This window comes from [Zimmermannella] bifida NBRC 103089 (genome assembly GCF_001570925.1).
Taxonomy (GTDB): Bacteria; Actinomycetota; Actinomycetes; order Actinomycetales; family Microbacteriaceae; genus Gulosibacter; species Gulosibacter bifidus.
In genome coordinates, this window is sequence record NZ_BCSP01000008.1 from 1 (window position 1) to 88,964 (window position 88,964).

An 88,964-nucleotide genomic window follows, 5' to 3' on the forward strand; every position below is an offset into this window, starting at 1 on the left:
CTGTTGCTGGAATTCACGAATACTCTCCTCTAGGAACGCATCCCATTCCCCCGCGGGATAGCCAAGAAACCCGTTTGCAATGAGCGCAACTCGACCAAGCCACACCCATTCTGGATACCACTCGGCATTGTCGCGATTGATGGAAACTAGACGGGCCGTAGTTCCCTTTCCAAAATTTCCGGTTGCTTCCTCGGGGGTAAATCCCTCCAGCGCCTGCAAAACCTGAATCAGCGCCGTGTTCATTTCCCTTCCGTACAAGCCATCAGTCGGAACGATTCCCGTATAACCTTGGTAACTCCGGTTGATTTCTTGCTGCATGTCACGGAGGACCGGATTGGCACCATACCGCTCAAGCAGCACGAACTGGCTCATCGATAGCAGCGCTTTCATGATTTCAAGGGTTACCGTTGAATCCCCATCAATACCCATGTCGGACTTTAGTTTTCGGATCGCTCCCCCGGTACCGTCATAGAAATTTCGAGAGATGTGACTACCTGTGGAATAGCCCTTGCACCAAAGCGCACCCTGAATGATTGCGTAGACGTTGTCCTGCGATGAATCCTGCTCAGATTGCTGCAAGATACCTTCTGGCCATCGTGCTTTGAATCGCCCTTCAGTGCCGGGACCAAAGTTGTCCGCGGTCTCCGTGATACCGAGTTCAATCTGTAGCGCATGGAGCAGTCCGTAGATTGTGCCCCAGCCGGTGAAGCCATCCTCTGGCACGCCGGTCCAGCCAACGCGGTCCTTGTAGGTAGTGTTTAGCCACGCTTGAGTTTCCAAAACCATTTGATCAACCATGTTCATCCTTTCGCGAGAAGACGCAGCGCCCGGTGGCGCCCGTCACCTTCCACTGCCGCGGAAGCATGAACTGTTAACCGACGGCAACAGGTCAGCCCACTGAGGCAACCACTTGCCAAGTATGACTATGCTTGTTAGCATGTATGCGTACAGAGAAAGGATGGTTATGGTCACCCCCGCTACTTTTGGCGAGTTCATCGCTTCGCGACGAAAGCAAGCCGAACTCACCATGCGTGAGTTCGCAGATCGCATTCGAGTCACGGCCCCGTATCTGAGCGACATCGAAAAGGGGCGCCGAGCGGCCCCGGATTCAAAGCTTGAAGCGATTGCCCTAGCACTGAAACTGACACAGGTCGAGCGAGAAGAGATGTTTGACTTGGCCGCTCGCACTCGAGACCATCAAGTTTCCATTGACCTCACCGACTACATCATGGATACCGATGGAGCGAGGATTGCGCTACGCCGCGCCAAGGAACGAGCCCTCACCGATGAACAGTGGGAGCAAATTGTCAAGATCATTGAGGGCGATTGGGAGTAACTGTGGAAGTCTGACCACGATTCATGCAGTTCGCGGAACTTGAGGACATCGCTGAGCAGCGGCTAGCTACGTATCGCGGTGGATACCTTCTCGAAAAACCACAGGCGATCGATATCGAGCATTTCGCAGAGTTTGCGCTCCAGGCGAGCCTGGACTTCGCTCAGCTCTCCACGGATCAGAGCATTTTGGGCCTCACGACATTCGCGACCACTTCGCTTTCGGTAAGAGATAAGAAGCCGACGATCGACCTCACGTTTCCACCCCGGACGATCGTTCTCGATACCAAAGCGCATGAGACTCAACCGGAAACACGCCACCGGTTCACTGTCGCTCACGAGTGCGCACACCTCATTCTGCATGAACAGTATTTTTTGAAGCAGCATCAGCACGGCGCAGTGGCCAAAGTGGCTCGTTGTGAATCAAACACAACTTCACAGCCTGCAGACGGGCCGCGAAACAGGCTGGAACTGCAAGCAAACCATTTGGGCGCGTGCCTGCTCATGCCTCGCCCAACGTTCACGAGCTACTTCAACGCGCACCTCGCTGCGAAATGGCGCGAGATGAACACCCACGAGCGCCAAACGACATTCGCTGAACTTGCCGGCGTCTTTCAAGTATCAAGAGAGGCCGCAAAGTGGCGCATTCGCCGTCTGGGGCTGAAAGCGAAGTAGAGGAGATGTGAAAAAATTTTCCGCCATGCGTATGCATACCTGCTAACACGCGAATAGAGTGAAATGAAAACCATTAAGAACGCAAACGGGAAGACCGTGTGCCGAGTTGACGAGCTAACACAGGAAGTCGAAATCATCCGACGCGGTTGTCGAACAGTTGTGAGGTTTCACGGTGACGGCACCATGACTGTCACCAACACCATGATCGGAATCGAATCTCAAAACCAAAAATAGGACACCTTCACCCAGATACACGTCCATAGAACCGCTCGACGGGCAGGGCAGCAATTGATCGAATCAGGCGCCAGACCGTCACTGCGGCCGATGGCGCCACGGCCACCGGAGTTGAGGAATCATGGACGCAGCGCCCGACGCTGAAGTAATACTCGCGTTCGCGAACGAAGCGGCGCGAGGTGGGAACATTTCAGAGACGCACCTATATCGAGTCAATAAACACGAGTTGGCGAGAATGATTGATCGCGATCGCCAACTGCGCGCTCAGGCTCGCGGCACTCTCGCACCCGCGAGAGACGCCCAGGAAATCTTGACGGAGCTTTGGCGAATCGAGGAAGCGAACGCACACAAGTTTTACCGAACTGACCGAAAGTGGTCCTCCAACATTTCCTACGAGCAGCTCGCAGAATCGGGCCTGCAATTTGCCGTCGGCACAGAATCGCCTGACGCAATCGTGTCACGACAACTCGATGCCGAAACGAAATCAAGACTCGTCCAATATCTTGTGGCAGCTCGCAGGACACTCACCAGCAGGCAGCAAGAAGTCATCACTCTCATGTACGAGCATCACCTCACTCAGGCGCAAACCGCGCGAAAACTGAACATCTCACGAGCTGCCGTTTCGAAAACTCACCACAAGGCCCTGGCAGCGCTCCGCGACAATCTCGCATCCACAATGCTTGAAAAACTAGCCCTCAAGACCTCGCGCCCGATTTCAGGATGACTCCCTGTCCTAACTCTGGAACGGGTTGACAACTTTACGTCCTGTGGCAGTACCAATGAGGGAGCAATCCCTCATTAGTTCAAAACCGAGATGGTCACTCTGATGAAGACGAGTGACATGGGAGATTGGAAATCAGTTGGCACAGTACGAAATCGAAAGTTATTCGCAGTGGCGTGAACCCACCACAGTTAACCTGCGTGCTCGCGTCCAGGCCGCACTTCGAACACGGCAGCTATACGCCGGGCCGATTGATGGGGCGTGGGGACCGAACACGATTCGAGGTATCCAAAGCGTCCTCAGCCGCGCAGGACAATACACTGGACCCATCGATGGTGCCGTTGGGCCAAACACACGGTGGGGCGTATTGAAGTATGCATGGGCTTCGTCTGGTTATCATCCCACGTTCAAGCTCGGGGGTCCGGATCTACCTGCAAACGGGCTCATAATCAACCCAGACCTATTCTGGACTCAGTTTTGCAAAGCGGTAGTAGCGGGGTACGGGCTCTAAGGAAAAGGCCGATGGCCGGTCTCCACAACGGCAGACCGGCCATTGTGCTCGCAGTACAGCGTCCAGGGACCATCCACCCGCTGACTGTTCGACTGCACCACAATGAGATACTCGTCCCCATCTCGGCTAATCACAGCGTCTTCGAAGGTGTACTCCTTGTCCATGTACGCCACCGCACTCGCCTCGGATAAAGCTCCAAAAACGTCGTTGAGCGTCGCTTCACGACAGTCGTCAATCATTCGAGCGCGCTGACGATCACTCAGGTCTAGCGCCTCCGACTCATCCATCTGCTGAGCACAACCAGCAAGCAAGGGCATACACAGGGCGCCGACCATCCACGCCTTCCGAACCATAGGCATCATCATAGGCGTCGACTGCATACGAAATTCGCAAGTCGTAATTTCGATAGCCACTTGTGATCTCAGCACTCCGAGACAAGCAATCATCCGCAGCACGGAACAAATTTGCCTCGTATTGAAGCAACAGCAAAGGTTCCAGGTCGCAATTCCTCGTTAACACACAGTCCTCTCACGTCAGTAGATATGGGGCGGATTCCCGGCTCATACCTACTACGGGAAGGAACAACAATGTCATTCGCATACGTGGTGGAATCCTCCGCGAAAGGCAGCGGACCGAACGACTAGTACTCCAAGTGGGGGGGGAACCAACAAGCGCCACTCTACGTCGACAAATTCAGGACGGCCTACGCCGATTGAGCCACTATCGCGGGCCCGTTGACGGGGCTTGGGCCCCGGAGACAATTAAAGGCATCCAGCGATTTACTCAGGCTCAGAACCTGTACAACGGCCCGGCTGACGGAGCCGTTGGTAAGAACACAGTAATTGGGGGTGTTCAATTACGCGAACCACTGGCGCCGATTGAAGACAAGTGAAGCCTACGAACCTTGGCCCGCCCTTTTCATCAGCAACGGTGATACTTGAGGGGGTGAATTCCATGCTCGCCTAGTCAGCTAAGGATCATCTGGCGTCCATCCCAGCGGCGGTGATTGGCGTAATTTGGGCGCCGATCACCTCGCAATAGGCAGGGTTAATGCCTTCCGGCTCGTCGAATCCAGGGATCACTGTCAGCCACCAGCCATCAATGACCTCGCTACATGCCGAGCCGACGTCGTAGATCTGGAGAAATCCATATAAGGCTTCTTCATGGGAAATTCTGCGGAAAGCCTGCAAATCCGGGATGGTCGAGCGCACACATTCATCCAGTTGCGCCTACGTGGCCGCTTGGTGCCGACGACCTAACCGGCACCGCAGCAACGTCCACTTCATGCTCAACAGCACGCCCAACGAGTGTCAGCGGAGCAAACAGCAGCGGTACCGACTTGTTCCATCTGCGGTGGAGCATCTCAAACTCCTTGCCAGATCCTTCACCAAACGTACCGACCAGTACGTCGCGACCGTTACGTCACCTGACAAACAGTTGCCCAATTGTGTCGCCCGGCAAGGTTCCGTGACAAACTGCATCCATGCCAAAACTGGGATACACCGCCGCGCAGATCCGCGCCGCCGAGGCACCGCTACTCGCAAAGGGCGTGCCGCTCATGATCCGCGCGGCGCAGGCCCTTGCCGATCACGTGACCAGCGTGCTGCCCGAACCTTCCGCGTCGCGCGTACTCGTGCTCGCCGGCGCAGGCGATAACGGTGGCGACGCGTGCTGGGCAGCCTCGTTCTTGGCTGAGGCGGGCGTGCAGGTCAACGTCGTGCCAGTCATGGGCCGGCTTTCACCGGAACCTGAAGCCGGCGCGCGTGAGTCTGGGGCACGCATCCTCACCGAGGCGAAACCGGTCGACGCGGCGCAGCTCGTTGCCGATGCCGACGTCATCATCGACGGCATGCTCGGCATCGGCGCTGGCGGCACTGCAGCTGGCGGTTCGCCCGCACTTCGCGGCACGGCACGCGACTGGGCACTCGCCGTGCACGCCGCCCTCACCGAAAACCCGCATCCGCTGGTTATCGCCGTGGACCTCCCCTCCGGCATCGACCCCGACAGCGGCGAAGTTGCAGAACCCGAAGCGGTCATTCCGGCCGACCTCACCGTCACCTTCATCGGCATTAAAGCTGGATGCCTACAGGGCGAGGGTGCGAAACTCGCGGGCAAAGTGTGGCTCGAACCGATCGGCGCCTCGCAACACCTGCTCGGAGTGCCGCCGGCCGTGACCGTTAGCTAGCTCGTTAGTGCCAGATTCTTCAGCACCTCATCGGCAAGCTGCACGAGCTTCGCGATCTGCGCCTCATCACGTTCAATCCACACCCACTGCGGCTGCGCATCCTGCACCACAAAGTTCTCGTGGCGTTCCCACACAAACAGCGTGCGGGATGCACCGGTCACGTACTGCTGCCACCACACCTGCCGCAGATAGTTGCGCGGGATGCGGTTCCAGGGCTTGTTCGTGGTCTTGATCTCGGCAAGCACCACCTCGTCGTTAAGGTGTGCGAGGCCATCCGGTGTCGCCAGGTGCCGCTTGTTCGCTTCGGCGTGCATCAGCAAGCCGCACGGCTCAATACCGTGTTCAGCGCGCACCCACGCGGCGATCTCGGGTTCGCGCTGCCGCCCAAATTCGGTAAATGCGTTGCCCTGAAACGAACCGCCGTACAGCTTGTCGTTCACCACCGCGCGCACCGACGTCAATGTCGCGAGCCGCGCCGCATCGGTTGCGGTGATACCCGTTCGACGAAAACTCAGCCACGATTCGCGGTCGCTATCGGCGCAAAGTACGCGACCCCGCAACTCGCCTTGCACGACGTCGAACGGATCTCGTGGGTCGAGCATCCCTGCCCGCCAAACGGTGCCGGTTGCGGGCGTTACCGGGATGCCTGCCGGTCGCGTTTGCGCAAACGTGTACGTTTCCCGGTCGGCAGGTTCCGTCGCGTTCGCGGTGCCGAGCGCACGCAGCGTCGGTTCAAATGAGAGCGCGAGCGGCGTGTAGTCGCTTGCGGCGCGTACTGCGCGCTCGGTAGCTACGGCGAGTTCGTTTTCCGGGTAGCCCGACGCATCCTCTGCAGCCGGATCCTGGGCAGCCGGACGGAAAACAACCATTGTCGTATTCTGCCACTGCCCATCGGCAGACGCTGGCGTTGCGGCCGCGATTGGCATTTCATTTCAACGCGGTTGGTCGCCCCAACCCCGAACGCCAGGCGAACGAGCCGCGGCGTTGCAACTAGGCCGAGGGCGTCTCGAAGAACTTGGTCGGTTCCGACAGCTCGCGCGACGGATCCGGACGCTCGATAACCGGCTCCGGTGCATCCTCAACCGAGTCGATAATCGTGGTTGGGACGGCAACCGCAAGCGCGCCGTACTGCACGGCCTTCGCGAGACCAGTCTTGATCGCCAGTTTCGGCAGGTGTCCGTAATCGGGGCGACCGCCAGCCTGACCCGGACCCTGAATCGAGTGGCCTACGAAACCGGCGAGGGAGGCATCGCCGGCACCGGTCGTGTTGACCACCTCGGGTGCCGGTGCGAGCCCCCACCAAGCGTCGTCCTTGGTGATGGCGAGTGCACCATCGCCGCCCATCGACACCAGCGCGACTTCGAGGTTGGTTTCTTCGATGACCTGACGGCCAGCTTCAAGCACATCACCGACGGTGTGCATGTGGCGCTGCACGAGCGTTGCGATTTCGTCGGCGTTCGGCTTGATCAGGTCGACGAGACCCGACTTCGTCCAGTACTCGAGCGAGCTGCCGGATGAGTCGAACGCGATGCGGGTGCCCAGGTTCTTTGCTGCTTCAAAGAGGTGGGTGAAGTCGACTTTCTCGCCGGTTTCGGGGTGGCGCGGCACCGATCCCGACACCACGAGCCAGTCGGCACGCAGCGAACGGATCTCGTTCAACGTCATGTCGACGACCGCATCCCAATCGCGTTGCGGAATCGGCACGGCTTTCTGGTTGACGTTGGTGGTGCGGCCGTTGCGTTCAAGCACGGCGGTGTTGACGCGCATGCGGCCAGGAATTGGCAGGATGCGGAGGATCTGCGGGTGCGGGGTGCGGAACAGCAGGTGCTCGTCTTCGCGGCCGATCGGCAGCACTGCCGAGGTGGCGACCCCGGCAACTCGCAGCGTGCGCGAAACGTTGATGCCCTTGCCAGAGAGGAACTCCTGGATGTCAGTGGCGCGGTTCACCTTGCCAGCGTCGAAATCGTCGACGAAATAGGTGCGGTCGATTACCGGTGCGGGCGTGAGCGAAACAACTGCGGCCATGAAGCACTCCTTCGGTTGGTGCGTTCAGCGTAACGGCCGCTGGTTACGACGCATGCAGAGTTTGTAGAGCGAGCATGCATGTTCACTGGCGATACCGCAGCAGGATGCGCGCGGTGCTTGGATTAAGCGTCAGCATGAAAAGCTGGATGCATGTCTGATCTCATGCGCGCAATGACGATTTCCGAGTTCGGCGGGCCCGAAGTGCTGCAGCTCCGCGAGGTGCCCAGGGCATTGCAAGTGCGCGATGAAGTGCTCGTGCGCGTCCACGCTGCAGGCGTGAACCCCATCGACGCCAAGACCCGCGCTGGCGGCGGCATGTCGAACGCCATCCCCACGCTGCCGTGGATTCTCGGTGCCGAGTTTGCCGGGGTTGTCGAAAACGCCCCGTACGAGCTCTCGCCGTTCCAGCCCGGCGACGAAGTCTTCGGCATCGTCCCCCTCGCCCGCTACCCCGGCACCTATGCAGAGTACGTCTCGGCCCCATCCATGTCGCTCGTCCACAAGCCCACCAACCTCACTATGCAGCAAGCCGCGGGCGTACCGTTGGCCGCACTCACCGCGTGGGCCGGCGTGGTTGACATCGCACGCGTGTGCACGGGACAGCGCATGCTCATCCACGCCGGTGCCGGTGGTGTCGGGCACTTTGCGGTACAACTCGCGAAGTTCTATGGCGCTTGGGTCGCGACCACCGCATCCGCTGAAAACCACGAATGGCTACGCGAACTCGGTGCCGACCAGGTGATCGATTACCGAAACGAACGATTTGAAGACGTGCTCGATGCGCCCGTGGATGTCGTGCTCGATCTGATCGGCAATGTGCGCGACAACACCGGGTCGCGTTCGTTGAACGTGTTGCGCGACGGCGGTCTGATCGTGAACGTTCCCACCGGCTCGTGGGCGACCATCCACGACGAAGTAGCCGCAGCCGGGCGCGGACTGCGTGCCAGCGGCCTGAAGCTCGCCGACGACGGCGTTGCCCTGCGCACGATCGCGCAGCTGTTTGCACAGGGTGATCTGCAAACCCACGTGGATGCGGTGTACCCGCTTTCCGAAGCGGGCGCGGCTCACGAGCGCGTCATGCAGGGGCACACGCGCGGCAAGATCGTGCTGGACACGCTTTCCTAGCCGCTAGATTCACGCATCCGGACCTCTGTCACGTCACCAAATCTCCAAACCGGTGCAATTTTCGACACTCGGAGGTGGAGAGCACCTCGAACCGCTCTGAGCTGCACCACTTTGGAGATAGCCCCCCCCAGCTACCGGCCACGACATGTGCAGCCAACGAAAAACGCCCCACCGAAGTGGGGCGTTTTTGCAATGCTGAACGAATCAGCGAATCTCAGACTTAGCTGAAGATCGAAACGTCAAGCGGGATGCCCGGACCGAAGGTGGTCGAAACGACAGCCTTCTGAACGTAGCGGCCCTTTGCCGACGATGGGCGAAGACGAACGACCTCGTCGAGCGCGGCACGCAGGTTGTCTGCGAGCTGCTCAGGCGTGAACGAAGCCTTACCTGCGATGAAGTGCAGGTTGGCGTGCTTGTCAACGCGGAACTCGATCTTACCGCCCTTGATGTCGGCAACTGCCTTGGCAGCGTCCGGGGTAACGGTACCGGTCTTCGGGTTCGGCATGAGGCCACGAGGACCAAGCACCTTACCGAGACGACCAACCTTGCCCATCATGTCTGGGGTTGCAACGGCCGAGTCGAAGTCGGTCCAGCCGTCGGCAACCTTGGCGATGAGCTCGTCGGTGCCAACCTCGTCAGCGCCAGCAGCGAGTGCTGCTTCGGCTGCGGGGCCCTGGGCGAAGACGATGACGCGAGCGGTCTTACCGGTACCGTGCGGGAGGCTAACGGTACCGCGGACCATCTGGTCTGCCTTACGTGGGTCAACGGCGAGGACCATTGCGACCTCAACCGTGCTGTCGAACTTGGTCGACGAAGTTTCCTTTGCGAGGGCTGCTGCCTCTTCGATCGAGTAGACCTTGCCGGCCTCGATCTTTTCTGCCGCGGCGCGGTACGCCTTGGACTTCTGTGCCATGTTGTGCTCCTTCAAGAGTGTGCGGTTCTGGCGAGCTGGCAGGCTCTTCCGCTGTGCTGGTGGTGCCCCGGTGCTGCTACGTGGATGCGGCAACACATCGGGGGCAGGGTGGTTGCGAGCTAGTTGCCCGTAACCTCGATGCCCATCGAACGAGCGGTACCGGCGATGATCTTCGCGCCAGCCTCGATGTCGTTCGCGTTGAGGTCGGCCTTCTTGACCTCGGCAATTTCACGCGCCTGGTCCATGGTCATCTTGCCGACCTTGTTGGTGTGAGGCACACCCGAGCCCTTCTTAACGCCAGCAGCCTTCTTGATGAGCTGTGCTGCCGGAGGAGTCTTGAGCACGAACGTGAACGAGCGGTCTTCGTAAACGGTGATTTCAACCGGAACGATGTTGCCACGCTGCTGTTCCGTCGCGGCGTTGTACGCCTTGCAGAACTCCATGATGTTGACGCCGTGCTGACCCAGTGCCGGACCTACCGGTGGTGCTGGGTTGGCGGCGCCGGCCTGAATCTGAAGCTTGATCAGACCTGCAACCTTCTTCTTAGGTGCCATGTTTTTCCCTTTCACTCGAGTGGATGCGAGCATCCCTCTCCCGCAACGTCAGCGTCTCTGACGAGCGGTACTTCGTGTGCACCGAAATGCACAACCTTTGAATTGTATCTAAGAACCAGGCCCGAGTCACTACCCGTTTTCGCCTACATCAGCAAGTGCTCGCGCCGACCGACAGTGGGGCAAGAATTGTTGCCTCACAAGACCTACGAGGCAATATTTGACTTATAGGGGCTGTGTGGCAACAAATCCCTCCCGATAGCCAGAAGTGCGCAAGGAAACGCAAATGCGGGCCGCAGCCGAAGCCGCGACCCGCATCCACACACAAACTTAGAGCTTGGCGACCTGGTCGAATGCGAGCTCCACCGGAGTCTCGCGACCGAACAGCGAAACCAGTGCGGTGAGCTTGCCGCTGACCGGGTTGATCTCGTTGATCGTTCCGGTAAGCCCCTCGAACGAGCCCTCCTTGATGGTGATCGTTTCGCCGATCTCGTAGTCGATCTCAGCAACCGGCTGCTTCGCGGCGCCACCCTCGGCAGGCTTCGCACCCTCTGCTGCAGGTGCATCCGAAACCTCAACGAGGCTCTTGAGCATCTCGAAGGCTTCCTTGAAGCGCAGCGGGGTCGGGTTGTGGGCGTTGCCCACGAAGCCGGTTACACCCGGGGTGTGGCGAACGACCGACCAGGTGTCTTCGTTCAGGTTCATGCGAACGAGCACGTAACCAGGGATGCGCACGCGGGTGACCATCTTGCGCTGGCCGTTCTTGATCTCAACGACGTCTTCCATCGGCACCTGGATCTCGTAGATCTCGTCGGCGACGTCCATCGTCTGTGCGCGCTGGGTGAGGTTGTCGCGCACCTTGCGCTCGAAGCCGGCGTAGGTGTGGATGACGTACCACTTACCTGGCTTGAGGCGCAGTTCCATCTTGAATGCGGCGTACGGGTCGATTTCTTCTTCGACTTCGGCAGCGTCGCCCTCAACGGCAGCAGCAGTCTCGTCGGTTGCTTCGACAGCGTCGACGTTCTGCTCGGTTGCGTCGTTCTGTTCGGTTACGTCGGCGACAACTGCTTCGGTTGCGTCAACGTTGTTAGTTTCTTCAGCCACGGTTCATCTCACTTCGTCGATCCACAGTCAGTTTCGACTGCGAGTTATGTACGGATGCGCAATCTCGCGTTGCGCAGGAGCGTTGGTTCAGGAGGTGCTACGGAGTCGGTACTGGCGCGCCCGGGGTTGCCGGTGCGCTCGGTGGCGCCTGTGGGAAGAGCTGCGTGCCTTCACCGAAAATCCAGGACGAAATGAATCCGAAGACCCAGTCGAAGGCCATGACGAGCACCATCATGATCAGCAGGAACGAGAGCACGACGGCAACGTAGCGCCACAGTTCCTTACCGGTCGGAGTTACAACCTTCTTGAGTTCTTCGATGACCTGACGAAGGAACGAGGTCTTCGGCTCCCGCTTTTCGTTCTTGGCCTCGGCCTCGCTGCGCTTCGGGGTCTTCTTGCCCTTCTTGTCAGCGGTGGCCTGCTTCGCCTTGGACTTCTTCGCTACTGCAGCCGGCGCGTCAGCGTCCGCATCAGTGTCGTCAGATGCGTCTGCATCCTCCGCAGCTTCGGCTACCACTGCATCCTCGCCATCAGCGTCTGCTGCGGTGTCCGCATCATCACGTTCGCTGGTTGGTTCGGTGCTCGCAGCCGTGTCGTCGTTGCGCGATTCGATGTCGTCGCGGTCGTCGCCAGACGTGCCAGTCGCCACTCTGATCCCTTTCAAACGTGTGAACATGGGGCCCAATGTGTTTTTGGGCACGCCACAGTATGCCTTTTGGCAACCTGTCCAGGATACGGGATGCGTTCGCGCATTGTCGAGAAGCAATACGGATGCGCGCAGTCGCGGCTACCTACACCCGCGCGACGCGAGGTGCGCGCGTTCGCGACCGGATGCATCCGGAAACGAAAAAACGCCGCTTGCGCGACGTTTCTTGCAGGGCGGACAGGAATCGAACCTGCAACCTGCGGTTTTGGAGACCGCTGCTCTGCCAATTGAGCTACCGCCCTAGACCGTGCGGCTTCGAAAAGCTGCGGGTCATGGCTGCCGGATTGCGTAAACAATACTGGCAACCTGAATAGGGTACGCCATGCCGGGGCAGATCACCAAGTGCAACAGCAACATTGCCCCGCAATCACCTGTCGACCGGACCCTACAAATGAATCGCGTGAATTTTTAAGCCGACGGCCACCAAACGACAAGTCGAATGACTATGCTGGCCGCATGACTGAATCGCGTCTCTCTCCCCGCGTAGCGGCAATCGCTCCATCGGCCACGTTGAAGGTCGACAACAAGGCCAAGGCCCTCAAGGCTGAAGGCCGCCCGGTGATCTCGTACGCCGCTGGTGAACCCGACTTCGCCACCCCGGCCCACGTGGTCGAAGCTGCTCTCGAAGCAGTCAAGGACCCGAAGAACCACAAGTACACCGCAAACGTAGGTCTGCCAGAGCTTCGCGACGCGATCGCAGCCAAGACCCGCCGCGACTCGGGCCTCGACGTCCCAGCCTCGCGCATCCTCGTCACCAACGGTGGCAAGCAGGCCGTATTCCAGGCCATCAACGCGGTAGTTGGCGAAGGCGACGACGTCCTGCTGCCAACCCCAGCCTGGACCTCGTACGTCGAGGTCATCAAGATCGCCGGCGGTAACACCGTCGAGGTCTTCGCCGGTGCCGACCAGAACTACAAGGTCACCCCGGAACAGCTCGAAGCGGCATTCACCCCGAACACCAAGGCCATCATCTTCGTTTCGCCGTCGAACCCGACCGGCGCGGTCTACACCCCCGAAGAAACCCGTGCCATCGGTGAGTGGATCGAAAAGCGCGGCATCTTCGTTATCGCCGACGAGATCTACCAGAACCTCACCTACGACGGCGTAAAGGCCACCTCGATCGTTGAGGCCGTACCGACCCTCGACAGCAAGACCATCCTCGTAAACGGCGTTGCTAAGTCGTACGCCATGACCGGATGGCGCCTCGGCTGGATGGTCGGCCCAGAAGACGTCATCGCTGGCGCAGCGAACATGCAGTCGCACCTCACCAGCAACGTAAACAACATCGCGCAGCGCGCCGCCCTCGCAGCGCTCACCGGCCCAACCGAGCCGATCGAAGAGTTCCGCCTGGCCTTCGACCGCCGCCGCAAGCTCATGGTTGAAGAGCTCAGCAAGGTTCCTGGCTTCAAGGTGCCAACCCCGACCGGTGCGTTCTACGTCTACGCCGACGTTAACGCCCTGCTCGGCAAGGAATACGACGGCAAGGTCATCAACACCTCGCTCGAGCTCGCTGACTACATCCTCGACAAGGCTGAAGTTGCGATCGTTCCTGGTGAAGCGTTCGGCCCTTCGGGTTACGTCCGCCTGAGCTACGCACTCGGCGACGACCAGATCCTCGAAGGTGTACAGCGCATCCAGAAGCTGTTCGCCGACGTAGAGCTCTAGGCAGCAGTACCGCGCCCGGCAACAACGGGCTAGGTACTTCAGGGTAGCCCCGCGAAAGCGGGGACCAGACGGTCTGGTGGCCCCGCTTTGGCGGGGCCACTACCGTTTCCAGCGTTGTCCGTCGCGGTGCCCCAACTCCGCGACAAGAATTGTTGCGTATGAGCGGGTGTATCGACATATATGCTTCGGAGGCGCTGTCAGGCAACAATTTTTGCCAAGGCAACGCGCAGTCACCAGAAGCCAGCGCACGACCGCCTGCGAACTGACTGCATCTACCCGCGGCTACGGCGAGGTAAAGGTCACTTCGCGAAGTTTCGCGACCAGTTCCGAATCGTCGGTGATCGTCCCCGACGCCGACACGACGATGTGGAACCGCGTGCCGGTCTTGGGCATCACCCGTTCCAACAGCCACAGCTCGCGACCGGAGCAGTCCGACACTCGCACCCGCAGCATCTCGAGCTTGGTGCCGTCCTTACCAGTCAGCACATACTTGTCCGGCTCCGAGACACCAATCGCCGACCCGTTGCACTCATCAACCACGCGGTTGAGCTGGGCAATCGTGACCGCTTCGTCGCTCTGCCCCGAATCAAACACATCGGTCTGCCAGACCTGAATCTGCAGACCGTGCTTACTCGCCGTGAACTGCTCCGGGCGGTTCTCGTTGCTATGAATCTTCCAGTCGCCAACCGGCGGTGGCACGAGCGTGACACCGTTCGTAAACGTCGCGTCGACGGTGATCGGCACGGTATCGCCCGGTTTCACGGTCAGCGGGTTGGCGGTCGAGTTCGGTACATCAAAGAGTTCGTCTGTCGCCCCTGGCATGCTTTCGGATGCGATCGGTGCGCGCTCCCCCGCCTCGGGTTCCACACGCACACCGCTTGCGACCGCGAGCGCTACGGCGAGCCCGCCAATGGTGAGCGTCGCAACCCCAAGCAGCAGGCCGGTACCCACCCGCAAACACGGCGCGTACTCGACCGCGGTCTCGTCGCCCGCATCCGTTGCCACCGTCTCGGAGCTGTCGAACAGCGGCTCCGGCGGGTCAAAGCGGCGAATCGATCCGGCCATCGTGTCGCTACAGCTCGATGCCGATCAGGTTCGGCTCGGGCACCAGCGCCACGCCAAACTCTTGCTGCACGCGAACCTGCACGAAGCGCGCGAGCGCGGCGATTTCTTCGGCGGTGGCTCCCCCGCGGTTGGTGATCGCCAGCGTGTGCTTCGACGAGATCGCGGCGCGACTGTTTGGTAGCGCGAAACCCTTGTGGATTCCGGCGTGGTCGATCAGCCAGGCGGCCGACAGCTTCACGAGCTCGTGGCCGGCTTCGTTCGTGCCCGCGGCAAAGCGTGGCGCATCTGCAGGAAGCGACGCCACAACCGATTCGACCGGCACAATTGGGTTCATAAAGAACGAGCCACTCGACCGCGTATCCGGGTCGTTCGCGTCGAGCACCATGCCCTTCGATGCGCGCAAACGCAGCACGGCTTCGCGCTGTTCGGATGCGGCCACGGGAGTTTCGAGTTCAACGTTCAGTGCTCGGGCGAGTTGCGCGTAGCGAACCTTCGCGCCAGCGCCGTCCGTCTGCAGCGCGAGTTCCACGCGCAGCACGAGCCCGCGGTGCTCACCGCGCTTCAGCGTCGAGGTGCGGTAGCCGAGGCCGAGCTGCGGGGCGTCGAGCCATTCGATCTCACCGGTGTCGGCGTTGGCCAGTTCGATACGCACGAGCACGTCGGCGAGTTCTTGACCGTACGCGCCGATGTTCTGCACCGGTGCGGCGCCAACGGAGCCGGGGATCCCGGCGAGGGCTTCGATGCCGCTGTAGCCGCGCGCGACGGATTCGTCAACGAGCGCACTCCACGACTCACCCGCATCCACCCGCACAACGACGCGGCCGCTGGTAGCCGAGCCCGCGGCATCCCACTCAATACCGCGAGTGGCAACGTGCAACACCGGACCATCAAACCCATGGTCGCTGACGATCGTGTTGGAACCACCCGCGATCACCAAGAACGGCGCGTCGGCGTCGACGAGTGCAAAATAGACGGCCGCGAGGTCGTCACGAGTTTCGGGGCGGATGCACTCGGCTTCGGCTTCAGAGACGCCGGTGGTGGTGAGGTCGGCGAAGGTGGTCATACGGCAAACCTTGCGCGCACCTGCGACTTGGCGAGCACGGTGCGGTCGTCGAACTTCACGGTGAGGTCGATGCGGCCGATGCCGTTTTCGTCGGCGGGCTGGGCGACAACAGCCGATACCTCAACGTCGGCGCCGTGTTCGGGGTCGACGAGCACGGGGCGGGTGAAGCGCACCTGGTAGTCGACGACGCGGCCCGGGTCGCCGAGGGCATCGATGACCGGCTGGATCGCGGCGCCCATGGTGAGCATGCCGTGGGCGAGCACGCCGGGCAGTCCCACCTGTGTGGCGATGTCGTCGCGGTAGTGGATGGGGTTGAAGTCGCCGGATGCGCCCGCGTAGCGAACCAGGGATTCGCGCGTGAAGTGCAGCGTGGTTTCGGCCACCACGTGGCCGGTTTCGGCACCGGTGAGGTCGAGTGCGTTGGTCGTGGTCATGTCTAGTTGCCTCCGCCTACGACGAGGGTCGCGTTTGAGGTGGCGATCGCGTCGCCGTTTGCGTCGGTGTAGGTGGTGGTGGCCTGCACCATGGTGCCGCGGCCGCCGAGCGAGCGCAGGCCGCTCACTTCGAGTTCGGCGCGGATCTCATCGCCGGCAACGACGGGGCGGTCGAACGTAAAGCGCTGGTCGCCGTGCACGATGTTCTTGAGCTCGACGTCGAACTGCGGGTCGTGCATCAGTACTTCGAGCACTCGATGCTGCAGCACGGCGAGGTAGGTGGCTGGCGCGACGAGGTCGAGGTAGCCGGCGGCACGCGCGGTGTCAACATCGGTGTGGATGGGGTTGGTCGCGAAAACCGACTGGGCGAAGTCGCGAATGTGCTCGCGGCCAACGAGATACGGTTCGGCGAGTGCGAACGTGCGGCCAACGAGCTCCTGCGAAAGCCCGCCCGATTGTTGGGGTGTTTGTTGCTCAGTCACGCAGCCAGTCTAGAGTTCCGCGCTCGAATACTCGCTGCTTATCCCTATCCTGCCGCGGAATTGCACCAGAAATCGTGCGTTGGTGTGGGGTGCATCCGCACGTCGACGGATGCTGTGGCTCGGTTTTCAACGGTGGATGCGGCATGTCGCTTCGCGCAGGTATCCCCACCTGCTTGTGTATGACCGCCCGAGCGGTTGCACCTTACTACGGAGTGACACAATAGACGGGTGACTATTCTTGATTGTTCGCTTGCGGCTACCGCTGCTGCCGAAGCATCTGCACAGCCGCATCCAGCCCTGTTTTGGGTAGGCGGCATCATTACCGCAGTGCTGTTCGGCGGCATGGTTTGGCGCACGCTCAAACGAAACCGGCTGAAATGACTAAACCTGCGCAAATGACCGGCCGCATCCTGCAATTCGTGGCCCCGAGCCTGTGGCTTGGCCTTATTCTTGGTATTTCGCTCATCGAGGCGCCGCTGAAGTTTCAGGCGCCGGGCATCACTATTCCGCTCGGTCTGGGCATCGGGCGGCTCGTTTTTGGCGCAATGAATATTGCCGAGGCGGTCATCGCCGTGGTGCTGATCGCTGCGCTCTGGCGCAGCGGCCGCTCCAAGCTGCAGCAGTGGCTTGCCTGCGGTGTCGTTGTGGTGTTGGCGATTAAGGCGCTCGTAGTGCGCCCGATCATGCAAGCAACGACGGATGCGGTTATCGCGGGAACCTCCAGCGGCGGTAGTTCGCTGCACCTGTTCTATATCGCGGCCGACGGCATCCTGATCGTGCTGCTGATTTGGTTCTTAGTGGCGACCGCGAAGCGGCTGCAGCTCACGCCGCGCACCGAAGCGACCTGAGCACTGCCCGACCCAGCACCGAGCACTGCGAGCAACACCTGCTAGTACACCGTGAGCCCGCGCTTGCGGAATTGCCCGCGTACGCGCTCAAGCAGCTCGAGCGTTGGCGGTTTTGCGTCGGCGAGCTGATATTCGCGACCGAGCGCATCCCACTTGTCAGCGCCCATTTGGTGAAACGGCAGCACCTCAACACGGCTCAGTGTCGCCCAGCGCGCCATAATGTCGGCAACCTGCTCGACGTTCTCGAAATCGTCGGTGAGGCCCGGCACCAGCACAAAGCGTCCCCAAATTTCGGTTCCGGATGCGGCCAGTCGGTCCCCGAACGAAATGGTCGGTGCGAGTGCCCGCCCGGTCACCTTTTGGTAGGTCTGTTCGTTACCCGACTTGACGTCAAGCAACACGAGGTCGATATCCGCGAGCATCGCATCCGTCACGTTGCGGCCAAGAAAGCCGGAGGTGTCGATCGTGGTGTGGATGCCCATTTTCTTCGTTTCGTGCAACAGTCGCGCCGCGAACTTCGGCTGCTGCAGCACTTCGCCGCCCGAAAGCGTGATGCCGCCGCCGCTTGCCTTGAATACCGGCCGGTATCGGCGGATACGCTTGAGTAGCGCATCCAACTCGACGTCTTGGCCATCCTTCGCGAACATCGTGTCGGGGTTGTGGCAGTACAGGCAGCGCAGTGGGCAGCCCGAGAAGAAGATCGTAAGTCGCGTGCCCGGGCCGTCAACGGCGGTTACAAGTTCCCACGAATGAATCGTGGCGAGGGCGCCTTCGCGGATCTTTTCGAGTCGCTCGTTACGCGCCAGGTCTTCGGCTTCGTCGAGTCCCTGCGTTCCGGCGCCGTGGCGGCGCTGGCCAAGATGAATCTCGGTGAGGTTTGTTACGGACACGGGTCCTCCCAAACGAACTGCGGCCCCGGTGGTTGCCGAGGCCGCGAGACCGTCGTGTTGTTAAGCGTTCTGGTGGAACGTGCGGTTCAGCACGTCGAGCTGCTGCTCGCGCGTGAGCTTCACAAAGTTCACGGCGTAACCCGAGACGCGAACGGTGAGGTTCGGGTACTTCTCTGGGTTCTCCATGGCGTCTTCGAGGGTGTCCTTATTCAGGACGTTGATGTTCGCGTGGTACAGACCGCTTTCCATGTCGTTAGCGGCGCGGTTGGCCTTCATGTCGGCGAGTCGTTCTTCGTAGCTCTTGGTAGCCATTAGTTGCTCCAAATCCTGTTGTGCGTGTGCGATGCGGGTGTGGATGGGGTGCGTCAGTCGTGCGGGTCGGGATGCGACCGCGCGCTACTCGGCATCCATAATGAAGCCGGCGTCGAGGATGCCGACGAGGTTCTGAACGCGCTCCTGCTCGGTGCGTCCAAGACCCTGCGGGGTGATGGTGTTGGTCAGGGAGATACCGTCGAGCGCATCGTTGTAGTCGAGCTTGCCGACGCTGAGCATGGACGCGACCATGCCGTGCGTGTCCATGCCGTTCTCTGGGTTTGCGCCCGGCGAGAACGGGGTGCCCGCACGGTGCCCCGATGGGAACGAACCGGTTGCCTTGCCGTAGACCACGTTCGACGTGATCGTGAGCACCGACTGAGTTGGGATCGCGTCACGGTAGAGCGGGATTTCCTTGATCTTGCTCATGACGGTGTGCACGACCGTGGCCGCAATGTCATCGGCAAGGTCGTCGTCGTTGCCGTACACCGGGAAGTCGCCCTCGGTTGTGTAGTCAACAATGAGCCCGGTTTCGTCGCGAATCGGCGTGACCTTCGCGTACTTAATTGCCGAGAGCGAGTCGGCAACGATCGACAGACCGGCGATACCGCATCCCATCGTGCGAATAATGTCGCTGTCGTGCAGCGCCATCTCGATAGCTTCGTAGGCGTATTTGTCGTGGCAGTAGTGGATGATGTTCAGTGCTTCGACGTAGGTGCCGATCACCCAGTCGAGCATTTCTTCGTACTTCTGCCAGATGTCGTCGAAGTCGAGTGGGCCATCGCCCTGAACTGGTGCAAAGCCTTCAACAACCTGCTTGCCGCTAACTTCATCTCGACCACCGTTGATCGCGTACAGCAGGGCCTTAGCGGCGTTGACTCGGGCGCCGAAGAACTGCATTTGGCGGCCGATCTTCATTGGCGAAACACAGCAGGCAATCGCGGAGTCATCGCCCCAGCGGTCACGGATCTGCTTGTCGGACTCGTACTGAATCGACGAGGTCTCGATCGAGATCGCCGAGCAGAATTCCTTGTAGCCCTCGGGAAGTTCTGGATCCCAAAAAATCGTAATGTTCGGTTCTGGTGCCGGGCCGAGGTTGCGGAGCGTTTGCAGCAGTCGGAACGAAGTCTTGGTGACCTGCGAGCGACCGTCTTCGGCGAAACCAGCGTCCGACCAGGTTGCCCAGTAGGGGTCGCCCGAGAAAATCTGGTCGTAGTCGATGGTGCGCAAGAATCGAACGATGCGCAGCTTGAGCACGAGCGCGTCGATCATTTCTTGCGCTTCGGACTCGGTGAGGGTGCCTTCGGCGAAGTCACGCTCGAAGTAGATGTCGAAGAATGCCGAGAGGCGGCCAATCGACATGGCCGCACCATCCTGGCTCTTCACCGCACCGAGGTAGGCCATATAGGTCCACTGCACGGCCTCTTGCGCGGTCGCGGCGGGGCGACCGAGATCGAGGTTGTACATCTCACCGAGCGTCTTGAGCTTCTTGAGCGCTTTGATCTGCTCGGAGTGCTCTTCGCGGTAGCGCGCCCAGTGCTCACTGAACGGCTGATCGGCGACCTTGTCCTTGGCACGCATCTTGTCTTCGATCAAGAAGTCGATGCCGTACAGCGCCACGCGGCGGTAGTCACCGATAATGCGGCCGCGACCGTACGCATCCGGCAAACCGGTGATGATGTGCGACGAACGAGCGGCGCGGATGCGCGGGGTGTAGATGTCGAATACCGCGTCGTTGTGCGTCTTGCGGTAGCGAGTAAAGATCTTCTCAATGTCGGGGTTTGGCTCTTTGCCTGCCTCTTTGATCGCAGTTTTGACCATGCGCCAGCCGCCGAATGGCATCATCGCGCGCTTGAGCGGCACATCGGTTTGCAGACCAACGATGACGTCGTCGTCCTCGCAGATGTATCCGGCAGGGAAAGCGTCAATGTCGGCCGGGGTGTCGACGTCCACGTCGTAAACGCGACGCTCGCGCTCGACCTTGAGGTAGTCGTTTTGCAGCGTTTCCCATACCCGCAGGGTCTTGTCGGTTGGCCCGGCGAGGAAATCGGCGTTGCCGTCGTACGGCACGTAGTTTCGCTGGATGAAGTCACGAACGTCGATGGATTCGTTCCACGTGCCCTGCTGAAAATTGCGCCACGGGTCGAGCGATTCGGATGGGATGGCGTTGGCTTGCGACTGGGACATGCGGTAGATCGCTCCCTACATATTCGTGATGTTCATCGCTGCGGCATCGCGCGCCGCAGACACCCCTCACCATACGCCTGAAGGGTGACGTTGGCCTGTATTTTGTAGGAACGCACAGTTGCCGAAGTAGTGCACCAAATGGGCTGTCGGCGTGCCACAGGAATCGTTACGAGACCGCGCTCGAAGCGCCCGCATCCCGACGCTGAATCTGCCCTAGGCTGCGGTCACGGTACCCCGCGGTTTGGTTACTCTGGCAGGCACGCAGCCAACCACAATCGCGATGAACATCCAGGTGGCGCTGATTCAGCGGAGTTCGACGCAGTCTCGCTCGTCTAGATCTTGAACGAGTACGGGTTCGCGTCGGCGGGGATGCTCGCGCAGGGGCTCCATACGTCGATCATGACGGTGGGCAGGTCATCGCCACGGTTGATCGTGGCGATGATCGCTTCGTAACCCTCAGCATTGGTGAACATCACACGGTTGGGCTGCGACGCGGTCGGCATGTCCTGGCCAGACCAGCCCTGCTGGCGCAGATGCTGACGGAGCGTCTCGGCGATACCCTCTGCATCCGTCGACTCGCTTGCCAGTCGCACCGCGGCGCCGCCCGGGTAGCGGTACTGTCCCTCGGCGTCGCACGACATCGGAGTGCGCGCGATCGAGCCTGGTGCTGGCAATTGTTCTGACGCACGGTCGGCGTCGGGGATCAGCGCAATGAGTTCGTTCTGGATGCGAACCGACTCGGCTTTGGCCGCCTCGATCGTGAGTGACACGTTGTTCTCCTGTGATTGCGGTTGTTGCGTGGATGCACCGGGCTCGGGTTCACCGGCGGGTGCAAGTTGGCAGCCGGCGAGCGTTACGGCCGCCAGCACGGCGACCGCCAGCGCCGCGACCCCGCGGGTTCGGCGAACGCCCATTCGCTAGTCCTTGAAGATCTCTTGCTTGAGGTCCTGCAAGACCGGCAGGTTCTTTTCTGGGTCACCGCTCGCAGTGCGCGTGTGCAGGTCTTCGAGAATTTTGCCTTCCTTCTTGAGCTCTGCCCCGAGCTCATCCAACGTAACGGTGGTCCAGATGTTGGGTTCATTTTCAGGCTTGTGAATATCGCTCTTGCCGGCCGTCGTGGGATCAAAGATGTGTTTCTCCCACGCGTCGTGTTTATTAGGAGCGTCCCAGATTGGCTGATAATCCAGCGCGTGGATTGGTTCGCCTTCATAGGCATAGTGGTCGTACTCAGTGTTGCCCTGTTGCGACCACCCGCCCGGTGCATAGGAGCCCGAGAGCGAATGCACGTTGTCATAGTGCGCATCAGGAACTCCATCACGTACCTTGGAGGAGAATTCGGATGCGGTGACCACGGAATGCCCAGCGCTGTGCCCGACAACATGGTTGTCGGCCTTATGGCTAAAGTCCTCCGAGGCGACAGCCTCTTGAAACTCCGACAGGTTTGCACCGAGGTCGCGCAGGTGCCACGGGTTGTCGTTCGAGCGCGCAGCGCCTTCCCAAGGCCAGTTGATCCACTTATCTTCGCCCTCAAAGCGGCCGTCGTAGAAGTTGAATGCCACCGTTGGATTTCCTTGCGCATCACCCGCGTCAACTAAGTACTTGGGGAAGTTCGAGTAATCACCGACAGTGTTTATGGTCGTGTTTGTGCCAGATACGAACGTCACGACATCCTTGACGTTGGCTTTTGGGTCACCAACCATTTCGATGACGCGGTTGTTATCCGGATCGAAGAGGACTGCGCCGTTACCGTCACCGCTCAGAAGTGAATTGAAATACTTCTGCCGTTTCTCGAGGTTGCTCAGGCGTTCTTGAGCTTTTTCGGACTCGTTGGTGAACGGTGTCCAGAATAGGTCCTTGTGCTTGCCTTCATCAATTTCGCGCTTGAGCTGCCCAATTTCCGCTTGCAGCTCGGCAACTTCACGATTGATATTGATGTCATTCGCGCGAATTCGGTCCGTAAACGGAACCCCATTCATAGCCCCAATCGTTTCGGGGTTCGAAGCAATTAGTGCATCCTGCTGCTCATCGCTCAGCGCATCCCATGCCGCACGCTTGTCCGAAACACTGGCTTCGCCGTTGAGCAGATTCAGCAGTTCGTCGGTGTTGATGTTTGTTGTCGAGTCACCGGCCGATGCCGTGACCGAGGCTGCCGACGCTTCCCCGGACTCGATGTTGCCCAATGCCTTGGCGTAGTTTGCGTCCGTTTCGCTAGCGAACGTAATGAGTTCTGCAACGGCTCGCTCAAGCTCAGCTTTCGCGGCCTCGGCCTGCTTCCAGACCGGCATCATGTCGTAAGTCCACCAAACTCGACCGGAACCCCTCGAGTTTCGTTCGTTCGCTTCTGCCTGCGCTTCAGCCTTGACCTCAGAGTTGATGCTGACACCACCATTGCTATCAATCGTCAACCGCTCCCGCGAAGCAAACCCTTCTGCCTCGAGCACGCCCTTTTCGACGCTCGAGACGTTCGTTGCCGCCACCCGGGTGCATGCCATCAGATCCGAAAGCAGCGCTTCAAGCTTGTCGGTTTCGGCACGGCGACGGTCCAGGTTTGCGGTGGCTGCGGTCGCGGCCTCACCTTCGTTGCTGAGGCTGCCGCTTGCTCGCCAAAGCTCGTCGCCCGCATCCTGCACCGCGACTTCACTCTTCTCGAACGCGTCATACGCGTCTTCGAGCGCGTCGGGCTTCCACTGCTTGATATCGCTCCATGAAACCATCGCCACTACCCCGCGTATCCCTGGTAGCCGACGTTGTTAATCGCGCTAGCGGTGTAGTCCATGTCACCGCTACGGTCCGCATCCGTCTGATTGAAATCAGCCTGGGTTGCGGTTGCGGCAACCGCAGTGTTCTCGAGCGCAGTGGCGAGACTGTCTACCGTTGCGTCGATCGCTGTGCACGCGCTCTCGAGGGCAGCGCCCGACGTGCCACCTGGCATCGCGGTAGATGCAGCACCCGAGCTGTCGCCCACTTTGCCCTTGCTACTGACGGCACCGGCGATACCTTCGCAATCACTCGCCAGATTCGCGAGCTCTCCTTCTTGGATCAATGTGGTCACGCGTGCATCTCACTTTCGCGTCATCGGCTCGCGCCGGTCTTGCTTTCATGCCGCTGGACCGAACGCATCCACGACGGAATGCGCCCGCCGGACAGCACTGGTGCGGCACGTTAGCAGTCGGAGTTTGCACCCGACGGCTTGGGGAGCAAAGGTACATCTCAAGGATGATGGAGCGGTCTCAGCCCCGGCTTCCCAAGGAGTTTCATCCACCGACACCCCTCGGAAAACGCAAACAGCCCCGCCGAAGCGGGGCCGTTTAAAACCTAAATTGCCGGAACCAAATCGCCTGACACCTAAGTCCTAGTAGCAGGAGCGGGGCTCGAACCCGCGACCTCACGATTATGAGTCGTGCGCTCTCACCAACTGAGCTACCCTGCCTCGAGCAAAGCTGCCGTTAAGCAGCTATGGAGCCCCGAGCCAGGATTGAACTGGCGACCCCTTCCTTACCATGGAAGTGCTCTACCACTGAGCTATCGGGGCGATTTCCAACACCTTGCCGGCGTTGGACACCAGAGAATCTTAACACTATCCGGTGCGGTAATTGCAACTCCGTACGGAATTATTTTCCGTTCTTTGCCGCAAGTTCGTCAACGAGTGCCGTGCTGGCCTCGTGGCTGAGCTTTTCGTGCGTTCCGTTGGATGCATCTGGTGCGATCGTTTCGGGAATCGAAACCTTGACACCAGCAACGTTCATCTTCTTGAGGAAGTACAGCGGGTCAACGTACTTTTCGCCGATGTGCACCTCAAGGTGCAGGTGCGGACCGGTCGAGATGCCGGTGTTACCAACCTTGCCGATCTCGTCACCAACGGCAACCTTGTCGCCCTTAGCAACTGCAACCGAACCCGGGTCAAGGTGTGCATAAAGCGTGGTGATTCGCTCGCCGTTGATCTCGTGCTGAACCTCAACGAAGATGCCGAACGAGCTGCTCTGCGACTCATCAACCTTGGTGACCACTCCGTCGGCAAGCGAGCCGATCGGGGTGCCCTGACCGGGAGTGAAGTCAATGCCACCGTGGAAGCTCGAAGCACCAGCCGGTGCGTCGCGGTAACCGTAACGGTCAGTGATCGCAACACCCATTGGGAACGGGTACTGCACATTGGCAGCCATGTCGTTCTTATAGGCGGAGGCGTCAGGAATCTTTACGCCAGTAGCAAGGTTGGCGGCAGCGGCAGTACCGATCGACTGCACAGCAGTGGTGTCGCCACCACGCTCAGCCTGCGCCTGCACGTCGACCGTGGCAGCTGCATCCACCGAGAACTTCTGGGCGTGTGCTTCAGCTTCGGTACGAAGTACCTCGTTGTCGATTTCGCCATTACCCAGCGCGTTGATTGCTGCGGCCGAACCGGCACCGAGTGCGACGGTTCCAGCAAGCAAGCTCATCGCGACCATCGAGCCACCGAAACGACCGGCGGTGCGGCCGCCACGGCCGCGCAGACGAAGCACCTCAGCGATGCTGTCAGTCGACGAACCTGCCTGGCGAAGGAAAGTCTCTGGGATCTGCGGCTCGTTTGCCGGAGCTGCAGCGACTGCATCCTCAACTGGCTGCTCATCGCTCGCACGTGCAGCCCGAACCTCATCGAGCGAAACAACCTGTGCCAACTGAATTGGCGCGGTGGTCGGGTCAAGCGTGTCAACGACCTGTTCGGCAACCGGCTCAGCTACGACAGTGTCGTGCGAGTCAGCAACGTCGCCAGCGACGGTCATTTCGGGCGCCGCAACAGCTTCCTGTACTGCGAAGCATTCTGGGTTGCTGGCAACTGCTGCCTTGGCGGCAGCTACAGCCTCAGTCTGGAGTCGTTCTTGCTCGGCGCGCGCAGCGGCACGCTCGGCCTCACGGCGCTCACGGCGCGAAAGGAACGTGGGTTCGGCAGGAGCATCCAACTCTGCAGCCGACGATTCAGTCGACGCAATTGCTTCATCCGCCTGCTTGCGAAGCTCGCTCAACTTGGCTTCGCGTTCTGCAGCACGCTCAAGTTCGCGCAGTTCACGTCGCGTCAGCGGCTGCTCTGGCAGCGGCTTGTCGGCGTTAGTGATCATTCGTGGGAACCCCTTGCGTGTTTTTAGGACTCGACAAGAGTAACGAATAGATCACGAAAATGACAAGGTTTTGTTACAGATTTATAAAAATCCCTGATCAGACCAGGGTCGGCGCGGTTACCGAACGTAACAACTCGAGGAAATCTGCGGTGATTTCCGGATGACCACAGACCAGAATACTCCGACCTTCGGCCGCATCCAATTCCATCCCGCACACCGTCGCCCCGGCCTCGCGCGCGACAAGCGCGCCGGCCGCCCAGTCCCACGGCTTGAGCCCAAACTCGTAGTACACGTCTACGCGGCCCATGGCCACGGCGCACAGGTCGAGCGATGCCGCTCCCATGCGGCGAACGTCACGCACCGTGCCCGCCATACCCACATAGGTTTGCGCCTGCAGTACGCGCCGATCCGCCTCATAGGCGAAGCCGGTGGCAACGAGCGTGCGCTCGAGATCGGCCGGTCCCTCACCAATGCGGATAGGCACACCGTTACGCAACGCTCCCCCGCCACGGACGGCGAAAAACTCTTCGCCCGCATCCGGTGAAATCACGGCGCCAACCAGGGTGGTGAATGATGCTGGCTCAGCCGCGGGGTCGCCAATGACTGCTGCGATTGAGATCGCGTAGTTCGGAATGCCGTAGAGATAGTTGACCGTGCCGTCGATTGGGTCGACGACCCAGGTGATGCCCGATTCGGATTCGGTGGCGTCGCTTTCTTCGCCAAAGAATCCGTCTTGCGGGCGGGATGCGGCGAGTTCGGCGCGGATGAACGCTTCGGTTTCGCGGTCGGCTTCGGTTACGACGTCGGCAAGGCTCGACTTGGTGTCGGCGATGGCCACGCCTTCGCGGCGGCGCGTGGAGGCGAGCGCGGCGGCTTCTCGGGCGACGCGCTGGGCGAGCTCGGCGAGCGCCTGCAGCTCGGCTGGCGCGAGGCCGGCAGGAAGATCGGCGGGACGGTCGTTGGCAGTGAATGCATCAGTCACGTTCGTGAACCTAGCAAGCCGAAGCAACGTGGATGCATCCGCGCATGCTGTGGGTGATATCGCGGCGAGAACCGGGCGGTGGCGGGGTTCGCGAACATGGCAATACAAGAAGGTGGCGCGCGACGGGTTTTTTCATGTAAGCTTGGCCGGTGCGCTACGAGCGATCGTAGTTATCTGGCAAGTTGCCCGAGCGGCCAAAGGGATCTGACTGTAAATCAGACGGCTCAGCCTTCAGAGGTTCGAATCCTCTACTTGCCACCATATGAATCACGGGATCCGGCAAAGTCGGGTCCCGTGATTCATTTTTGTTGCAGTGGATGAGAACCTCTTGGGCCCCTGCCGGCGGAGGCTCCGACCGCTTCGTAGGAGCGGGTGGAGTGCCGGTAGGGAGTCGAATCCTCTACTTGCCACCATATGAACTGCGGGGATCCGGCGAAGTCGGGTCCCCGCAGTTCATTTTGTTGGGAAAGCGGAACCTGCTGGAAATTTGTTGCAAATACGCGGCGGCAACCTCATATAGAGCTCGGTGGGCCGTATTTGCAACAGAATTCCGGCCCTTCTCCCAGAACACCGGAAACATTTGTTGCCTGAGAGCGGGGCTATCTACATATTTGCTTCGTAGGCCCTGTGTGGCAACAAATTTTGCCGCTACCCCGCCGGACTCGCCCACTGGCCCACCCGACTCGGCCGCATGCCGTTAGAAATTTGTTGCAGATACGTGGCGGCAAGCCGATATGGAGCTTGCTTGACCGTATGTGCAACAGTTTTCCGGGCGCCCCGGCACTACCCCATCATCACCAGGCTCGCGCCCATCACGGCCATGCCACCGACCATGCCGTACACGGCCAAGTGGTGCTCACCGTGCTTCTCGGCCGCAGGCAGCAGCTCGTCGAGTGACACGAACACCATGATGCCGGCGATCGCCGCGAATACGGCACCCATCAGTGCATCCGACAAGAACGGCTGCAGCAGCAAGAAGCCGGCAACCGCACCAACCGGCTCCGCCACGCCAGACAGCGTCGCCCACCAAAACGCCTTCGCGCGCGACTTCGATGCCTGGTAGATCGGCACCGCCACCGCGAGCCCCTCGGGCACATTGTGAATCGCAATCGCAATCGCCACCGGCAGCGCAATCTCGGGCTGCTGCAGCCCCGCAATCAGCGTCGCGAAACCCTCCGGAAAATTGTGCAGCGCCAGCGCGCCAGCTGTGAAGAACCCGGTACGCAACAGTGCGTGCTTGCGGTGCTCAGGATGCGCATCCATCTCGACGGGTTCGTGCGGGTTCACCGCTTCGGGCACCATTCGGTCGATCACCGCGATCACCAAAATCCCGGCAAGAAACGCGCCGAGCATCGCCCAGCCGCCACCGGATTCACCGAACTCGGCAACCAGCGACTCCTGCCCCGCAGGCAGCAGTTCGAACAGCGAAACGTAGAGCATCACGCCCGCCGAGAACCCGAGGCCGAGCGAGAGCATCCGCCGCGAGTCGCCCCGACCGAGCACGCCGATCGCGCCACCCACCGACGTGGCCAGACCGGCGAGCACCGTCAGCAATAGGGCCGGGAAAAATCCCTCCACAAACCACCAAGCTCTCTCACGATTCCGCGCATCCCGCAGCCGGTGCATCCGCACACGGCCAGGTTGTTCAACGGATGCGGTCACTCACGATCGCGCGCACGTTCACGCATCCCGTGACGGCTACGATAGCAGCATGGCTGATTCTTCGTTTGACGTAGTAAGCAAGGTAGACCACATGGAAGCCGCGAACGCGGCCAACCAGGCAACAAAGGAAATCGCACAACGGTACGACTTCCGCGACACCGGTGCATCCCTCGAACTCAGCGGCAGCACCTTCAAGATGAGCGCGAACAGTGAAGATCGCGTGCTGGCAGTACTCGACGTGCTGCAGACCAAGCTCATCAAGCGCGGTATCTCGCTGAAGTCCCTCGAAACCGGCGACGCCTACCCATCGGGCAAGGAGTTCCGTCTCGAAGCGACGCTGAAGGAAGGCATTGACCAGGCCAACGCAAAGAAGCTCTCGAAACTGATCCGCGATGAGGCACCGAAGTCGGTCAAGTCGCAGATTCAGGGCGACGAGCTGCGCGTCTCGTCGAAGAGCCGTGACGACCTGCAGGCGACGATCCAACTGCTCAAGGGCGCTGACGTCGAACTCGACCTGCAGTTCATCAACTTCCGCTAACCGCTTCCACGCTTACCAACACTCGTGACCGAACTGTCGCTGTACGCTGCCGCGCCCGCACTGGCGCAACCTTGGCTGCAGCTGCAGTTCGGTCCGTTTTCGTTGGGGACGGTCACCGAGTCCTCGTGGGTGGTGCTGCTGCTCGGTGGCATCAACCTGGTGATCGTCATCGCCTTCGCGTTCACGATCGGCAACAATCGTCGGCCCACCACTGCCGTCGCCTGGCTGCTCGCGATCACGCTCATCCCGTATGTCGGGTTGCTGTTCTTCTTGATGTTTGGTTCGAACCGGCTGCCCAAGAACCGCCGCGCCAAACAGGCCCGATTCGACAGCATCATCCGTGAGGTGATGGAGGAACTCGAGTCGGCCGGCCAGTTCGCACCGGTGGACGGCCGGTTCAAACGCACCTCGCGGCTGGCGCGGGCGCTGACGGCTATTCCGCACCTGCCCGGGAACCGCATCCAGATTCACACCGACTACGACGCGACGCTGCGCGCCATGGCCGCCGAGATCGACACCGCCGACCAATACGTGCACGTGCTGTTCTATGCCATTGGTTACGACGACGCCACGCGCGAGTTCTTCGATGCGCTCGAGCGTGCGCAGGCGCGCGGGGTGCGCGTGCGGTTGTTGTATGACCAGGTGGGTACATTCCGGTACCCCGGGTATCGCAAGATGAAGCGTCGGCTCAACGAAGCGGGCGTCGAGTGGCACCGGCTGTATTCGATTTGGCCGTGGCAAGGCGGATGGCAGCGGGTCGACCTGCGCAACCACCGCAAGCTCGTCGTCGTTGATGGTCGTGTGGCGTGGATGGGGTCGCAGAACCTGATCGAGCGCGGATACCACCGCGGGCGCGCCCGGTACGGTAGCCGCGACCAGCAGTGGCAAGACCTAATGGTGCGGTTGGATGGACCGATCGCGCTTGGTGTGGATGGCGTGTTCCGCTCAGATTGGTTTGCTGAAACCGATGTGATTCCCGATGACGGCCCCAATCCCAGCGCCGATCTGCTCAATACCGAGCCGGACCTCGACATCGCCCCGCCCCAGGACGCGGCAAACACCGGTGCAACCGAAGATCTCTACGATTGCCAGCTCATCCCATCCGGCCCCGGTTACGAGCACGAGAACAACCTGCGCATTTTTACGCAACTGCTCTACCAGGCACGCAATCGCGTGGTGATTACCTCGCCGTATTTCGTGCCCGATGACTCAATGCTCTACGCCATAACCACGGCGGTGCAGCGCGGTGTTTCGGTCGACCTGCACGTCTCGGAACAGGGCGACCAATTCTTTACGCACCACGCGCAGCAGTCGTACTACGAGCAGCTCTTGCGCGCGGGTGTGCGCATTTGGTTGTACGAGCAGCCGTTTGTGCTGCACTCGAAGACGATGACGGTCGACGACGGGGTGACGCTGGTCGGCTCGAGCAATATGGACATGCGCTCGTTCACGCTGAACGCCGAGATGATGCTGATGGTTTACGGGCGCGAGTTCACTGAGCGGATGCGCCACGTCGAGGAGTCGTACCGGGCACGGTCAACCGAGCTCTCGCTCGTGGATTGGATGTCGCGCCCTCGCTGGCGGTTCTGGCTCGACGACCTTTGCCGATTGACGTCGGTCGTGCAGTAGGCAAACGACGGCGCGTGCCGTCACTCATCAATTTCGCCAAATCCGGCCAGATCGCAGCCAAAAACGCCCCAAATGATGAGCCGGAGCACGCCAATGCCACCTAACCTCACGCAGCAGGCAAGCCCAGCAACGCAAAACGCTGCCACCCGCAACGAAGCAGGTGGCAGCGTTCAACAACAGGCAGCAGCACAACTCAGCAGCAGCGCCGCCAAGCAGGTTATTCGCCGCGCGAGATCCGCAGCATTTCTTCGCGGTCCACAACCTTGATACGTTCGCGGCCCTCGGCAGCACCGAGCGCGCGCTCGTGCTCGTCGAGGCGGTGCCAGCCGTCGAGGTCGGTGTAGCGAACGCCACGGGCGTCAAGCAGCGACACAATGGCAGCGTCATCGGTCACTTCCGGCGTCCACCAGGTCGATTCCTCGGCGAGGATCTGTTCAACCGTCTCGCGCGCATCCGACTTCGTTGCACCAATCAGACCAACCGGACCACGCTTGATCCAACCGGTCGCGTACATGCCACCGGCACGCGAGCCGTCAGCATCAACAACGGCGCCGGCCTCGTTCGGAATCACACCGCGTTCGGCGTCGAACGGCACATCGGTCAGCGGCGAACCGAAGTAACCAACGGCACGGTACAGCTGGCCAATCGCAATTTCGCGCGTTTCATCGGTGTCGCGCACGCCACCGTCGCCAGTCGGCTCGGTGCGCACGATGCGCAGGGCCGAGACAGCACCGGACTCGTCGGTGAGAACTTCGTCGGGGCGAGCGTAGAAGTGCAGGTGGATGCGACGCGGCTGTTCGAGCGCATCCTGCGACTCGCGCCACTTGTTCAGGATGCGGCTGATCACGAGAATCTGCTTGTTCGTCTTGGCAGCTTCATCGGTTGCGGGGTCACGGTCGAAGTCTTCTTCGGCAACGACGATGTCGACGCCCGGGACTTCGCCGAGCTCGCGCAGCTCGAGCGGCGTGAACTTGACCTGCAGCGGTCCGCGACGGCCGAATACGTGCACGTCGGTAACCTTCGAGGCGCGCAGGCCCTCGTAGACGTTGGCAGGAATCTCGGTGGGCAGCATGTCGTCGGCGTCCTTGGCGAGGACACGGGCGACGTCGAGCGCCACGTTACCGTTACCGATAACGGCGACCGACGACTGATCCAGTGGCCAGGTGCGCGGCACATCCGGGTGGCCGTCGTACCAGTTGACGAAGTCGGCGGCACCAAACGAGTTCTTGGCATCGATTCCAGGAATCGCGAGCGGCGCATCGTAGAACGCGCCGGTGGCGAAGATCACCACGTTGTAGTGGCGACGCAGGTCTTCGAGCGTGATGTCGGTACCGAAATTGACGTTCCCGAAGATGCGGATGCGGCCGGTGTCGAGCACGTCGCGCAGGGCACCGATGACGCCCTTGATGCGTGGGTGGTCCGGGGCCACGCCGTAGCGGACGAGACCGTACGGTGCGGGCAGACGGTCGAAGAGGTCGATGGCAACCTCGTGGATGCCTTCGGCCTCTTTACAGAGAATGTCCGAGGCGTAAATACCGGCGGGACCGGCGCCAACTACTGCAACGCGAAGCTGCGACATGTTTCCTCATTTCATCAAGACATCCGGCCGTCGCACCTATTGTTTCAACCAGGCGACCGGGAAACTATCCGGGTTTTCAGGTTTGGTGGGGGCGGTTCACCACGGCAGGCGGCGACCGCCAGCAACTTAGGCGTTGCGCTCGACGAGCCGTCGGGCAAATTCCTGCAGCGCCGTTTTCACAACACCTTCGGGCAGCACATCAAGCGCGGCAACGGCGCGATCCACGTATTCGTGTGCGGTCTTGAGCGTTTCGCTCGTGACCTCGTGGGCGCGCAGTTCCGCAATGATCGCGTCGACTTCTGCCGGGTCGACGTCGTTCTGCGGTCCGGGGATCGCCAGGCGCGGGTCGTGCAGCCCGGCGCTCGTGTCGGCCACGCGGGTACGGATGCGGTCGAGTAGGTCGGCGGCATCGGTATCGCCGGCTTCGGCTCGCTGTTGCAGCAGCAGCACCGGCAGCGTCTCAACACCGGCACGCAGGTCGGTACCGGCGAGCTTGCCGGTGGCTTCGTGGTCTGGTGAGAGGTCGATGACGTCATCGGCGATCTGGAACGCGATACCGACGGACTCACCGAACTCGCGCACGGCCGCACGGTACTCGACCGGTGCATCCGAGAGCATGACACCAAATTCGGTAGCCGCAGCGATAAGCGAACCGGTCTTGTCGGCAAGTACCCGCAGGTAGTGCTCGATGCGGTCTTCGCCCTCGCGCGGTCCGATAGTTTCATTGAGCTGACCGAGCACGAGGCGTTCAAACACTTCGGCCTGCAGGCGAATCGCGTCGGCGCCGAGTTCTGAGAACACGCGGGATGCGCGCGCGAACAGCAGGTCACCGGCAAGGATCGCCGTCGAGTTGCTCCAGCGCAGGTGGGCCGCGGTGACCCCGCGACGCAACTCGGCCTCATCCATGACGTCATCGTGGTAGAGCGAAGCAAGGTGGGTAATTTCCACGGCTGCGGCGGCACGGTCAAGCTGTTCGCTGACCGGGTTCGGTCCGAGCTGCGCGGCCAAGAGCACCAGCATCGGGCGCAGGCGCTTGCCGCCGGCGTTCAGCAGGTAGGTGGTGGTGACGTCGGCGATGTCATCGGCGAACTGCACCTCGTTCTTGAGCACGACCTCAATGCGCTCGAGTCCCTCGTCGAGCGTGGCCTTAAGGCGGCGCTCGGCGGGGCGCGCAAACAGCTTCTTCGCAAAACCGGCGCCGACGGTCCCGTGTGCGGGACGTCGTGCGGACTTAGCAGGGTGCAATTGGCGGTCTCCAGGTCGTGAGGGATGCGGTCAAGATTGGTTCGCTCGGGCGGCGGTTTAGCGCGGTGGTGCGCTTAGTTTGCCGGTTTGGTGCCTCGGTGCAGGGCAACAATGCCGCCGGTGAGGTTTCGGTGCGCGACATCGCGATAGCCGGCCTTGCGGAGCCAAGCGGCGAATTCGCGCTGTTCGGGCCATGCCTGAATCGAGCGGAAAAGATAGTCGTACGCTTCCGGATCGCTCGAGACGATATTGACGACACTCGGCATGATCGTGTTCATGTAGGTGTCGTACGCGAACCGCAGCGCAGCGGTGGTCGGCGTCGAGAATTCACACACGACGATGCGGCCGCCGGGCTTGGTGACGCGCAGCATTTCCGCGAGCGCGAGCTCGGGCTGCTGCACGTTACGGATACCGAAGCTGACGGTGGTGACGTCAAAGGTGTTGTCGTCGAACGGTAGCTGGGTGGCGTCGCCCTGCTGGAAGGTGATGTTTGGGTGGTCCCCGTGGCGGCGAATGCCTTCGCCGATCATGCCGGGGGAAAAGTCGAGACCGGTGACCTGTGCACCGTGGTCGGCGAGGATGCGGGTGACGGTTCCCGTACCGCAGGCGACATCGAGGATGCGCATGCCAGGCTTCGGGTCGATCGCCTTGCGGGTGCGCACGCGCCACGAAGGCGCGAGACCGCCCGAGAGCACGTCGTTGGTGAGGTCATACTTGCTCGAGACTCGGTCGAACATTGACGACACATCGGCGGGCCGCTTGGCGAGGTCAGGTTTGGTCACTCCAACATCCTACGGTGCGGGCGCATGTCGTGGCGAAAACCACCGCGCGATGTCGATGATTGTCGGTCAGCCAATTGCAGTGCCGGTACCCATATATCGGTGTACGGCAGGGCTGCCCGGTACGCTGGCTGACGTGAACGTTCCCGTACTTCGTGTGCGCACCCGCCGCATCCCCACCCCCGAACATCTGCTCGGATACGCGGACGCCAAATCTCCAATCGCCTGGCTGCGCCGCGACGACGGTCTGGTTGCGCGGGGCGAAGTGTGGCGCATCGATACGTTTGGTGCCGACCGGTTTCAGGATGCGCAGCGACAGTGGCGCGAGTTGGTTGCGGCCGCTGAGGTGCACGATGAAGTCGCGGTTCCCGGTAGCGGGTTGGTTGCGTTCGGTGCCTTTGCGTTTGCTGCCAGCTCAAGCACCCCGAGCACACTGATCGTGCCCGAGTACATTGTCGGGACGGTTGGCGAGGTCAGTTTCTTGACCGAGATTCAGGTTGCCGCCGATAGTCCCGCGTTCGACGACGAACTCGCGGGTGATGCGCCGGTGACTGCCGCTATTCCCGCACCGCACCCGCTTGGCGTACCCGCAACGACCGCGCTGCATCCGGGACACGTGACCGAAGCGGCGCACCGACAGGCGGTGACCGAGGCCGTGGCCCGCATCCGTACCGGTGCGCTCGCCAAGGTGGTGATTGCCCGCGACTTGGTGGGCACGCTCACGGCCGATGCCGACCGTAGATCGGTCGTCGAACGCCTGCACGCTGACTATCCCGAGACGTGGACCTATTGCGTGGACGGTCTCGTGGGCGCGAGCCCTGAGATGCTCGGCCGGGTGATTGACGGCGCGGTGACGGCGCGGGTGCTGGCGGGCACGATGCCGCGGCACCCGAACGCGGACGCCGATGTGCGCGTGGGCGAAGATCTGCTGCACTCACCCAAGAACCGTGAAGAGCACAAGTACGCGATCGATTCGGCGCTCGCGTCGATGAGTGGGATGCGCCAGGTTGCGACGGCCGCGGACGATCTCGATGGCGGGCTCACAGCATCGCCCGAGCCGTTCTTGTTGAAGCTGCCGAACGTCTGGCATTTGGCGAGCGATATTCGCGGCACGCTGCCCGAGGACGCGACGGTGTTTGATCTCATCGAGGCACTGCATCCGACCGCTGCCGTTGGTGGCACACCTCGGGATGCGGCGATGCGGTTGATTGCCGAGCTCGAGGGTGTCGATCGTGGTCGCTATGCCGGGCCGGTGGGTTGGTGTTCGGCAACCGGTGATGGCGAATGGGTGATTGCCCTTCGTGGCGCGCAGATTACCGGCAACCGCGTCGTGGCAATGGCCGGTGGCGGCATCGTCGCGAGTTCAGACCCCGCCGAGGAATACGCCGAGACGATGCCGAAGTTCCGCCCGATCGTGACGGCGTTCGCCGAGCGCGAGTCGAACTGACGCCCCAGGCCGGTACGACAACCCAGGCCGGCAGCGCGCTAGCTCTGCTTGAGGCGTTGCAGTTCGACGGCCGGGTCGAAGTCCGCCTTCGGCCATTCGAGGTTGAGTCCGTCGAGCGTCTGTCGAATCAGGTGCTTAATCACCAGTCGCGCGTACCACTTGCGGTTCGCCGGAACGACCCACCAGGGGGCCTGTTCGGTGGCAGTGCGCTGAATCGCAATCTCGTACGCCTGCTGGTACTCATCCCAGAGTTCGCGCTCGTCGATGTCGCCGGGGTTGTACTTCCAGTGCTTGTCGGGGCGTTCGAGGCGTTCCTGCAGTCGTTCGCCCTGCTCTTCCTTGCTGATGTGCAGCATGACCTTGATGAGCTTGGTGCCGGAATCCTGCACGCGCTGTTCGAAATCAACGATGGCACCGTAGCGGCGCTCGATCTCGGCCGCGGGCGCGAACTGGCGCACTCGCTGAATGAGCACGTCTTCGTAGTGCGAGCGGTCAAAGACACCGATGTGGCCGCGCTGCGGCAGCTTCTTGTCGATGCGCCAGAGGAAGTCGTGCTGACGCTCTTCTTCGGTCGGTGCTTTGAACGATGCGAGCTGGAGTCCTTGCGGGTCAACGGCACCGAGCACGTGGCGCACAACGCCACCCTTGCCCGAGGTGTCCATGCCCTGCAGCACCAACAGCACTGCGGGTGCATCCGGGTTTTCAACGCGCGCCTGGGCGAACATGCGCTCCTGGAGCTCGGCGAGGGCGGGGTCGGAACGCTCGATCTCAGCTTGGGCCTGCGCCTTGGCTTTCTTGACGTCGCCGATGAGGCCGGGCGTATCGTCGGGCGAAATCTGCGCGAGCGAGAACGACGGCCCGGTAACCTTGAGCGCCGCCTGAGCAGCATCGAAATTGAAGTATGGGGCAGGGCTGGATGCGGTCGTTTTCGCCATAGTTCGAGCGTAGTCCGCCGAGCTGTGTTTCCCGCTAGCGCGCCAACGGCACCTCAATCACCACGCGCTCATGATGCTGGTCGGTGAGCGCAGCTTCGAGTTCGGCGCGGGTGCGCGCGACGCGATGCGACCAGCCGAAGGCCTTCGCGAGCGCGGCGACATCCGCCTGCTGCGGCGTGAACTGCACGCGATCAAAGGCGGCGGCGTCGGCGCTATCGCGCACTTCAAGCAGGTCGAAGATCGTACCGCCACCGTCGTTACCAACGACAATCTGCATCCGCGGTGCGCGTTCGCCGCCCTGGCCAACGAGCAGCGACGAGACATCGTGCAGGAACGCGAGGTCGCCCATCACGACGCGGGTGATGCCGGTTTGTGATTTCGCGTCGTCCCCGAATTGGCTGCCAATAGCCACGCCGAGGCCGGTTGCGATCGTGCCGTCGATTCCCGCAAGCCCGCGGTTGGCGTGCACGGTAATGCGCTTGCCGTTGACCCGTGCATCAAAGTCGCGAATGAGTCGGGATGCGGCCAAGACGAGTCGGTCGTGCGGCCACGTGTGCTGCCAGACCGCGTCAACAAGCATCTCGCGGGTGATCGCTTCGCGCGAGACCGCAAGCTCTTGACGCCCGAACGCGGCACGATCACGCAGGTTGGCACTGCGCGAGGCCGCAATGTCTGGCGAACGCGGATCGCTGGATCGTGCGCGCTCGATTTCACGGGATGCATCCACCCAGCTGGCGAGCATGCGTTCGGCTTCGCGACGCAATTGGAAGAGCTCATCGCTGGACGACAATTGCGAGGCACCGAACGCGAGCACGCGAATCATGTCGGCATGTTCAACATCAGGAGTCGGCTGAAACGGCGCTGTTTGTGGCGTATCGACCACGATGATGCGGAGGCCGTCGCGCTGCAGGAGTGCGGTGGCCTCACGGCTCAGCGTGGGCCGACCGTAGACGATGACCTGCTCGATGTTGTCGCGCAGCCCGGGGATCGGGCTGTTCGGGCCGAGCAGGTCTCGGTACGCGACGATGAGGTTGCGACCAAACCGTGCGCCACTGGCGACTTCGGCAATGAGCGGCCAACCACCCTTGCGGGCGACGCGCTCGGCTTCGGGGCCGGCACCCGCACCGGCGACAACCACCGTCGCCGGCCAGTTAATCGGGTCGATTTCGATGACGGTGCGTTCGTCACCGATCTCGCGTTCGCGGCGCTGCACATACGACTTTTCGCGCGCTTCGGCACGTTGTTTGAGCTCGTTGGCAATCAGCTCCGCGAGTTCCGGTGGCAGGCCGCGAACGTCTTTGTGCGGGGTGTGGATGCGGCGGTCACCTTCGCTGCCGGGCCAAGCCGTCGGCGTGCCTTCGGGCACGCCCGGCAGCTGCGACATGTTGGCGACCCGTCCACCGTCTCCGTTATCACCGTTCGCGGCAACATCATCGAATCGTGCCGAGAGGTCGGGCACCGCGGCCGAAAGCGGTTCGCGGTAAGCAACGTTGAGGTGCCAAACGTGTTCCGCTTCGGCCAGTTGCTGCCCGGCAGAACGCGCCCAGGTGAGGTGCATGGGGTCGTCATCGGGCGCCGAGAGCGAGGTCGTTTGAATGAGCGGCCCGAAGATGCCCACCTGCTGGGTCGATTGGTTCGCGCCTGCGGCTACCGCTTCGGCGGGCCGGTCTGCCGTCAACGCCACCAGCGGCAACCCGCTGTGATGCGCTTCGAGCATCGCCGGATGCAGGTTTGCGACGGCCGTACCCGAGGTGGTGATGACCGGAACGGGCACACCCGTTTCGCGCACCAACCCGAGCGCGAGGAACGCCGCCGATCGTTCATCCACCCGCACATGCAGGCGAACCTTGCCGATGCGTTCGAGTTCAGCCGCTACGAGCGCGAGCGCCTGCGATCGCGAACCCGGACATACGACGATGTCCTGCACGCCGCCCCGTACGGCCGCAACCAAGAGCTCGACTGCGGCGTCCAACGAAGGCGATGCACAACTCATCGTGTGGGTTCTCCTTCGTCGGAACCGTTCGTGTCGAAGTGGTCGGGGCCGTCAGCGTTGGGGCGTGACTCGTCGCCGGTGTCTGGGTTTGAGGGCGCCGGGTTCGACGGATGCTTATCCATGCTGTCGCGACGCGACTGCGCGATTTCTTCGTCGAGCTTGCGCATCTCTTCTTCGAGTTCGCGGATGCGCGCATCATGCGCCGTTTCGCGAGTATTGATGGTGTCGGGGTGCATGCTCGGCACCACCGGTCCGCTCGCCTGACCGCTGGACTTGCCGATAAACATCCACAGCAACGGACCGACAACCGGCAGCAGCAGGATGACGACCAGCCAGATTGGCTTCTGCATCACCTTGGCGCGACGAGCATCGGTCATCGCGCAATCGACGACCGCGTACACCGACAGCACGACGACGACAACGATGCCAAGAATGACCCAACGTCCCATGCCTGCGATTGTACCCATCTCGGTGACGCGGCGATCTCAGCATCCGAGCGCATAAATTGGCCGTGGCCGGGCGAAAAACCGTGGACGCTCGATGCATCCGCACCGATCGGACGCGCACGTGCACGGCTGCGAGGGCTGCAGTGCTGCGCCTAAGCTAGGCATGTGACCGAGCCAATTGATTCAACATCGCGACCCGACGCATCCGCCGAGATGCCCGAGGAGCACGACACCACGACCGACACCGCAGCCAACGCCGAGCAGAACGACGCGGCAGTGCCGTACCCCGACATGATGTCGATCGGCAAGGCCTGGCTGATCTATACCTCGGTGCGCATTCTGTCGTTTGTCATCCCGTTCGCGCTCGTGTATCTCGCATTGACCCCGTGGAAGTGGGAGTGGCTCGCCGCCCTGATCGCGGGAACGCTGATCAGTTTCCTCGTCTCGCAGATCTTCCTACGCGATGCGCGTGCCGCCATTGGCTACTCGATCCAGCGGCGCCGAGAGGCGCGCACGGACACCCGTACCCGCGCCGATCGCGAAGAAGACGCGCTGCTGGATGCAGCGGAGCGCGAAGCAAACACCGGTCGCGAAGACCGCTAGCAGGCGCAGCCTAGCGGGCACCGCGCCCGCACCAGGCTACGGCGCGGGAACCGGCGGCAGATCGGGCAGGGTCGAAAGCACGATCATCGGAATCACCAGGGCTGCGCTGAGCAGCAGCGCCCACACGAGCGATCCGATCGACGTGAGCTTGAGCGCCAAGATCAGATCCTTCGGCCGCAGCGAGGTCGACGTGATGATGACTGCCGGCACGATCAGCAGCAGTGCAAAGAGCGAGAAGCCGGCGAGCGGATACACCAGCATGAAGACGCCGCTCACCAGGAACGGCGCCAGCGCCATGACCGCGAACAGGATGCGGCTCCAGCGGTAACCGATGCGGCTGGCGAGCGTGTGCTTGCCCGCGAGCTTGTCCTGCTCGATGTCGCGGATGTTGTTCACCATCAGCACGGCACAGGCGAAGAGCCCCGCAGCGACCGCAACCACCCACGTATCGGTCGGCACGAACCCGACCATGACGAACGTCGTACCCGCCGTGGCGACCAAACCAAAGAACACAAACACGAACAGCTCACCGAGCCCCGCGTATCCGTATGGCCGCTTACCGCCGGTGTAGAACCATGCCGCCAGGATGCAGACGATACCGACGGCGATCAGCCACCAGTGACCGGTGCGCACCACCAGGAACAGTCCCGCGAGCGCCGCGAGTCCAAAGAACGCGAACGCGGTGTTGCGCACGAGTGCAGGCTTGACCAGTCCAGCGCCAGTAAGTCGTGCCGGTCCCACGCGCACATCGTCGGTACCGCGAATACCGTCGGAGTAGTCGTTCGCGTAGTTCACACCGATCTGCAGGAAGAGCGCAACTGCAAGCGCGGCAAGTGCGCGCACCCAGTGGTAGTCACCCGGGTTAATGACGGTCGCCGTAGCGAAACCGAGCGCTACCGGCACGACGGCGAGCGGTAGGGTCCGAAGCCGCGCACCTTCCACCCAATCGCCGAATGTGGCGGTGCGCTGCACCGGCGCGGTGCGCTTTCGGGGTTGCTGGGAAGGGCTGCGACGTTTGGACTTAGACACGCGCCGATTCTAGGCCGGACTCGTTTCGTCTGCACGCGACGCGGTTCGATCGTAGGCCTCTTGGGCAAGCTGGGCGCAGCGCTTGCGGTCGGGTTTCCCGCTGGCAAGGCGCGGAAGTTGCGGCAGGTTTAGCCAGTGTGCCGGGCGAGCGGCGACGCCGAAGGGTTCGAGGGCGGTGCGGATGCGGTCACGCGCGTCGGCGGGCACCTCGGCGGATGCGGTTGGTGGTGCGGGGTCGGGCGCAAGATCTGGCCCGGCAGCGTACGTGACAGCCACGCGCTGCCCCCACTGTGCATCCGCAATCGCCACAACGGCGACTTCGCCGCCGACGATCGCCGCGGCGGCTGCGCGTTCGAGTTCGTCGAGGTCGACTTTCACCCCGCCCGAGATGATGACGTTGTCGAGCCGGCCGGTGACCGAAATGGTGCCGTCTTCGTTGATGCGTCCGGCGTCTCCGGTGCGGTACCAGCGAGTGCCGTCCGCATCAGTGATGAAGCGGGCTGCCGTGCGTTCGGGGTCGCCCAGGTACCCCTCGGCGAGGGTTGGGGATGCGATCTGGAGTTCGCCGTCGACCTCGCGCAGGTGCACCCACGGCAGCGGATAGCCGTCATACGCAATGCCACCGGCAGTTTCACTCGAACCATAGGTTGCGATCACCGGCCAGCCGCGCAGTTGGGCGGCGCGACGCATTGGTGCCGGAATTGCCTGTCCACCCACCAGGATCGCTTCGAAGCGGCGCATCACGGTATCGACCCGTTCGGTGTGCAGGTCGTCGAGCAAGCGACCGAGCTGCACCGGCACGAGTGAGACGTAGCGACGATCGCCGGTCATCGTTTCGGCAAGGGTGCAGAAGGATTCCACCGCAAAGTGCGCCTCGTCGTAGCGCACCGGCGCGGTGTTCGCCGCGAATGCGCGCACCGTCACTTGGAGCCCAGCGATGTAGTGCTCGGGCAGAGCGAGCAGCCACTGGCGTGAGCCCTGGTCGTTGACGGTCGCGAGTGCCGCGGGATCCGCCGCTACCGGGTCGGTACCCGCACGCAGGGCGTCGAAGTAGCCGTAAGTTGCCGCGGCTCCCGCTAGCAGTGCGCGAGCGCTGAGCATCACACGCTTGGGTGCCGACATCGATCCGCTCGTTTCGATCACGACCGCGACCTGTTCGGGAACGAGCTGCGTCTCCCCCGCGTCAACGGATGCATCCTGTACCGACGCTGCGACCGTCTCGTTCGCATCCGGTACCGGCAAGTACGCGGGTCCGGTGGCCGAGCGCGTCGCCGCACAGATTTCTGGCAGCATCCCGGCCATCTCGCTCGCCGGCACGCGCCGCAGCGGCCGCCGCGAATCCTGCACCAGGCCCACCTGCTGGCTCGCACGATCGGCCCGCGGCTGCCCGGTCACTCGGCCGATGCCGTGCGGCGTGGACTCGCTACCGTCGCCTCCCGACCGAGCATCTGCATCCGCGCTACCGGTACGCTGCGACTGCTTGGCCGGCCGCCACGGGCGACCGATGCCAGAGATTCCTTCGCCCCGCATTCCGCTACCTACTGTGTTCGCTGCCGCCTAGTAGTACCAGGGGAACGGTGACCAATCGGCGTCGCGCTTCTGCAAGAACGAGTCGCGACCTTCAACGGCCTCATCGGTCATGTAGGCAAGGCGCGTGGCCTCTCCCGCAAACAGCTGTTGGCCGACCAGCCCGTCGTCGACCGCGTTCATCGCATACTTGAGCATGCGGATAGCCGTGGGTGACTTGGTCAGGATCGTTTCGGCCATGCGAATGGCTTCGGCTTCGAGCTCGTCATGCGCAACCACGCGGTTGATGGCGCCCATCTCGTAGGCGCGCTGGGCGTCGTATTCCTCGGCGAGGAAGAATACTTCGCGCGCGACCTTCTGCCCGACCTGTTTCGCGAAGTACGCCGAACCGTAGCCGGCGTCAAACGAACCGACGTTCGCATCCGTCTGCTTGAACTTTCCGTGTTCGCGCGAGGCAATCGCCAGGTCGCATACGACGTAGAGCGAGTGGCCGCCGCCAGCCGCCCAGCCGTTGACGGCCGCGATGACGACCTTGGGCATGAAGCGAATTAGGCGCTGCAATTCGAGGATGTGCAGGCGGCCGGCACGCGCCTTGTCGACCGTCTCGGCCGACTCACCATCGGCGTACTGGTAGCCGTCGCGACCGCGGATGCGCTGATCACCGCCGGAGCAGAAGGCGTGGCCGCCATCCTTGGGGCTCGGACCGTTACCGGTGAATACGACCGCACCGACCTTCGAGTTGACGCGAGCGTCCTCGAACGCCGCGAGGAGTTCATCCACCGTGTGCGGACGGAAGGCATTGCGAACCTCGGGACGGTCAATCGCGATGCGCGCGATGCGACCGGACGTGTCAAGGTGGTACGTGATGTCGGTGAAATCAAAGCCCGGCACCTGCTCCCAACGCTGGGAGTCAAAGCCGTCGGAAATGAACTGTTCACTGCGCGCTGTCATGCCCCTACGCTACCGGCTGCTCGCCACGTCACCGTGGATTTCGTGGGCACTCAACCATTTCGCAAGCCCGCAAGATTTCGGATGCGCCGGTATCGCTACCAGTTGATTGGTGCGTCGGGCAGCGTGCCACCGTTCAAGATGAACTGCAGCACAGTGTTGAGGACCAGCCAGGCCGGTGGCCCCGCAATCCCAAGGCCCAAGATCAGCGCCACAATGCCGGTACCGCGACCGGACTTGTAGAAGATGGCGTAGAGCGCGGCCGTAATCGACGCGAATCCGACGATCCCCGCGATGATGAGCCACATCTGCAGCTCGAACTGGCGCGAGACACCAAAGAAGTTAAAGAGGTACAGGACCGCAATGATGTTGGCGGCGAGCGTAGTGGTGACGCCAAACATGGCCCAGTGTCCCACGCGCCAGCCGAGCGGGTTGAGCATCTGATCGACCCACGGCAGCGGCACCACGGTTGCGTGACGGTACTGCGGCAGGGCATCTTTCGGCGACCTCGACCGGGTAGACCCGGCGGCCACGGCTCCGGATGATGACACAGCGCCAGGTGACGGCTCGCCACGCGTGATTCGCTGTTGCAGCATCATCTATACCTCAATTCGTTGTTCGCCTGCCGACCGTCGCCGGTCGCGCTGGCGGTCTCTCATCATACCGAGCCGTCCGTTCGGATTACTAGTAACGAATCGATTGAGCTTGTCCTTGTGCACAGCCCGAACATCAAATGTTCGTGGCAGGACGCGCAGTCATCCGCAGGAATCCAGTGAACTATCCGACAATGGAACGCATGTCCCCCACCCCACCCGCGGCCGAAGACGCCCGACACTTGCCCGCATCCGACTTGCTGCCCGGGCCGTGTTCGCTACCCGGGCTCGATTCGCTATTGGCGCGCACCCACGTGGTGTCGATTCCGCTGCACACCGAGTTCCGCGGCGTACGCGAACGCGAGGCCGTGCTGATCGAAGGCACCGAGGCGTGGGCCGAGTTCTCGCCGTTCCTCGAATACGGTGCAGCCGAGGCCGCCCACTGGCTTGCCGCCGCACTCGAGTTTGGTTTCGACCCCGAGTTGCACCGCTTCGAGTCGGGCACGGTCGCAGTCAACGCCACGATTCCGGCAGTTTCAGCGGATGCGGTTGCTTCGTTGGCCGCACGGTATCGGGGGTGCGGCACCGTCAAGATCAAGGTCGCCGAGCGTGGCCAGCAGCTGCACGATGACGTCGAGCGCGTGATCGCGGTGCGGGAAGCGTTTGGCGACGTCGCGATCCGCGTGGATGCGAACGGCGGCTGGAGCGTGGATGAAGCCGAACGTGCCCTGCGCGCGTTCGCTGCCGAAGGCATCCAGTTGCAATATGCCGAACAGCCGGTGGCGACCGTGCCCGAACTTGCCGACCTTCGCCGCCGCGTGGCCGACCTCGGCGTGCGCATTGCCGCCGATGAGTCGATCCGCAAAGCCGACGACCCGCTCGCCGTGGCCCGAACCAGTGCCGCCGATCATGCCGTCGTGAAAGTGCAGCCGCTTGGTGGCGTGCGCCGCGCTGCCGAGGTTGTGGCGCGAAGCGGACTCACCGCCACCGTCTCGAGCGCGTTGGAGACATCGGTCGGGCTCAGCATGGGCGCGCAGCTCGCCGCTCGCTTGGCCGAGGGCCAACAGTCACCGTTCGCCGCCGGGCTCGGCACGCTGGCGCTGTTTGCGGCCGATGTATGTAACGACCCGCGCCTGCCCGTGAACGGTGCGATTCCGGTGGCACCTGCGGTACCGGATGCATCCCGGTTGCGTGATCTTGCCGCATCCGGGGCCCGTCGCGACTGGTGGATTGAGCGCATTCGCGAGTGCTACGCGATGCTGGCGAGCTAGCGCACCCCGTCGGCCAAACGGAAAGAGCCGTGTCAGCACCTGCCGGCAGGGTTTGTTGCCACACGGAGCCTGCGAACCGCATATGTGGATGGACCCGCTCCCAGGCAACAATTCTTGCCCGGCATCAAACAAACTTGCGGCCGTTCAAACGCAACACCCCCACACCAGGCGGTGCGGGGGTGTTGTTTGCGTAGGCCTACAGACCCGAGTAGGCGTGCAGTCCCTTGAAGAAGACGTTGACGATACCGAAGTTGAAGAGCACCGTACCGAAGCCAATGATCGACAGCCAGGCCGAAGGTGAACCGCGCCAGCCGTGGGTTGCACGGGCGTGCAGGTAGCCGGCGTAGACGATCCAAATGATCAGCGTCCAGACTTCCTTGGTGTCCCAGCCCCAGTAGCGCCCCCAGGCGGCTTCGGCCCAGATCGAACCGGCCACCAGCGTGAAGGTCCAGAAGATGAAGCCTATGACGTTGAGGCGGAATGCCAGATCTTCGAGGCGAACCGCACCGGGCAGCGCTGTGAGCGGGCCACCGGCCGCGGCACCGCCACGCACCTTGAGCTGGCGACGCTGCTGCAGCAGCTGCAGGATCGACAGGCCACAGCCGAGGGCCAGCAGACCCGTCGACAGTGAGGCGACGAAGACGTGCACAACCAGCCACCACGACTGCAGCGCTGGCTGCAGCGGCACAACTTCAACGTAGAACCCGAGCGAGGCAATACCCAGCGACAGCGTCACCAGACCAGTCACAAACGAGCCCAAGAAGCGCAGGTCTTGCCAGGCCTGCACCGCAAGGAATACGCCAGTCACGATGAGGGTTGCCGTCATCGAGAACTCGTACATGTTCGACCAGGGCACACGGCCCGCGGCGATACCGAGCAGCACCGTGGCGGCCAGGTGCAGCACGAAGCCGATCGCCGTAGCGATCATGGCGTATGGCAGCAGCTTGGTCGCGTTCTTGTCGCGGAATTCTTCGCGAGCGACGGATGCGGTGCCTTCGCCCTTTGCGCGGGTCGCGAAGACGCCGCGGTCGGTACCGTGAATCGAACTGCTGATACCTGCGCTGCGGGTGACCGCATCCGCACTGCCCTCGGCAGCGCTGACCATCCCTGCAGCATCGGCACCGACAGCCGCACCAACAAGCTCACGCTTGCGCGCGGTGGCACCTGCTGCCGAGGTCGCGGCGCTCGCCTTCTGCTGCTTCGACCCGCGCAGGGCGATGTCGAAGGTAAAGCACACGAACGCTACCGCGTACACCACGATGGCGGCGAACAGCAGCGAGTTTGACCAATTCGAGAGCGTTTCGATCATGATTCCAGATTCTTAGCGTTGATCCGGCTGGCCGGAAGATTCTTTCCAGGATAGAAGCTCTGCGGTGATTGCGGCCACGAGTTCTTCAATTGTGCGTGCCAATTGCGGGTCTTCGCCGCGCGCCAATCCGGCAACTTCGATGAGCAGCCCCGGTGTGGTGCCCCCAGCGGCGGCCTGCTCGCTGACCTTCACCCACACGCGGCGGCGAGGCACGAGCAGCGCCACAATGAGCCCAGCAATCATCAGCCCGGTGAAAATCGCCACCGGTACGCGGGTGTAGTCGCGATGCACGTCGAAGGATGCGTAGCGCGGCACGGTTTCGTCCATCGAGATGGTGCCGAGGCCGTTTGGCAGGTCGACCGTCTCGCCAGGGCGCAGCTCGATACCGGCGACATCGGTACCGCGGCCAGCGATCTGCGTCAGGCTGTCGGTGTCGAGCTGGTACACCGAGGTCGGAATACCGTCGTCGAGGCCGAGGTCACCCTGGTACACGTTGAGCGAAAGTACCGGGTCGTTGAGGTCTTGGTGCGACGAGGTCAGTGCGCCCGATTCGAGCTTGCTGGCGGTCGGGTAGAAGAATCCGAGCAGACCGATCTGTTCCTTGAGTCCGTCCGGCACCTTAACGACACCGGTCGAGGTGAGGTTGTTGTCCTGCGGAATGAACACCACGTGGTCGCGGAAGACTTCGTTGCCCTTCGGGTCACGCACGGTGATCGTGGGCGCGTAGCCGTTAGCCAGCAGGTAGGTGTCGATGCCGTCGAGTCGCAGCGGGTGGTTCACTCTCACCGAGTCGTCGTAGCTGCTGCCGTCGGGATGCGTCACGGTCACGTTCGCCGTGTAGTCGGTCGCGATACCGATGGCGTTCTTGTTCTCGGCTTCGTAGGTGACGTCGAGATCGTTCAGTCGCAGCGAAAACGGTGGAATCTGATCGGGCTGAAAGAACCGGCTCGGGGTGAACGACGAGTAGCTCACGAGACCGTTGACGTAGGTCTGCCCTTCAACGAGTACACGCTGACCGTGCCAGTTGAAGCCCGAGAACACACCGACCGAAACGATGATGCCGAGCATGGCGGCGTGGAACACCAGGTTGCCGGTTTCGCGCAGGTAGCCGCGCTCGGCCGATACCGACCAGGATGCACCGGGTCGCGCATCCGTACCGCTCGCGTCGAAGCGCGTGGTGCGGTAGCGACGCTTGCGCAGCAGCGCATTCGCTCGTTCGGCAATCGCGGCGCCCTCGCCCGCCCAGCGCTCATCGAGCCGGATCGTCTCGTAGTCGTCAAATCGCGACAGCCGCGCGGGCGTGCGCGGTGGCTTGCCGCGCAGGGCCTTGGCGTGCTTTGCGGTACGCGGGATGATGCATCCGATGAGCGAAATAAACAGCAGCAGGTAGATCGACGAGAACCACCACGAGGTGTACACGTCGAACATGCTCCACGAGTCGAGCAGCGGCGCGAGCTCGGGATTCTTGTCGAAGTATTGCGTGACGCCGTTGGGGTCACTCGAACGCTGCGGCACCAACGAGCCGGGCACGGCCGCGACGGCGAGCATCAGCAGCAGGATGATCGCGGTGCGCATGCTCGTCAGGCCGGTCCACAAACCGCGCAACATCGGTGCGATCGTTACGTTGCGGCGCTTGGGGGCCGTGCGGGGGTTGGTCACGCAGTTACCTTCCTAGAGCGGAGCCTGGTAGCCGGGCAGCATAGCGCCGACGGCCGAGACGAATTGTTGCCAAAGTCCGGTCATCATCAGCAGACCGATGATGATGAGCAGTACGCCGCCGATGATGTTAATCGTGCGCAGGTGGCGCTTAAGCCAACCGATCCAACCGGTGGCGCTGCTCCAGAACACGGCTGCGAGTACGAACGGGATGCCGAGCCCAAGACAGTAGGCAAAGGCAAGCAGTGCGCCGCGGCCGGCAGAGGCGCCCTCGAACGAGAGCGACTGGATGGCTACGAGCGTGGGCCCCAGGCACGGCGCCCAGCCGAGCGCAAAGATGGCGCCGAGAATCGGTGCACCAACGAGGCCGGCGGGGGCCGCGTTGAACTTCATCGTGCGCTGCCACGGGCCGGAAAGCCCGACAAATACAAGGCCCATGAGCGCGACGATGGCGCCAAGAATCGGCGTGATTGTGTGTTGGTAGCGCAGGAACCACACCCCGAGCTGCCCGAATGCGGCACCCGAAAGGACGTAAATAACCGAGAAGCCCAGTACGAACAGCGCCGCACCGAGGGCAACCCGACCGCGCGCCGGAGCCGCAACCGCACCTGCCTGCGTGGCGGACGCATCCGCATCCTGTGCATCGGCAGATTCATCGCGCTTGCGGGAATCCGAAACAGCACCGAGCAGCCCCAAGTAGCCGGGGATCACCGGCAGAACGCAGGGCGAGGCGAACGAAACGAACCCGGCCAGCAGCGCGAGTGGCAACGCCACCAGCAGCTGACCCGAGTAGACGATTTCGCCGGGGTTCACGGCCGGGTCACTCGGCCAACACGTCGTCGATCATGGTGCTGAGCACCGATGGATCGGCCACGCCACGGATCACCGCAGCAACGCGGCCCTCACGGTCGAGCACGAGCGTCGATGGAATCGCCTGCGGCGGTACGTTGTCGCTGAATGCCAAGCGCACTTCGGCCTTGTCGACGTCGAGGATGCTCGGGTAGGTCACGCCGAACTCGGCGGCAAACGACTTGGCGGTTGGCGCCTGGTCGTACACGTTGACGCCAACGAAGTGCACGTTCTTCGATTCGTATTCTTCATTGAGTTTTTGCAGGTCGGGTGCTTCGGCACGGCAGGGCGGGCACGCCGCGTACCAGAAGTTCACGACCATGACATCGCCCGAGTAGTCCGAGCTCTTCAGGTATTCGCCGGTATCCGTGTCGCCACCGAACTCGATCGCGGCACCGCGCTGGTCCTTGGCGATAACCTTCATCGATCCGTCGCCGGCGACATACCCCTGGTCAGATCCGGCGGCGTAATCCTGCGCGAAGTCGTCGCTCGCGCATCCCGTCAGCACGAATGCGCTCGCTGCCAATACGGCAATTGCGGTTCGATGAAAACGTCGGTTCACACGGCTCCCTTGTCTTCGGCCGCACGCAATTCGCTCGCGGCCGGTTCGCGATAGTCCGCCTCTACAAAACCTGTAGCCGGGTGGTACTCGAGCACGGTGATGCTCGAAAGCGAGCAGCGGCGGCTTGCCGGGTTGTGCGGCAGTGGCCGATTATTCACCGAACGGTGCACCATCCAGATAGGCAACTGATGTGTGACAACGATAACATCTGCGCCGTTTGCGGCTTTTGCGTGTGCCATCAGGGCTTCCCGCATGCGCGCAACGATCTCGGTGAACGGTTCACCCCAGCTCGGCACCCACGGGCGAGCCATCTTTGGCCATTCCTTTGGCCGACGCCAGGCGCCGTCACGACCGCCGAGCTTCTTGCCCTCGAACACGTTCCACGGTTCGATCACGCGCGGCTCGATCACCGCATCCATCCCGAACGCCTCAAGAATCGGCGCTGCCGACTCCTGCGTGCGCTGCAGCGGCGAAACGACAATGCGCCCCACCGGCAGTTCGCGCTGGGCAAGGTCGTCGGCGGCCATTTTGGCCATGCGGTGGCCACGTTCACTCAGACCGTATCCGGGGATGCGGCCGTACAAGATTCCCTCGGGGTTTTCGACTTCACCATGGCGGACAAGGTGGATGCGCTGCTCCTGCATGAAGATAAGCCTACGGATGCAGTTGGAAAATGCACCGAAAGCGGGTCAAAGGTGCGTGCCGCGCGATAGGCTGACCGGGTGATGCAACGAACTCTGATTTCCGCACTTGCCGCCCTCGAGAACGGACCGGTCAAGGTCCAGGGATGGGTAGACACCGTCCGCGACCAGAAGAAGGTCCAGTTTGTCGTCCTCCGCGACGAAACTGGCGCGCTGCAGCTGGTGAATCCGCGACTCGAAGGCCGCGAAACCATTAGCGACACGATCTCGACGCTCGCGCAGGGCACGATGATCACCGTTGAAGGTGAGCTCAAGCACGACGAGCGCGTCAAGCTCGGCGGCCTCGAGGTCAAGATCTCGTCGATCAAGGTCGAGTCCGAAGCCGACCCCGAGACCCCGATTGCCGACGACTCGTCGATCGACAAGCGTCTCGACTACCGCTTCCTCGACCTGCGCACCGCACGCAACAACACCATGTTCCGTGCCCAGACCACCTTCGCGCACGCAATGCGCGAGTACTGGTACGAGCGCGACTACATCGAGGTGTTCTCGCCGAAGCTCATGGCCAGCGCTTCGGAATCGAAGGCAGAGCTCTTCAAGGTCGATTACTTCGACCGCCCCGCCTACCTGGCTCAGTCGCCACAGTTCTTTAAGCAGATGGCGCAGTCGGCCGGTTTCGGCAAGATCTTCGAGATCGGCCCGGTCTTCCGCGCCGACCCATCGTTTACTTCGCGCCACGCCACCGAGTTCACCGGTGTCGACGCCGAGATCTCGTGGATCGACTCTCACCACGACGTCATGGACATGCAGGAAGCCCTGATGCGCACGGCACTTGCCGCGGTCAAGGAACGCCACGGCGACGCGATCAAGGAACACTTCGACGTTGACATCAACGTGCCCGAAACACCGTTCCCACGCATCCCGCTGCTCGAAGCTCGCGAAATTGTGCAGTCGCGCGGCCACAAGTTCGAGCGCAACGACCTCGACATGGACCCAGAAGGCGAGCGCGAAATCGCTCGCTGGGCCATGGAAGAACACGGCAGCGAGTTCGTCTTTCTGACCGACTACCCGATGTCGATTCGCCCGTTCTACCACATGAAGCACGAGGACGACCCGACCCTCACGAAGTCGTACGACCTCATCTGGAACGGTGTCGAGATCTCGACCGGTGCCCAGCGCGAACACCGCGTTGACGTCCTCACCGAGCAGATCCGCGAAAAGGGTATGGAACCAGAAGAGCTCGACTTCTACATCGAGTTCTTCCGCTACGGCGCTCCCCCGCACGGTGGTTTCGGTATGGGCCTTGCCCGCATGATGATGCTCATGCTGCACCAGCCAAACCTGCGCGAGGTCACCTACCTGTTCCGCGGCCCGAACCGCCTGCAGCCGTAAGCGCATCCGCGCCCTAGTGGTGCTGCGTGGTGGCCAGCAATTGTCTGGCTCCCGCAGCACCATTACTGTTTTCCCGGCGTCACATCGTTCCGACGACTGGATGCGAGCCGGTTTGCGTCAGCGACCCGCGGTAAGCGCCTGACGCAACCGCGCCGCATCCACAAACCAGGTCGCGTGTTGCACACCATTGATGACGACCACCGGGATGAGCTCACCGTAGAGGTCTTGCAGCACCGGGTCTGCCGCGATGTCGTGTCGCTGCAGCGTCGCCCCGGATGCAGCGCATTCGGCCGCCACGATCGCGAGGGCGTCCTCGCAAAGGTGGCAGCCGGGTCGCTCGTAAAAGTCGACGACCATTACGGCATGACCGCTTCGTCTGGGTCGAGCTTCTCGCCCACGTGGAACTTGACGCGCCAGCGCAGCAGGAAGATCGAAATCACCGCGGCGGTCAGCGAACCGAGGATGACACCGAGGTGCGCGAACTCCAAGAAGCCCTCGGAGCCACGGAACGCGAGCTCACCGATCAGCAGAGACACCGTGAATCCGATACCTGCCAGACCACCGAGCGCGGCGATATCGCGCAGGTTGAGGTTGTCGTCGAGACGGAATGCCGGCAGCTTGTGCAGCAGCGCGACCGTCGTGAAGATACCGAGCGGCTTACCAACGAGCAGGCCCAGGAACGCAGCGAGGAAGACCGGATTGGCCAGCGCATCCGTGAAACTACCGGAACCCGCGGCAAGCGGCACACCCGCGGCGAAGAACGCGAACACTGGCAACGCGATGGCCTGCGAGAGCGGGTTCCAGTCGTGCTCCATGTCTTCGGCAAACGAGATTTCTTCGCCCTTGCGTGCGATCGCCGGCACCGTCAGGCCGAGCAGCACGCCGGCGATGGTGGCGTGCACGCCCGAAAGCAGCATGAAGTACCAGGCGAGGATGCCGAGCGGAATGAGTAGCCAGAACTTGTAGACGCCCTTGTTGACGAGCAAACCGTACAGCGCGATGGTCGCGATCGACACGAGCAGCCACACGAGGTTGAGGTTGGCGGTGTAGAAAATGGCGATCAGGGTGATGCCGAGCAGGTCGTCGACAACGGCGAGCGTCAGCAAGAAGATGCGGAACGGCGAGGGCAGCCCCTTACCGAATACTGCAAGCAGACCGACGCAGAACGCGATGTCGGTCGCAACCGGAATTGCCCATCCCTCGCTACCGCCCTGGCCGCCGATCGCGATCGTCACCGCAAAAATGATCGCGGGCACGATCATGCCGCCGAGCGCCGCTGCCATCGGCAACGATGCCTTGCGCGGGTCGCGGAGCTGGCCGGTGACGAACTCACGCTTGAGCTCGAGACCGACGACAAAGAAGAACACGGCCAGGATGCCGTCGCTCGCCCAGTGCGCGACCGACATGTGCTCGATACCGATCGCCGGGATCGGCAGGTCAATCTGCTTGAGCCCCTCGTACCAGCCCGAAAGCGGCGAGTTCGCGAGGATCATCGCGACCAGCGCTGCGAGCAGCAGCATCGTGCCACCAAACTTCTGCGAGTTCAGGCGCTCTTTGAGTGAGAATGTGTCGTCTGGTTTGTTAGTGAGTGCGGGCAACAGCGAAGCTCCTCGTTGAACAATCTGCTCCGGATGCGTGATCCGGCCAGAACATCGGGCATGAAAGCAATACCGCTGACCAGACTTCCCAGCACACCTGGTGAGCAAGTCTAGGTGCCGAGCGGGGTCGCTGGCAAAATTCGCGCGTTGACATCACCCACCGTTTCCCCGGCTGGACCCGCATCCGCCCTCGACAATGTTCGTTTTGCCGTGCCACGGCCGCCACCACTGCGGAAGGCGTGCAAAGTCGGCCTCAACAGCACGCAGGCGTTGACGTTGCGGCCGATTTTGCACAGTATTCGGCCTCCCCAGTGTGCAAAGTCGGCCTCAAGTTTCGCGGTAGACGGGATGCGGGCGGGATGCGGGCGGGATGCGGGCGGGATGCGGGCGGGATGCGGGCGGGATGCGGGCGGAAACGAAGAAGGGCGCCAACCCGAAGGTCGGCGCCCCATCCCGGAAAAAATTCCCGAGATTACTTCTTGTTGCGACGCTGGTGGCGAGTCTTACGAAGCAGCTTGCGGTGCTTCTTCTTCGACATACGCTTGCGGCGCTTCTTGATTACAGAACCCATGATGTTTCCTCTGTTTAGTTCGTGCTGCGCTCGGAATCCTTCGCCCTCGCGAAGGCACATCCGATAATTTTACATGCTTGCGAGCGACTTAGGCAGTTTGTTGTCCACCGTGTGCAATACCGCGGATCGCGTCATTGACGGCAGACTCCGGAACTCGGTACGAGCGGCCAAACTTCACTGCGGGCAGTTCACCGGCGTGAACCATGCGGTACACGGTCATCTTCGAAACCCGCATGAGTTCAGCGACTTCGGCGACGGTGAGGAAGCGCACGTCGGACAATTCAGCTGCCATTAGATCGCGGCTCCTTCTCTACTGCTCGTCACTGGTGTGACAATTGTGAACGCAAGTGCTGAAACAAGACTAGGGTGTCGCTACTGGAATTGCCACATTCTGGCGTTATTCTCTCGGACTCTCCGACCAACGTCTGACCTTCGCAAGCACGCAGCTATAGCCGCGTCACCCGCATCCGAGTAGCATCGATCGCATGCCGAACTCCGGTACCGGACCGCACGCTCAACGCCAAACACCAATAACGCAGGTGCGCGGCGCATATCAGCGCATGAAAACGAAGTCGCCGAGCCGGTTCGCCGTACTCATTTTCACCGGCATCATTTTCATTTGGGCTGGGCTGCTGATGCTCCCGATCTCGAGCGCCTCCGGCGAAGTCACGCCGTTCGTTGATGCGCTCTTCACCGCGGTCTCGACCATCTGCGTCACCGGTCTTTCGGTGGTCGACATGTCGTCACACTGGTCGCCATTCGGCGACGCAGTGGTGTTCGCCGGCATCCAGGTGGGTGCCGTGGGGGTCTTGACCCTCGCATCCATTCTCGGTGCCGTGGTAACCCGCAAACTTGGCCTGCGCCAGAAACTCGTCGCCGCATCCGACGGTAACTCGCTGCGTTTGCACGCCGGCGCCGTCTCGGAATCGCAGGCGGTGCGTCTGGGCGAGATCGGCGGCGTGTTGGTCACTGTCGTCAGTTCGCTGGCAATTATTGAGAGCATCGTCGCAGCCGGTATCTTCCCCGCACTTGTCTCAAACGAGAACTACAAGTCCTGGTGGCAAGCACTCTTCGACTCTTACTACTTTGCGGCGAGTGCGTTCACGAACACCGGGTTCGTGCCCACAACGCACGGACTCGAACCGTTCGTAAACGACGCTTGGGTACTCGGATGCTTGGCCACGGCCGTGTTCGCAGGCTCGCTCGGTTTCCCGGTCATTTTTTCGCTCGTCCGCTGGGCGCGCACCCGCCAGCGCCTGGGTCTGCACGTCAAACTGACGCTGGTAACAACCGTGGCGCTGTTCTTCGCTGGCTGGGTCGCGATCTACTTTCTCGAGGGGAACAACGAGGCAACTTTCGGCACCCTCAATGACGGGATGCAGCCATTTACGGCGGGATTCATGTCGGTCATGACGCGTTCGGGCGGGTTCGCGACCGTCGATATCGGTCAAATGAACGAATCAACCGTCTCGGTGATGAGCATGTTGATGTTCGTTGGTGGCGGCTCAGCTTCGACCGCTGGCGGTATTAAGGTCACGACCTTTGCCATTCTGTTCTTGGCCGCGGTGGCCGAAGCTCGCGGTGTCAAGGACATTCAGGCGTTCCGCCGTCGCATCCCGGTCGATGTGCTCCGCCTGGCGATTTCGGTCGCCCTGTGGGGTGCCACGATCGTGGCGTTCGCGTCGATCGCGATCATGCAGGTCAGCCAGGCAAGCATGAAAGAGGCGGTGTTCGACACGATTTCGGCCTTCGCCACGGTGGGGTTGAGTACCGGCCTCACCGAGCGCCTCCCGGATGAAGGTGTTTACATACTCTCGGCAACGATGTGGCTCGGCAGAGTGGGAACGGTAACGTTCGCCGCTGCGCTCGCATCCCGCCAGAAGAAGCAGCTTTACACGCTGCCCGAAGAAAGGATCATCGTTGGCTGAACCAGTTTCGGCGAGCTCGCCCGTTCTCGTCATCGGCCTCGGACGCTTCGGTGCGGCCACGGCCGGCGAACTCGATCGCCTGGGTCGCGATGTGCTCGCGATCGACACCGACCCCGATCTCGTACAGAAGTGGGCGGAGCGCGTGACGCACGCCGTGCAGGTGGATGCGCGCAATATCGAGGCGCTGCGTCAGATCGGTGCGCAGGAATTTTCGATTGCGGTTGTTGCGGTGGGTACATCCATCGAAGCGAGTGTGCTCGTGACGGCAAACTTGGTAGACCTCAAGATCCCGCAGATTTGGGCGAAGGCCATGTCGGCGACGCATGGCCGCATCCTGCGCCGTATTGGTGCGCACCACGTGATTTTCCCCGAGGCCGAAGCTGGCCACCGTGCCGCGCACTTGGTCAACGGTCGCATGCTCGACTTCATCGAGTTCGATGACGACTTCGTGTTGGCGAAGCTGTACCCACCAAAGCAGATTCGCGGCCAGTCGCTGCGACAATCGCAGATTCGCAGCCGCTACCAGGTGACGATCGTGGGTGTGAAGTCGCCGGGTCACGAATTCACCTATGCCGAGGCCGATACCGTCATCTCAGACCACGACATCATCATCGTCGCCGGCATCCCCGAGGATGTGGAGAGGTTCGCGGCCCAGCGGTAGCTGCGGCCGCGAACAAGACAAACACAGTGCGGCCCAGCGCTAGCTGCGGCAGCAGGTACCACGGCTCAGAATCTGCAAAGTGGTGCGGTATTCCAACATCGCAGGTGCGCTCCCCCTCCAACCCTCGATACGTGCACCACTCTGGAGACCCCCATCCCGGTCAACGCGCGAGGAACCCCGTAAGCTCGTGGGTATGCGCATGAATGTCGAATCGTTCAATCTTGATCACCGTGCTGTCGTGGCCCCGTATGTGCGAGTCGCCGACCGCAAGCAACTGCCGGGTGGCGACACCCTCATCAAGTACGACGTTCGGTTCAAGCAGCCCAACCGCGAGCACCTTGAGATGCCCGCGATTCACTCGATCGAGCACCTCACCGCCGAGCTCATGCGAAACCACACCGAGCTGCTCGTCGATTTCTCACCCATGGGCTGCCAGACCGGCTTCTATGCGATCATGCTCGGTGTCGAACTCGACGAGTTCCTCGCCCTGCTAGAGACTTCATTCCGCGATCTCCTTGCGGCCGAGGCCGTTCCTGCAGCCAACGAAGAGCAGTGCGGCTGGGGCGAGAACCACTCGCTCGCTGCCGCGAAGCGCGAAGTGCAGGCGTTCTTGGACGCGCGGGACGCCTGGCAGCAGGTGTTCGCAGACGCAACCGCCTAGGGAGCTGCCGTGTCGACGCAATCCGCACCCGTATGCATCCTTACCGCCATGCCCGACGAGGCGGCACCCTTTCTTGAGCTCTTGGAGCAGCCCGAAGCACTCGCCGCTCCCCTTGCGAATGTCCGTGCCACTCGCGGCACGCTGGCGAGCCACGAGGTCGTGCTCGTGACGACCGGCATCGGCCTGGTCGCTGCAGCATCCGCGGCAACTTGGGCGATCCACACGCTGCGGCCGTCTGCAGTCTTCTCATCCGGTAGCTGTGGCGGGTTGGCTGCCGCCACCAATGTCGCCGATATTGCCGTGTCGGATGCGGTCACCTACGGTACCGCCGACGCCACCGAGTTCGGCTACGAGCGCGGTCAGGTACCCGGGCAGCCGGTGCGCTTCGCTGCCGCCGAATCGGTCGTCGCTCGTGCCCGGGAAATCGCTGCCACCGACGCCACTTGGCACGTTGGTCGCATCCTCTCGGGCGACACCTTCGTGACCGCACGCAACGTTGCCGATATGCGCGAGACGTTCCCCGACGCCGTTGCCGCCGATATGGAAAGCTGTGCTATCGGACAGGTCTGCGCCGCAATGTCGGTGCCGTTCGTCTCGGTGCGCGGTATCTCCGACCTCTGTGGCCCCGCTGCCGGGCAGGACTTCCACGTTGGCGTCGACGTCGCTGCCGCACGTAGCCGCGATGCGGTACTGGCGCTACTGCCTTAGCTACCGGCAGCGCGCATCCATTCGGAGTGCCCTAGCGCGGTTCGACCTGCAGTTCGAGCAGGTCACGCAGCAGGAGTCGGTCGACCCGCTCACCATCGCCGGCGAGCCATTCGCCCACTTCGAGCAGCAGCCTCTCGACATCAACCAGGCGCACGTTCGGCCAGGTGCGCGAGTTGTCGAGTTCGAGCTTGCCGAGCGCATCCGGTGCCACCGCAATCCAGCCACGCACCTGCGCCGCATCGGCAAAGAACTCGCGCAGCTGCGCGACCCGGTGCGGGAACTCCTGGGCTGAGTTGGCGTAACCGAAGTCATTGCGCAGCAACTGCCCGCGCGCATCCAATCGGTATTCGCCGGGGCGCCAAAGCTGGTCGTCGATGAGGGCGAGTCGGTGCCCGGCGAGCACCGCGTGCGAAATCGTCGCCACCTGCTCATCGGAACCGGGTAGGCGGATGCCGTGCACAATGCGCACGCCGGGAATCCGCGTGAGCGCATCGAGCTGCTCGCCAATAATCTGCTCGGCAAAGCGGCGCCTCACTGGATGCACGCCGGGGGCCGAGTTTCGCATGGCTGTCGCGCCGGCAGCGCCCCAAGTCTGTTGCTCGCTATCTGCAGGCGGCGCGCTCTCGTTCGCGATCTGGCAGAGGATGCGTTCCATCTCGTTGCGCTGCGAGTGTCGCGCCATCGCCCACCACGCGGCAGGAATCAGCCCCGCAATAACGAGCATCGCGGCACCACGCATCGACATTCCGGGCACCTGCGTGACGTCGCCGTTGAATAATCCGGTCATGGCGACCACGAACGAAATCCCCGCATCCACCGCCGCGAGCGCAATGGCGGCGTAAAAGACCATTCGCACCCATTGGCTTCGAATGCCTTGCCAGCGCACGGTCATCCATAGCAGCGAAAGCGCCGTTGTGGCCCACAAGATCGGCAGCCACGGTGCGGCAATGGCCGAGTCTTCGACCAGTTGCCAAGCATTGGATGCAACGAGCGCAATGAACAGCAGCACGAAACCGATGATCGCTCGCGGGCTGGCAGCACGGCGCAGCGGCCGAGCCGGTGGCCAGACATCCGGAACTTCGTGCCAGTTCTTGCGGTACCAGCCCATGCGCCAGGCGGTGACCTGCGGTTTCGGGATGCGGTCAAATTCGGGAATATCGCTGCTACCGGCGGCGGTACTGTGCGCGTGTGGTGACGGCGGTTGCGGCCGCGAGCGCGGCACGCGCTGCTGTTGGCGCAGTCGCGCGCCGCGGTCACGCTGCTGCGTGATGATGCCGTGCCGGGCGGCGAGCCAGGCATCGTGTTCGGCTCGGTGCTGCGGGTTCCCCAGCACCTCAACGGCGAGACGTACGCGCGTAAACTCGCTCGCATCACCACCGAGGTCGGGGTGAGTCTGGCGCTGACGCCGGCGCCCGGCCTGACGAATCTCGTCGGCAGCAGCATCGGGGCTGATGCCGAGGACGTCGTAGAGGTTCTCGGGGAAGTCGCGCAATGTCTGAGCCTTCGGTGTTGCGGTGCGGGCGGATGCGGGCGGGTAGGTTGGGTGGGAGCGGGCGCTTAGGCTTCGGCGGCGAGTTCTTCGCTGCGTCGGATGTTCGCGTGGATCGCTCGGCTGATGATGTCACGCACCTCCGACTCGTCAAAGACTCGGATCGACTGTTCGGTCGTTCCCTTGGGGCTGGTGACGCGACGGCGCAGCTCAGCGGCACCGAGTTCGCGCTGGCGGGATGCGAGTTCGCTTGCCCCGAGGAACGTCTGGTGCGCGAGGTCTGCCGCATCCTGCTCGCTGAGGCCGACTTCAATACCGGCATCGATGAGCGATTCGATGAAGTAGTAGACATAGGCGGGGCCTGAACCCGAGATCGCGCCCACGGCGGGGATCTTCGCTTCGTCGACGGTGACGACCGAGCCCACTGCCGCGAAGATCGTTTCGGCAATCTGCAGGGCTTCGGCATCGGCGGCGGTGCCGGCCGCGATACCGGTGGCGCCGAGGCCGATGGCCGCCGGGGTGTTTGGCATGGCGCGTACGACGCGGATGCCGGCCGGTACGGCGGCTTCGATCGTCGCAATCGTCGTGCCGGCGGCCAACGAGATCAGCACAGTGCCAGGTTGGAGCGCGTCGGCGATTTCGCGCAGCAGGTCACCGAGCATCTGCGGCTTGACGCCGAGCACAACAACCTGCGCGCCGCGAACTGCGTCGAGGTTCGCTTCCGGATGCTGTTCGAGTGAGATGGCGTCAACGCGCGGCTCGTTGTCGTATTGCGCGGCGCTCGCCTGCGAACGCGTGGTGACGCGCACCGGTTGCGTGTCAACGAGGCCCTTGGCGAGCATCCCTTCAAGGATTGCCCCGGCCATATTGCCGCTGCCGAGAATCGCGACGGTGGGAAGTGGCATGGTCGAATTCGTTGAGGAAGTCACAGTTAACGAGTCTATGGTGGTCGAAATTATTGCTTGCGAAAAAGCGGCGTATTCGCTCGTTTTTCGTACACAACACGGCTAAGTTGTTGCATACCTGCACAGGTTTCCACGATGGGAGACACGATGACCACCACCGGAATTAGCGAAGCGATTCGCGCGGCGATGCTCGCAAGCCCATATGTGGGCGAGGTGGCAACGATTGCGGTTGACGAGACCGAGGCCACGGTCGCTGTTCGTTTTTCGGTGTGCAATGTGCGCGAAGTGTTTGCGATGCCGCCGCTCATGGCTGAGCTGCGTTCGAGCATCCGCCGCGCGCACCCAACGGCCAAGCAGATCTTCCTCGAGCCTGACTTCACGGAGCGTCGCGCCGAGCCACTGTCGACCGAAGCCATCGTGATTCGCGGCTGGGACTAATCCCCGGTCTTCCCCGCTCCTCGGGCAACCGCAGTGCCGTTTGGCCCGCGCTTGCGGTCAACTTGCCGGCTAGTCAGCTTGCACTAGCGCGACTGCGTGCCGCGCGTAAAAAACTGCTGCAGCGGCGCCGCACATTCCGTTTCGAGTACGCCGCCGATGACTTCGCAGTGCAGCGGCAGCCGACGGTCGCGAAGCAGGTCGTACACCGACCCTGCCGCCCCGGCTTTCGCATCCCACGCCCCGAACACCACGCGCGCAACGCGTGCCGTCAGCGCCGCCCCGGCACACATGACGCAGGGCTCGAGGGTCGTCACCAGCGTGCAATCGTCGAGCCGCGAGGTGCCGAGCGTGCGGGCCGCTTCGCGCAGCGCCGCAATCTCGGCGTGTCCGGTCGGGTCGTGATCAGCCTGGCGGTGGTTTCGGCCGCGGCCGACGACGGCTCCGGATGCGTCGGTCACGATCGCGCCAATCGGCAGGTCGCCGGTTTGTTGCGCGACGGCCGCCTCATCGAGGGCGAGACGCATCCATGCCTCGTATCGTGCTGGTACCCGCATCCGTACTCTTTCTGCTTGTGCTGCTGCGGTCCCGCTCGTTACGGGGTTTGTTGGTTTCACCCACAGCGCCTGGCTACGCTAATGGTATGCAGCTGCACATTGCCAATCATCCACTCATTAGCCACAAGATGACGCTACTGCGCGACCAGCGCACGCAGTCGCCGCTGTTCCGCGAGCTCGTTGCTGAGCTCGTCAACCTGCTGAGCTACGAAGCAACCCGCACGCTCCGAGTAGAAGAAGTACCAGTCACGACGCCGGTTGCTCAGACCACCGGACTGCACGTATCGCAGCCACTGCCGCTGGTTGTGCCGATTATTCGCGCGGGCCTCGGCATGCTCGACGGCTTCCTCAAGCTCATGCCGCACAGCGAAGTGGGCTTCATCGGCATGCGTCGCAACGAGACCACGCTCGAACCCGAGACGTACGCGAAGCGCCTGCCTGACGACCTCGCGAACCGTCAGTGCTTCGTGCTCGACCCGATGCTCGCGACCGGTGGTTCGCTCGCCGCAACGGTGCAGTACCTGCTGGATGCGGGTGCTACTGAGGTCACGGCAGTCTGTTTGGTTGCCGCACCAGAGGGCATCGAGTTCATGGAGGAGCACTTCCCCGGCGACAACGTCCAGGTGGTCGTGGCCGCACAGGACGAGTGCCTGAACGAGCACGGCTTCATCGTGCCGGGCCTCGGCGACGCCGGCGACCGCCTCTACGGCGCCGCAGAGTAGCTTCACCGAGCCCAGCGGGTTCAAACCCACGCGCCCGGCCCACACGTCCGGCCCAGCCCCGCGCATCCAACCCAACCCGGTGCACCCGGCCAAACGCATCCAAATCCGAGTGAACATGCGCCCCTATGTCGAAACATCAGGGCGCATGTTCACTACTTGTTGGGATGCGGTGCGGGGCAGCTACTCGACCGACGGCTTGGCGTATGCCACCTGAATGAGCTGCAGGCCCTTCGAGCGGGTAACCAGCTGACCGCGACCGGCAGGGCCCGGCTTCGGCTTGACCTTACCGATGAGCGCACCCTCTTCGGGGTTACCCGGCAGCAGCAGACCCGGCGCGTTGTTGTCGGTCATCGAACGCATGAACGGATCGAACATGCCTCGTGAGGCACCACCGGTACGGCGGCTCACGATGATGTGCATACCGATGTCGCGCGATTGCGGCATCAGCTCGATCATCGGGAACAGCGGGTTACCGTTCGAGTTGTTCACCATGTCGTAGTCATCGACCAGGATGTAGAACTCCGGTCCCTGCCACCACGAGCGTTCACGCAATTGTTGCGGCGTGATGTCGGTTCCCGGGATGCGCTGCTTCAGCAGTCCTGCAATCTGCTTCATCGCGGCGGTCGCGATATCGTGCGTCGCATAGTAGCCCGCGAGGTACACATCCGGGATCTCTTGCAACAGCGAACGTCGGAAGTCGACGACGAAGAACTGCGCTTCCTGCGGCTGCTTGGCACGCATGACGTCGCGCGCGATCGTGCGCAGCACGTTCGACTTACCCTTCTCGGTGTCACCGATGACGTAGAGGTGATTGTGCTCGGCCAGGTCGAATTCGACCGGTTCGAGTCGAGCTTCGTCCACACCCAGCAGCACGGCCTTCGAATCGGGGCGAGCCTGTTGCAGGCGTTCGAGTTCGAGCATCGTTGGCAGCATGCGCAGTTTCGGACCGGGCGCACCCTGCCACGCGGCAGCCATCCGTCCCCACGCATCCGACACACCCTCAGCCAGCGACTCGGGGTCGGAATCGCTGTCGATACGCGGCAGACCCACGAGCATGTGGTGCTCCGATGCCGACAGCCCTCGACCCGGCACACCCTCGGGCACGCCCTGCGCAATCTTTGTGGTGTGAATCGAGTCACGCGGTTCACCCAGGCGCAGCTCCACGATCGTACCGAACAGGCTCTGCATGGCGTGACGCACATCGGCCTGACGCGGCGTGGCCACGAAAATGTGCACACCGAGGGCGAGCGCACGACCCGAGAGGTCCTGAATCGTGCGGTCCATGTCCTGGAAGTCGGCCTTCATGTTGTGCCAACCGTCAATCACCAGGTAGACGTCACCGTAACCGTCATCATATTTGCCTTCGGCGCGACCGCGACGATACGTCGTCATCGAGTCGATGCCGTTCTCAGCAAAGTACATTTCACGGTCGGCCATGATCGCCGCGATTTCGGCGAGGATGCGGTTCACCACATCCGGACGGTCACGGGTACCGACACCGGCGATGTGCGAGCCACCACGGAAACCGGCGAAGGTACCGCCACCGAAGTCGAGGATGTAGAACTGCGCCTCGCGCGGCGTGTTCACGAGCGACAGCGCCATGATGAGCGTGCGCAGTGCCGTCGACTTACCCGACTGCGTACCGCCGTAGATACCGACGTGACCGGCACCACCGTTGAGGTCGAGCACGAGCTTTTCGCGTCGCTGCTCACGTGGCACGTCCTTGGTACCGATCGGCACCACGAGCCCGCCCTTGGCTCGCCACGATGGCGAGTGCAGACCGAACTCACGCGAAATGGTGAGGTCGCCAAAGAGCTGGTCAAGGGTGTCGGATGCGTCCAGCGGCGGCAGCCAGACCTGGTGCGCGCGCGGCATCATCGGTTCGATCTTCTTGATCGCGATATCGAGCAGCGACATATCAGCCCACTGAGCGTCGCCTGCCAGCTCGACGGTTACTTCTTCTTCGATCTCCGGTTCCTGGGGCGTGGGATCGAGGCTCAGCACCGGGGCAGCAGTAAACGGCAGGATGCGCGCGGCAGTTTCCCGCTTCTTCGGTGCGTTCTTTGGCTTGCTCTTGCGCGGCTTTGGTGGCGCTGCCACATAGGACGCGCGGAACTGGGTCATGCCCTCACCCGCGGTCTTCAGGAAGCCGACACCGGGCACGGCCGGCAGGTTGAATGCATCCGGGGTACCGATAACCGCACGCGAGTCTTGCGCCGAGAAGGTGCGCAGACCGACTCGGTACGACAGGTGCGATTCGAGACCGCGCAGCTTCGACTCTTCGAGTCGCTGGGTCGACAGCAAGAGGTGGATTTCGAGCGAGCGACCGAGTCGACCGATTGCCACGAAGGTGTCGATGAAGCCGGGCTTGGCCGAAAGCAGCTCGGAGAACTCGTCAAGGATGATGAACAGGGCTGGCAGCGGCGGGTGATTGTGTTGCCCGGCGAGACGCGCCTTTTCGTAGTCGCGCACGTTGGCGTAGTTACCGGCCGCGCGAAGCAGTTCCTGACGGCGCACCATTTCACCGTGCAGGGCTTCTTCCATACGGTCAACGAGCGAAAGTTCGCTTTCGAGGTTCGTAATCGTTGCCGATACGTGCGGCAGCTCAGCCATACCGGCGAAGGTCGCACCACCCTTAAAGTCAACCAGCACGAGGTTGAGCTGTTCGGGCGAGTGCGTGAGCACGAGTGAGAGCACGATCGTGCGCAATACCTCGGACTTACCCGAACCGGTCGCACCAATGAGCAGACCGTGGGGGCCCATACCCTGCTGTGCGTTTTCCTTAATGTCCAGGCGCACCGGGATGCCTTCCGGCGTAACACCAAAGGGCACGTTGAGGCGATCGCGGCCTTCGCGGCGCACAATATCGCGGCTCGGTTCGAAGTCACGAATATCGGGAAGCCCGAGCAGGTCGAGCAGATCCGACTGTCGAGTTGGGTCGGATGCAACCGCTCGCGAGCGCTCCGTGCCTTCTTCCTTCGGCTTTTCGGCATAGCGCGACATCTTACGAGCGGCGGCCAGGCTGAGGGCGACCGACATCGTGTCCGAGGTCATGGTTGCGGTACCGTCGGCAAGCGTGACCAGCGAGAGCTCGTTCGTGCCGTCACTGCGAGGCTTAAGCTGCAGGCGCAGCGTCGAGTAGTCGGTGATCTTGTCCCACTCTTCGAGCAGCTCAATAATGCAAATGCCCTCGCGGTCCAGGCGTTCGCGGTCTTCCTGACCGAGTTCCACGCCGTCAACGATCACCATGAGCTGCGGCAGTGGGCTCGCCGCACTGCGGGGCCGGAATGCCGGGCGTTGCATGATTTCTTCAGGCACGAGGTCGAGCACCTCGACTACCGAGCTACCAATCATGCGCATCTGACCCACCGCATCCGTTTCGTACGAACGAACGTGCGGCAGCCACTTGGCCCAGTCCCATTCGAGCAGTGCGTCTTCGTCGGCGATGACCGCGATCATCAGCAGTTCTGGCCCGACCAGTGTGGTCAGCGACGACGTCATGGCACGGGCAAGGCTCCGGCCGTATTCGCGGAAACCGGTGATCTCGATGAGTGAGTAGTCCGAAACCGCAATGCCTGCGGGCAGACCGTCAACCGTGTCGAAGGTCTTGACGAAGCGACTCACCGCCGAAAGGCAGACCGGGTCGGCGTTCGACAGCGGCGAGAGCTCCGGCTCTTGCAGGTCGAGCACCAGCGGCTGCTGCGTCGTGCCGATGCGGGCAGTAAAGGTGACCGGATCTCGGTCGGTACGTTCCCAAAGCCGCTCACGCTGCTGCACGATCATCGGCAGCGCGGATGGTTCGGGCAGGTTCCACATGGCAAAGGCGCGCTGGTCGGCGGCACCGCGGCGAACGTCATCGCGCAGTTCGCTCAAGTAGGCAAGGTACTCGCGTCGCTGCGTGGTGACCTTGTTTCGGTGTTGCGAGATCTGTCGCCAGGTGGTGAATGCCACCATCGAAACCATCGCCACGACCATGACGCCGGCCATCAAGATCATTCTCGGGTTGGAGGTGTTCGACATGGCCATGAACACCATGATTCCCATGGAACCGAGCATCGGCACGGCCATCGCAATCACGTTTCCGGGCCCTTGTGCCTCGACAACATCTGGTGGCGGCTGAACGCTGATCGTTCCGCGTGGCAGCTTCGGTGCTTCCACATATCCAGAGCGCGGAGTAGGCACGAAATTCCAATCCGTCGAACGAGTGATTTCTTATCAGAGATCGGCACTTTTGCGCCGATTTGCTGGCCTAGACTATAGCCCGTTCAAGCAACGGGTCATTCGCGAAAGGAGGTGCCTCGACGTTGCCAGCCGCGACCACCACCGCGACGATCTACCGCAACAATGAGGTACTCGATTTTTCCGTGCCCGTTGGCACCACCGTGCGCGGCATGTTGCTCAAACTCGACCGCGGTCACGAGCGCTACCGGCTCTGCGATGAGCTGGGCCGCACCCTGGGCGAAACCGAGACGTTCGGGCAATCACTGCCGGCAGGCATTGTCCTCTATACCGCCCGACGCGATGAAGCCGACGCCTCGCAGCGCGTCGCCGAAGACATTAAGGCCGCGAACGCCCAGCGGCACGTCCCCAACCACCTGCTTGCAAGCATCCTGCTGCTCACCTGCCTGAGCCCGGTTGTCGCCCTGCTGCTGCCGGGCACCCGCGACTATTGGAGCGCCGACTACTGGCCACGGTTCGGGCTCGCGCTCGCACTGGTCGCCGCGTTCGCCGTGCTCGTGGCGCAGAAGTTCACCATCCGCACCTCTTGGGCCGGACTCGTAACCCCATTGCCAGCTGCGGCTGCTGCGGGTGTCGCGGTCATGCATCCCACCCTCATTGCCGGTTGGAGCTACGCGCTCGCGTTCCTCTGGGGCGGCACGGTCGCCGCATTCATCACGAGGTTTGTGCAAGAGCACGACTACACCGACACCGCCGTGCGTATGTGGCTGGGCTCAGCCACCGTGCTCTCCACCGTGTCGCTCGCGCAAGTACCGAATGACGTTGCCGGGCCGATCGGGCTCGCTGCGGCGATCGTGCTGCTGAGCATGAGCGCGTCGTCGTCATTGCGGGTGCCGGAGTCGCAGCTGCTCAATTTGCCCGCGGTGCTGAGCACGGCGCCCTCGGTGCACACGCCCGATGTGCCGCCACCGGCTCGCATCACATCGCGCCGCGTTCGCCACACGCTGCAGCAGGGCTCGACCCTGCGCATCATTTCGATTTCGGTGGCCTGCGTCTTGGCGATCGTGTCGATGCCACCGGTCATCGAGATCATTGCCCGTCAGACGCTCGAAGGATGGACGGCGCTCGCGCTCGCCGTGGCGACGATTGCCTGTTTCACGCTCTACCCCCGCGATGCCCGAAACGCGTTTACCCGCTGGGTGCCGCGCCTGGTCGTCATGGTGCTGCTCGGCATCGCGATTGCAACTCACCCGGTTGGCGATGTGTCGCTGTGGATTATCGGAGCCATCGTGCTCGCCGCGGCGATGTTCGGCATCGGCTTCTGGCTCAATCACGGTATGTACGCGCCCGCAATCACGCGTGCCGCAGACATCCTCGAGCAATTGGCAATCGTTGCGGCGATTCCGCTGGCGCTCGTTGCGGCCGGCGCGTTCAGCGCCGTGCGCGCCATGATGTAGCGGCCTACAGGTGACGGGCACGGTGGAGCAGCATGGTTGATTCGACTCGCAGAAAAGGGATGCACATGGTTTCGGAATCTGAATTTGGTTCAGCGGCTGCGGGGATGCAGCCCGCACCCGACGCGACGATTCTGCGCGGCGAGTCGACCGCATCCCAAGCTGGTCGAGGCCGGGACGGTGGTTCGAAGGTCACCGGTGTCGGTATCGCGTTCGATGTGCTGGCGGTCGGCATCGCGGCCGGCGTGTGCTGGTGGCTGAGCGAGAACATTCCACTGACGGTCATTGTCGGGCTCGAGGTCGCCATTTTGGTGTTCTTCGTCTGGCGCATTGTTGGCACGACCCCGGGTAGCATCCTGGCGCGTATGGCCTTCGGCGTGGGCGCAGCTCCGGCCGTATCGGAAGACGAGACGCAGCTTGCGGTGCGGCGCGTGAGCGATCGTGGTTTTGCGGATGCGGTCCCGCAGCTGCCGTGGACCCCGGCTTCGCCTTCGGTACCGCACCAGGCCCCTGTCCAGTTTGAGACCGCAGCAGAAGCGCCTGTGGACCCCCAGCAGGCTGCGCAGCAGCCGGGTTACCCGGGCCAGCCTGGTCCTTCAGGCGAGCACGAGTTCGCGGCACACCAGGGTCACCAGAGCCAGCAGCCACATGACCTCGCCCCGCAAGACCACCCACAGGCACACGGCGGCATGCAGGCACCGGTGCCGCAGCAGGTCTACGGCCACGATCCGCATCCCGAATACGGACAGTACGACGGCCAGCAACCTGGTTACCCACAGCAGGGCAACCAGCAACAGGCCCACCAGCAGCCGTGGCACCCGCAGCAGGCTGCCCCGCAGGCAGGATTCCCTGGAGGTATGCCGCAGCACGGTGGCCCGCAGCCGGGCATGCCGCAGCAGGGTGGCCCACAGCACGACGCCACGCAGTTTGGCACCCCGCAGCACGACACACGAAGCACGCCACAGCAGGCTGCCGCTCCGTCCGCACCAACGCGTCTGCCGCAGGAAGCACCGCTCCCCTCGCCCGTCTCCGGCGCCGAACCCCAACAGCACCGCGTCGTGGAGTTTGACGCAACCGCATCCGCCCAGCCCGAAACCGCATCCGCGGCCAACATCGCCGCCGCCCCGCAGCAAACCCAGGCTGCCGACCGCACACCCATCGTGGTGCTGCCCAATGGCGAGCGCATTGCCCTGCACGGGGCGCTCCTGGTCGGCCGCAAGCCTCGCCCCGAGCACGATGAGATTCCCGTCACGCTTGCCGATGACGCGCGATCGATCTCGCGTTCACACCTGATGATTGTGCCGGATGCGTCGGGAGCCTCGGTGCGCGACCTCGGTTCCGCAAATGGCACACGCGTGCGGCGTGCGGGACAGGAACACCTCGTCACCGCGAATACGGACTTCCGCCTGGAACTGGGCGATGTGATCTGCCTGGGGCGCTTCGAACTCGAGCTCCAGTAGCTCAAGCCACCTACGAGTTGCGGCCGACTTTGCACAGCTCCACGCACGGTTAACGACCAAAGTCGGCCACAACACCCATGGACCGACACCGTTACGGCCGACTTTGCACAGCTCCACGCGCGGTTAACAACCAAAGTCGACCACAGCGCCCCTGGACCGACACCGCCGCGACACCCCAGTTCGCCTGCGCAAGCCGCGCACGAGTTGCGGCCGACTTTGCACAGCTCCACGCGCGGTTAACAACCAAAGTCGACCACAGCGCCCATGCAAGGTCGACGCCCTAATACGGGCGGGCAGGGATGCACCCGAGGGTCCGGAAAACAGGCGAGGGGCGAGACGTATTCGTCTCGCCCCTCAGCATCTGCTGAAGCAATTAGCCACCGAAGCGGTTTGCACCCTTGCGGTCAGTTGCGTTCATGTCCATAGCGGTCTCGCCCATGAGCTGGTTGAGCTTGTTCAGCGCAACCTTCATCTGTGCCATGGCGTTGTCCCACTGTGCACGAGCGTTCTGGTAGGCACCCTGTGCCGAACCTTCCCACTGTGCAACCATGCCGTTGAGCTGGGTCTCAAGGCCGTCGAGGGTGTTTTCGATGTTCGAGTTGCCCTGCGAAAGCTGCTGCTGGGCCGACTCCATGGTGCCGTAATTTACGCGAATGTCCACGGTGATCTTCTCCTAGTTCCTAGTCTCGTAGGGCTTAGGCGCCCGGGTAGCTGAAGTTAACGAGGCCAGCTTCTTCCTGGTTCGCCATCGCCGAAGCGCGGTCGTCGTCAGTGCTGGTGATGTCGGCCTGGGTTCCGCGGAGGTCCGACGAGAACTGGTCGAGAGTCGAAATGATCTTCTCTGCGTTCTCGCTCCAGCTGCCCATGGCCGACTGGAATGCGTTTGCAGCGGCACCCTGGAACTGAGGACGGATTGCTTCCATCTCGCCCTGGAGACGCGAGACGATGCTCGAAAGGTTCTGGCGTGCGTCGTCGGCGGCCGAAGCACCAGCTTCAATGGCGCCTTCGCCGGTAAAGGTTTGCGACATGATTCACCTCAAATGTTTGTGTTGCGTTCAGTGTCAATGTTGTTCAAGCAGAACACGGGAAGTATACGAATCGAATGTGACATGTCTAACCGCATTCTATTCAAATACGAAATGTCCACCAAAAGTATTACAGGGGGTTGACAACCGCGTGTTTATGCGGATTTACGCCGAGCCATAAGCACAACGGCAATAATCAAAATGACCAATAACGCAGCACCCGCAACAATTCCGATAATGAGCGTTTGCGAGCCGTTAACTGAATTCCCAGGTTCACTGCGATTCCCAGATTCTGACTTATCTGCAGGCGCATTGAAATCACCGTGCGATTGCCAATAGTCAGCATCAGGAGCTGTGCCAACAAGGTCCTTCTTGTCGGCCGGAATCCATTCAATTGCATTTGGGTTGATGCCCGCATCCGGGCGGTAGTTCTTCGCCTCGCCTTCATAGGCCGGAAGACCGTCGAGGATGTCGTTGACGCCAAGCCAAGGATCATCGGTCGGATAGTCCGGCTTCTTCCAGAACGGCGGCTCGTCTGGATACTGCATCGGGTCAGCAGCCATGAAGGCCAACGGATCGATAACACCAAATCCGGTCGTCGAGTCGTGCTTCGAGAGATCCGGATTTCCACCCACGGTGTTCCGCGCGAGCGACTGCATCAATTGGTGACCGGATGCATCCGGATACTTCTGCATACCGAGAGCGAGCGTGCCGGCCGCGATTGGCGATGCCAACGAGGTACCGTCCTGGAACTCGAGCGAGTTCGTCGATGGTGGTCGAACAACCAGACCGACTCCTGGAGCTGCTAGCGAGAGGTTTTCACCGTGAGCACTCCACTCTGGCACGGCCCGGGATTTGTCGTGGGCGGTAATCGCCGCGGTGCCGGGCTCACCACCATAAGCCACGACTCCATTGTTACCGGCCCCCTGAAAGAAGGGAATGTCACGCATGGCCAGATATGCCACGCTCGTGAAGTCCATCGAGTTAAAGGACGAGCTGATGATGTCCGCACCGAGGTCATCCGCTGCCAGTGCCCTGCCCGACACACTGTGCGCCGTGTCGGGACAATCGCCATTGAGCTTGTCATCGCTGGTCAGCTGACCCTGGAACACAATGAGTTTTGCGTCTGGGGCGATGCCCTGGATCTTGCCTTCGCCGCCCTGGCCGACAAGCATCGACGCGACCATAGTGCCGTGATCGTAGAACTTGCGTTCCACCGGAATCTGGCAGTCTTCCGGCAGCGGAATGTACTCGATGTTGGCACCCTGCAGGTCTGGCGAGTCGAGGTTAATGCTCGGTTCGGTGATCGCGATGGTGATGCCCTCACCCGTGAACCCCTCGGCGTGTAGCTTGTCGTAGCCGAACGCCTTGATGTGCCAGTTCAGTGCGGCTTCGGGCGACTGTTCTTGCGCACTCGCAGGCACCGCGGGCGAGACCGCCGCGATCCCTACAGCGGACAACACGGCAGCGCCGAATCCCGCGACGATTTTGCGCAGTGGATGCGGGAAATTTCGTTTCATCATGTTCCTTAACGACGTCTGCCGCCACCTCAAATTGAGGCAGCGGCAAACGTAACTAACTAGTACTTACCAGCGGCTGTCATCCTGTGTGGCAACTTCGATAACGTCCTTCGTGACCCGGCCCGAGCGGCCCGCCTCACCGAGCTGCTTCTCGCCAGCGAGGTCGAAGAATTCCACTCCGGATGCGCCGTAGTTCGTACGCTTTTTTGCTTCCTTTTCGTCCTTGCCGGATCCAAGGCCACCCATGAGGCCGCCTGCCATGCCACCGCCACGGGCAGCGCCACCGGCTGCTGCAGCACGACCTGCCGCCGAAGCGCTACGGCCGGCGCCCGATCCGAGACCGAAGCGGCCCTTGCCGCTCTGCTTCGACTTGTTGTCGGCATTACCGTTTGCGGGTGCACCACCGGCCATGCCACCCAGCATGCCCATGCCACCGCGCGCACCAACGGCGCCAGCACCTGCAACACCAGAGCGGGCAGCGGCAGCAGCGCCGCCGGTCATGCCTGCGCGAGGTGCCGAAGCGGTACCGCCACGAGCTGCGCTGGCGCGTCCGGCGCTTGCAGCACCCAGGCGCCCCTTGCCCGACTTCTTGGACTTCTCATTGGCACCAGCAGTACCCGGTGCACCACCGGCCATACCGCCCATCATGCCCATGCCACCGCGAGCGGCACCGCCCACGGCACCGGCACGACCGGCGCCTCCGCCGACGCCCGGGCGTCCCGCAGCGGGCCCGCCGAGGCGACCCGAACGGGCGCTCTTCTTGTCGTTACCACCGGCTGCACCGGGAGCACCGCCAGCCATACCGCCCATCATGCCCATACCCATGCCCATGCCCATGCCACCGCGAGCGGCACCTGCAGCCGCGCCTGGCGCACCAGCAGCAGCACCAGCGCCAGCACCCATGGCGCCCATCGGCACCGAGCTACCGGCGCGAGCAGCACCGCCGAGTGCAAGCGCACCCGCACCTACGGCGCCTGCGGCACCGAGCGCACCAAGGTTGCCGCCAAGCGCAGCCTGACCTTCTTCAATGGTGCTGCGAAGCATCGGGTCGCGAGGCATCTGGCCCAGGCTTGGGTCAGCATTGACCCGGTAGCCACCCTGCAACGGGCCGTCACGGTTAATGTCACCGGGGTGGTACACATCAAATGGCCACTTGTCGATGCTTGGCAGCGGGTTCTTTGCTGGCACAACGCCCGGGTAGTCACCAACGCCGGCGTTTTCGTCGTAGCTAACCGAGTTCAGACCGCGTTCGATGGCCTGACGCACACGCTCGGCCGGCGTTAGCGTGCCATTGGTGCCAGTGCCGGTGTTGCGATCGCTAGGGATGCCGGTGCCATGGCCGGGGAACTTCGGTGTGGTGTCCGGGTTATTGGCATCGTCACCGTTCTGGTGCTTGTCCTTAGGCGCGACAACGTCAGGCAGCTGGCCTTCAGTCGTGTGCATGTCCTGACCAAGCTTCCGCAGCGCGGCACGTGCTTGACGTTCACGCTCGGCTTCGCGCGCTGCGGTAATAAATTCGAGGAATGCACTACCCGCCATGATTCCGACACCGGGAACAAGCACCTTGAGCGCGAGACCGAGGCCCTGCTCAAATGCGTTCGGCTGACCGCTCGGCAGCGACTGGTAGGCCGCCTGTGCCGCCTGGATACCCTGACGCCCAGTCTCGGTCGAGTCCTTCATCCGGAGCAGATCGAGCTGCGTCTCTTCAATCACGCGAGTCAGCTTCGATGCTGAATCGCGGATCGAAATGTCGGTGTCGCCACCGAACATCGACTCAATATCCTTGAGCTTGTCAAAGTCGCGTGCAGCATCTTCCAGACGCTCGGCAGCGTTGTCGAGTTCTTGCTTGTCCTGTTCAAATTGCGAAAGCTGAGCCTGCATGACCGCACTCAGCCGAGTTACGTAGACACCCATGATTTCTTCCTACCTGCTCGCTACTCGTAACTATCCGAGGTCTGCCGACTTGTTACCGTTCGGGTTGACCTTGGGCTCAGCGCCCGAAGGGGTACCGCTCGGCACGGTCATGCTCGGCGCACCCGACTGGTTTGCAGGAACTTCGTTGGCGGGCAGCTCAGTTGGCGGTACCACATCTGGACGACCAAGTTCCGGCGCGACAAGCTCCAGGAGTGGGTTGTCATCGAGGTTAAACATGCGCCGAACTTCGTTCAGCTGGTCGTACTTGTTGTTGCCGTAGCGGTCGAGGTGGTCGCCACCCACCGAGCTGATGCGCTCGTTGAACTTCGCACGACCGGCCTCGTCGGTGTTTTCGAACTCGTCCCGCGTGATCTGTACGTTCTGACGGAATTCCTCGATGGATTTCAGGATCCAAGCCAGCTTCTTTTCGAAATTCTCGGCGACCATGCTGGAGCGCTGGGTGACACCAGCAGTCTCGGGCATCGGTGCCCACTTGCCTGCGTTCTGACGTCCACGAACGTTGGTCACGTGCGTACGACCGGTGTTGGAGTGGTTGTGCGAGGAAGTCAGCTGGCTCTCAGCCCTGTCAATGCCAGCGTGCACCACTTCGGTTTGCTTGCTCACGATGCTCACTTTCCCAAGATTCTGGTGGGACCACCCGAAATTTCGGTACGGACCCGAGGTCATGCGCGAGCAGTTTTCCGAACAAAAGTTAACAAAATGGATACTTGAGGCAACGGTGACGCCGGTTTTTGCGGATGTCATCCGAAAGTTGTAGAAGCCCGGCAGTTCAGGGATGCACCCGAATTAGCGGGCAGCAATACGACGCGATTTACGGCGGCTCACGTAACCAGATGCATCCGGTAATAGGTGCGCGAACGCTAATTGGTAACGCACGCCTGCTGCGACTTTGAGGTCGCGCCGCCAGGCCCGCGAGTCCACACTTCGATGCAGTTCGATCCCGTAACCGCGGGGAACGAAATGCTCGTCTGGTCGGTCACATCAGTGTGCTCGGGCTGCCCGGCACGCGTGATGGTGAAGCCAAAGTGGGCGCCGTTTGTTGCCGGCAGCTCCGATGGTGCTTTCCAAGATGCCACCAGTTGGTCGCCTTCAATGACCACCTGGAGATCGCCCACACTCGGGACCTGTGCGGAAACGGGATCGGCGACCTTCGTCTCCGCTGGCGCATCCGGTGCGACCGTCCATCCACCGCCGCGGAATGCCACGAGCAGCGCAGCACCACCCACAACCAACGCCGCCAACACGGCAAAGAAGATGCCGAGTGCGGAAGGGCCACGCCCCGCGGAAACCATCGGCATTGCGCCGCCGGTCGTGTCCATTCGCCCAAAGGTCTGGCCCGTCGTGGTGTGCCGCGTACCCTGTTCTGAAAACTCGAACGATCGGTGGTTGGTCGTGCCACCGGTCGTTGTGTCGCTCGACACCACCGCAACCGGACGCAAGCGCGTGGCGTCTGGGTCGTCCGATGCCGCCACCGCAGCCCGAGCCGACACCGAGTCGCCAATTTCGCGAATTTCTAGCTCGGTTTCGGGGAGCCCGAGCGCCCGCTGTTGCCGCTGCAGCATCCGGCCAAAGTCCGCGGCGTTCGGGCGCTGCGCAGCCTCGCGGGCGAGGCCGCGCATCAACACCTCTTCGAGAGCCGGTGGCACGTCACGACGGCCAATCCCCCGCAGCTGACCTCCCATGACGCGCCCGATCAACGCACCACGCGAGTTGTCACCATTGAGAATCTCAAAGGGGGATGCACCCGCAAGCCAGGTCCAGAGCGTCGCGGCAAGCGAGAAGACGTCCTGCGCCGCACCCACTTCGGTCTCGGCCATGTGCACTTCGGGGGCCGCCCACGGAATCGACAGCCCGCCCTCACCGTGGCGCAACGGCATCCCGACCGCACCAGCAATACCGAAGTCGGTGAGCACCGGGCCACCAAACTCCGAAGTCAGCACGTTCGACGGCTTGACGTCTCGGTGCACGATGCCAACACCGTGCAGTGTTGCCAAAGCACCCGAGAGCACCACACCGCTGCGCAGCACATCAGCGACGGGCATCACTCCCCCGCCGCGCTGCCAGCGAGGCGGCTGGCAGAGTTCGAGCGCCATCCAGGTCGCCCCCTCACGGGTACGACCAGTGGCATAGAGCGACACGATGCCCGGGTGCGTCGATACCTGCGCCAAGACGTTGGCCTCACGGCGCATCATCGCCTCGGCTTCGTATCCGACCCTGGGCCGCAGCACCTTGATGGCGACTTCACGCTCGGGTGACTGTTGCCGGTAACGGTGCACGTCGGCACTACCACCGCGCCCCATGTAGGCACGCCACTGGTAGCCCGGAATATCCGGACCGCGTCCGGGAGTTTCCGTGTTCAACTGACGCTCCTATTGCTCCGTGCTTGGTGGTTCGGCGCCCGATCGCTTGCTGCGCCGTTGGCGGCGCTGTTCACGCTGCGAACGTTTCGCCGCCCGCTCGCGATACTTGCGACGCCCAATCGTTCGCCAGGATAGTCGCGCTCGGTAGCGTTCCCACACACTCGCCGGCATGAGCGCCTGTCGCAGCGCCTGCTCTGCCTGCCACGCGTGCGCGACCTGCGCATCCGATACGGCAACGCCCGAGAACTCGGCCGCGCCTACCTGACGCGCAAGCGCCACGCCGGCACCGTTGAGATCGCGCTGGGCCTCCATGATTTCGGCACGTTCCAGGACCGTACTCGTCGAGTTACCCAACTCCATACCGGTGTCATTGGCGTAATCCGAGGCTTCAAGCCAGGCATTGCGCACGCCCTCACGACCGCCCTCGCGCTTGCGCTTTCGGCGACGCCAGAGCTTGTACAGCGGCACGCCAAGCAGCGGCAAGAGCAGCAACAGGCTCAGTGCCGTGGCACCACCCACGGCGAGCCACGGGAACTCAACCGGTGGCTGCACCGGGTCATCGGGTTCGCGGTCACGGTGCTGCGCCGGCAACTCCGGCGGCTCACGCGGCGGCTCTGGCGGCTGCAACACCTGCGGCTGCGGCACCGACTTCGGTTCGGGCATCTCGGTTTGCGGTGTCTGGTCTTTCGGTGGCGTTGGGTCAAATGGCACCCAACCGGCACCCTGGAATTGGATTTCTACCCAGACGTGCACATCGTCGCCGGTGATCTTCTGCGGGCCCTCACCGTAACTCTTCGGGTACGCGCCCATGACCACGCGCGCGGGCATCCCGAGCGATGTTGCGGCCATGGCCATGGCGGTGGCGTATTGCTCATCGTCGCCAACCATCTGTTCGCCTTCGAGCAATTCGTTGATACGCCCCGAGCTGTGGCCCGGACGAGACGGCGCCTGCGTGCCATTGGCGTAGAACCCGGTCTCGCGGAAGTACCGCTCAAGCGCGCGGGCACGATCCAGCGGCGAGGTCGCTTTCAGCGTGATATCCGCTGCCAACGAGGCAATCTCATCCGGTACGCCCTCATAGCTAGCGACCGGGTCGCCACCAAGACCGCGCCCCGAAAGCTGACCTTCGTTCCACTTCGGTTCGTTCCACCCCTGCATCGTGTAGTGCAGCGGCTTCGGCACGGATGCGGTGGTCATTGCCGTCTGCAAGTCACGGTCGTAGAACAGCGCGGCCGCGACCTCCGGCGACTCCAATCGCACGCCTTCCAGGTGCCCGACCGTTGGAATCCACGCGTTCATTGGTTCATTGAGCTTGACGATGACGTCATAATCCTGCCGAACGCCCGGATCGACATCACTCTGAGCCGGGGCGATAACCTCGCCCACCTGGAAGAACCCGGCGGTCGATTCCTCAGGTGGGGCGATTCCCCAGCGCACACCGTCGTATTGGTTCATCGTGGCAAAGCGAACGCGCGCACCGTTTGGCAGTCCGGCCACGGTCATGAGCTCGGCATCGGCAAGATCCGCACTCAGGTGTCGGAACTGCTCGAGCGGGGTCGGCAGGTCGTGAACGTCCAGCGGCGGGGCGATGTAGTCACGCAGCACGTGTCGAGGCTGTCCGGCACCCCAAATCGGCACCAGCAGGCCCGCAATCAGGACGCCCACACCGAGCGTGCCCACCACACCGAGCAGCTGACGCAACCACGGCACCGCCACGCGTCGGCTGCCCATGCTGGTGCGGTCAGTGGTGCGCTCCGTAACCGAGAGCATCCCGGCACCGGTGGTTTCGCCAACCTGTCCCTTGACCGCATCCCGAGCTTCACGACCGACAACGATTTCTTCACCGCGACTGCGGCGATCCCAAGCAGCCCCGAGCGCCCACCAAATCGCGACGAGCGCCGCGAAACCGGCACCCCACCACAGCGCGAACGGCGCCACCGGCACCGACCAGGCCGCACCGATGACGTAGTTGCCAACGACCGGCAAGGTCGCGAACAGCCAACGCCCGCGGAACGCCAAATGCGCTGCCGCGAACGCCAGCACGAACGACACCAAGAACGGCAAGACCGTTGGCCCGGTGAACGTCGCCGCGGGTGGTACCAGTGTGAGCAGGTCCTTCCACGAGTGGATGATCTGCACCGCGAGCAACTGCAATGTGTCCGCGGTTGGGAAGCCGGTGGCAGTCAGCGTTCCCGGCAGCGCAACGAGCCCACCGAGCGCGAAGTAGACCACCACGCCAACGCTGAGGGTCAACCACCAGCGCCAGGCAAACATCGCGTGGGTCAGCGCGAGCATGAGTCCGAGCAGCACTCCCGCGATCGCCCCACGCAGGCCCACACCCTGCCCGAACACGGGCTCGTGAGCGAACACTGACGGGATGAGCATGGCCGCGATCAGCGCCAGTGAGCTCCAGAATCGTGCCGGTTGTTCTCGCAGCATGCGGTGTTCGCGCCAGCGCTGCCAGACCGAACCGGTGTTCGTCGGGCGCGCCGACCGGCGAAAACCGGCAGGCATCGAGGTGTCGCTGCCCCGATCACGCCAAAACTTGCGTGTGCTCATGCGCCCACCGCCGCCGAAACTTGCCGCAACTGCTCGAGTGTGCTCATGGTGAACATGGGTGCGCCGTCAAGCTGCGTGCGCTGCACACGTCCAGTGGTCGTGGCGCGGATGCACATACCGGTGGCAGAGAGCGGTACCGCACGCAGGGCGCGCACGATGGCGTCATCGGCAACTTCAGTACCCGTAACAATGGTCAACGCCGAGACCTGCGGGGCCTCGCGAACGGCTGCCAACACGAGCGCATCGAGTTCGCGGTCTTCCGCCACCTGCGCCTCGGGATCGGTGACGCACTCCACCGCCGTAACCTCGTCGAGGAACCGGGTTGGGGTCGACATTGGTAGCTGTTCTGGACCACACCACACCGCGACCTCGCGGTCGAGCATGATGCCTTCCACACCGTACGATGCACCAATCGAGAGCGCGAGCTCGCTGGCCGGTTGCGGCCGCTCGCCCGGCTTCGGCGAGGACATCTTTGCCGGGTCGGGGTACGACGCCATGCGGGTATCGATAATGATGACGTGCTCGGAGCGACGGGTTTCTTCGAACTGTCGCACCACCAAGCGCTGGTGTTTCGCGGTCGTCGGCCAGTGCACGTGGCGTCGGTCGTCGCCGGGCTGATAGTCGCGCAGCGCGTGGAAGGCGACGTCCGATGGCGAAAGCGTTTCGCTCTGCACGCCTTCGATGTCGCGCAGCAGACCGGTTGCGTCGTATCCGGGCACCAGCGTTGCCGGATGCACGTAAATCAGTTCGCGTCCGGAAAGTACCGTGTCGCGGCTAATGAGCCCGACCGCATCCGTACGACTTGCCGTTGCCGGACCGAGCGCGAGCACCTGTCGCTTTTCAGTGGGAATAAGGAAAGGTTCACGCCAAGTTTCGCCGGGTGCCAGGCGCGGCACCAAGAACGATGCGCGAAGGTCACCAACCGGCACATCGACCACGGCAGCCGAGCTGCCGCGCTTGCCCGCGGTGACCACGAGCTCAGCAACGCTCACTTTGCCGACCACGATGCGCTGCTGCTGCGTTTGTACTTCGACGGTGAAGGTCACCGGGCGCAGCACGACCACGAGGGCGACCACCATCGCAACCAGCGTGATAACCGCAGCCGCCGCGGCGCCCTGCCATCCCCATCCAACTGCCAACACCGACGCAACCACGAGGGCAGCAACAGCAGCCCACCCGGCCGGGTGAACGACAAACCGGCGAGTGAGCTCCTGCGAATCAGGGCGGCGAATCACGCCTCACCCTGTGCGGGTGGGACGACCTGCGAAATCGCTTCGTCGAGCACCTTGGCAGCGGTCATGCCCGCAAACTGCGCGTCGGGATCCATGACGATACGGTGTGCCCAAACCGGCTGCGCGAGCGCCTTGATGTCATCGGGCAGCACATAGGCGCGGCCCTGCGCTGCCGCCCAAACGCGGGCGCAGCGGGCCATACCGATAGCACCACGAATCGAAATACCCAGGCGTACGTGGGCAGAGTCACGGGTGGCCTCGGCGAGGCTCGCGATGTAGCCGGCGACGGCCCGGTCGGTGTACGTATTTGCGGCGGCCTCAGCCATGCGCATCACGGTCGGACCATCAACCACCGGGTGCAGACGCTTCGAGCGGTCGGGCTGGGCAGCACCGTCGAGCACCTCAACAAACTGCTCGTGCGGCGGGTAACCGATCGAGGTCTTCATCAAGAAGCGGTCCAGCTGTGCTTCCGGTAGGCGGTACGTACCGGCCTGCTCAACCGGGTTCTGCGTTGCGACCACCATGAACGGTTGCGGTGTCGCGTACGTGCGACCATCGACCGTCACCTGGGCTTCTTCCATCACCTCAAGCAGTGCCGACTGCGTCTTCGGCGAGGCACGGTTGATCTCATCGGCCAGCACGATCGAGGCAAAAATCGGTCCGTGGTGGAAGTTCCAGTCGCCGGTCTTCTGGTCGTAGATGGTGACACCGGTGATGTCCGAGGGCAGCATGTCGGGGGTGAACTGGATACGCGAGTGCGGCGCGTTTACCGCGGCAGCAATCGCACGCGCGAGTGCCGTCTTTCCGGTGCCCGGTGCATCCTCAAGCAGCAAGTGACCCTGCGCAAACATGCAGGTGAGTGCCAATCGCACCACATGCGACTTACCCAGAAGGGCTTCGCCGACCGTGTCGACGAGCGCGGCGAATGTCTTCGCAAATTCGCGGGCTTCCTGCTCACTGAGTGCCATTCGAGGGGTTCCTTTGTGTTGGGGTGTTCGTGCTCGTGCCGATTTACAAGCAGCTGAGTCGTGGATGGTTTTGGTCTTGCGTTTGGGTGGGTGGATGCGGTCCGGTTACGGCCGCGTCCGCTGCGGTCTATTTGAGATAACAGCTCACCTGCACGCTGCCCGACTGAATACCTTGTTCGAAGGAATTCGCGTCGGAGTAGTTCGTCTTCCAGCCGGTGTCGATGACTTGGCCCTCGCGGCCGTTGGCGGGAGGTTGGTTACCAAACTTCGAATTCTGGTAGACGCACTGAACGTTTTTGCCCGCAAATTGCGAGTTCGAGTACGTCAGCGAAACCGTGTGACAGCTCGGGTCTTTGTCGCCATCGGCACACTTCGTGAGGGAGACCTCGTATTCCACCGGAATCTCGACGACGACGGGTTCCCAACCGCCGCACGTGCCATCGTCATAACAAGCACGCACTTCAACGTCGATCCGGTCACCGGGAGCGCCCTGAACCGTAAAGGTGGATGATGCATGGCCGCTGAGACGGGCGTCGCCGATGACGTCGATCTTGGTCACTGGCTTACCGCGAGCCGCATCTTGCATCTCCACGGTAAACGTCACGACATGGGAAGTGTTCGTTGACCAATTGACGGTTGGCTTCGCCGGCTTCTCGAAGTACACACCCGAGGTAGTGACGGAGACCTGATCGGACTCGCGTTCCTGGCCGCCGTTCATCGCGACTGCCCGGAACTCCACAGTTGCCGGTTCCCCGAGATTGAAGCCGCTCAGGGTCATGCCGCTGCTATATCGCACCCAACCATTTGCGGGGTCATGCACCTGCAGCTCAATGTCAATATCACTGAATCCACCGCCACCGTTCGTTCGTGCCCCGGTGACTCTTACTTCACCAGGGCCAACGACGGCGGCCTGTGCACCCACCGGCGCATTCGGCGAACCGAGTGGGCGAACCGAATTGGTGTGCGCTCCTTCGGAAGGGCCGAACTCGGTGAACTGAACAACCTCCGCCGAGACGTCTTCGCCCAGCGGCACCTGGAACTCGACCTGCTTGACATCAGCACCAACGGTTTTCCAATCACCGTTCGTCAGCTCGACCCAGAACTCCTGCACCGGTCGTCCATTGCCGTCACCTGGCTTCCACGACACGACCACCGTTCCGGTGGAGTTATTTACATTCGCACCTTCGGTGATCGCCACATCGTTAACCGGTGCGGGCTTACCGAATGGCACTGCCTCACGACTGAGCGACGAAGATTCCGACGGCTTCTTGGCGCTATTGAACGCCTGTACCGAGGCGCGATAGGCCGTACCGTTCTGCAGCCCTGTGAACTGCACGCGCATTGGCTCGTCGGTAGCCGTGACCTTCTTCTGCTGCTCGCCCGGGTGCAGGGTCACCATGTAGTGCGAAACCGGGGAACCCTGCGAAGCCGTCGGTTGGATAATCACCTCTACCGCGCCATCCTTTGGCACCAGCTGCGGCGGTGCCGGCTGTTCCGGCTGCACGTCGATAAGTACCCCGGGCGACCATCCGGATGACTCCGAGGTGCCCATTTCGTTCGTGGCCGAGACCTGGAACTCGTGAGTGCTGCCGTTCTGCAGACCGGAAACCAAGCATTCGGTACCGGTACATTCGCTCGTCACACCGCCGCTGGTGCGGATAGTGAACTTCTGAATTGGCGAACCGTGGCTGTCACCGGGTTCAAACGTCACCTTCGCGGTACCGGGGCCAACCGGAGTGGCGCGCACATTGGTCGGCGGCGCTGGTTTGTCCTTCACGGTGAGCGTAACGGTGCCGCGCACCTGTCGCTCCGGGTCACCAGTCGCATCCTGCAGCGTGTAGCTGACCGTGAACGTACCGAGCATCTCCTTGCTCGGCGTTGCCGTCAGCGTCAATCCCTCAGCGTGCGCGGTACCCTGGCCGCGGTCGATGCTCGGCGAACCCACGATCTTCATTTCCTTATCGGGGAATGGGTTGATCGCGTACTTGCGAATATCGATCGTCTTCGTTTCACCGCGCTGCACATTCGTAATGGATGCGGGCGAAACCTGGATGAGCGGACGTGTCGACGCCTTTACGGTCACGGGAATGCCGCCGGTCACTTCGCCTTGCCCGTCATCAACACCGACTTCAATCTCACCGAGCGGACCGTAGTCGACGTTGTCGCGCAGCGTGACCGACAACTCGCATCCGCTGATCGTGACACCAAGTTCTTTCGGTGCCTTGATAACTCGGTACTTGAGTTTTTCTGACGGTGTACCGTCCGGGTCCTTAGCCATCTGGCACACATTCGCGACAACCGCGCTTTCGGCCACAGCTACCGAGAGTGGGGATGGCCGGAATACCGGCGGCTGGTTCGATTCGGTACGCACATTTACCGGCAAGACGATGCCGGCATTGAGCGTGCTGCGGTCTTGTTCGAGGTCGCCGTCGGCCACATCGAACGACACCGAAGACGTGCCGTTGAAGTCCTTGTCGGCGGTGATCTTGATGCGATCAGCATCGGATTCGATTGGCTCGACCTTGAGTCCTGGTGCAGTGGTGAGCGATGCCGGGTCAGGAATGATCGGGGCTCGGCCCGGGCGCACCATCACGTACTGGTTCAGTTCGAGCGTGAGCGACTGCCCGCCACGCATGGCGATCGGCACCATCGACGAGTTCACGCGCGGACGTTCCACCTCGCTACCCGGAACGGATACGACCGCGAAGCCTTCGAGTCCGTCCTGGTCCCGGACACCGTAAACAACCTGTCGGCGCTTTTCTTGCACATCGATGATGAGCGACTGGCCGTCAACGGTAACGCCCTCATCATCGCTAAACAGTTGGAGCGAGGCGCGGTCGCCATCGGGGTCAACGTCGTTGTCGAGCACCGAAACGCGTACTTGACTGCCCTGTTCATCGACCTGCAATTGCGAGACCAAGTCGTCGGCGGGCATCGGCGCGCGCAACGGCGCATCCTTTTGCACGTGCACCGTCAACAGGCTCGAATTCTTACCGCCACGCCCATCGGTGACATCGTATGAGGCCACGACTGCGCCCTCATCACCGGGCGTGGTCACGTTCATGAAGTTGTCGCGCACGCTCACGCGATCACGCTGGTCATCGGTAGCCCGGATGCTTTCGGACTCAATTCCGAGTGCGTCACCGTCTGGGTCGGAGTCGTTTGCGAGCACATCAACCGAGACCGTGCGGTTCGGGCGAACGCGCACCACGTCCGGTGCCGTGCTTGGCACCTGGTTGATCGCGCTCGGTGGCGCCACACCGACGCGTACGCGTGCGGTGGTCTGCTTACCGAAGCGGTCTTCAACGATGTAGCTGAAGGTGTCGGTACCCGAGGCATCCTTCGACGGGGTGTATTCAAGCCAGGCCGTGCCCGTCTCAACAACGCCCATTGCGGCAGCCTGCTGCACACCTACGAGGGCAACGGAGTCACCGTCAGGGTCGATACCACTAAGCGGGATGGGGATGCGTGTTTGTTGTCCGGCGACCGCGTAGGCGGTGACATCCTCGGGCTGCGGCGCGGTGTTGGCCCCTTCGGCGGTGTCAACGACCTCGATGGTCACCGTCGCAGTCGCGAGGTTTCCGGCATCGTCTTCAACGTTGTAGGTGAGCGTGTAGCTGCCCGGCTTGTCGTACGCGCGGAACCGAACTTCGTTGCCGGTCACGAACGCTGTTCCAGCATCGGCCGGAATGGAGTGTGACAGCTTCGGCTGCACGCGCAGCGGCAAGCCGTTCACGGAGCGGTCGTTCTCAAGCACGGCAACGCCACCGACATCACCCACGCGCACGCGCAAGCGGTCGGGTTCTGGCTGCGGCGGCTCAGCAGTGTCGGCCTGGCTGGTGGGCACCACCATGACTTCGGCTTCGGCCGATTGCTTACCGTTGGACACGGTGTAGCTCACCTTGACGGGCTCTTCGAAGGCCTGTCGCGACGTAAACCGCAGCAGGTGGTGATCGACCAGCGAGACCTGCACCGGCGCGTTTTCAGGCACGGTGACCGACTGCACCACGAGCACGGCACCGCTGGGGTCAAAGTCGTTATTGAGCACCGCCGAAAGGCTCGCACCACCGGTCGGCAGCAGGGCGATGTCGTCCTGGGCCACCGGCGGCGAATCGTTATCCCGTTCGAGCACGTCAATACGCACGATGCCCGTGGTCGAGCTCGGGCCGTCGGTCACCGTGTACGTGAGGTAGTAGGTGCCCTTCGCGCTCGAAATGAAGTCAAATGATCCGGTGTCAAGCGCCGGGGTGACCGAGGTTCCCGGAGGGGCTGCCGAGAGCGAAACCAGCGATAGCCGGTCGCCGTTCGCGTCGACATCGTTATCGAGCGGGCTCACCGTGGCCGTTTCGCCTTCGCGAACCACGACAAAATCGCCGTTGGCCTTGGGTCGGATGTTGTCCGTGCCGCGCACGTCGAGGTTGATCGTGCCCTCGCGCGACTTGCGACCATCGGACATCTTTACCGTGAGCTGCACCATGCCCGGTGTTGACCCGACATCGGTGATCCCGATCGTGCCTTCCTGTCGGAAACGCACCTGGATGCCTTCGGGTGCCTTGACGTCTTCGAGGAAGAACATGTCGCCGTCAGGGTCGACCCAATCCGGCATGACGTTGTACTCGGTGGTCGCTTCGGCACCAAGCACCACCTTCGGCACGCGCCGCTGTTCGGGTGCTTCGTTCTGCTCCCAGGGGTGCACGTCCAAGGTGACCTTTGCGGTATCGGTGCCACCACGGCCATCCGCTGCCTGATACACGAACGTGTGCTTGCCCGAAGCGCTATCGGGTACTTCTGCCTGCAGCGCAGCTCCACCACGGGATGCGTTGACTTGAATTCCCGCCGCAGGTTCCGTCACGCTCGCGGTCAGCAGGTCACCGTCGGCATCGGAGTCGTTCATGAGCACCGGCAATAGGTTGGATGCACCGGGACGGACACCGAATTCGTCGTCGTTGGCAACCGGCGGTTTGTTCTCGGTATTGCGGTCGGGGTCGGCGACTTCGTCGCTGGTCTGCGGGGAGTCTTCGCGCTCTTCGTCGGCCTTAATCTCCGACTCGATTTCTTCCCAGTTATCGATGAGCACCATCTTGTCGTTCGGCAACCAGACCGAACCCTTACCGGTGTCGTTGAGCACGATCACGTCGCGGTTGACGCGGAACACCGGGGTCTTCGCTTCCATCAGCGATTCGACGTGCATCGACTCGGTTTCGGTGTCGTTGTCGCACCACCGCAAGAAGTTGCCGCTGCCTGCCCAAGCACCGTAGCTGCATCCACCGTGCTGCACGGGCGCCGCAGCCAGACCCGGAGTCGGCTGCTTCAACGCCATCGATACTTGCTGACCACTGTCGAGGTCGATTTGGAAGAGGTTGGCACCGTCGGCCAGCACGACATAGTCGGACTTGCCCGAAGGCTGCTGCAGCACGATGTCACTATTGGGGGCATCGACCTGCTTACCGCTGGGCAGGTGGATTTTTGCGGTAGTGCGGTCGATAACAACGGGCTTGTCCCCCACCACGGTGAACTGCACGTCTCCCGTCGGCGATACGCCGTCAATCTGGGTGAGCGATGTAGCGTAACCCGCACCTTCGGGGGTCACGGTGGCGAGCTGACCGGTCTCAGGCGAGAACCCGAAGATCACGCCGTCGGCATTTGCCGTGAGTTTGCCGCCTGGAAGGCGGGTGGTTTGTGCGGTTTCGGCGGTGAGCGGCATGCTGCCCGACTCGGATGCCGGCATAACCCAGAACTCGCCACTTTCGCGGTTGAGGACTGCGGAGCGGTTACCGCCCTGAACGACTTCGGCTTCGAAGTCAAAGGTGGATGCGGTGCTCAGCGCGGTGGTAGCCACGTTGACGGTGGCGACCGAGTTTGCGCCGGAGTCGTTAAAGACGACATCGCGTTCATGCTGCGAAATATCGAAGTCGCTCGAGGTGACCTGGAGCCCCGACTCGAGCGTGCGCGCGGGGTAGTTGAGGTGGCCGACGATGCCCTTTTCGGTGTTCGTCACCCAAACGCCACCCTCGTTGAGGTCGGTGCGGGCTTCTGGTACACCGGGGTGCAGAAACGCGGGGATACCGATGGCCAGGAGCAAGACAAGCCCAATTGCGATGTGGACTCGGTGGCGCAGCGACGTGATTCCGGCGACAAGCCAGTTCCGCGCTGCGGTTACCCACGCCCGGATCCGATTCACGAATGCGCGCCTTTCTATATGTCGTTCCGCTAGCAACTCGGAAATCTATCAGCAAGTTGTGTCTTGCGATCTTCTACTTCAGGTTGATTTTTTGCCCCGACATTTCAAATTTAAGACTGAGGTGGCCTTCATCCCCTATCGTGATCGCGAATTGTCCCGGACGTCCCAAAGGAGCCAAGCGTGATTAACGCTTTCGACTCGAGCAACTATGCAAAGGAACTGCTCGATCTGCAACAGCAAATGGAAGAAGCGCAAAAGCAAGCGTTTGATTCGATGCGCGAAGTTATTGCATACCGTCTATACGGCGGTGCCGCAGCAATGTGGGATGACGAAGAAGTTGTCTACGTGGCCGTCAACGAACAGGGCGCTCCCGCAGAGATCCGACTGGCCCAGGACTGGGACGATGAATACACCGTTGCCGAGGTTGTCGAGGTCGTTGCCGTGCTGGCACGACGCCTCGAAGCGATCCGCGTCGAGCGCGCCAAGGCACACATCGCCGACTACCCCGAGGACTTCGAAGCGATTACTGATGCACACGTACAGGAAGCCTTTAACGATGTGCAGCCTGGTGCAACGGTCAACCTCAACGACATTGAGGGAGAAGCCATCGACGCCAGCCACCGACTGACCGAACTTCAAGAAGAAGTTAGCGCCGCGAAAGCTGCTGGATTCGACTCGCTCGATGAGGAACGCCCGGTGTCACTTATCGTGATGGCTGGAATGCTTGTCGGCGTTCGACTCAACCCAGAATTCATTAACCGTTCAACGACCGTTCAAATCAATGCGGCAATCGCCGAAGAAATTAGTCGCGTGAATTCCGGCGAAGAGGTTAATGACAATTCACTTGCTTCGCGTTTGGCCGCTACCAAATCGAATGCAGAAGCGCTCGCAGCAACACTGCGCGCGCAGCGAATGACCGGGTCAAATCCCTTTGGCAATAACTAAGGAACTGGCACAGCATGAATGAGCAACTCCAGCAGCGAGTAAACAACCACCAGGTATTTAGGTCGAGTGACAAGCAGGAAGCCAATTTCGCTGACGCCGCACGTGCGGCAGCGGAACGCCCTGCGCAACCAGAAGCTTCCGAGACCGTGGCCCCCAGCGAAGCTGGTGCAACGGGCACAAGTGCCGGCGGCAATGGCGGCATGAGCGTTGACGGTGCCGTTCCGGGCGCAATCAAGAAGGACCACGGCTCGGAATCGGGCGGTGCTGGTGGCGGTGCCGAAGGTGCCGGCAGCGGCGGCGGTGCCCCGTCGGGCGGCAAGTCGGATGCACCAAAGGCAGAGGACAAGAAGGACAACGCTGCGGACAGCGACACCACTTCGGGTATCGCTAGCGAGGGCAAGGACACGACGGTTACGAAGTCTGACGATCAGTCCACGAGCGACTCGACGCCTGACCTGCCAGATTTCAAGTCGAACAACGATGACGACATTGCCATGAACGCGACAGAATCCGGCGACGGCGACCAGATCATCATCACCGGTGACAACAACGTCATCATCATGCCGCCAAGCAAGGATGATGATGACGACGACGCATCGGATGCCACCACAGACGACAAGGACGGCGACTCGAAGAGCGGCGATGGCGACAGCGAGGACGGCGATGGACCGTCCGAGTCTGGCGACGGCGACCAGATCATCGTGTCCGGTGACAACAACGTCATCATCATGCCGAACGAAGACGGCGCCTACCCACCGGGACTCGAAGAATTTCTTGGCAACCTCGGCGGTAAGGACAAGGGCGGCCTGCCTGATCTGAGCGGCAACCCTGGCGGCACACCCGGCGGCGAACCAGGCGGCAACCCAACCGGTGCCGGCGACACTCCGGGTGGTATGCCCGGCGGTGAGCCAGACGGAAACCCAACCGGTGCCAGCGACGCTTCGAACGGAATGCCCGGCGGCGACCCAAGCGGCGACCCAAGCGGCAACCCAAGCGGTATGCCTGCAGCCACCGAAACGCAGCCACCAGCTGACCCGAACGCCGGTGGTGGCGGCACACCATCTGGTGCCGGTGGTGGCGGCACCCCGTCTGGTGGTGGCGGTGGCGGCACCCCGTCCGGCGGCGGCGGTGGCGGCACCCCGTCTGGTGGCGGCGGTGGCGGCACCCCGTCTGGTGGC

At 62.3% G+C, this 88,964-nt stretch carries 79 protein-coding genes, 4 tRNA genes and 1 pseudogene; 26 read left to right on the forward strand and 58 right to left on the reverse strand.

The window, feature by feature from the left end; all coding sequences use genetic code 11:
* On the reverse strand, nt 1-798 hold a 798-nt coding region (locus ZBI01S_RS06940; protein ID WP_390280231.1), incomplete at its 3' end, for a hypothetical protein.
* 166 nt (nt 799-964) lie between these two features.
* Here ZBI01S_RS06940 and ZBI01S_RS06945 point away from each other — a divergent pair.
* From ZBI01S_RS06945 to ZBI01S_RS06955, 3 genes are all read left to right on the forward strand, one after another.
* Entirely contained in the window at nt 965-1,336 is a 372-nt protein-coding gene (locus ZBI01S_RS06945; RefSeq protein ID WP_066058342.1) for a helix-turn-helix domain-containing protein, read from the forward strand.
* 23 nt (nt 1,337-1,359) lie between these two features.
* Nucleotides 1,360-2,007, forward strand: coding sequence for an ImmA/IrrE family metallo-endopeptidase (locus tag ZBI01S_RS06950; protein WP_066058345.1), 648 nt, complete (start codon nt 1,360-1,362; stop codon nt 2,005-2,007).
* Between the two features lie 355 nt (nt 2,008-2,362).
* On the forward strand, nt 2,363-2,965 hold the full coding sequence (locus ZBI01S_RS06955; RefSeq protein WP_066058348.1) for a sigma-70 family RNA polymerase sigma factor: 603 nt from the start codon (nt 2,363-2,365) through the stop codon (nt 2,963-2,965).
* A 504-nt stretch (nt 2,966-3,469) separates the two neighbouring features.
* Here ZBI01S_RS06955 and ZBI01S_RS06960 read toward each other — a convergent pair.
* A complete protein-coding gene (locus tag ZBI01S_RS06960) occupies nt 3,470-3,886 on the reverse strand; it encodes a hypothetical protein (RefSeq protein WP_159421441.1) in 417 nt (138 codons plus the stop codon).
* Nucleotides 3,887-4,125: 239 nt separating this feature from the next.
* Here ZBI01S_RS06960 and ZBI01S_RS10235 point away from each other — a divergent pair, with 239 nt between their 5' ends.
* Nucleotides 4,126-4,365, forward strand: a complete 240-nt coding sequence (locus tag ZBI01S_RS10235; protein WP_370664376.1) for a peptidoglycan-binding domain-containing protein — start codon at nt 4,126-4,128, stop codon at nt 4,363-4,365.
* Between the two features lie 85 nt (nt 4,366-4,450).
* Here the strand turns inward: ZBI01S_RS10235 and ZBI01S_RS06965 are convergent, their stop codons facing one another.
* Nucleotides 4,451-4,684: a hypothetical protein gene (locus ZBI01S_RS06965; RefSeq protein ID WP_066058354.1), complete on the reverse strand. Its 234-nt coding sequence runs from the start codon at nt 4,682-4,684 to the stop codon at nt 4,451-4,453.
* 272 nt (nt 4,685-4,956) lie between these two features.
* Here ZBI01S_RS06965 and ZBI01S_RS06970 point away from each other — a divergent pair, with 272 nt between their 5' ends.
* Nucleotides 4,957-5,658, forward strand: a complete 702-nt coding sequence (locus tag ZBI01S_RS06970) for an NAD(P)H-hydrate epimerase (protein WP_066058357.1) — start codon at nt 4,957-4,959, stop codon at nt 5,656-5,658.
* Here the strand turns inward: ZBI01S_RS06970 and ZBI01S_RS06975 are convergent.
* Together ZBI01S_RS06975 and ZBI01S_RS06980 are read right to left on the reverse strand one after the other, a co-directional pair.
* Complete coding sequence (locus ZBI01S_RS06975; RefSeq protein WP_083524609.1) at nt 5,655-6,527, reverse strand: YqaJ viral recombinase family protein; 873 nt, start codon at nt 6,525-6,527, stop codon at nt 5,655-5,657. The two genes, ZBI01S_RS06970 and ZBI01S_RS06975, sit on opposite strands and share 4 nt — an antisense overlap.
* Nucleotides 6,528-6,648: 121 nt before the next feature.
* Nucleotides 6,649-7,683: a 1-phosphofructokinase family hexose kinase gene (locus ZBI01S_RS06980; protein WP_066058361.1), complete on the reverse strand. Its 1,035-nt coding sequence runs from the start codon at nt 7,681-7,683 to the stop codon at nt 6,649-6,651.
* A gap of 150 nt (nt 7,684-7,833) precedes the next feature.
* On the opposite strand from ZBI01S_RS06980, the gene ZBI01S_RS06985 reads away from it, so the two are divergent.
* On the forward strand, nt 7,834-8,808 hold the full coding sequence (locus ZBI01S_RS06985; RefSeq protein ID WP_066058364.1) for an NADP-dependent oxidoreductase: 975 nt from the start codon (nt 7,834-7,836) through the stop codon (nt 8,806-8,808).
* 220 nt (nt 8,809-9,028) lie between these two features.
* Here the strand turns inward: ZBI01S_RS06985 and rplA are convergent, their stop codons facing one another.
* The 5 genes from rplA to ZBI01S_RS07010 form a co-directional block, all read right to left on the reverse strand.
* A complete protein-coding gene (gene rplA, locus ZBI01S_RS06990) occupies nt 9,029-9,721 on the reverse strand; it encodes a 50S ribosomal protein L1 (RefSeq protein WP_066058367.1) in 693 nt (230 codons plus the stop codon).
* A 119-nt stretch (nt 9,722-9,840) separates the two neighbouring features.
* Entirely contained in the window at nt 9,841-10,275 is a 435-nt protein-coding gene (gene rplK / locus ZBI01S_RS06995) for a 50S ribosomal protein L11 (RefSeq protein WP_066058370.1), read from the reverse strand.
* 327 nt (nt 10,276-10,602) lie between these two features.
* Nucleotides 10,603-11,376 carry a transcription termination/antitermination protein NusG gene (gene nusG, locus ZBI01S_RS07000; RefSeq protein WP_066058372.1) on the reverse strand — a complete coding sequence of 258 codons (774 nt, stop codon included), beginning with the start codon at nt 11,374-11,376 and terminating at the stop codon, nt 10,603-10,605.
* A gap of 97 nt (nt 11,377-11,473) precedes the next feature.
* On the reverse strand, nt 11,474-12,025 hold the full coding sequence (gene secE / locus ZBI01S_RS07005) for a preprotein translocase subunit SecE (RefSeq protein ID WP_066058374.1): 552 nt from the start codon (nt 12,023-12,025) through the stop codon (nt 11,474-11,476).
* Between the two features lie 226 nt (nt 12,026-12,251).
* A tRNA-Trp gene (locus tag ZBI01S_RS07010) sits at nt 12,252-12,324 on the reverse strand.
* A 214-nt stretch (nt 12,325-12,538) separates the two neighbouring features.
* Between ZBI01S_RS07010 and ZBI01S_RS07015 the strand changes: the two genes are divergently transcribed.
* On the forward strand, nt 12,539-13,747 hold the full coding sequence (locus tag ZBI01S_RS07015; protein WP_066058376.1) for a pyridoxal phosphate-dependent aminotransferase: 1,209 nt from the start codon (nt 12,539-12,541) through the stop codon (nt 13,745-13,747).
* 282 nt (nt 13,748-14,029) lie between these two features.
* On the opposite strand, the gene ZBI01S_RS07020 is transcribed toward ZBI01S_RS07015, so the two are convergent.
* From ZBI01S_RS07020 to ZBI01S_RS07035, 4 genes are read right to left on the reverse strand one after another with little or no spacing between them, the layout of a single operon-like run.
* Entirely contained in the window at nt 14,030-14,812 is a 783-nt protein-coding gene (locus ZBI01S_RS07020) for a hypothetical protein (protein WP_066058378.1), read from the reverse strand.
* Nucleotides 14,813-14,819: 7 nt separating this feature from the next.
* On the reverse strand, nt 14,820-15,875 hold the full coding sequence (locus tag ZBI01S_RS07025) for a UDP-N-acetylmuramate dehydrogenase (RefSeq protein WP_066058381.1): 1,056 nt from the start codon (nt 15,873-15,875) through the stop codon (nt 14,820-14,822).
* Nucleotides 15,872-16,309 carry a MaoC/PaaZ C-terminal domain-containing protein gene (locus ZBI01S_RS07030; RefSeq protein WP_066058383.1) on the reverse strand — a complete coding sequence of 146 codons (438 nt, stop codon included), beginning with the start codon at nt 16,307-16,309 and terminating at the stop codon, nt 15,872-15,874. Before ZBI01S_RS07030 ends, ZBI01S_RS07025 begins: the two co-directional genes overlap by 4 nt.
* A gap of 2 nt (nt 16,310-16,311) precedes the next feature.
* Nucleotides 16,312-16,791: an FAS1-like dehydratase domain-containing protein gene (locus tag ZBI01S_RS07035; RefSeq protein WP_066058385.1), complete on the reverse strand. Its 480-nt coding sequence runs from the start codon at nt 16,789-16,791 to the stop codon at nt 16,312-16,314.
* A 228-nt stretch (nt 16,792-17,019) separates the two neighbouring features.
* On the opposite strand from ZBI01S_RS07035, the gene ZBI01S_RS09865 reads away from it, so the two are divergent.
* Together ZBI01S_RS09865 and ZBI01S_RS07040 are read left to right on the forward strand one after the other, a co-directional pair.
* Nucleotides 17,020-17,172, forward strand: coding sequence for a hypothetical protein (locus ZBI01S_RS09865; protein ID WP_159421443.1), 153 nt, complete (start codon nt 17,020-17,022; stop codon nt 17,170-17,172).
* Nucleotides 17,169-17,639, forward strand: coding sequence for a hypothetical protein (locus ZBI01S_RS07040; protein WP_245610570.1), 471 nt, complete (start codon nt 17,169-17,171; stop codon nt 17,637-17,639). The genes ZBI01S_RS09865 and ZBI01S_RS07040 overlap by 4 nt, the downstream gene beginning before the upstream one ends.
* 41 nt (nt 17,640-17,680) lie before the next feature.
* On the opposite strand, the gene pflA is transcribed toward ZBI01S_RS07040, so the two are convergent.
* The 10 genes from pflA to ZBI01S_RS07090 all read right to left on the reverse strand — a co-directional run bounded on the left by pflA (nt 17,681) and on the right by ZBI01S_RS07090 (nt 27,100).
* The gene (pflA, locus tag ZBI01S_RS07045; RefSeq protein WP_222822375.1) at nt 17,681-18,529 is read right to left on the reverse strand and encodes a pyruvate formate-lyase-activating protein; all 849 of its coding nucleotides are present in this window, start codon (nt 18,527-18,529) and stop codon (nt 17,681-17,683) included.
* Between the two features lie 60 nt (nt 18,530-18,589).
* Nucleotides 18,590-18,841, reverse strand: a complete 252-nt coding sequence (gene grcA2, locus ZBI01S_RS07050) for an autonomous glycyl radical cofactor GrcA2 (protein WP_066058392.1) — start codon at nt 18,839-18,841, stop codon at nt 18,590-18,592.
* 84 nt (nt 18,842-18,925) lie between these two features.
* Nucleotides 18,926-21,028 carry a pyruvate formate lyase family protein gene (locus tag ZBI01S_RS07055; RefSeq protein WP_066058395.1) on the reverse strand — a complete coding sequence of 701 codons (2,103 nt, stop codon included), beginning with the start codon at nt 21,026-21,028 and terminating at the stop codon, nt 18,926-18,928.
* A gap of 332 nt (nt 21,029-21,360) precedes the next feature.
* Complete coding sequence (locus ZBI01S_RS07060) at nt 21,361-21,942, reverse strand: hypothetical protein (protein ID WP_066058399.1); 582 nt, start codon at nt 21,940-21,942, stop codon at nt 21,361-21,363.
* 3 nt (nt 21,943-21,945) lie between these two features.
* Nucleotides 21,946-23,742, reverse strand: a complete 1,797-nt coding sequence (locus tag ZBI01S_RS07065) for a hypothetical protein (protein ID WP_159421444.1) — start codon at nt 23,740-23,742, stop codon at nt 21,946-21,948.
* 5 nt (nt 23,743-23,747) lie between these two features.
* Nucleotides 23,748-24,080, reverse strand: a complete 333-nt coding sequence (locus ZBI01S_RS07070; protein WP_159421445.1) for a hypothetical protein — start codon at nt 24,078-24,080, stop codon at nt 23,748-23,750.
* A gap of 304 nt (nt 24,081-24,384) precedes the next feature.
* Nucleotides 24,385-24,458 (reverse strand) — tRNA-Met (locus ZBI01S_RS07075).
* A 27-nt stretch (nt 24,459-24,485) separates the two neighbouring features.
* Nucleotides 24,486-24,560 (reverse strand) — tRNA-Thr (locus tag ZBI01S_RS07080).
* A 79-nt stretch (nt 24,561-24,639) separates the two neighbouring features.
* On the reverse strand, nt 24,640-26,118 hold the full coding sequence (locus ZBI01S_RS07085) for a M23 family metallopeptidase (protein ID WP_066058407.1): 1,479 nt from the start codon (nt 26,116-26,118) through the stop codon (nt 24,640-24,642).
* A 97-nt stretch (nt 26,119-26,215) separates the two neighbouring features.
* A complete protein-coding gene (locus ZBI01S_RS07090) occupies nt 26,216-27,100 on the reverse strand; it encodes an inositol monophosphatase family protein (RefSeq protein ID WP_245610571.1) in 885 nt (294 codons plus the stop codon).
* Nucleotides 27,101-27,276: 176 nt separating this feature from the next.
* Here ZBI01S_RS07090 and ZBI01S_RS07095 point away from each other — a divergent pair.
* Nucleotides 27,277-27,361: transfer RNA gene (locus ZBI01S_RS07095), tRNA-Tyr, on the forward strand.
* Nucleotides 27,362-27,883: 522 nt separating this feature from the next.
* On the opposite strand, the gene zupT is transcribed toward ZBI01S_RS07095, so the two are convergent.
* On the reverse strand, nt 27,884-28,678 hold the full coding sequence (gene zupT / locus ZBI01S_RS07100; RefSeq protein ID WP_066058410.1) for a zinc transporter ZupT: 795 nt from the start codon (nt 28,676-28,678) through the stop codon (nt 27,884-27,886).
* A gap of 133 nt (nt 28,679-28,811) precedes the next feature.
* Between zupT and ZBI01S_RS07105 the strand changes: the two genes are divergently transcribed.
* Nucleotides 28,812-29,300, forward strand: a complete 489-nt coding sequence (locus tag ZBI01S_RS07105; RefSeq protein WP_066058416.1) for a YajQ family cyclic di-GMP-binding protein — start codon at nt 28,812-28,814, stop codon at nt 29,298-29,300.
* A 24-nt stretch (nt 29,301-29,324) separates the two neighbouring features.
* Nucleotides 29,325-30,929, forward strand: coding sequence for a cardiolipin synthase (gene cls / locus ZBI01S_RS07110; protein ID WP_245610572.1), 1,605 nt, complete (start codon nt 29,325-29,327; stop codon nt 30,927-30,929).
* 217 nt (nt 30,930-31,146) lie between these two features.
* Here cls and ZBI01S_RS07115 read toward each other — a convergent pair whose 3' ends face one another.
* From ZBI01S_RS07115 to ZBI01S_RS07125, 3 genes are all read right to left on the reverse strand, one after another.
* Entirely contained in the window at nt 31,147-32,508 is a 1,362-nt protein-coding gene (locus tag ZBI01S_RS07115) for an FAD-dependent oxidoreductase (RefSeq protein ID WP_066058420.1), read from the reverse strand.
* A 126-nt stretch (nt 32,509-32,634) separates the two neighbouring features.
* The gene (locus ZBI01S_RS07120; protein ID WP_066058423.1) at nt 32,635-33,753 is read right to left on the reverse strand and encodes a polyprenyl synthetase family protein; all 1,119 of its coding nucleotides are present in this window, start codon (nt 33,751-33,753) and stop codon (nt 32,635-32,637) included.
* Nucleotides 33,754-33,827: 74 nt separating this feature from the next.
* Entirely contained in the window at nt 33,828-34,535 is a 708-nt protein-coding gene (locus ZBI01S_RS07125) for a class I SAM-dependent methyltransferase (protein ID WP_174519838.1), read from the reverse strand.
* A 133-nt stretch (nt 34,536-34,668) separates the two neighbouring features.
* On the opposite strand from ZBI01S_RS07125, the gene ZBI01S_RS07130 reads away from it, so the two are divergent.
* A complete protein-coding gene (locus ZBI01S_RS07130) occupies nt 34,669-35,979 on the forward strand; it encodes an isochorismate synthase (protein ID WP_245610573.1) in 1,311 nt (436 codons plus the stop codon).
* A gap of 38 nt (nt 35,980-36,017) precedes the next feature.
* Here the strand turns inward: ZBI01S_RS07130 and ZBI01S_RS07135 are convergent, their stop codons facing one another.
* From ZBI01S_RS07135 to ZBI01S_RS07145, 3 genes are read right to left on the reverse strand one after another with little or no spacing between them, the layout of a single operon-like run.
* Nucleotides 36,018-36,914 carry a PPK2 family polyphosphate kinase gene (locus ZBI01S_RS07135; protein ID WP_066058427.1) on the reverse strand — a complete coding sequence of 299 codons (897 nt, stop codon included), beginning with the start codon at nt 36,912-36,914 and terminating at the stop codon, nt 36,018-36,020.
* A gap of 34 nt (nt 36,915-36,948) precedes the next feature.
* Nucleotides 36,949-38,907: a thiamine pyrophosphate-binding protein gene (locus ZBI01S_RS07140; RefSeq protein WP_083524602.1), complete on the reverse strand. Its 1,959-nt coding sequence runs from the start codon at nt 38,905-38,907 to the stop codon at nt 36,949-36,951.
* Complete coding sequence (locus ZBI01S_RS07145) at nt 38,904-39,356, reverse strand: PLDc N-terminal domain-containing protein (protein ID WP_066058433.1); 453 nt, start codon at nt 39,354-39,356, stop codon at nt 38,904-38,906. The genes ZBI01S_RS07140 and ZBI01S_RS07145 overlap by 4 nt, the downstream gene beginning before the upstream one ends.
* 162 nt (nt 39,357-39,518) lie before the next feature.
* Between ZBI01S_RS07145 and ZBI01S_RS07150 the strand changes: the two genes are divergently transcribed.
* Entirely contained in the window at nt 39,519-39,956 is a 438-nt protein-coding gene (locus ZBI01S_RS07150; RefSeq protein ID WP_066058434.1) for a GtrA domain-containing protein, read from the forward strand.
* A gap of 36 nt (nt 39,957-39,992) precedes the next feature.
* On the opposite strand, the gene ZBI01S_RS07155 is transcribed toward ZBI01S_RS07150, so the two are convergent.
* The 4 genes from ZBI01S_RS07155 to ZBI01S_RS07170 all read right to left on the reverse strand — a co-directional run bounded on the left by ZBI01S_RS07155 (nt 39,993) and on the right by ZBI01S_RS07170 (nt 44,011).
* Complete coding sequence (locus tag ZBI01S_RS07155; RefSeq protein WP_066058437.1) at nt 39,993-40,985, reverse strand: 1,4-dihydroxy-2-naphthoate polyprenyltransferase; 993 nt, start codon at nt 40,983-40,985, stop codon at nt 39,993-39,995.
* Between the two features lie 9 nt (nt 40,986-40,994).
* Entirely contained in the window at nt 40,995-42,515 is a 1,521-nt protein-coding gene (locus tag ZBI01S_RS07160) for an AMP-binding protein (RefSeq protein WP_066058442.1), read from the reverse strand.
* A gap of 27 nt (nt 42,516-42,542) precedes the next feature.
* Nucleotides 42,543-43,463 (reverse strand): 1,4-dihydroxy-2-naphthoyl-CoA synthase, encoded by a 921-nt coding sequence (locus ZBI01S_RS07165; protein ID WP_066058445.1) that lies wholly within the window; start codon nt 43,461-43,463, stop codon nt 42,543-42,545.
* A 95-nt stretch (nt 43,464-43,558) separates the two neighbouring features.
* A complete protein-coding gene (locus ZBI01S_RS07170) occupies nt 43,559-44,011 on the reverse strand; it encodes a hypothetical protein (protein WP_159421446.1) in 453 nt (150 codons plus the stop codon).
* Between the two features lie 245 nt (nt 44,012-44,256).
* Here ZBI01S_RS07170 and ZBI01S_RS07175 point away from each other — a divergent pair, with 245 nt between their 5' ends.
* Nucleotides 44,257-45,324, forward strand: a complete 1,068-nt coding sequence (locus ZBI01S_RS07175; RefSeq protein WP_110477064.1) for an o-succinylbenzoate synthase — start codon at nt 44,257-44,259, stop codon at nt 45,322-45,324.
* A 196-nt stretch (nt 45,325-45,520) separates the two neighbouring features.
* Here ZBI01S_RS07175 and ccsB read toward each other — a convergent pair whose 3' ends face one another.
* Genes ccsB through ZBI01S_RS07200 form a run of 5 tightly spaced genes read right to left on the reverse strand, consistent with a single transcriptional unit; the run spans nt 45,521 to nt 50,344 of the window.
* Entirely contained in the window at nt 45,521-46,633 is a 1,113-nt protein-coding gene (gene ccsB, locus ZBI01S_RS07180) for a c-type cytochrome biogenesis protein CcsB (protein WP_066058453.1), read from the reverse strand.
* 12 nt (nt 46,634-46,645) lie between these two features.
* Nucleotides 46,646-48,292 (reverse strand): cytochrome c biogenesis protein ResB, encoded by a 1,647-nt coding sequence (resB, locus tag ZBI01S_RS07185; RefSeq protein ID WP_245610574.1) that lies wholly within the window; start codon nt 48,290-48,292, stop codon nt 46,646-46,648.
* Between the two features lie 12 nt (nt 48,293-48,304).
* Nucleotides 48,305-49,102, reverse strand: coding sequence for a cytochrome c biogenesis CcdA family protein (locus ZBI01S_RS07190; RefSeq protein WP_066058456.1), 798 nt, complete (start codon nt 49,100-49,102; stop codon nt 48,305-48,307).
* Nucleotides 49,103-49,109: 7 nt separating this feature from the next.
* Nucleotides 49,110-49,700: a TlpA family protein disulfide reductase gene (locus tag ZBI01S_RS07195; RefSeq protein WP_083524606.1), complete on the reverse strand. Its 591-nt coding sequence runs from the start codon at nt 49,698-49,700 to the stop codon at nt 49,110-49,112.
* Nucleotides 49,697-50,344 (reverse strand): histidine phosphatase family protein, encoded by a 648-nt coding sequence (locus ZBI01S_RS07200; protein ID WP_066058463.1) that lies wholly within the window; start codon nt 50,342-50,344, stop codon nt 49,697-49,699. The genes ZBI01S_RS07195 and ZBI01S_RS07200 overlap by 4 nt, the downstream gene beginning before the upstream one ends.
* 78 nt (nt 50,345-50,422) lie before the next feature.
* Here ZBI01S_RS07200 and aspS point away from each other — a divergent pair, with 78 nt between their 5' ends.
* Nucleotides 50,423-51,733 carry an aspartate--tRNA(Asn) ligase gene (gene aspS / locus ZBI01S_RS07205; protein WP_066058466.1) on the forward strand — a complete coding sequence of 437 codons (1,311 nt, stop codon included), beginning with the start codon at nt 50,423-50,425 and terminating at the stop codon, nt 51,731-51,733.
* A gap of 117 nt (nt 51,734-51,850) precedes the next feature.
* On the opposite strand, the gene ZBI01S_RS07210 is transcribed toward aspS, so the two are convergent.
* The 4 genes from ZBI01S_RS07210 to ZBI01S_RS07220 all read right to left on the reverse strand — a co-directional run bounded on the left by ZBI01S_RS07210 (nt 51,851) and on the right by ZBI01S_RS07220 (nt 54,194).
* Complete coding sequence (locus ZBI01S_RS07210) at nt 51,851-52,090, reverse strand: glutaredoxin family protein (RefSeq protein ID WP_066058469.1); 240 nt, start codon at nt 52,088-52,090, stop codon at nt 51,851-51,853.
* Nucleotides 52,090-53,331: a Na+/H+ antiporter NhaA gene (gene nhaA, locus ZBI01S_RS07215; RefSeq protein WP_066058472.1), complete on the reverse strand. Its 1,242-nt coding sequence runs from the start codon at nt 53,329-53,331 to the stop codon at nt 52,090-52,092. Before nhaA ends, ZBI01S_RS07210 begins: the two co-directional genes overlap by 1 nt.
* A 472-nt stretch (nt 53,332-53,803) precedes the next feature.
* Nucleotides 53,804-53,902, reverse strand: coding sequence for a 30S ribosomal protein bS22 (locus tag ZBI01S_RS09585; protein ID WP_005504750.1), 99 nt, complete (start codon nt 53,900-53,902; stop codon nt 53,804-53,806).
* A gap of 88 nt (nt 53,903-53,990) precedes the next feature.
* A complete protein-coding gene (locus ZBI01S_RS07220; RefSeq protein ID WP_066058475.1) occupies nt 53,991-54,194 on the reverse strand; it encodes a helix-turn-helix domain-containing protein in 204 nt (67 codons plus the stop codon).
* A gap of 193 nt (nt 54,195-54,387) precedes the next feature.
* Here ZBI01S_RS07220 and ZBI01S_RS07225 point away from each other — a divergent pair, with 193 nt between their 5' ends.
* From ZBI01S_RS07225 to ZBI01S_RS07240, 4 genes are all read left to right on the forward strand, one after another.
* On the forward strand, nt 54,388-55,830 hold the full coding sequence (locus tag ZBI01S_RS07225) for a TrkH family potassium uptake protein (RefSeq protein ID WP_245610575.1): 1,443 nt from the start codon (nt 54,388-54,390) through the stop codon (nt 55,828-55,830).
* Nucleotides 55,823-56,491: a potassium channel family protein gene (locus ZBI01S_RS07230; RefSeq protein WP_066058481.1), complete on the forward strand. Its 669-nt coding sequence runs from the start codon at nt 55,823-55,825 to the stop codon at nt 56,489-56,491. The genes ZBI01S_RS07225 and ZBI01S_RS07230 overlap by 8 nt, the downstream gene beginning before the upstream one ends.
* Before the next feature lie 193 nt (nt 56,492-56,684).
* The gene (locus tag ZBI01S_RS07235; RefSeq protein ID WP_066058484.1) at nt 56,685-57,152 is read left to right on the forward strand and encodes an S-ribosylhomocysteine lyase; all 468 of its coding nucleotides are present in this window, start codon (nt 56,685-56,687) and stop codon (nt 57,150-57,152) included.
* 9 nt (nt 57,153-57,161) lie between these two features.
* Nucleotides 57,162-57,860: a 5'-methylthioadenosine/adenosylhomocysteine nucleosidase gene (locus ZBI01S_RS07240; protein WP_083524607.1), complete on the forward strand. Its 699-nt coding sequence runs from the start codon at nt 57,162-57,164 to the stop codon at nt 57,858-57,860.
* Nucleotides 57,861-57,891: 31 nt separating this feature from the next.
* On the opposite strand, the gene ZBI01S_RS07245 is transcribed toward ZBI01S_RS07240, so the two are convergent.
* Nucleotides 57,892-59,352 (reverse strand): J domain-containing protein, encoded by a 1,461-nt coding sequence (locus ZBI01S_RS07245; RefSeq protein ID WP_066058490.1) that lies wholly within the window; start codon nt 59,350-59,352, stop codon nt 57,892-57,894.
* Between the two features lie 65 nt (nt 59,353-59,417).
* Complete coding sequence (proC, locus tag ZBI01S_RS07250; RefSeq protein ID WP_066058493.1) at nt 59,418-60,254, reverse strand: pyrroline-5-carboxylate reductase; 837 nt, start codon at nt 60,252-60,254, stop codon at nt 59,418-59,420.
* A gap of 147 nt (nt 60,255-60,401) precedes the next feature.
* On the opposite strand from proC, the gene ZBI01S_RS07255 reads away from it, so the two are divergent.
* The gene (locus ZBI01S_RS07255) at nt 60,402-60,692 is read left to right on the forward strand and encodes a hypothetical protein (RefSeq protein WP_159421447.1); all 291 of its coding nucleotides are present in this window, start codon (nt 60,402-60,404) and stop codon (nt 60,690-60,692) included.
* An 83-nt stretch (nt 60,693-60,775) separates the two neighbouring features.
* Here the strand turns inward: ZBI01S_RS07255 and ZBI01S_RS07260 are convergent, their stop codons facing one another.
* Nucleotides 60,776-61,246 (reverse strand): nucleoside deaminase, encoded by a 471-nt coding sequence (locus ZBI01S_RS07260; protein WP_066058498.1) that lies wholly within the window; start codon nt 61,244-61,246, stop codon nt 60,776-60,778.
* 86 nt (nt 61,247-61,332) lie between these two features.
* Here ZBI01S_RS07260 and upp point away from each other — a divergent pair, with 86 nt between their 5' ends.
* Complete coding sequence (gene upp, locus ZBI01S_RS07265; RefSeq protein ID WP_066058501.1) at nt 61,333-61,968, forward strand: uracil phosphoribosyltransferase; 636 nt, start codon at nt 61,333-61,335, stop codon at nt 61,966-61,968.
* A 180-nt stretch (nt 61,969-62,148) separates the two neighbouring features.
* Here the strand turns inward: upp and eccCa are convergent, their stop codons facing one another.
* Complete coding sequence (gene eccCa, locus ZBI01S_RS07270) at nt 62,149-66,150, reverse strand: type VII secretion protein EccCa (RefSeq protein ID WP_066058505.1); 4,002 nt, start codon at nt 66,148-66,150, stop codon at nt 62,149-62,151.
* Nucleotides 66,151-66,272: 122 nt separating this feature from the next.
* Between eccCa and ZBI01S_RS07275 the strand changes: the two genes are divergently transcribed.
* Both ZBI01S_RS07275 and ZBI01S_RS07280 read left to right on the forward strand, forming a co-directional pair.
* Entirely contained in the window at nt 66,273-67,604 is a 1,332-nt protein-coding gene (locus tag ZBI01S_RS07275; protein WP_066058509.1) for a ubiquitin family protein, read from the forward strand.
* Nucleotides 67,605-67,669: 65 nt separating this feature from the next.
* A complete protein-coding gene (locus ZBI01S_RS07280) occupies nt 67,670-69,061 on the forward strand; it encodes an FHA domain-containing protein (RefSeq protein WP_066058512.1) in 1,392 nt (463 codons plus the stop codon).
* Nucleotides 69,062-69,434: 373 nt separating this feature from the next.
* On the opposite strand, the gene ZBI01S_RS07285 is transcribed toward ZBI01S_RS07280, so the two are convergent.
* The 10 genes from ZBI01S_RS07285 to ZBI01S_RS07330 form a co-directional block, all read right to left on the reverse strand.
* Nucleotides 69,435-69,722 carry a WXG100 family type VII secretion target gene (locus tag ZBI01S_RS07285; protein ID WP_066058515.1) on the reverse strand — a complete coding sequence of 96 codons (288 nt, stop codon included), beginning with the start codon at nt 69,720-69,722 and terminating at the stop codon, nt 69,435-69,437.
* A gap of 34 nt (nt 69,723-69,756) precedes the next feature.
* On the reverse strand, nt 69,757-70,089 hold the full coding sequence (locus ZBI01S_RS07290; RefSeq protein ID WP_066058518.1) for a WXG100 family type VII secretion target: 333 nt from the start codon (nt 70,087-70,089) through the stop codon (nt 69,757-69,759).
* Nucleotides 70,090-70,241: 152 nt separating this feature from the next.
* Nucleotides 70,242-71,609, reverse strand: coding sequence for a S8 family peptidase (locus ZBI01S_RS07295; protein WP_066058520.1), 1,368 nt, complete (start codon nt 71,607-71,609; stop codon nt 70,242-70,244).
* Nucleotides 71,610-71,672: 63 nt separating this feature from the next.
* Nucleotides 71,673-73,520, reverse strand: coding sequence for a hypothetical protein (locus ZBI01S_RS07300; protein WP_066058523.1), 1,848 nt, complete (start codon nt 73,518-73,520; stop codon nt 71,673-71,675).
* A 30-nt stretch (nt 73,521-73,550) separates the two neighbouring features.
* Nucleotides 73,551-74,144 carry a hypothetical protein gene (locus ZBI01S_RS07305; RefSeq protein ID WP_159421448.1) on the reverse strand — a complete coding sequence of 198 codons (594 nt, stop codon included), beginning with the start codon at nt 74,142-74,144 and terminating at the stop codon, nt 73,551-73,553.
* Nucleotides 74,145-74,401: 257 nt separating this feature from the next.
* Nucleotides 74,402-75,901 carry a serine/threonine-protein kinase gene (locus ZBI01S_RS07310; protein ID WP_066058528.1) on the reverse strand — a complete coding sequence of 500 codons (1,500 nt, stop codon included), beginning with the start codon at nt 75,899-75,901 and terminating at the stop codon, nt 74,402-74,404.
* A gap of 9 nt (nt 75,902-75,910) precedes the next feature.
* Nucleotides 75,911-78,460: a transglutaminase-like domain-containing protein gene (locus ZBI01S_RS07315; RefSeq protein WP_066058531.1), complete on the reverse strand. Its 2,550-nt coding sequence runs from the start codon at nt 78,458-78,460 to the stop codon at nt 75,911-75,913.
* Complete coding sequence (locus ZBI01S_RS07320) at nt 78,457-79,695, reverse strand: DUF58 domain-containing protein (protein WP_066058533.1); 1,239 nt, start codon at nt 79,693-79,695, stop codon at nt 78,457-78,459. The genes ZBI01S_RS07315 and ZBI01S_RS07320 overlap by 4 nt, the downstream gene beginning before the upstream one ends.
* Nucleotides 79,692-80,660: an AAA family ATPase gene (locus ZBI01S_RS07325; protein ID WP_066058535.1), complete on the reverse strand. Its 969-nt coding sequence runs from the start codon at nt 80,658-80,660 to the stop codon at nt 79,692-79,694. The genes ZBI01S_RS07320 and ZBI01S_RS07325 overlap by 4 nt, the downstream gene beginning before the upstream one ends.
* A 127-nt stretch (nt 80,661-80,787) precedes the next feature.
* Nucleotides 80,788-86,841 carry an Ig-like domain-containing protein gene (locus ZBI01S_RS07330; protein ID WP_066058538.1) on the reverse strand — a complete coding sequence of 2,018 codons (6,054 nt, stop codon included), beginning with the start codon at nt 86,839-86,841 and terminating at the stop codon, nt 80,788-80,790.
* Nucleotides 86,842-87,021: 180 nt separating this feature from the next.
* On the opposite strand from ZBI01S_RS07330, the gene ZBI01S_RS07335 reads away from it, so the two are divergent.
* Entirely contained in the window at nt 87,022-87,786 is a 765-nt protein-coding gene (locus tag ZBI01S_RS07335) for a hypothetical protein (RefSeq protein ID WP_066058541.1), read from the forward strand.
* Between the two features lie 14 nt (nt 87,787-87,800).
* Nucleotides 87,801-88,964 (forward strand): annotated as a pseudogene (locus tag ZBI01S_RS07340) (hypothetical protein); the annotation flags it as partial.

Bases quoted from the DNA above. Each gene is read 5' to 3' on its own strand.
- ZBI01S_RS06945 (WP_066058342.1), top strand. From the start codon at position 965: ATGGTCACCCCCGCTACTTTTGGCGAGTTCATCGCTTCGCGACGAAAG.
- ZBI01S_RS06950 (WP_066058345.1), top strand. From the start codon at position 1,360: ATGCAGTTCGCGGAACTTGAGGACATCGCTGAGCAGCGGCTAGCTACG.
- ZBI01S_RS06955 (WP_066058348.1), top strand. From the start codon at position 2,363: ATGGACGCAGCGCCCGACGCTGAAGTAATACTCGCGTTCGCGAACGAA.
- ZBI01S_RS06970 (WP_066058357.1), top strand. From the start codon at position 4,957: ATGCCAAAACTGGGATACACCGCCGCGCAGATCCGCGCCGCCGAGGCA.
- ZBI01S_RS06975 (WP_083524609.1), bottom strand. From the start codon at position 6,527: ATGGTTGTTTTCCGTCCGGCTGCCCAGGATCCGGCTGCAGAGGATGCG.
- ZBI01S_RS06980 (WP_066058361.1), bottom strand. From the start codon at position 7,683: ATGGCCGCAGTTGTTTCGCTCACGCCCGCACCGGTAATCGACCGCACC.
- ZBI01S_RS06985 (WP_066058364.1), top strand. From the start codon at position 7,834: ATGTCTGATCTCATGCGCGCAATGACGATTTCCGAGTTCGGCGGGCCC.
- rplA (WP_066058367.1), bottom strand. From the start codon at position 9,721: ATGGCACAGAAGTCCAAGGCGTACCGCGCCGCGGCAGAAAAGATCGAG.
- rplK (WP_066058370.1), bottom strand. From the start codon at position 10,275: ATGGCACCTAAGAAGAAGGTTGCAGGTCTGATCAAGCTTCAGATTCAG.
- ZBI01S_RS07015 (WP_066058376.1), top strand. From the start codon at position 12,539: ATGACTGAATCGCGTCTCTCTCCCCGCGTAGCGGCAATCGCTCCATCG.
- ZBI01S_RS07020 (WP_066058378.1), bottom strand. From the start codon at position 14,812: ATGGCCGGATCGATTCGCCGCTTTGACCCGCCGGAGCCGCTGTTCGAC.
- ZBI01S_RS07025 (WP_066058381.1), bottom strand. From the start codon at position 15,875: ATGACCACCTTCGCCGACCTCACCACCACCGGCGTCTCTGAAGCCGAA.
- ZBI01S_RS07030 (WP_066058383.1), bottom strand. From the start codon at position 16,309: ATGACCACGACCAACGCACTCGACCTCACCGGTGCCGAAACCGGCCAC.
- ZBI01S_RS07040 (WP_245610570.1), top strand. From the start codon at position 17,169: ATGACTAAACCTGCGCAAATGACCGGCCGCATCCTGCAATTCGTGGCC.
- grcA2 (WP_066058392.1), bottom strand. From the start codon at position 18,841: ATGGCTACCAAGAGCTACGAAGAACGACTCGCCGACATGAAGGCCAAC.
- ZBI01S_RS07055 (WP_066058395.1), bottom strand. From the start codon at position 21,028: ATGTCCCAGTCGCAAGCCAACGCCATCCCATCCGAATCGCTCGACCCG.
- ZBI01S_RS07060 (WP_066058399.1), bottom strand. From the start codon at position 21,942: ATGGGCGTTCGCCGAACCCGCGGGGTCGCGGCGCTGGCGGTCGCCGTG.
- ZBI01S_RS07065 (WP_159421444.1), bottom strand. From the start codon at position 23,742: ATGGTTTCATGGAGCGATATCAAGCAGTGGAAGCCCGACGCGCTCGAA.
- ZBI01S_RS07085 (WP_066058407.1), bottom strand. From the start codon at position 26,118: ATGATCACTAACGCCGACAAGCCGCTGCCAGAGCAGCCGCTGACGCGA.
- ZBI01S_RS07105 (WP_066058416.1), top strand. From the start codon at position 28,812: ATGGCTGATTCTTCGTTTGACGTAGTAAGCAAGGTAGACCACATGGAA.
- ZBI01S_RS07115 (WP_066058420.1), bottom strand. From the start codon at position 32,508: ATGTCGCAGCTTCGCGTTGCAGTAGTTGGCGCCGGTCCCGCCGGTATT.
- ZBI01S_RS07135 (WP_066058427.1), bottom strand. From the start codon at position 36,914: ATGGCGAAAACGACCGCATCCAGCCCTGCCCCATACTTCAATTTCGAT.
- ZBI01S_RS07140 (WP_083524602.1), bottom strand. From the start codon at position 38,907: ATGAGTTGTGCATCGCCTTCGTTGGACGCCGCAGTCGAGCTCTTGGTT.
- ZBI01S_RS07145 (WP_066058433.1), bottom strand. From the start codon at position 39,356: ATGGGACGTTGGGTCATTCTTGGCATCGTTGTCGTCGTCGTGCTGTCG.
- ZBI01S_RS07160 (WP_066058442.1), bottom strand. From the start codon at position 42,515: ATGCGGGGCGAAGGAATCTCTGGCATCGGTCGCCCGTGGCGGCCGGCC.
- ZBI01S_RS07165 (WP_066058445.1), bottom strand. From the start codon at position 43,463: ATGACAGCGCGCAGTGAACAGTTCATTTCCGACGGCTTTGACTCCCAG.
- ZBI01S_RS07175 (WP_110477064.1), top strand. From the start codon at position 44,257: ATGTCCCCCACCCCACCCGCGGCCGAAGACGCCCGACACTTGCCCGCA.
- ccsB (WP_066058453.1), bottom strand. From the start codon at position 46,633: ATGATCGAAACGCTCTCGAATTGGTCAAACTCGCTGCTGTTCGCCGCC.
- ZBI01S_RS07200 (WP_066058463.1), bottom strand. From the start codon at position 50,344: ATGCAGGAGCAGCGCATCCACCTTGTCCGCCATGGTGAAGTCGAAAAC.
- ZBI01S_RS07210 (WP_066058469.1), bottom strand. From the start codon at position 52,090: ATGGTCGTCGACTTTTACGAGCGACCCGGCTGCCACCTTTGCGAGGAC.
- ZBI01S_RS09585 (WP_005504750.1), bottom strand. From the start codon at position 53,902: ATGGGTTCTGTAATCAAGAAGCGCCGCAAGCGTATGTCGAAGAAGAAG.
- ZBI01S_RS07220 (WP_066058475.1), bottom strand. From the start codon at position 54,194: ATGGCAGCTGAATTGTCCGACGTGCGCTTCCTCACCGTCGCCGAAGTC.
- ZBI01S_RS07225 (WP_245610575.1), top strand. From the start codon at position 54,388: ATGCCGAACTCCGGTACCGGACCGCACGCTCAACGCCAAACACCAATA.
- ZBI01S_RS07235 (WP_066058484.1), top strand. From the start codon at position 56,685: ATGCGCATGAATGTCGAATCGTTCAATCTTGATCACCGTGCTGTCGTG.
- proC (WP_066058493.1), bottom strand. From the start codon at position 60,254: ATGCCACTTCCCACCGTCGCGATTCTCGGCAGCGGCAATATGGCCGGG.
- ZBI01S_RS07255 (WP_159421447.1), top strand. From the start codon at position 60,402: ATGACCACCACCGGAATTAGCGAAGCGATTCGCGCGGCGATGCTCGCA.
- ZBI01S_RS07260 (WP_066058498.1), bottom strand. From the start codon at position 61,246: ATGCGGGTACCAGCACGATACGAGGCATGGATGCGTCTCGCCCTCGAT.
- upp (WP_066058501.1), top strand. From the start codon at position 61,333: ATGCAGCTGCACATTGCCAATCATCCACTCATTAGCCACAAGATGACG.
- ZBI01S_RS07280 (WP_066058512.1), top strand. From the start codon at position 67,670: ATGGTTTCGGAATCTGAATTTGGTTCAGCGGCTGCGGGGATGCAGCCC.
- ZBI01S_RS07290 (WP_066058518.1), bottom strand. From the start codon at position 70,089: ATGTCGCAAACCTTTACCGGCGAAGGCGCCATTGAAGCTGGTGCTTCG.
- ZBI01S_RS07295 (WP_066058520.1), bottom strand. From the start codon at position 71,609: ATGATGAAACGAAATTTCCCGCATCCACTGCGCAAAATCGTCGCGGGA.
- ZBI01S_RS07300 (WP_066058523.1), bottom strand. From the start codon at position 73,520: ATGGGTGTCTACGTAACTCGGCTGAGTGCGGTCATGCAGGCTCAGCTT.
- ZBI01S_RS07315 (WP_066058531.1), bottom strand. From the start codon at position 78,460: ATGAGCACACGCAAGTTTTGGCGTGATCGGGGCAGCGACACCTCGATG.
- ZBI01S_RS07325 (WP_066058535.1), bottom strand. From the start codon at position 80,660: ATGGCACTCAGTGAGCAGGAAGCCCGCGAATTTGCGAAGACATTCGCC.